Annotated in this window: 94 protein-coding genes, 16 tRNA genes and 1 pseudogene; 79 read left to right on the forward strand and 32 right to left on the reverse strand. The window is 37.1% G+C overall.

Annotation, left to right across the window (positions count from 1 at the left end; translation table 11 throughout):
* Positions 1-140: 140 nt before the first annotated feature.
* From AC4IF5_RS15925 to AC4IF5_RS15955, 7 genes are all read left to right on the forward strand, one after another.
* Positions 141-860, forward strand: a complete 720-nt coding sequence (locus AC4IF5_RS15925; RefSeq protein WP_490736199.1) for a DUF434 domain-containing protein — start codon at positions 141-143, stop codon at positions 858-860.
* Positions 857-1507 carry a hypothetical protein gene (locus tag AC4IF5_RS15930; protein ID WP_490736201.1) on the forward strand — a complete coding sequence of 217 codons (651 nt, stop codon included), beginning with the start codon at positions 857-859 and terminating at the stop codon, positions 1505-1507. The genes AC4IF5_RS15925 and AC4IF5_RS15930 overlap by 4 nt, the downstream gene beginning before the upstream one ends.
* A 6-nt stretch (positions 1508-1513) precedes the next feature.
* The gene (locus AC4IF5_RS15935) at positions 1514-1876 is read left to right on the forward strand and encodes a hypothetical protein (RefSeq protein WP_490736203.1); all 363 of its coding nucleotides are present in this window, start codon (positions 1514-1516) and stop codon (positions 1874-1876) included.
* Between the two features lie 9 nt (positions 1877-1885).
* Positions 1886-1957 (forward strand) — tRNA-Ser (locus AC4IF5_RS15940).
* 81 nt (positions 1958-2038) lie between these two features.
* Positions 2039-2112 (forward strand) — tRNA-Asp (locus AC4IF5_RS15945).
* 160 nt (positions 2113-2272) lie between these two features.
* On the forward strand, positions 2273-3316 hold the full coding sequence (locus AC4IF5_RS15950; RefSeq protein ID WP_490736204.1) for a hypothetical protein: 1044 nt from the start codon (positions 2273-2275) through the stop codon (positions 3314-3316).
* 24 nt (positions 3317-3340) lie between these two features.
* Positions 3341-4126 carry a TatD family hydrolase gene (locus AC4IF5_RS15955; RefSeq protein ID WP_490736206.1) on the forward strand — a complete coding sequence of 262 codons (786 nt, stop codon included), beginning with the start codon at positions 3341-3343 and terminating at the stop codon, positions 4124-4126.
* Between the two features lie 107 nt (positions 4127-4233).
* On the opposite strand, the gene deoD is transcribed toward AC4IF5_RS15955, so the two are convergent.
* A complete protein-coding gene (deoD, locus tag AC4IF5_RS15960; protein WP_490736208.1) occupies positions 4234-4944 on the reverse strand; it encodes a purine-nucleoside phosphorylase in 711 nt (236 codons plus the stop codon).
* 277 nt (positions 4945-5221) lie between these two features.
* Here deoD and AC4IF5_RS15965 point away from each other — a divergent pair, with 277 nt between their 5' ends.
* The 35 genes from AC4IF5_RS15965 to AC4IF5_RS16135 all read left to right on the forward strand — a co-directional run bounded on the left by AC4IF5_RS15965 (position 5222) and on the right by AC4IF5_RS16135 (position 30788).
* Complete coding sequence (locus tag AC4IF5_RS15965; protein WP_490736210.1) at positions 5222-5611, forward strand: VOC family protein; 390 nt, start codon at positions 5222-5224, stop codon at positions 5609-5611.
* A 393-nt stretch (positions 5612-6004) separates the two neighbouring features.
* On the forward strand, positions 6005-6622 hold the full coding sequence (locus AC4IF5_RS15970; protein ID WP_490736212.1) for a hypothetical protein: 618 nt from the start codon (positions 6005-6007) through the stop codon (positions 6620-6622).
* Position 6623: 1 nt separating this feature from the next.
* A complete protein-coding gene (locus tag AC4IF5_RS15975; protein WP_490736213.1) occupies positions 6624-7205 on the forward strand; it encodes a DUF4919 domain-containing protein in 582 nt (193 codons plus the stop codon).
* Between the two features lie 12 nt (positions 7206-7217).
* Positions 7218-8351, forward strand: coding sequence for an AAA family ATPase (locus tag AC4IF5_RS15980; protein ID WP_490736214.1), 1134 nt, complete (start codon positions 7218-7220; stop codon positions 8349-8351).
* Complete coding sequence (locus AC4IF5_RS15985) at positions 8324-9067, forward strand: hypothetical protein (protein WP_490736216.1); 744 nt, start codon at positions 8324-8326, stop codon at positions 9065-9067. The genes AC4IF5_RS15980 and AC4IF5_RS15985 overlap by 28 nt, the downstream gene beginning before the upstream one ends.
* Positions 9058-11433: a hypothetical protein gene (locus AC4IF5_RS15990; RefSeq protein ID WP_490736218.1), complete on the forward strand. Its 2376-nt coding sequence runs from the start codon at positions 9058-9060 to the stop codon at positions 11431-11433. Before AC4IF5_RS15985 ends, AC4IF5_RS15990 begins: the two co-directional genes overlap by 10 nt.
* Positions 11423-13120, forward strand: a complete 1698-nt coding sequence (locus tag AC4IF5_RS15995) for an APC family permease (protein WP_490736220.1) — start codon at positions 11423-11425, stop codon at positions 13118-13120. Before AC4IF5_RS15990 ends, AC4IF5_RS15995 begins: the two co-directional genes overlap by 11 nt.
* Entirely contained in the window at positions 13110-14132 is a 1023-nt protein-coding gene (locus tag AC4IF5_RS16000) for a soluble NSF attachment family protein (RefSeq protein WP_490736222.1), read from the forward strand. The genes AC4IF5_RS15995 and AC4IF5_RS16000 overlap by 11 nt, the downstream gene beginning before the upstream one ends.
* 27 nt (positions 14133-14159) lie before the next feature.
* The gene (locus tag AC4IF5_RS16005; RefSeq protein WP_490736224.1) at positions 14160-14852 is read left to right on the forward strand and encodes a hypothetical protein; all 693 of its coding nucleotides are present in this window, start codon (positions 14160-14162) and stop codon (positions 14850-14852) included.
* Between the two features lie 450 nt (positions 14853-15302).
* Positions 15303-15431, forward strand: coding sequence for a penicillin-binding protein (locus AC4IF5_RS16010; RefSeq protein WP_490736226.1), 129 nt, complete (start codon positions 15303-15305; stop codon positions 15429-15431).
* A gap of 386 nt (positions 15432-15817) precedes the next feature.
* Positions 15818-15943, forward strand: coding sequence for a hypothetical protein (locus AC4IF5_RS16015; RefSeq protein ID WP_490736228.1), 126 nt, complete (start codon positions 15818-15820; stop codon positions 15941-15943).
* Between the two features lie 57 nt (positions 15944-16000).
* Positions 16001-16073, forward strand: a tRNA-His gene (locus AC4IF5_RS16020).
* Positions 16074-16082: 9 nt separating this feature from the next.
* Positions 16083-16156: transfer RNA gene (locus AC4IF5_RS16025), tRNA-Lys, on the forward strand.
* Positions 16157-16160: 4 nt separating this feature from the next.
* Positions 16161-16234: transfer RNA gene (locus tag AC4IF5_RS16030), tRNA-Arg, on the forward strand.
* A 7-nt stretch (positions 16235-16241) separates the two neighbouring features.
* Positions 16242-16312, forward strand: a tRNA-Asp gene (locus AC4IF5_RS16035).
* A 68-nt stretch (positions 16313-16380) separates the two neighbouring features.
* Positions 16381-16452: transfer RNA gene (locus AC4IF5_RS16040), tRNA-Pro, on the forward strand.
* 98 nt (positions 16453-16550) lie between these two features.
* Positions 16551-16624: transfer RNA gene (locus AC4IF5_RS16045), tRNA-Ile, on the forward strand.
* Between the two features lie 4 nt (positions 16625-16628).
* Positions 16629-16700: transfer RNA gene (locus AC4IF5_RS16050), tRNA-Asn, on the forward strand.
* Positions 16701-16991: 291 nt separating this feature from the next.
* Positions 16992-17073, forward strand: a tRNA-Cys gene (locus AC4IF5_RS16055).
* Between the two features lie 140 nt (positions 17074-17213).
* A tRNA-OTHER gene (locus AC4IF5_RS16060) sits at positions 17214-17349 on the forward strand.
* An 81-nt stretch (positions 17350-17430) separates the two neighbouring features.
* Positions 17431-17502 (forward strand) — tRNA-Glu (locus tag AC4IF5_RS16065).
* Positions 17503-17776: 274 nt separating this feature from the next.
* A tRNA-Leu gene (locus tag AC4IF5_RS16070) sits at positions 17777-17849 on the forward strand.
* Positions 17850-17855: 6 nt separating this feature from the next.
* Positions 17856-17929: transfer RNA gene (locus AC4IF5_RS16075), tRNA-Leu, on the forward strand.
* A gap of 54 nt (positions 17930-17983) precedes the next feature.
* Positions 17984-18056 (forward strand) — tRNA-Phe (locus AC4IF5_RS16080).
* An 11-nt stretch (positions 18057-18067) separates the two neighbouring features.
* Positions 18068-18139 (forward strand) — tRNA-Gln (locus AC4IF5_RS16085).
* A gap of 219 nt (positions 18140-18358) precedes the next feature.
* Entirely contained in the window at positions 18359-18844 is a 486-nt protein-coding gene (locus AC4IF5_RS16090; RefSeq protein WP_490736230.1) for a ribonuclease H-like YkuK family protein, read from the forward strand.
* Positions 18845-18938: 94 nt separating this feature from the next.
* Complete coding sequence (locus AC4IF5_RS16095) at positions 18939-19751, forward strand: ATP-grasp domain-containing protein (RefSeq protein WP_490736232.1); 813 nt, start codon at positions 18939-18941, stop codon at positions 19749-19751.
* 24 nt (positions 19752-19775) lie between these two features.
* Positions 19776-20552 carry an ATP-grasp domain-containing protein gene (locus tag AC4IF5_RS16100; protein WP_490736234.1) on the forward strand — a complete coding sequence of 259 codons (777 nt, stop codon included), beginning with the start codon at positions 19776-19778 and terminating at the stop codon, positions 20550-20552.
* Positions 20553-20650: 98 nt separating this feature from the next.
* Positions 20651-21028: a cyclic-phosphate processing receiver domain-containing protein gene (locus AC4IF5_RS16105; RefSeq protein WP_490736236.1), complete on the forward strand. Its 378-nt coding sequence runs from the start codon at positions 20651-20653 to the stop codon at positions 21026-21028.
* On the forward strand, positions 21025-22038 hold the full coding sequence (locus AC4IF5_RS16110; protein ID WP_490736237.1) for an RNA ligase, Rnl2 family: 1014 nt from the start codon (positions 21025-21027) through the stop codon (positions 22036-22038). Before AC4IF5_RS16105 ends, AC4IF5_RS16110 begins: the two co-directional genes overlap by 4 nt.
* Before the next feature lie 145 nt (positions 22039-22183).
* Complete coding sequence (locus tag AC4IF5_RS16115; protein ID WP_490736239.1) at positions 22184-23128, forward strand: MBL fold metallo-hydrolase; 945 nt, start codon at positions 22184-22186, stop codon at positions 23126-23128.
* Positions 23129-23387: 259 nt separating this feature from the next.
* Positions 23388-23939: a 3'-5' exonuclease gene (locus tag AC4IF5_RS16120; RefSeq protein ID WP_490736241.1), complete on the forward strand. Its 552-nt coding sequence runs from the start codon at positions 23388-23390 to the stop codon at positions 23937-23939.
* Positions 23940-24219: 280 nt separating this feature from the next.
* A complete protein-coding gene (locus AC4IF5_RS16125) occupies positions 24220-26751 on the forward strand; it encodes a DUF6493 family protein (protein ID WP_490736243.1) in 2532 nt (843 codons plus the stop codon).
* A complete protein-coding gene (locus tag AC4IF5_RS16130) occupies positions 26748-29441 on the forward strand; it encodes a DUF6493 family protein (RefSeq protein ID WP_490736245.1) in 2694 nt (897 codons plus the stop codon). Before AC4IF5_RS16125 ends, AC4IF5_RS16130 begins: the two co-directional genes overlap by 4 nt.
* A gap of 3 nt (positions 29442-29444) precedes the next feature.
* Complete coding sequence (locus AC4IF5_RS16135) at positions 29445-30788, forward strand: SWIM zinc finger family protein (RefSeq protein ID WP_490736247.1); 1344 nt, start codon at positions 29445-29447, stop codon at positions 30786-30788.
* Positions 30789-30993: 205 nt separating this feature from the next.
* Here the strand turns inward: AC4IF5_RS16135 and AC4IF5_RS16140 are convergent, their stop codons facing one another.
* The 3 genes from AC4IF5_RS16140 to AC4IF5_RS16150 form a co-directional block, all read right to left on the reverse strand.
* On the reverse strand, positions 30994-31446 hold the full coding sequence (locus AC4IF5_RS16140) for a VOC family protein (protein WP_490736249.1): 453 nt from the start codon (positions 31444-31446) through the stop codon (positions 30994-30996).
* 842 nt (positions 31447-32288) lie between these two features.
* Complete coding sequence (locus AC4IF5_RS16145) at positions 32289-32627, reverse strand: helix-turn-helix domain-containing protein (RefSeq protein WP_490736251.1); 339 nt, start codon at positions 32625-32627, stop codon at positions 32289-32291.
* An 11-nt stretch (positions 32628-32638) separates the two neighbouring features.
* Entirely contained in the window at positions 32639-33067 is a 429-nt protein-coding gene (locus AC4IF5_RS16150) for a transposase (RefSeq protein WP_490736252.1), read from the reverse strand.
* A gap of 617 nt (positions 33068-33684) precedes the next feature.
* Here AC4IF5_RS16150 and AC4IF5_RS16155 point away from each other — a divergent pair.
* A pseudogene (locus tag AC4IF5_RS16155) lies at positions 33685-33855 on the forward strand (SulP family inorganic anion transporter); the annotation flags it as partial.
* A 101-nt stretch (positions 33856-33956) separates the two neighbouring features.
* On the opposite strand, the gene fusA reads toward AC4IF5_RS16155, so the two are convergent.
* Positions 33957-36023, reverse strand: a complete 2067-nt coding sequence (gene fusA, locus AC4IF5_RS16160) for an elongation factor G (RefSeq protein WP_490736253.1) — start codon at positions 36021-36023, stop codon at positions 33957-33959.
* Positions 36024-36662: 639 nt separating this feature from the next.
* On the opposite strand from fusA, the gene AC4IF5_RS16165 reads away from it, so the two are divergent.
* The 9 genes from AC4IF5_RS16165 to AC4IF5_RS16205 all read left to right on the forward strand — a co-directional run bounded on the left by AC4IF5_RS16165 (position 36663) and on the right by AC4IF5_RS16205 (position 43904).
* Positions 36663-37331 (forward strand): HAD family hydrolase, encoded by a 669-nt coding sequence (locus AC4IF5_RS16165; RefSeq protein ID WP_490736255.1) that lies wholly within the window; start codon positions 36663-36665, stop codon positions 37329-37331.
* A 6-nt stretch (positions 37332-37337) separates the two neighbouring features.
* Positions 37338-38162, forward strand: coding sequence for a phosphoribosyltransferase family protein (locus tag AC4IF5_RS16170; protein WP_490736257.1), 825 nt, complete (start codon positions 37338-37340; stop codon positions 38160-38162).
* The gene (locus tag AC4IF5_RS16175) at positions 38152-38709 is read left to right on the forward strand and encodes a TerD family protein (protein WP_490736258.1); all 558 of its coding nucleotides are present in this window, start codon (positions 38152-38154) and stop codon (positions 38707-38709) included. Before AC4IF5_RS16170 ends, AC4IF5_RS16175 begins: the two co-directional genes overlap by 11 nt.
* 2 nt (positions 38710-38711) lie before the next feature.
* A complete protein-coding gene (locus AC4IF5_RS16180; protein ID WP_490736260.1) occupies positions 38712-39881 on the forward strand; it encodes a toxic anion resistance protein in 1170 nt (389 codons plus the stop codon).
* Between the two features lie 16 nt (positions 39882-39897).
* Entirely contained in the window at positions 39898-40845 is a 948-nt protein-coding gene (locus AC4IF5_RS16185; RefSeq protein ID WP_490736262.1) for a hypothetical protein, read from the forward strand.
* A gap of 101 nt (positions 40846-40946) precedes the next feature.
* Complete coding sequence (locus tag AC4IF5_RS16190) at positions 40947-41555, forward strand: TerD family protein (protein ID WP_490736264.1); 609 nt, start codon at positions 40947-40949, stop codon at positions 41553-41555.
* 88 nt (positions 41556-41643) lie between these two features.
* Entirely contained in the window at positions 41644-42687 is a 1044-nt protein-coding gene (locus tag AC4IF5_RS16195) for a TerC/Alx family metal homeostasis membrane protein (protein WP_490736266.1), read from the forward strand.
* A 272-nt stretch (positions 42688-42959) separates the two neighbouring features.
* Entirely contained in the window at positions 42960-43487 is a 528-nt protein-coding gene (locus AC4IF5_RS16200) for a TetR/AcrR family transcriptional regulator (protein ID WP_490736268.1), read from the forward strand.
* 3 nt (positions 43488-43490) lie between these two features.
* Positions 43491-43904 (forward strand): nuclear transport factor 2 family protein, encoded by a 414-nt coding sequence (locus AC4IF5_RS16205; RefSeq protein WP_490736270.1) that lies wholly within the window; start codon positions 43491-43493, stop codon positions 43902-43904.
* A gap of 243 nt (positions 43905-44147) precedes the next feature.
* On the opposite strand, the gene AC4IF5_RS16210 is transcribed toward AC4IF5_RS16205, so the two are convergent.
* From AC4IF5_RS16210 to AC4IF5_RS16265, 12 genes are all read right to left on the reverse strand, one after another.
* Positions 44148-45161, reverse strand: a complete 1014-nt coding sequence (locus AC4IF5_RS16210; RefSeq protein WP_490736272.1) for a catalase family protein — start codon at positions 45159-45161, stop codon at positions 44148-44150.
* 424 nt (positions 45162-45585) lie between these two features.
* Positions 45586-46053 carry a DMP19 family protein gene (locus AC4IF5_RS16215; protein ID WP_490736274.1) on the reverse strand — a complete coding sequence of 156 codons (468 nt, stop codon included), beginning with the start codon at positions 46051-46053 and terminating at the stop codon, positions 45586-45588.
* Between the two features lie 18 nt (positions 46054-46071).
* The gene (locus tag AC4IF5_RS16220; RefSeq protein ID WP_490736276.1) at positions 46072-49800 is read right to left on the reverse strand and encodes a DUF6443 domain-containing protein; all 3729 of its coding nucleotides are present in this window, start codon (positions 49798-49800) and stop codon (positions 46072-46074) included.
* Positions 49801-49811: 11 nt separating this feature from the next.
* A complete protein-coding gene (locus AC4IF5_RS16225) occupies positions 49812-53543 on the reverse strand; it encodes a DUF5977 domain-containing protein (protein WP_490736278.1) in 3732 nt (1243 codons plus the stop codon).
* 3 nt (positions 53544-53546) lie between these two features.
* Complete coding sequence (locus AC4IF5_RS16230; protein WP_490736280.1) at positions 53547-55088, reverse strand: T9SS type A sorting domain-containing protein; 1542 nt, start codon at positions 55086-55088, stop codon at positions 53547-53549.
* A gap of 1428 nt (positions 55089-56516) precedes the next feature.
* Complete coding sequence (locus AC4IF5_RS16235) at positions 56517-57242, reverse strand: hypothetical protein (protein WP_490736282.1); 726 nt, start codon at positions 57240-57242, stop codon at positions 56517-56519.
* A 305-nt stretch (positions 57243-57547) separates the two neighbouring features.
* Entirely contained in the window at positions 57548-59077 is a 1530-nt protein-coding gene (locus tag AC4IF5_RS16240) for a DUF6965 family protein (RefSeq protein WP_490736284.1), read from the reverse strand.
* A 153-nt stretch (positions 59078-59230) separates the two neighbouring features.
* The gene (locus tag AC4IF5_RS16245) at positions 59231-60766 is read right to left on the reverse strand and encodes a DNA primase family protein (protein WP_490736286.1); all 1536 of its coding nucleotides are present in this window, start codon (positions 60764-60766) and stop codon (positions 59231-59233) included.
* A gap of 18 nt (positions 60767-60784) precedes the next feature.
* A complete protein-coding gene (locus AC4IF5_RS16250; protein WP_490736288.1) occupies positions 60785-61069 on the reverse strand; it encodes a helix-turn-helix domain-containing protein in 285 nt (94 codons plus the stop codon).
* Positions 61070-61175: 106 nt separating this feature from the next.
* Complete coding sequence (locus tag AC4IF5_RS16255; RefSeq protein ID WP_490736289.1) at positions 61176-62105, reverse strand: hypothetical protein; 930 nt, start codon at positions 62103-62105, stop codon at positions 61176-61178.
* A 360-nt stretch (positions 62106-62465) separates the two neighbouring features.
* Positions 62466-63032, reverse strand: a complete 567-nt coding sequence (locus tag AC4IF5_RS16260) for a hypothetical protein (RefSeq protein ID WP_490736291.1) — start codon at positions 63030-63032, stop codon at positions 62466-62468.
* 72 nt (positions 63033-63104) lie between these two features.
* Positions 63105-64400 carry a tyrosine-type recombinase/integrase gene (locus tag AC4IF5_RS16265; protein ID WP_490736293.1) on the reverse strand — a complete coding sequence of 432 codons (1296 nt, stop codon included), beginning with the start codon at positions 64398-64400 and terminating at the stop codon, positions 63105-63107.
* Positions 64401-64887: 487 nt separating this feature from the next.
* On the opposite strand from AC4IF5_RS16265, the gene bamJ reads away from it, so the two are divergent.
* The 5 genes from bamJ (at position 64888) to AC4IF5_RS16290 (ending at position 68794) form a co-directional block, all read left to right on the forward strand.
* The gene (bamJ, locus tag AC4IF5_RS16270; protein ID WP_490736295.1) at positions 64888-65322 is read left to right on the forward strand and encodes a BamJ family beta-barrel-assembly machinery protein; all 435 of its coding nucleotides are present in this window, start codon (positions 64888-64890) and stop codon (positions 65320-65322) included.
* 141 nt (positions 65323-65463) lie between these two features.
* On the forward strand, positions 65464-66414 hold the full coding sequence (locus AC4IF5_RS16275) for a hypothetical protein (RefSeq protein ID WP_490736296.1): 951 nt from the start codon (positions 65464-65466) through the stop codon (positions 66412-66414).
* A gap of 65 nt (positions 66415-66479) precedes the next feature.
* A complete protein-coding gene (locus AC4IF5_RS16280) occupies positions 66480-66890 on the forward strand; it encodes an Rrf2 family transcriptional regulator (protein ID WP_490736298.1) in 411 nt (136 codons plus the stop codon).
* A gap of 62 nt (positions 66891-66952) precedes the next feature.
* Positions 66953-67606 (forward strand): NAD(P)-dependent oxidoreductase, encoded by a 654-nt coding sequence (locus AC4IF5_RS16285; protein ID WP_490736299.1) that lies wholly within the window; start codon positions 66953-66955, stop codon positions 67604-67606.
* Positions 67607-67621: 15 nt separating this feature from the next.
* Positions 67622-68794, forward strand: a complete 1173-nt coding sequence (locus AC4IF5_RS16290) for an MBL fold metallo-hydrolase (RefSeq protein WP_490736301.1) — start codon at positions 67622-67624, stop codon at positions 68792-68794.
* Positions 68795-69110: 316 nt separating this feature from the next.
* Here the strand turns inward: AC4IF5_RS16290 and AC4IF5_RS16295 are convergent, their stop codons facing one another.
* On the reverse strand, positions 69111-70139 hold the full coding sequence (locus AC4IF5_RS16295) for a M23 family metallopeptidase (protein ID WP_490736303.1): 1029 nt from the start codon (positions 70137-70139) through the stop codon (positions 69111-69113).
* Between the two features lie 226 nt (positions 70140-70365).
* On the opposite strand from AC4IF5_RS16295, the gene AC4IF5_RS16300 reads away from it, so the two are divergent.
* The 8 genes from AC4IF5_RS16300 (at position 70366) to AC4IF5_RS16335 (ending at position 79865) form a co-directional block, all read left to right on the forward strand.
* Complete coding sequence (locus AC4IF5_RS16300) at positions 70366-71406, forward strand: NAD(P)H-dependent glycerol-3-phosphate dehydrogenase (RefSeq protein ID WP_490736304.1); 1041 nt, start codon at positions 70366-70368, stop codon at positions 71404-71406.
* 427 nt (positions 71407-71833) lie between these two features.
* Complete coding sequence (gene mqo, locus AC4IF5_RS16305; RefSeq protein WP_490736306.1) at positions 71834-73339, forward strand: malate dehydrogenase (quinone); 1506 nt, start codon at positions 71834-71836, stop codon at positions 73337-73339.
* Positions 73340-73424: 85 nt separating this feature from the next.
* Positions 73425-73826, forward strand: coding sequence for a hypothetical protein (locus AC4IF5_RS16310; protein ID WP_490736308.1), 402 nt, complete (start codon positions 73425-73427; stop codon positions 73824-73826).
* Between the two features lies 1 nt (position 73827).
* Positions 73828-74694 carry an AadS family aminoglycoside 6-adenylyltransferase gene (locus AC4IF5_RS16315; RefSeq protein ID WP_490736310.1) on the forward strand — a complete coding sequence of 289 codons (867 nt, stop codon included), beginning with the start codon at positions 73828-73830 and terminating at the stop codon, positions 74692-74694.
* 410 nt (positions 74695-75104) lie between these two features.
* Entirely contained in the window at positions 75105-75722 is a 618-nt protein-coding gene (locus AC4IF5_RS16320; protein ID WP_490736312.1) for a DUF1684 domain-containing protein, read from the forward strand.
* A gap of 2 nt (positions 75723-75724) precedes the next feature.
* Positions 75725-76198, forward strand: a complete 474-nt coding sequence (locus AC4IF5_RS16325) for a GNAT family N-acetyltransferase (protein WP_490736314.1) — start codon at positions 75725-75727, stop codon at positions 76196-76198.
* Positions 76199-76270: 72 nt separating this feature from the next.
* Positions 76271-77080, forward strand: a complete 810-nt coding sequence (locus AC4IF5_RS16330) for a glucose 1-dehydrogenase (RefSeq protein WP_490736316.1) — start codon at positions 76271-76273, stop codon at positions 77078-77080.
* A gap of 118 nt (positions 77081-77198) precedes the next feature.
* A complete protein-coding gene (locus tag AC4IF5_RS16335; protein WP_490736318.1) occupies positions 77199-79865 on the forward strand; it encodes an MGH1-like glycoside hydrolase domain-containing protein in 2667 nt (888 codons plus the stop codon).
* Positions 79866-79998: 133 nt separating this feature from the next.
* On the opposite strand, the gene recO is transcribed toward AC4IF5_RS16335, so the two are convergent.
* The 4 genes from recO to AC4IF5_RS16355 are packed head-to-tail and all read right to left on the reverse strand — an operon-like array spanning position 79999 to position 84644.
* The gene (gene recO, locus AC4IF5_RS16340) at positions 79999-80685 is read right to left on the reverse strand and encodes a DNA repair protein RecO (protein WP_490736320.1); all 687 of its coding nucleotides are present in this window, start codon (positions 80683-80685) and stop codon (positions 79999-80001) included.
* On the reverse strand, positions 80685-82934 hold the full coding sequence (porZ, locus tag AC4IF5_RS16345; protein ID WP_490736322.1) for a type IX secretion system anionic LPS delivery protein PorZ: 2250 nt from the start codon (positions 82932-82934) through the stop codon (positions 80685-80687). Before porZ ends, recO begins: the two co-directional genes overlap by 1 nt.
* Position 82935: 1 nt before the next feature.
* On the reverse strand, positions 82936-83886 hold the full coding sequence (locus AC4IF5_RS16350) for a bifunctional metallophosphatase/5'-nucleotidase (protein WP_490736324.1): 951 nt from the start codon (positions 83884-83886) through the stop codon (positions 82936-82938).
* Positions 83886-84644, reverse strand: a complete 759-nt coding sequence (locus AC4IF5_RS16355; RefSeq protein WP_490736326.1) for a 5'-nucleotidase C-terminal domain-containing protein — start codon at positions 84642-84644, stop codon at positions 83886-83888. Before AC4IF5_RS16355 ends, AC4IF5_RS16350 begins: the two co-directional genes overlap by 1 nt.
* Before the next feature lie 107 nt (positions 84645-84751).
* On the opposite strand from AC4IF5_RS16355, the gene dapA reads away from it, so the two are divergent.
* From dapA to AC4IF5_RS16375, 4 genes are all read left to right on the forward strand, one after another.
* On the forward strand, positions 84752-85624 hold the full coding sequence (dapA, locus tag AC4IF5_RS16360; RefSeq protein ID WP_490736328.1) for a 4-hydroxy-tetrahydrodipicolinate synthase: 873 nt from the start codon (positions 84752-84754) through the stop codon (positions 85622-85624).
* Between the two features lie 135 nt (positions 85625-85759).
* Positions 85760-86263: a GNAT family N-acetyltransferase gene (locus AC4IF5_RS16365; protein WP_490736330.1), complete on the forward strand. Its 504-nt coding sequence runs from the start codon at positions 85760-85762 to the stop codon at positions 86261-86263.
* A 294-nt stretch (positions 86264-86557) separates the two neighbouring features.
* Entirely contained in the window at positions 86558-87139 is a 582-nt protein-coding gene (locus tag AC4IF5_RS16370) for a helix-turn-helix domain-containing protein (protein WP_490736332.1), read from the forward strand.
* Entirely contained in the window at positions 87132-87578 is a 447-nt protein-coding gene (locus AC4IF5_RS16375; protein WP_490736334.1) for a response regulator, read from the forward strand. The genes AC4IF5_RS16370 and AC4IF5_RS16375 overlap by 8 nt, the downstream gene beginning before the upstream one ends.
* 611 nt (positions 87579-88189) lie before the next feature.
* Here the strand turns inward: AC4IF5_RS16375 and recG are convergent.
* The 6 genes from recG to AC4IF5_RS16405 all read right to left on the reverse strand — a co-directional run bounded on the left by recG (position 88190) and on the right by AC4IF5_RS16405 (position 97125).
* Positions 88190-90277, reverse strand: coding sequence for an ATP-dependent DNA helicase RecG (recG, locus tag AC4IF5_RS16380; protein ID WP_490736336.1), 2088 nt, complete (start codon positions 90275-90277; stop codon positions 88190-88192).
* Positions 90278-90424: 147 nt separating this feature from the next.
* Positions 90425-90958, reverse strand: a complete 534-nt coding sequence (locus AC4IF5_RS16385) for a thioredoxin family protein (protein ID WP_490736338.1) — start codon at positions 90956-90958, stop codon at positions 90425-90427.
* Positions 90959-90999: 41 nt separating this feature from the next.
* Positions 91000-92511, reverse strand: a complete 1512-nt coding sequence (locus AC4IF5_RS16390) for a peptide MFS transporter (protein WP_490736340.1) — start codon at positions 92509-92511, stop codon at positions 91000-91002.
* A 19-nt stretch (positions 92512-92530) separates the two neighbouring features.
* Complete coding sequence (locus AC4IF5_RS16395; RefSeq protein WP_490736342.1) at positions 92531-93520, reverse strand: PDDEXK nuclease domain-containing protein; 990 nt, start codon at positions 93518-93520, stop codon at positions 92531-92533.
* A 61-nt stretch (positions 93521-93581) separates the two neighbouring features.
* Positions 93582-95336, reverse strand: coding sequence for a peptide MFS transporter (locus AC4IF5_RS16400; protein WP_490736344.1), 1755 nt, complete (start codon positions 95334-95336; stop codon positions 93582-93584).
* Between the two features lie 133 nt (positions 95337-95469).
* Positions 95470-97125: a peptide MFS transporter gene (locus AC4IF5_RS16405; RefSeq protein WP_490736346.1), complete on the reverse strand. Its 1656-nt coding sequence runs from the start codon at positions 97123-97125 to the stop codon at positions 95470-95472.
* A gap of 271 nt (positions 97126-97396) precedes the next feature.
* Between AC4IF5_RS16405 and AC4IF5_RS16410 the strand changes: the two genes are divergently transcribed.
* Positions 97397-97570 carry a bacteriocin-like protein gene (locus AC4IF5_RS16410; RefSeq protein ID WP_490736348.1) on the forward strand — a complete coding sequence of 58 codons (174 nt, stop codon included), beginning with the start codon at positions 97397-97399 and terminating at the stop codon, positions 97568-97570.
* A 75-nt stretch (positions 97571-97645) separates the two neighbouring features.
* Positions 97646-98440 (forward strand): GLPGLI family protein, encoded by a 795-nt coding sequence (locus AC4IF5_RS16415; RefSeq protein ID WP_490736350.1) that lies wholly within the window; start codon positions 97646-97648, stop codon positions 98438-98440.
* A gap of 87 nt (positions 98441-98527) precedes the next feature.
* Here the strand turns inward: AC4IF5_RS16415 and AC4IF5_RS16420 are convergent, their stop codons facing one another.
* The gene (locus AC4IF5_RS16420) at positions 98528-100657 is read right to left on the reverse strand and encodes a S9 family peptidase (protein ID WP_490736352.1); all 2130 of its coding nucleotides are present in this window, start codon (positions 100655-100657) and stop codon (positions 98528-98530) included.
* Positions 100658-100778: 121 nt separating this feature from the next.
* Here AC4IF5_RS16420 and AC4IF5_RS16425 point away from each other — a divergent pair, with 121 nt between their 5' ends.
* A complete protein-coding gene (locus AC4IF5_RS16425) occupies positions 100779-101252 on the forward strand; it encodes a hypothetical protein (protein WP_490736354.1) in 474 nt (157 codons plus the stop codon).
* Positions 101253-101265: 13 nt separating this feature from the next.
* Positions 101266-101454 carry a DUF6496 domain-containing protein gene (locus AC4IF5_RS16430; protein ID WP_490736356.1) on the forward strand — a complete coding sequence of 63 codons (189 nt, stop codon included), beginning with the start codon at positions 101266-101268 and terminating at the stop codon, positions 101452-101454.
* Positions 101455-101597: 143 nt separating this feature from the next.
* On the opposite strand, the gene glgP is transcribed toward AC4IF5_RS16430, so the two are convergent.
* The gene (gene glgP / locus AC4IF5_RS16435; protein WP_490736358.1) at positions 101598-103262 is read right to left on the reverse strand and encodes an alpha-glucan family phosphorylase; all 1665 of its coding nucleotides are present in this window, start codon (positions 103260-103262) and stop codon (positions 101598-101600) included.
* 204 nt (positions 103263-103466) lie between these two features.
* On the opposite strand from glgP, the gene AC4IF5_RS16440 reads away from it, so the two are divergent.
* From AC4IF5_RS16440 to AC4IF5_RS16460, 5 genes are all read left to right on the forward strand, one after another.
* Positions 103467-104264 carry a hypothetical protein gene (locus AC4IF5_RS16440; RefSeq protein WP_490736359.1) on the forward strand — a complete coding sequence of 266 codons (798 nt, stop codon included), beginning with the start codon at positions 103467-103469 and terminating at the stop codon, positions 104262-104264.
* A 161-nt stretch (positions 104265-104425) separates the two neighbouring features.
* The gene (locus AC4IF5_RS16445) at positions 104426-106528 is read left to right on the forward strand and encodes a T9SS type B sorting domain-containing protein (RefSeq protein WP_490736361.1); all 2103 of its coding nucleotides are present in this window, start codon (positions 104426-104428) and stop codon (positions 106526-106528) included.
* Positions 106529-106619: 91 nt separating this feature from the next.
* The gene (locus AC4IF5_RS16450) at positions 106620-107210 is read left to right on the forward strand and encodes a DUF1572 domain-containing protein (RefSeq protein ID WP_490736363.1); all 591 of its coding nucleotides are present in this window, start codon (positions 106620-106622) and stop codon (positions 107208-107210) included.
* A 66-nt stretch (positions 107211-107276) separates the two neighbouring features.
* Positions 107277-108623: a tRNA (N(6)-L-threonylcarbamoyladenosine(37)-C(2))-methylthiotransferase MtaB gene (gene mtaB, locus AC4IF5_RS16455; protein ID WP_490736365.1), complete on the forward strand. Its 1347-nt coding sequence runs from the start codon at positions 107277-107279 to the stop codon at positions 108621-108623.
* A 53-nt stretch (positions 108624-108676) separates the two neighbouring features.
* Positions 108677-110194, forward strand: coding sequence for an FMN-binding glutamate synthase family protein (locus tag AC4IF5_RS16460; protein WP_490736366.1), 1518 nt, complete (start codon positions 108677-108679; stop codon positions 110192-110194).
* A gap of 71 nt (positions 110195-110265) precedes the next feature.
* Here the strand turns inward: AC4IF5_RS16460 and AC4IF5_RS16465 are convergent, their stop codons facing one another.
* A complete protein-coding gene (locus tag AC4IF5_RS16465) occupies positions 110266-111018 on the reverse strand; it encodes a hypothetical protein (protein WP_490736368.1) in 753 nt (250 codons plus the stop codon).
* A gap of 55 nt (positions 111019-111073) precedes the next feature.
* On the opposite strand from AC4IF5_RS16465, the gene AC4IF5_RS16470 reads away from it, so the two are divergent.
* A complete protein-coding gene (locus AC4IF5_RS16470; RefSeq protein ID WP_490736370.1) occupies positions 111074-111517 on the forward strand; it encodes an RNA-binding S4 domain-containing protein in 444 nt (147 codons plus the stop codon).
* Positions 111518-111528: 11 nt separating this feature from the next.
* Here the strand turns inward: AC4IF5_RS16470 and AC4IF5_RS16475 are convergent, their stop codons facing one another.
* On the reverse strand, positions 111529-112044 hold the full coding sequence (locus tag AC4IF5_RS16475) for a shikimate kinase (protein WP_490736372.1): 516 nt from the start codon (positions 112042-112044) through the stop codon (positions 111529-111531).
* Positions 112045-112229: the final 185 nt, after the last annotated feature.

Raw genomic sequence — 112229 nt, forward strand, 5'->3', positions numbered from 1 at the left:
TCTGGTTCTTCAGAATTTAATTATTATCTAATTTAATACTAAATCCTTTTGCAAATCTAAAGGCATTCGTGGCAAAACAAAAAAATTAATCTATAGCAAGGTAATAAGCTTTTCGTGCCATAAAAATTCTATTTTTGAGTATGAATAACAGAAACCGTGGAAAAAATACAGGAGATGACACTTTATTTGCGTCCGAAAAGCAGCTTGCTAAGCTGAAGCTGGCCGTTCAGGATATGCAGTATCTGTTGACAAGAGAATATCCGGAGAAAGCAGCATCTGAGCTTGTAGGAAACCGATATCGCTTAAAAACCCGACAGATACAGGCTTTAAGGGGTGCTTCTGCTTCAGAGGAACAGATCCATAGCAGGAAATTAAAACAGTTAGAAGCTTCAGATCTAAAAGAAAAGACCGTTTACCTTGACGGGTTCAATGTGTTGATTCTGTTAGAAAGTTTGCTTTCCGGAGCCTATATTTTTGAAGGAGCAGATGGCTGTTTCCGTGACCTTTCCGGCGTTCACGGTACATATAAAAGAGTGAACCAGACGTTGAGGGCAGTAGAGGCCGTTGCCACATTTTTTAATAAGAACCATATACGGAAATTGGTTTGGATCTTTGACCAGCCGGTTTCCAACAGTGGAAGGATAAAGCAGATTATTCTGGAATTTGCAGCAGAACACAAACTCAACTGGGAAGCGGAACTACAATACAACCCCGATAAGTTTCTGGCAGAAAGCTCAGCAATCATCATTTCGTCCGATGCCTGGATTCTGGATCATTGTAAAGAATGGTTTAATCTCATTGGATATCTGATCAGAGAAGAAAATCTTTCCGCTAACCTGATAAAAATGAGAGAAGAATGAATGGGATTGAACAATATATTCCTCTGATTTCAGATGCATGGAAAGAAAAATATCAGGCGATCTTAGTAGATGAACATATAAGGAATATAGAAAATAACATCCGGAAATTTCAGGAAAATACCCTGGATTGGGATCTTCCGTACTTTAATGAAGAAGTAAAAATAAACAGGCCGGAAAGTTTTGAAAAGTTCATTGCTGTACTGGAAAACCATGATCCTGATGAGGTGAAAGCCGGAATGCTGGAAACTATCCCTTTTGAACATTGGCTGAATATTTTAGGACAAAGACTTACTTCGGCAAGTATTCGTGATGAAAATGCTGTTCCCCCTCTGAAAAGCGTATTGATCAAAGCCTGTGAGGAGCCTTTTAATAATGAAATCAGCATTGCCCAGAGAGCCTGGGAAAAGCACATCGGGAGGATGGATGACCGTTTCTGGGGTGAGATCAAAGGAAACAACCGGCAGAAGCAGGAAAAAGTAATGGCTAAGATCCATAATATCCTGGACCATACAACCTGGTGGAATGTTTTCTTTCATTATAAACATGAGCTGGTCTTTGAAGTGAGGGAAAAAGAGGGACATGGCATCCGCTGGAGCCACGGTGGAACAAAGCTGATCGGATTTCTGGAAAAATTCATCAATGAATAAGCCACTATGAATTTTGGCCAGCTTGTTCTTTATAAAAAGAAAACCTCTTCAGAAGGAATTTTCAGCTATGAAAACAAAACGGTGTTCCATCCGCATACGAACATGACCAAGGCGGCACTCAATATGATGACGCTTACCTCAGCAGGAGAATTTGAAAACGATCAGATCTATATGAGTGCAGTAGACGTAGGATGGATTTCCACAGGAGCCACAGAAAGCCTCAGAAAAAAACAATTTGAGCAGGGATACATCCCGCCGCTGGATTCGGTGGACGGAGCTGCACGAATTCTGCATCCGATTATAGAAGGAATAAAAGGCAATTATTTCAGTGGAGTTTTATTGAAAAATTATAAAGTTCATACCTGGTAAATCCAAACGGAGATAATAGTAATAAATTGGAAAAACGCATTATGCTAAAATGAGTTGCAGGTTCGAATCCTGCTTATCTCCCAAAAATAGAAACGGTAGTTCAATGAAGAACACTGGCCGCCAGGTCGGAAGTTGCGGGTTCAAGTCCTGCACGTTTCACAGGAGTACATAGTTCAAAAGTGAAGAATACGGCCCTGTCACGGCCGAGGTTGCAGGTTCGAGTCCTGCTGTACTCCCTTTTTAAAACAAAAACCATGGAAAATCTAAAATCAATTTTAAATACGGTAATCAAAGAGAAACAAGGATATACCATCTTCCTTTCTATAAAAAGCCGGTTTATTTTTTTAATTTTAAAAGAGTAAATTGATCAACCGTTTCACAAGCTAATCACATTATATGAAATATCTTCTACTTTCTGCATTGTTTCTGTTTTCATGTAAAGAAAAAGGGAACAAAAATATTTCTGAAAAGAAAGATTCTATAGCCACTACAAAAGCTCCGGAAGCTGTTCCGCAGAACAAGCTTGATATTCTTAAAATATTACTGGAGGAAGAAGCAAAAACCGAAAAGCAAGGTACAATAGATGACAAAAATCACAGCGTTTCTTTTTCTAATGATGGCGATTCTTATCAGGTCAGCTTTCAGAAAATAGCATCTGACGATTTCAATAATGATGGAATTCCGGACTATATTGTGGAACGTAACTCAGAAGGGATGCTGGGAGGGAATGCCAACACCAATTCTGAAATCTTATATATAATCATGGGGAAGAACAGTACGATCAGCGAAAAGCATGAAATCTTGATGTATGCTCCTTTCTCCTACAATATTCTGGATGGAATAACCTATGAAGGTGGAAAGCTGAAAGCAGTAGCCGTACAAAACTACCGTACCTATAGTGTACCGGAAGACAGTTTGAAGTCTGCGGGACTGTCTTTTGTCTACAAAGACGGAAATGTATATGAAGAATCTTATCTTACGGGGTGTCTCCTTGCAAAATGGAAAGATAAAAAGATCTTCAATACCGGCTCAGAGCGGAAAAGAAGTATTGATAAGCACAATTATACGGAAACAGTAAAGGAAAAATACAGCTCTGACGGGTTTGAAGCTTCCGCAGAACTTTCAGGATGCGACAATATGAATGTCATTTTTGAAGGAACATATAAAACAGCGGATGTGAGTGTGAAATCTATCGGTGAAAAAAGAAAGCAGTTTTTGGACTTTCTGGTGAAAAATACGAGCCTTCAGAAAGACATGGCAGCCATACAGTCTTATTATCTGGCCCATCAGCCTTCTGATAGATATACCGGTATAGGCAATCTCTCCTTCAATATCTTTACTGATAAAAAGAAAGGGCAGATAGGCTTCAGGCTGGTCATGACCAAAGAAAATAATCCAAAACAAAATGAGAACTGGGATATCGTTACCAGAATAAAATAATAAGGAAAAACAACAAATAGAAAAATGAATACATACATTGATATTGGCATTAATCTGACCAATAAACAGTTCTATAATGGACATGATGAAATAATCAACCGGGCTCTGGACAATGGTGTAGAGCATATGATCCTCACAGGAACAAGCGTGCGGGGAAGTAAAGAATCTGCTGAAATCGCAGAAGGCTATCCCGAAATTTTATTTTCAACAGCAGGAATTCATCCCCATGACGCTAAATCCTTTAATGAGGAAAGTATCGGTGAACTCAGAAAATTATTGAAGCAGGACCACGTCATATCGGTAGGGGAATGCGGACTGGATTTCGATCGTGATTTCTCACCCAGACCTGTTCAGGAAAAATGTTATAAAGCCCAGTTGGAACTGGCAGTGGAGGCCAATAAACCACTGTTTCTTCATGAAAGATCAGCTTTTAAAAAGTTTAATGAGATCACAGATGAATACCTTTCAAAACTGCCTGAAGCTGTAGTACACTGTTTTACCGGGACGCTGCAGGAAGCAAAGACTTATCTGGACAAAGGATTTTATTTGGGATTCACCGGTGCTGTCAGTGATGAAAAAAGGTTTAAACATCTGGAAGATGTGATAAGATATGTTCCGCTCGACAGGATGATGATCGAGACTGATGCCCCTTTCATGCTTCCGAGGAATATGTCCGGAATTCAGAACAGGCGAAATGAACCCTCGTTTTTACCCTATGTCGCCCAAACGATTGCCCATCTGAAGAAGATAAGCATTTCCGAGGTCGCGGACGGGACTACAGAAACTGCCCGAAATTTTTTCAGACTATAAAAAAGAGCTCTACAGATAAAGTAAAGCTCTTTTTTTATAGCAAAACAGTAAAATCGTAAATCAGCTTTCTTAGAAACTTCGCCTTTTCACCCTTTTGCCTTTTCGCCTTATAAACTCTTAATTGCCGACTCCAAAGCCAGTTCCATCATCGGATTCAGGGCTTTTTCTCTTTCATCAGCAGAAATTTTCTCGTGAGTTGGGATAATATCGGTTACTGTAAGAATAGTAGCTGCATTTTTTCCTAAGTGTTGTGCATTCGCAAACAATCCGAATGCTTCCATTTCTACTGCAGGACAGTTGTATTTTATAGCAATAGCAGGTGTTTCAGGATCTTTTCTGTAGAAAATATCGCTGCTGTGGATATTGATGGGCTTAGCATCTAATGATAGCTCTTTAGAAGTTTCATTGATGGTATTGAAGATATTGCCCTGGTGAGAAAGAATTTCATCTTCAATTCCCCAGGCATATTTAGCATAAGTACTTTCGCTGGCTGCCTTTTCAATATTTAAAATATCAAAAAGCTTAAGATCTGTATTATATGCACCACAGGTACCGATTCTGATGATCGTATCTACTTCATATTCTGTAAACAGTTCAAAAGAATAGATCCCGATGCTCGGAAATCCCATTCCACTCGCTCCTACAGTGATTTCTTTACCTTTATAAAGACCTGTATAATAAAAAATTCCTCTGGTTTTGCTTACCAGTCTGGCATTTTCTAAATAATTTTCAGCAATATACTGTGCGCGAAGCGGATCCCCCGGCTGCAATACTACTTTGGCAATTTCACCTTTTTTTGCACTGATGTGAATACTCATAATGTTTTTTTGAATGGGGCAAAGATAATAACTTTTAGATTGTTTTTATCATGATGCGGAGTGAAACGATGATCTGATCCTGGCCTGATATGATATACAAAATGTTATCAATACATGTTTTAAATGGGATGGTATATCAGGTTTTTTTGAAAATTTCATATTCTGCCATCAAAAAAATGGACAGAGTAAATAGAGAACAATAAAAGAGTAATAATGAGCAGGTGTTGTGAAGTCATGTCCATTAATTTTGCAGTATTCAAACCGTTAAAAATAAAAAATGAAAATAGAGCATATTGCCATCTGGGTAAAAGACCTTGAAAGAGCTAAAAGCTTTTATCAAAAATATTTTGGAGCCATTTCCAATCATAAATACCATAATCCTGTCAAAAATTTTGAATCTTATTTTTTAAGTTTTGATAATGGATGCCGGATCGAGATAATGACCAGACCGGATATCAGAGAAAGCGAAAATTCCTACAGTTCTCAACAGTTTGGGATCATTCATCTGGCATTTTCAGCAGGCAGTAAAGAGAAAGTGGATGAGCTTACAGAAACTTTAAGAAAAGGCGGATATACCATTGCCGGAGAGCCACGGATCACAGGAGACGGCTATTATGAAAGCATTATCCTTGATCCGGAAAACAACATTATTGAGATCGTTGCCTGACGTCATTGCGGGGAGTCTGAGGAGACGAGGCAATCTCTCATGACGGGAACCTTTTTTGTTGGAAAAATGTAAAGGCGGAAGAAAATAAAACGCTTACAGATCACACAGACTCCAATTGGTGAAGCTTGCTGAATCTGTGGGAGTTTTACCACTTCAATTTATCGGATATAATAACAAATAAAAAGGATATAAATTCGTTCATTACAGACTCATACAGAAATCTGCGGGATCTGTGGGAAAAAAATATGAGTTTTTTTATCCATTAAACTAACATTAATTAACTTTTACTTTTACAAAAAGATTCAGCATTTATCATCAATCCCTGACTTAAAAATTTTATTCTCAATGAAATAGTTTTATTTTTGTTAGATGATGGAAACCCAATCACCGTTTTTGGACACGATCTTTCTGCTCAGAAAGAATGAATGTATAACCCTTTTCTCAAATTTACAGGAAATTTCCTCAAAAGAAGAATTGGAGGCAGGAGATTATTTTGAGACAGAATTTGAAAAAGAAAGACTTGAATTTTTGTCTGACCAGCTTGTTTGCAATAGAGAAACAGCAGTCTGGGCAGCAAAAGTCCTGTACTATAGTGCCCAACTATATCTGATCCGGGAAAACACAGAAAAAAATATGGATAAGCTGATCCCGGGATTTAAAGGGACCCGTGACGTTTCGTCCGTCTTATCCGTAGATTTATCACTGAGATTTTTACCTCAGATCATTATCGCCCTGAATACGGTGGATCCGGAAGATTCTTTGATTACAATGCTTGAAGAGATTCTGACGGAATTTCATTACTCGGGAATCGGATATGATCTGGACCTGAAAAAAGTAAATTGGGAGGAAGAGCTTAAAGACCCCACGTACCGCAAATTATATCTGGAAAGGATTGTTGAAAAAAAAGACTATAAGCTGGCGGAAATTCCGTTTATCAATAAGCTGCTGATGGCGGAATTTGGGATACATAAAGAAGCATTCTGGAGAGAATTAAAAACAATAACCGAATAACATGGGAACATACGAGAAAGTATTTGAATTTTTAGCTGACCCTACGAGGGAAACCTTCCTGAAATGTAGGGAATTGGTGATCAATGACCCGGAATACGACCCGTATTCAGAAGACACTGGAAATATGCAGGATCTATTGAATAAAGGGAAATTTGAAGAGGTTGCAAAATACGTAAATATCAATGTTTTACTGAGCCCAAGCGCTCATATTTATAAATATTACGCTTATAAGGAGCTGGGTAATGAAAAAGCAAGGAATATTGAAATGATGATCGTTCAGACGATCTTTGAATGTCTTGAAAAAACAGGGGACGGAACCAAAGATTCACCTTATATTGTTACACGAATTTCTGATGAAAGAGATTTGATCAGGCATCATTTTAATAAACAGGATGTATCGCAAAGACTGATTAAGGATGAGGAACAGGTCATGGATGTCATCAGGCTCGATGACGGAACAGAATTATATTTTGATATCAAAACGCTTTATCAGAGATTGGCTTTCTCCTTCAATAAAAGAAATAAGGAAACCGGAAATGGAGAAGAGGAAAGACCCAAAAAGAAAAAATGGTGGAATTTTTAATTTTTTAAATCAATGACTCAGAATATCAATAAGCTCAATACAGTCCTTACTTATGTAAAAGATACTTTTGTAGGTAAAAATGATGTGGTGGATCTACTCGGAATCTGCCTTCTGGCAAGAGAAAATGCCTTTTTATACGGTCCTCCGGGGACTGCCAAATCAGCTATTGTAAGAACCTTGGCAAAAACGGTGAAAGACGGGAAAAACTTTGAATACCTGTTAACCCGTTTTACAGAACCGAATGAGATTTTCGGTCCCTTTGACATCCGGAAATTAAAAGAAGGCGAACTTCTTACCAATACGGAAGGAATGATGCCCGAAGCTTCCATGGTGTTTCTGGATGAGATTTTCAATGCCAATTCTGCCATTCTGAACTCGCTTCTGATGGCGCTCAATGAAAAAATATTCAAAAGAGGAAAAGAAACAAAACACCTTCCTGCCCTGATGTTTGTAGGAGCAAGTAACGTCCTTCCGGAAGATGAAGCACTGAATGCTTTATTTGACCGTTTTCTGGTAAGGATCAATGTAGACTACGTCAATCCTGAATTATTACATCAGGTACTTCTGGCTGGAAGGAAACTGGAAAATGAAGAAGAAACGGAAGTGCCGGAAATTCATGCTGATGAGATCAGGGAACTCCAGAACCTGTGCAGAACGGTAGACCTTAAGCCGATCTATGATGTATATCTGAATACCATTATGAGCTTACGGAATACGGGAATTGCAATTTCCGACCGTAGGGCGGTGAAGCTTCAGAATCTGATCGCTGCCAGCGCTTTGATCTGTGGAAGAAATGAAGCGGTACTTTCTGATCTCTGGGTACTGAAACATATCTGGGATACGGAAGAGCAGATTGAAATTCTGGAAGGCATTATCAACAGAACGATAGAGAAAGATGATCATCCGAAATCACATCCGCAGGCCATGCAGAATAAAACGCCCAATCCGGAAGATATCATGAAAGATGTGAAGATCCTTGTGGATAAATGGAACGGGGGGATGCTGAGCTTTGAAGAACAGAATGTAATTAAAGATAAACTGAGATACCTGCAGACCCGTTGTGACTGGATCAGAAATCCTGAACAAAAGCAGTATATCCAGCAAGAAATTGAAAGCTTATGGCAGAAAATCCTTCAAAGCATATAAAAGAATTCTGGGCGGAGCTTCCCCATGCTGATGAGGACTTTCTGGGCTCTATCAGAGACTGGAAAAATGTTCTGATTGCAGTGGATGATGAAACCCTATGGCTGAAAGGCTTTACTGATGAGCAGGCTGTATCTTCGGAAATACATCAGCTTCCTGATTTTGTGCTATATGAGCTGCGTGATGGGCTTTTATTCAGAAAAGATGCTTTGGTTCCAAGCAAAAAGATGAGAACAGCATTGCTCTGGACACCGATCCATAAGGCTTTGAGACTGACGTTACCGGGGGCTAACAACAATTATTTCGGGATCAGTGAGAAAGTTCGGGTAAAGCTCAAAGAAAGTGATAATGAGCAGCCGGTAATGGCTTTACTGTGTAAAATATCGGATGTCAGAGAAAGTATGGCTGCAATACCGAAATTTAAACTTGAAAAAATACAATGGACGGTGATAGGAGATAAGGCTTTGTTCTTAGGAACCCCATTATTGAGCCTGCCAGGGAAAACATACTGGACTAAAGACGGACATTTACTGCCTGCCGGATCGGATTTTGAGTTTAAAAACCTGAGTGAACTCTTACAGCATAAATATAATAAAGAATCAGACGGATGGCTTTTATGGGATGAAAACGGGAATTATCTTTCAATAAAAAGTTCAGATTTCCGGCAGCTTTCCATAAGCTCATTCCGTCTTACTGAAAAATCAAAAGAATGGAATTAAAGGCTTATTTCCAGTCCTATGAAAACTATTTCTGGGAATGGAAAACCGATGAAGATGTTCCCGGTGATGCCGGATATAATGACCATAATCTCCTCTCAGTACCCGGAGTGGGAGCGATTGCCTATAGACCTTATGTGATGGAGATCCTTAAAGAGCTTCAGCCACAGGGATGGCCCGTTTTTGGGGCTTTGCTCATGGTTTTGTATGCTATGCAGGATGATTATATAGATTTTGCGGGGCCTTTAAGACAAACTGCTGATTTTTACAGGGAAGAAAATATTGATTTTGATACAGATGGAGCCATTGAGTTCCTTGAAAAAATAAAGCAGCTTCCTAAAGCTTATAAATATGGACAAAATAGAATCATACTTTTACAGACAATTTTCAGTAATAATTCAAGAGTCGTTCCGGCTCATGCAGAAGCGGCTTTAAACAGATACTATAAAAGACCTTATGAAATAGCCGTAAGTGCAGAAAAAAAACAGGCTACTGCATCTGTCTTATACCGGGATTTAAAGATCCTGAATAAGAATGATAAATTTCCTACAGTACAGTCTATCATTGATGCTATGAAAGGTTTTGTTAAAGAGCCGGAATTGGATGATGAAGTGATAGAGGAAGAAATAACGGCAGATACGGATAGCGATTTTATCCGGGAACTGATCGAGGATCCCAAAACATTTCAGGTAGGAAGCCTCATTAAAAGGATCTGGAGCGGACTTAGGATTCCGATGCGTCATCTCTCTCCCGGGGAACAGCCTATCGGAGGAATTTCGGATATGACCAACAAAGGTGACTTTAACAGATTGCTTCTTTCGGAGTTTGCCAATGAAGATGAGGTGTTTATAAACCGTGTAGCCAATAATGAAGCCCTTTACATTCAAAGGGAAATACCGCCGGAAGAAAACATTTTTGAAAGAATTATCCTGATCGATACTTCCCTTAGAAACTGGGGAACACCGAAAGTATTGGCCTTTGCATCTGCTATTGCTGTTATCAAGCACCCGAAAGCTCATTCGGAATGTAAAGTTTTTGCCTTAGGACAGACCGCTGTTCCCGTCTCTCTCAATAAAGTGGAAGAAGTTGTTGAAAACCTTAACCAGGTAAGTCCGGTTCTGGACGTTTCAAAGGCTCTGGAAAAGTTTTTTGATGAAGAACATACAGAAAAAGATATTGAAGTTTTTTTCATTACTCATGAGGAAAATATGGCTGATGAAAAAGTTCAGAAGGTTGTCCATCAGAACAGAGACAGGCTTAAATTTTTGGTAACCACTACTTCAGATGGGAAAATTAATTTTTATAAACATCATAAAGGAACAAGAAAACATATTCAGAGAATAAAACTGCCGCTTCAGGAATTATGGGCCAATCCGCCAAGGCAAAAACAAACGGTCAACAATTTCAGCGGAAAGAAAACAGACCTTCCACAGAACTATCCGATCTTATTTCCGGCACCCGTTAACAAAATCGCCCAGTTTTTGTATGAAGGAGAATTTTTTATCCTGAGCTCAAAAAAAGAATTGCTGAGAACATACCTTTCCGATAATTATTATGACAGGCATTCCTATGACTATTATAAAACCTATCACGGTTGTGAGGTTTTATTTGATAACATTTCCATAAAGCCCAAAGGCCAGTTTGCTCTGGCAAAAAATAAGCAGCAGCATTTTATACTGTGCCAGTATCAGCCGGATAAAAAACTCATATCCAAGCTTAACCTCAATACAAAAGAATATTCTGAGCAGAATCTTACAGGAATGGATATTCCTTATTCCTATGAGCTGGTCTATTTTGGTAAAAGCTTTTATCTGTATCAGCCTGAAAACCCCACCCGCTACAAAATAAATATTGATGGAAATATTTTTCTGGAGCCTATTACCGGAAATGATAAGGAGATTGAAAGAAATAATGCGAAAGTAGCGGCAGAAGTCGCCAAACTGAATGGGAATGGACTCAGAATTATCAATAACTTCAACCGGGTTGGAATCAATAAGTATGAGAATCTTGTCATTTCCGGAAATGAGTTGTACAGTGCTGCTGAGAATATATTAGATTTCTCTAAAAATAAATTTGAAATTAAAATTTTTGCCGAGCAGCATAAAAATAAATTTACCTTTCCGGACGGAAGCGAAATGATTGCAGATTCCCGGGGAATGCTGACTTTCAGAAGCAGTAATAAAAGCATTGAGGAATTCTTCATCCCTTCTACAGCTAATGGATTTTTGTCTCTGGCCACTTATACCGAATTTGGCGGATCAGAATACTATCTTCCGGAACATGCCCTGCTGAAGGTAAAAACAATGGATGATATGTGTGATCGGTTTTTAAAAGCGTTTATAGAACAGATCTTGAATTATGGAGCTTAGAATTAAACCTTTTCCGAAAAATAATTATCCCAGAAGAGGACTTTTGATTAAAGGTTCCTCCCCCTTGGTATGGCTTCAGGAAATGGAAACTCTTGGAATACATTTAAGCGAAGTCAGGTCTTACGCTATCCCGGCAGACACTCCGAATATGCTGTATGGGTGCTTCCTTGTTTTTAACGATCATGCTCCGCAGGAAATTGGCAGAAACGCTTACTTCCAGTGTGTAGATGCTAAACTTTTTATTCCTGAAAATACAACGTTTTATCCCAGGGTCAATCCGGAAGACTGGCAACAGCTTGATTCCCGTTTTCTGATCATGCACCCTGAATTTGGACTGGTAAAATTGTCTGAAGAAATAGACTGGATCTCATTAATTCAGGATCCGGGAATGATAGATGAAAATATCAGAAAACCGCTGAATGGCGTTAGCATTCCTAAGAAAATAGAGAGCTACACCGTTGAGATGGATGATGAAAAGATTCTTCAGACATTACAGCCACCTCAGACTGAAGAAGAATGGATGAACAGTCTGCCGTTTGACCTGAAGAAGGTGATGGCAGGAAACAAAAAAGAAATTGAGAAATACCTGAAATATATTGAGAAATACCCTGACAGAGCAATAGAATTGGGAGTTCCTTTAGATATTATGGGAACATCCAGGGGTGATGGTTTCGGGAAATTTACCTGGCTTGAAGGATTATTCGGGAGAAACTCTGGAAATAAGTCTGAATCCGCAGGCAGCAGGAATACCCGAAGACTGTTCTGGGCGGTTATTGTTATCGCTATTATCTTAAGAATTATATTACCATCGGAAAAAGGAGAGTCTGAGCAGAAAGAAACCGGTCCGTCTTCAGGAAATATTGTGACGGATGCTGTAAAAGCACCATCGGATATGATCGCTTTTCAGTCCGGTATCTCTGAAATTGATCAGAAGATCGATTCTATGTATCAAAAGGAAAGAAAAGGACTTTCCAATGAGCTTCTCAATGCAGGAATGATGGAAGGCAGGACGGAAAAGGCAAAAGATGAATATAAAAAGAAAGGAGGCCGGGAAGTAAGAGAAATAGGACAGGATATTCAGAAGCTTAATAAAAAGGAGCATCAGAGCAGGGATTCTCTCAAAATAATTTACAGTAAAAAGATCAGAAAACATATTGAGGAAAGAACAGAAAAGCTGAAGCGCAAACTTTCGGATTCTCTGAAACAATATACCAAAGGGGGGCCTGTAAACGGAGATGTTGTAAAATATCTGTTGAAGAAAAGGCAGGCCTTAATAGCAGATTCTCTGGGAAGACTTTACGGAACTATTGATACTGTAGATCCTTCTTCGGCATCAATGAAAAAATCCAGAGTACAGGGTATAGATTCCGGAGCTGCCCAGATGAAAAAAGATACTCCCGTTTCCGAAACTTTATATATGGTTATCTTTATGATGGCTATGGTTGGGCTTTATTCCTTTTTCTTTAAAAATAAATCTGTTAACCTCGGAGGCGATAATGTTCCGGGATGGGTAAAACTGCTTTTGATCACCATCCTTGTAGCCATGCTCATCTATCTTTTTTATCCGTTGATAAAGATGTTCGGGTACAACTGGTTTGTATGGGGGCTTGTTATCTGTGTGATGTTGCTTCTGTACCGCCTGTTCAGAGAAGATAAAACCATTTTAAATTCCGAAGATGATGAATAAACAGAAATTTATAGATAAGTTCATGGCCGCATTTGTACTGTTGGCTATGTTTAAGATCGTCGGGATCGTCGCTCAGCTGTTCCATGAAAGTTTCTGGAGTGTCATCGGAACCCTGGTTATTTTTTTAATTGTAGCCTTTATTATCCTTCTTGTCATTACTTCTTTAAAAGATAAAGAACGAAACGAGAGAAGTCAGGGTAAAAGAGGTGCCGGTAGCAGCAGTTTCTATCTGGAAAACTCCCTTTTCGACAGGATCCGTAGCAAATACGAAGAGCTCGCCGAGAGATATATTGCAGAAAAAGACTATAAAAAAGCAGCCAGGGTTTATATGAATCTTCTTCAGGATCATTACCGGGGTGCAAAGACATTGGAAAATGGAGGATTTTATAATGAGGCGGCTGTAGTATATCTTAAAAAATTGAAAAACAAATCTGATGCGGCAGCCTGTTATGAAAAAGCCAAACAATACAAAAAAGCAATTGACCTTTATAAGGATATGGAGCAGAAAGAAAAAGTAGGAGATCTTTATAAAGAGATCAATGACCTTAAAAATGCTCATCATTATTATCAGATGGTAGCGGATGACTATGTAACCAATAATCAGATGGTAAAAGCCTCTTTAGTGTATCGCAAAAAAATGGAAAAAACGGAAGAAGCCCAGAAAATATTATTGAAAGGATGGGAGGAAAATAAAGATGCATTCAACTGTCTGAATAATTATTTTACCAATATTTCTGATGTTAAAACACGGCAAACAGAAATACAGGAGCTGTATGGAAAAACACCGGATCATAAAAAGATCATCTATCTGGAGGCCATGAAATATGAATTTAAAAAAGATCAGAAACTGCAAGGCACCATCCGAAATATTGCTTATGAAATCATCGCTGAAAAGGTCGGCACCCGTTCAGAGATCGTGAACGAGCTGAAACATTTTAATCCTGATGATGAGGTGATCCTGAAAGATATCTCCAGGTTTAAGACAAGCAGGAACAAGATGTTCAGGAGTTGAAATAATCAAAATTTAAAATTCATTAAAATGGCAGAGTATACAGCAGATACAATCAGTACTTTATCAATGGATGAAATGTTGAATATGAGACTTTTCTCAAAATTTAAAATTGCTGATATTTACGTAATCATAGGTTATTTACAGGAATATTTTGGTGGTTATGATTTAGATGAAAAATGTGTTGATGGATTTTTTGTCAATGAATTGGAAAAAGCCAGGGTTTTTGAGAAAATTTGTAGAAAATATTTGCATGAAAACAGATTGAATGATGATGTAGAACTCTTTATATCTGAAACAGGACATTCAGCGGTAATTTCCCGTACAATATGCAGTTGTCTTTCAAAACATTATACTGAAGAAAAAAAAGAATTTTTAAATCATAGAAGGTTTTTACTGAGCCCTGAAGATGATTTATTCAAATCACCGGAAGAGCTGGCAGAAAATAATTTATGGAATTTAAATCAATTAAGCTTTTTAATCGGTTTTTATATTAGGAATCTGATTTTTAAAGAAAAGGAAGAATTTCTAAATGTAGCTAATGCAGGTCACAAAGTAAGCATGGCAATAGATTTTTTTAAAAACTTTTGTGATTCGGGTGATTCTATCAAAGTAGAATATCATTTTAATGTACCTTGTGTTTCAAATATTTATTTTACAAAAGGTCCTTTCTTTAGAGGATTTGAAAAAGAGATTAAAAATTATTTAAAATCCTTGGATTAAAAATATTATGAATTATACGAATTTGTGAACCTATTTAAAGTAAATGGCAACTAAGAAAATATAAGGCAAATGTACTTAATTCTATGATCAGTCTGCATAACTCAGCATAAAAATTCTAACTTAACATCTAAACCTAACAGGTTTTTAAAACCTGTTAGGTTTACTACCTGAAATATCCGGAAGAAATTCCGCAGATTTACAGCAAAACATCTGCTTGATCAGCAAAATCAGCGGGATATAAAAATAAAAAAGTTAACCAGAAATTTTTCAAAAAGTACAGAGCTTCATGTTACTTACTTAAAGTACACCCTATAAAAGATAAAGCTTTTTAGGGTGAAAATACAGTCAGTTCAGCAATAAAAAGGGCTTTGAAACAATCCGATTGATTACCCCGCATTGTGAAAATTATAAAATAATCCCAAAAAAGAATTATCTTTGCGCCAGAAAATTATGACAATACAAAGAGCACATATCAATGCGGAACTATTCGGAAGTCCTTCTACAAAAGGATTATTCGGATATGATGAGGTGATATGGAATGAGGCGAAATGTGCTGACTTTGGAAATTATTTACTGTAAACCTGTAAAAATTTAATCAAAATACTGCAGAAACGCCTCGATTTTTCGAGGCGTTTTTTGTTTTTTAGGTCAGAAATTATTTAGAATGAAAAAAAATAACCATAAACATGAAAATTTTTTAATAAACAATGAAACTTTAATACGATAAAATAGAGTGATAAGCAACCCGGTGAGAGACAGTCATTTAGGTAATTGAGATATCCGCAAAATATTGCGGACAGAAATTCTTTACTTTTAATTTTAGGTTTAACTAATTGATTTTCAATGATTTAATTTGAAAATTTATTTGCAAGTTTCAAAAATTCATATTTACTTTGCAACCGAAAATTGAAAGCAACAGGTTTTCAGGATTTCAAAAAATAATTTAAAAACAAACAAAAAATAAAATGAAACAATTACATAACATATTCAATCAATATTCAGGACTATTCGGACAGGAGCCGGCAGGAAGTCTGTGTATTCTTGATCGTGAAATTGTGGATAAAAGGTGCTTATATACGTGGGTCAGTTAATGATCTCTTACGTCAGAAATATATGAAGCGCCTCCCAAAAAGAGGCGTTTTTTTTATGGTTTCTCTAGCTTATTTGGTAAAGCGTCAGTCTGTGGAACTGAAGAACAGGGTTCGATCCCCGGAGATACCCAACATATAAAATCTCATAGCTCAAGTGGTTAGAGCACCGGTCTTTTAAACCGGGGGTTGAAAGTTCAAATCTTTCTGGGATTACTACGGCTCCGTAGCTCAATGGGATAGAGCATGGGTTTTCTAAACCCAGGGTTAAAGGTTCGAGCCCTTTCGGAGTTACAAAAAAGGTCTATTGAGGTAATGGTAACCTGCCCGACTGTCTCTTGGGCACTGCGAGTTCGATTCTCGCATAGACCGCAAAGATTTACGGAAAAGCTCCGCTCCGGCTGTCTCCCGGAAAAGAGTTTCGAAATGAATCTGCAAAACTGGAAAGATAACGGTGGTTGTTTACCCGTCTTGGACGCGGGAGGTCGCAAGTTCGAATCTTGCTTTCCAGACAAAAGAGTGAATAAGTCAATGGTAAATGTTGCTATGTAAGTGAATTTAAAAATTGACAGCAAAGCGGATTGACCATTCACTATTCATAAGTTAAAATGATTTCGTAGCTCAAATGGTTAGAGTATCGGTCTGATACACCGAAGGTTGAAGGTTCGAGTCCTTCCGGAATTACAATGATTTTGTAGCTCAATGGCAGAGCACCGGTCTGTTAAACCGGAAGTTGAAAGTTCGGGTCTTTCCAAAATCGCAGATAACTAAATGTTAATTGTTTCAGGAGAAAAAATGAAAGTTTGTCGAGAGCAGAAGATCTTTACGCCAAACACGAAAAATAAAGACAAGCTTTTGTTTCTCCAGTAATTAAAAATTAAAAATTGAGTGTGGAAAAAAAATCACTCGTAAAGATATCCTTTATTAGAAAAGAAAAGTCTGTCAAGCGCAGATGGTCTTTAATCAAAATACAGACAGACCTTTCTTTTTAAAAAGAGTAACAAGAAATAGTGATGATCGCTGAATGAGTATTAATCATTATTGATTATCTGATGGTTCGCCGAAGTGGAAGAGTCGGGGCGGTCTGCAAAACCGTTGCATAAGCTGAGTGGGTTTGAATCCCATAACCATCTCAAATAACTAAAATGAGATTAGTTCAGGAGAAAAAATAAAAGCTTGTCGGGCACAGACGTTCTTATATCAAACAAAAAAATTAAGACAAGCTTTATTGACTCCAAAGGAAAATTAAAACTACTAATTACTCATTAAATCAGGAAGTATGCCGAAGTTGGAGAGTCGGGGCAGACTGACATGAGGAACGAATTGAACGATTCCTTTAAAAAATGAAAAAACACAGAGTTAAAATCTGTTGCTTCATCGCTGAGTAGGTTCGAATCCTGCTACTTCCACTATACCACTGATAATGTAATGGCAGCATGCAGGAAATGTACTCTTGTTGTCTGGGTTCGATTCCTGGTCAGTTGGTTTTTGCTCTATTCGTCTAACGGTCAGGACGCCTGCCTTTCGAGCAGAAAACAAGGGTTCGATTCCCTTATAGAGTACTTGGGTGTGAATGAACTGGTCAATTCTGAATGACAATAATACCATGAAAGTTCAAATTTGAAGAATAAATTGGCCAGTCATCATTCACCTGAAAAAGTAAAATGATCAATGATCATTGATTATTTATAAAAATGAATTAGGAAGAGAGAAAGGTTTGTCAGGCGCAGAAGATCTTTACAAACATTACAGGCATAGTTTATTAATAGACAGAGCTTTCTCAAACCTAAAAAATAATGAGCAATCAGCATTATAAAAATTATTGATAAAAAATCTGCGGGAATGGTGGAATGGCAGACACTCTTGATTTAGGATCAAGCTTTTGGGGGTTCGAATCCCTCTTCCCGTACAAAATGCCTCTCTATTCCAATGGGCAGAGAAAACGGCTTTAAACCCCGTAAAGTCCCGGTTCGAATCCGGGGAGAGGTACAAAATAGAAATGGTAAGTGAGATTAATGATCAGTTATTATTTAACAATTATTCGGAAGAGTGGTGTAGCAGGTCTGCACGTTAGTCTGAAAAACTAAAGGTACAGGTTCGATTCCTGTCTGTTCCGCAAAATATAAATGATTCATAGTGTAATGGGCAGCACACAAGACTTTGACTCTTGTAGTTTAGGTTCGAGTCCTGATGAATCAACAGCATTTACTCTGATATTGTAATGGCAGCATCTCAGTTTCCAAAACTGATCGTATTGGTTCGAGTCCGGTTCAGAGTGCAAAAAATGAATAGTTAATGGTCAATCTGCTTAGCAGTCAATTGTAAAGTTCACTTGCATAGCAAAATTCGCTATTGGCGGTTCAAAAAATAACAATCAATTATCAACAATCATTTATGAATTAAAAACAGGTAGAAAAAATGGAAACGCAACAACAAACATGGCAGAATATGAATGGAAAAATTTTCCAGAACTCTATCACACAGCTGGTAGAAGAAGCCATCATCCGCGAACAGGCCAACGGACATCGTCTGAAAGTATGTGTGGGATCAGATTCTCACGTATATGGAGATGCCATCAATTATGCTACGGCAGTAGTATTTATTCGTGAGGGAAAAGGAGCGTTTACCTTTATCAGAAAAGAAAGAGAAATACAGAGTATCAGTATCAAGGAGCGAATGCTGAATGAGGTGAACAAATCCGTGGAAATTGCATACGCTATCTGCTCTGTGTTGGATACTTATGGTGTGGAAATGGAGGTACATGCGGACATTAATACCGATCCGGATTTCAAATCCAACGTTGCCCTGAAAGACGCAATGGGATACATTCTGGGAATGGGATATGTGTTTAAGGCAAAACCTTTTGCTTTCGCAAGTTCCAATTGTGCTGATATGATGGTGTGATAAAAGCTGGAAGCGGATGAAGGGAGCAGGAAGTTTAAAAACGATCCGATGACTTCATCCTTAAGCTTCCAACTACCATCCAAAAAAATAAAAAATGAAAACAGTTTTAATCATCAACGGAGAAAAGTACTGGACGGATTATTTTTCAGGATATGAAGTGGTTCGGAAGAAAGTTCAGACTTCAGAATTTATTGTAAAAGATTCTTCATTGTACGTGATCGATGCGGACGGAGTTTGTAAACCGGATGTGATCTTTTGGAGATTGGGTGCCGTAAATCCTGAAGCCAGGCATAGAAATATTCTGGAACTGATTGAGTATTCAGGAGTTCCATGTGTGAACTCAGCCTCGACATTATTGATGGGATATGACAGATTATCGATGTTAAATACATTGAAAAAGCTTGGATTACCTGTTATTGATTTTAATACGGCAACCAATACCACCCAACTGAAAAATCTGAAAATGGAATTTCCTTTTGTGGTTAAAGTGGGCAATCATCACGGCGGCTATGGTAAAAGCTTAGTTTCCACCGAAGAACAATGGGAAGAGCTTAAAGATTTACTTTTTATTCATCAGGATTATGTGACGGCTGAAAAGTTTATCAACTATCAATATGATATCCGTTATCTGGCTGTACATGATAAAGTCTGGGCAATGAAAAGAAAAGGAAAATACTGGAAAGCCAATTCTTTAACCCAGGAATATCAAATGACCGAGCCTGAAAAAGAATGGATAGAAAAAGTAAAGCGGTTACAGCATCACATCAAAGCAGATATTGTTGCCATTGATGTACTGGGAGCAGAAAACGGAGAAAGAATAATTTTGGAATACAATGATATTCCCGGTCTTTCAGGATTTCCTGAGGATACCAGACTGGAATTATCCGATATTGTAAAAAATAAATAAGAGAACCTTTAAAAATTAGCAACCATGTTTTTTTTAATTCAGGCTAATGTGTACTTAGATCCCGACCACTACAGAATTTTTGAGGCCCTGGAAGAGTTAAATATTGATTATGATGTCATTAATATTCCACCAGCAGCAGAGAAGATAAACTTTGAAACAGATCGGAAAGATGTTTTTGTATATGGTTCGGTGACGATTGCAAGATTGGCCAGACAAAATTCAGACTGGTTTCCCGGTTCTTTTTATGGGGGTAATCACCTGTATGAAGTATATTCCGGGTATTATGGTGAAAACCTCCTAAACCATGAAGTTTCTGTTCATAGAATCTCCGAAAACCTGAGCTGGAAAAAGGATGAGATGAAATTCATCAAGCCTTATCATGAAGCGAAGATTTTTACAGGAAAAGTATTTACGGAAATAGAATGGAAAGACTTTGTTTTTGAAGCATTGGAAAACCGGTCCAACAGAATTACGGAAGAATCTTTGATTCAGGTTTCAGAAGCAAAACGGACCATAAAAGAAGCAAGGCTTTGGATCGTTGGAGGGCAGATCATCGATGGAGGTTATTATAAATTTAATGATAATGCACCTTTCGAAGAAAAAGTTTCAGAAGACGGATTGAGGTTTGCCAATGATATGATTCAGCTTTTCAATCTTGAAGAAGCTTTTGTAATGGATATTTGTTTAACCGATGAAGGCTGGAAGATTGTTGAGATCAACTGTATCAACAGTTCCGGATTCTATCCCAATACGAATGTGAAAAGTGTGATCAAAGCATTGAATATCTACTTTTCAAAATAAGAAAACGAACAGTATAACATATTACGTATCATAAGATCTGAAGATGTAATTACATTTCTGAAGGCTGTGGTAGATGGGTATTCATAAAAAATTAAACAATGGAAATGACAAAAAGATTACTGTTTCTGGATGATATAAGATATCCCATTGAGGCGTATCATTATACCAAACAGGATATCTTCCTCAGAAGTGACTGGCACATCGTTCGGAATTATGAGCAGTTTATCAGCAGAATTTTGGAAAAAGGACTTCCGGAAATGATCTCTTTTGACCATGACCTTGCCGATGAACATTATCTGAAACCGGATGCTCAGGAATTTGTTGAAAAAAACGGTTACGATTGTGCCAAATGGCTTACGGAATATTGTCTGGATAATTATTTGGACTTACCAAAATTTTACTGCCATTCAATGAACCCTGTAGGAAAGAAAAATATTATTAGTCTTTTAGAAAACTTTAAAAAATTAAAGAAATGATCTTCAAAACATATAACGCTATAGAAAATGCTTACCAGACCCGTGTAATCGAGCAGATCAGATTACAAGGGTTCGGGGATGAGGTTTTCATTGTACAGGAAAAAGTTCACGGGGCTAATTTCTCTTTCTTTACCGACGGAAAGGAAATTAAAATCGGAAAAAGAACTGCCTTCATCGAAAAGGATGAAAAATTTTTCAATGCACATCAGATTTTGGAACGTTACAGAAAAAATGTAATAGCGGTGTTTCAGAAATTGAAAACGATGTATCCGGATGTTGAAACAGTAGTGATCTACGGCGAATTGTTCGGTGGTGGTTACAGGCATAAAGAAGTAGAACCGGTAAAAGATGCTGTGAAGGTGCAAAAAGGTATTGAATATGCACCTCATAACGAATTTTACGCCTTCGACATTAAGCTGAACGGGGTGACCTATCTGGATACGGAGATTATCAACTCAATTTTTGAGGAAACCGGATTTTTCTATGCGAAGACCTTATTTCAAGGGACTTTGGAGGAAGCTTTGAAGTTTCCCAATGTTTTCAATTCCAAAATTCCGGCCTGGCTGGGGTTACCTGAGCTGAATAATATGTGTGAAGGAACCATTATCAAAACTTTGAAAACCCAATATTTTGGGAACGGAACAAGAGTCATTCTTAAAAATAAGAATGAAAAATGGATAGAAAAGTCTAAAATGGTTAAAAAGAAGGAGAAAATGGTCCGTAAACAGGTTTATTTCAGCGAAATTGCCCAAAATATCTGGGAGGAGATCCAAAGATATGTGACTGTCAACCGGCTGAATAATGTTATGAGCAAAATTGGCGAATTCGAACCTAGAATGATAGGGAAAGTGACAGGCCTTTTTGCACAGGATATTTTGGAAGATTTTGAAAAAGATTTTCCGGAAGCTTTCACAGCCATTGAAAAAGAAGAGCAGAAAAGGATCAACAAAAAGTTGAATTCTTTAGTCATTGATTTTATAAAAGAAGAGCTAATGACTCTTAAAGTATAGTTTCGGTAATCTCTTTACCGGAACTTTTTTATGGGTAAACTTAACCGCAAAAGTCCAAAGGATATTTAATACTTAGGTTTTGAGTACTCCTGTTGCCATTCGATGGGTGATATTTGGCGGGTGATGATTAATAAAAAAAGAAAAAATGTTACAGGCAGAAATAAAAAGTCTATTAAAAGAAGACATCAGCATATTGATAAAAGTTTTAAACGAAGCAAAGCACTATTTATGTGACTGCGGAGAAGCAAGTTTATTGACGGTAAAAGAAATACAGTCAGTTTCAGCGCTATTCATCAGTCATACCCATATAGATCATTTTTCAAACTTTGACGGGATCTTCAGACATCAGATCGGAAGTGGAGAAAAGATAATCATCTGTGGCCCGAAGAATATTCATCAGCAAATTGAAGCGAGATTAAAATCCTATACCTGGAACTTAATAGATGAAAATGCGATTGAATATGAGATCCGGGAGATCACTTCAAAAGAAGAGATCAATGTGTATACAATTCGTCCTCCTCACTGGAATCTTGAATTTGTAGAAACCCGGAACTTTCTTTTTGAGGATGAATATGTACATGTTGATTTTGCTATTCTGGATCATAAAACAGATTCGATTTCTTATCTGTTCATGGAAAAAGACTCGTTCACTTTTAATGAAAATGCTTCCGGGTTCAGGAAAGGAAAATGGATCAGTGAACTGAAAGCTGCTTTTGAAAATAATGATCCGGAGAAAGAAATCGGGATAGAAGGAACGGTTTATAAAGCAGCAGATCTGTTTCACTTGTTAACCCGTAATCCTGGTTATAAATTGGGAGTGATTATGGATCATGTGGCAGTTGAGGCGAATCATGAAAAAATAAGAGCCGTTTTTGAAGGTGCAGACCTGGTGTACATCGAAACGTTCTATAAAGATAGCGATCAGGAGCTTGCTAAGCTCAATTATCACAGTTTTGCTTCTGCTTCAGGAAAGATGATGAATGACTGCAACGTAAAAGAAGCTGTCCCGGTCCACTTTTCAAGAAGATATACGGAAAGCGATCAACAGGAAATTGAAACTGCTTTTTATAAAGCGTTTCGCAAGAATTAATTAAATATTTATTACACTAAAACTGCAAAAGGTATCGAAGCTTCGATGTAGGGATAGACTGTCACAATTTCCGCCCGGTTTCCTACCAAGAGGTCAGGGAAATCATGAAGCAGAAAAAATGGACACCACCGTTTGGACCGGGAGCGTAATGAGTTGATTTTGAGAGAAAGAATAGCGATAGAGTTTGAGAGATTATCACTTAAAGTATCTCTCTTCTGACTTCTGATTTCTAACCTCTAACTTCTAAAATTAAAAAAAAGTGAAAACAACAGAGAATATATTAATAGTAGACCTTGAAGCAACATGCTGGGACAGCCGGCCGCCGAGAGGTCAGGAAAGTGAGATCATTGAGATCGGTGTATGCATCATGAATGCAAAAACCGGAAAGATCTCTAAAAATGAGGGGATCTTAGTGAAACCTCAATATTCAAAAGTAAGTCCGTTTTGTACAGAGCTTACTACGTTAACCCAAAATATGCTGGATAGTGAAGGCGTAATGCTGGAAGATGCATTTGATATACTCAGGGCAGAATACGATTCAGAGGATTTGACATGGGCAAGCTACGGAAACTACGATCTGAATATGCTTCAGAACCAGGCGAGAAGATTCTATGCCGATTATCCTATGAGTGACGACCATATCAATGTGAAAACATTGTTTGGGGAGCTTCATCCTACGATAAGAAAAAGTGTGGGAATGAGCAGGGCTTTGGGCGAACTGGGATTCACTCTGGAAGGTACCCACCACAGAGGTGTGGATGATGCAAAGAATATTGCCAGGATTCTGCATTGGTGCCTGAAGAATTATTAAAATGAAGCTATGTATCCAATGGTATAATGAATAAGGACTCTCTTGAAAAAGGGAGTCTTTTTTATATTACCACCTTTGCCGAACTACTTTTCGCTTTTTTTGACATAACGAAAGACCTTTATTTTTTTTAGGAATGAAAAAAAAAATTGTCAGCTTTTATTCCGGACTGCTGATAGAGCTTCTGTTAAAAGCATAAAGTTTTGTTAAAAAATTCACTTTTTGGGGATAATTTAATACCTGTAGATCATTTTTTGTTATTTTAGCTGACAAGATTGAATTTATGCTAATTGAGGAAGAGTTTAAGGCAATATATTTAAACTATAGAATCAGGGAAATTGTTCCTTTTCTTAAGAAGCTTACACTAAAAGATAAAAAAGAAGTTGTTGCTCTTTTAAAAAAACATATTAATAAAGAATGGGGGCACAACAATATCTCTGTGTTGGCCGCATTGGCCTGCTGTAAAACCAAAAATGAATACGAAAAATTAAGTCCCGGTTATTACTCAATGCCGGTTGACCTTATTGATGAATTGTTTGAATCCTATATTCCGGACTGGATCGGGGAGAGTCATTCATTCCTAAGAGAATTCAATTATCTGAAAGTATTGGAATGGGAGCATAAAGGTTATCTCAGGCCGGATAATGAGATCATCGCATCATTACTTTCATCTTCCGGGATTTCCGGCAGCTCTTCAGAAGAAATTTTATTTACCTATCCTGCTACATTAGACTCACATATCTGGTTCTTATTTGAATATGAATCTGATGTTACTTCCTGTTACAATGAGCGGGACTGGAAAGAAATATTTAAAAAGCTGGCTAAGGATCATAAAATTGACAGATCCGGACTGCTTAGGTCCTGCCTTAAAGCAGTTAATTTTAATCTTTCAAAAGAACATAATACCTGGTTCCTGGAGCTTTTTGCTTACCTTGAACCAACGAGTAAAGAGATTCTGGAATGGCAGGATGAGCTGTTTATGATCTTTCACTCTACACAACATTCACTATTCCCGGGGACATTGAAGATTGTAAATCAGGTTACCACAGATAAAGCGTTTAAAACAGAAGACTTTTTACACGCTGCGTCATCTCTGATAACACTTCCCATCAAAAATATAGTCAATGCATTGATTCTGACCCTGGAAAAAATAGCCAAAGATAATAACGCATACCATGAAGAGATATGCCTTCTTCTGGTACCCGTTTTTCTGAATAAAGATAAAACACTCCAGACAAAAGGGGCAAAGATCATTGCCAGATACTGGAACCCGGAATCAGAAAAGATACAGGAAGAGCTAAAGCTTTATACAGGATCGCTTCTTTCCGATGCCAGTGCACTGCTGGAGAAATTTATTGCTGAAAAAGGTGAAGCGGAAAGTAAAGAGAAAAAGAACTATGAACCAGCTTTATGGCATTTATCAGAGCCTGTTTTACCTATTGAGACCATTGATGATTTCATATTTTTTGCCCCACAGGTTTTTCATACAGGCAAAACATATTATTTTGAAAGGTTTCTGGAGGCTTTGTTAAAATTTAACAATGAGTTTAAAGAAGAGCACTTTAATCAGCTGGAACCAGCTTTCAAAGCCGCACTTAAAGTAAAAGGAACAGGAGGGCTTCATCACTTACTGGCTACTTTTTTTATCAGTTACGGCTTATTAAAACAGAAAAATAAATCGCGGGTATTGCTGGAAGCACGTACGGAATTTCCCAATTTTGAAAACTGGTGCGAAAAAAGAACGCCTTTAGTTTTTAAAGCTTATCATCAGCTTCTTTCAGGAATCTTTGAGCTCTTAAAACAGAATAAAGCACTTCCGCTTCTCTCTGCTCCGGATCACACTCCTTGTTGGATTACCGCCCGTCATCTTGTAGATAAGCTGAAAATCTATCAACAGCAGAATGAGTTGCCGGTTCCTTTTGACCTGCAGATCGCAGTACTTCGTGTAAAAAAAGAAAATCTGCATGCAGCAGAACAATATGCAAAAGAGCAGCTGGACGGAAAATATGCTGAAATGCTGAAACCGGTCTTTAATCCGGATTACTTCAGGAACAGATATGACCCTATATATCTGGAGGGTAATTTTGATTGGACATTCAGCTACAGAAAAATTTATAAATGGAATAATACAGAAGAAATTCCCCAGGTGCTCATTACTATTGAAAACCGTAAAGAACTTCCTGAGGATGCCTCTTTTTTAGACCATTTATTCAACTCTTATCATGGAATTTATCATGATGATCTTATCAGCATTTTATATACAGCACCTTATTTTTCAGGTTCTGTTGTTGCCAAAAAATATAATGAGAATTTGTCAAATGCTGTTTATCAGTATGATATCAGAGGAAATGTAGACTTTCTTGAGGCGTGGTTGAAGCTGGATCTGCCTTTTCAGCCGGTACATTATGTATTGCTGTCCGCAGGGCTTTTTAATAAAGATAAAACACTCTGTGGTATGGCTTTTGAAGCCTTAATAAACAAGATTGTTTCCGATGATTTTAAGGTAAAAGAACTGGGAACGCTGATTGGTAAAAAGATCAGTTTCGGATGGGCTCCTGTCAAAAGGCTCACAGATGGGTTGTCCGGTCTTATCAATTTAAGTTACAGTCACAACCTTGCCTTGGAAAAATTGCTGATCTCCATTCTTTCAGCTATTGAAAAGCCGGTTTTTAATCTTAAAAAACTACTGGAGCTTTACTATGAACTGTTAAATCAGAACCAGTCTATACCGGACGAAATCGTTTCGGGGCTGCTTAAAGAATGGGAAAAAGAAAATAACCTGAAAAAAATTATACATCAAATTAAAAACAAATGAAAGAAAGACTTTATGAGATCCTTAATGAGGAAAAAATACATGAGATTATCCCTTTTCTAAAGCAGCTCACAGCAGAAGAAAGAAAGACATTAGTCCCATCCATCAAAAAGATGGATCGCGAGATCAATAAGATCGTAATGACCAAAAATTCCTACCATACCGTAGGCTCTGTAAATCAGCATTCAATTATTGATATCGCTTCATTTGTCTGTATGGATAAAAAGAACTTCGGTAAGAATTACTGGAGCTTTTTCAGAAATGCAGAACAGGCGGAGCAGATATTGGAATGGGGCTGCCCGGATTGGTTTTCTGATTTTATCAATGAATCTATAGACGCTGAATTTACGGCTTTTAACTACAAGGACATACTAGGATGGACAAAAAAAGGCTATGTACAGCCCAGACCTGAATTATTGGGACATCATCTGAGCAATTATCCTTCCGATCTGGACCAGTACCCTGAAACCCTTCAAACGCATTTTTGGTATTTGTGCGAATATCCGTCCAAATCACTACCGTTCCGTAAAGAATGGTTTCCAATAGTCCAAAAACTGGTGGCAGAGCAGAAAATTGAAAGAAAAAGGTTTCTGAGAGAATGTCTGCTGGCCTCCAACCGCAACTTTAATAAAAACGTGACAGGTTGGTTTATGGATGCGTTTACCGCACTGAAGCCTACAGAAGAAGAACTGATCGGGCTTCAGGATGAATTGCTGGCAGGGTTAGCCTCTGCACAGTCAAAAGCGGTCAATACCATATTGACACACCTGAAAAAAATAGCCGGAGCAGGCATTAAAACAGAAGAACTTTCACATTACCTTCCCAATTTGCTAAGCTCAGAAGTTAAGACTGTGGTTGTTTCCGGTTTGTCCTTAATAGAAAAGATCTTTCAGAGAAAAAGACTTGACCCGGAGATGTTGGGTATGGCTTTAAGCACAGCATTTGTAAGTAAAGATGATGGAATACAGACCAAGGCAGCAAAGATCATTCTGAAATATATTCCGCCTTCCGAAAATATAAAAGAGGCGTTGTCCCATTATTCTGATAATATACTGACGAATGTACGGTCTCTTCTGGAAAAATATATAGAAGAGAAGCACCATGAGCTGGAAGTGATAACCTCTGAAAAATTATGGCTGACGACAGATGAAAACAAAGTCAGAGTGCTTGAAAGCTTTGAGGATTTAATGTTCTTCCTTCCTTTGGCAATAGATGATCCATATAGCCACCATTGCGATATTGCTTTGGATGGGTTTATCCGTTTTGCCAATGATGTTGATTCAGATTCTGTGAAGTTAATAGAGCCGGTATTTTTAAAAGCCTGTAAAATCATTTCAAAATGGGAAGTTCCCTATCTGAATATTTTATTGTGCAACCTGATTATCAATTACGGGTTGGATCTACTGGAAAAATACCCGATTCAGCTTAAAAATCTGAAAAAAATATATCAGAAAACGAGCGAAGACGAAGCTGCCAGAGAAACTTATTTAAATTATCAGAAAAAATTAGGCCCCATAGAGAAAGTGGGAGCAGAATCTCCTGCTATGAAGGCATTCCGGGAACTAGCCATATATACGCACGAAAAGATTAAAGCCGGAGATCATGTCCCTTTGTTGTTTACAATAACCCATTCACCCTGCTGGATTTCTCCTATAAGCCTGGTAGAAAAATTTGAGGTTTATCAAAATAAAAATGTAGAGCCTCACCATCTGGATGTTCAGCTAGCTTTACAGCGTTGTGCTCTTGACAATACCGAAGAAGCATTACAGCTGGTGGAGAAAAAGCTGAAAGGTGAGTTTAAAGATCTGTTGCTTTTCTTCTTTGGAAAAAATACAGAACCTAAAGGGAAGTTTGAACATCCTTCATGGTGGATGACCGCCGGAATTACACGTTCCCCGAAAACTGTTTTTAAAGAATTCGGCAGTTTCGGGTATGATAATATTCCTGTAGAATTCCTTTCAGGGAATTATAGCTGGAAAACAATCGATAACAAGAAGAATTCATATTATCCCGTTGAGCTGAATATTGTGATCCCGCCGTATCATCTTGAAAAAAGAAAAGAACCATTGTTCGTGGAGTATTTTGTTTCCGGTCAGAAAGACCTTTCCGAAACCCCTGCGCTGATGTGGTGCTTCCCGAATACCCCTGCGAACGCTTTGGCAAAAGTGATCAAATATTGCCTTTTCTATTCCGGGATTGCTGAGGTATATGAAAGAAACCTGGTTCTGAATACGGCACAGGCTCTTTATCAGATCAAAAGACCGTTGGATGAAATTGGAAATCTGTTTTTAGGAACTATTTTTCTGGACGGTGATAAAACGATCCGGGGGACAGCAGCAGAGATCTGGTTGGAGCATGTTTCTTATCAGATGATGGATAATGCACAACTGGGAAGGGTGATTGGCCTCCATGAAAAGCTGGAATGGGCACCGGTTAAAAGATTAACGGACCTTATGCAAAATCATATGGTGAATGTCAGTAAGACCCACAATGAAGCATTAGAAGAACTGATCTCCAATATATTATTTCAAATGGAAAAACCGGTCACCAATCTGAAAAAACTATTGGAAGTCTATCATGAAGTATTGGCCTTAAACCAGTCTGAAGCCAATATTCATATCATTGAAAAACTCAATGGCTGGAAAGAAAACTCGAGTCTGAAAAAAATCTGCAATCTTCTTCTAAAAAAATAAATTATGGAAGATACGCTTATTTACAACTATTCCAGAGCATCCTCTTTGGTAAAAAAAGATGCTATGGAAGAACTGTTTCTCGCTAAATACAGTGAGATACACAAAAATACCGATGCACCCTGTTTTTTCTGGGGAAATGTAGGCCAGCCGTTTATTCTGGCCCGGTGTCTTATCACCCTCTCCAATATTGTAAAATCCAGCTTTAGCCTGTCACCGTTTCAGATGGCCCTGCTTAAAGATCCGATTGTGACTGCGGGAAATGAAAGACTGCGTTTTGAAGGGTTCTCTCATTGTGCAGGAGTCTACGCAAGAGTAGATGTACTGCCTGATGGTCTGGATGGAGAGTTTTTGGAAAACGGAACTACTAATGTCGACTTTAATCAACCGATGATAACCGCCTTGGGAAGCATACGTCCCAATGAAAAGATCATGCTTTCTGTCGGTGAAAAGGAAGTGGGTATTTACAAAGATGAAAAGAAGGTTGTGGAAAAAAAAGTTCCGCTGCCTGTAAAATGGATCAAGGGCCTGGGAACAGTACAGGTCTATTTATCTGAATCGGAAAAGCTGCATACCTTCAATAAGATCCAGACACAGCAGCTGTTTCGTGGAATGCCTAAAGGAGTGATGAAATCAGACTATTATCTTATTGTAAGAGGAAACAAACCGATGTTTTCTCCCGTAAGATCAGCAGATGCCGTGTGCATCGGCGGCCTTCACAGGCTTCGCCTGCTGGAGCCTTTACTTCCTTATATAGACTGTATGCAGGTTTTTTCACATCCTAACATGCAATCTACAACCTGGCAGCTTTATATGGGAAATATAAGATTCAGTTTTTCCCTGTCAAGAGAAAGCTGGAGAGGATTTTCCGGTGAAGGAGCGGTTCTTGAAAGCCTTATATCCGAGGTTCCCGATGAGTGGATCGATGCTTTAGACAAATATGCCTATGCCAACCAATCATTCAATGCAACGAAGCTGGCTCTGGAAGGACATATAAGTTTTACAAAGACCGGCAACCTTACAGGAAGGCTAGCCGCTATGGGGTTGCTGGGGTATGATCTTGATGATAATGAATTTTTCTACCGCAGATTACCTTTTAAGCTTAGTCGCATTCTGGAAATGAATCCCCGAATGAAAAATGCTGAAAAGCTTATAGCAGAAGGAAAAGTAGAGATCCTGAATAACAGTAAAGAAAGAACAGAAGCCAGAGTAGAAGGTACCGGAGTACATCATACAGTCATCATTGAAGAAGAAAAAGAGCGATGCACCTGCGAGTGGTTCAGTAAATATCAGGGAGAAAGAGGTCCCTGCAAACACATGCTGGCTGTGAAAAAGATGGTAAATAATTAACAAGATTGTTGGAAAACGCAAAGGCGCAGGTTATTTTGAACATCACATGTTTTAAGGTACAAAGATTTACCTTGGGTAAAATTAGATGTCATATATAGTTGCCATGAATAACGAGTAAAATACTCCTTGTATTCATGGCAAATTAATAAAGTGTAATTTTTGGAATCTTTAATTCCCTTGTGTCCTTTAAGTTTTCCCAACCTTTTTACAGATTGTTTCTATTCATCCATTCTTCATAGGTAAGCACTCCCAGCTCAGGTTTTCCTTCACCCTCCAGAATAGAAATGAATTCAAGCTGGTTACCATCCGGATCATTGAAATAGATGGCCAAAGCGGGCATCCATGCAAATACCATAGGCTGAACAGTGCCGTCTTTCAAAAAATTATAAGGCTTCAAATCTTTATTTTCTAAAAATTCCACAGCATAGTTTAAAATATCTTCCTTACTGCTGGAAAAGGCAAAATGTCTGGGCTGAAGATTCTCCTTCTGCTCCCATAATCCCAGCATAAATTCTTTTCCTTCCCCAATCCATAAAAAAGCAATAGGCCGGTTTTCATCTCTGTGGGCAAGCTTTAACCCTAATACCTCTGTATAAAACTGTACAGCATTTTCCAAATCACTTACCTGCACATGGGTTTCATATAATCCTTTAATCATAGTTCTGGTTTTAGTATCGGCAAAGCTAGAAAACGTCTGCCTGAAAATCTGGAATTATTGATTCCTTTATGTGAAATGAGTGATAGAAGGATTTTATAATTAAGAGATTAAGGGATTAAGAAATTATTAAAAGATTTTACTGCTAAAAATCTGTGCTTAATAGGAGTGGCGTGAAGTCACTTTTCAGATATGTCCATAACGCATATGACTTTAACTGGAGCTTAGATATAACAGTTAATTCAAAATCTGCACAATCTGCGAAATCAGCGAGAAATATTTACGATATATTAAGAAAACTTTTATCACAAATCAGAATATTTGTTCATTACAGAATAATATAGCCCTTTTTATAACAGGCTTTTTCTGAATGTTTGAAATAAAATGCCAAAATAATTTTGTAAAAAAAAATACTACGCAAAAAGACTGCGTAATACTGTTTTTATTTTGTATCAGGAATCAGAGAGGAAATAAAATCTCATCAAGTATTTAACAAAAAAACACAATTTACATAGGAAGAGTAGCTCAGCTGGTTAGAGCACGACAATACTTTTCGGTTATTGCCTTGGTTTTATAAAGCCGGAGGCAGAAAGTGGGGAGCTGGAAGATCTCTTTGTATCATAATTTTCTATAAAGTCAGATTTTCTTCAGACTTTAACTTCTTCCTTCTTCCCACTTTCTGCTTCTTTATACTCTTATAAGGTGTCGTTAGGAAAAAATCCATCGTTACGCAATTACGGGAGGAATAGCGAAGCCGGTAATTCCGGCAAGGCTATCCGGTTCGACTCCGGCAAACGTACAGCCCGCTTTTTCCTTACCATTGCCTTTATAAAAAATGCCGGTTATTATTGACCGGCATTTTTCATGGTATCTTCAAGCTCTCCTTCAAACATCAGTTTCCATTTTGAAAGGGTGGTTCTGCTTATTTTATATTTTCTGGACATATAGCTGGTAGAATGACCGTGTTTTTTCTGATACTGAAGGAGTTTCAGCATGGTCTTCTTATCATACGTTTTAAGCTTTTGATTTTCTCTGGACTGCTTGAAAAGTTTATCATTGAAGTTAAGCACATCTTCACTTGTATGAAGCTTTTCAAGGAGCTCTTTGATCTTAGGATCTTTCAGCTTTTCCGGATGTTCCAGCTTCAGCATATCCTGATAAATCTTTTTGTAATTGGGACGCATATCGTTTTTGTTTATCCGTTAATCGTATCGCTCTTTTGAAGCCATCTGTGAAGAGTACTCTTAGGGATGGAATATTCTTTAATGACATCGCTTTGTGTCATCTCTCCCGAAAGAATTCTTTTCATAATGAATTCCTTGATCTCCTGAGTATAGATATTTTTCCTGAAATAGGGGATCTTGTCAGATTTTTGTTGGTTTTTGTTGACGGCGGCCGGAGGCGCATATAGAATCAGATGAGCGCTGTAAAGCCTGAAAAAATCATATTCCAATAACTTGCTCCACCTCAGAAGGAGATCTGCATCTATAGATCTGCTGCTGTACATCCTTTCCACAGACTCTTCATCCCTGCCTAAAAATTTGCAGATCCTCTCCATGGTTATTTCATTTTCATCGACCCTCTCCTTAATAAACTTTCCAATATGGATTTCTTTATATAACATTTTTATTGAATATTGTCTTTAATTAAAACTTATGCATCAAAAAACGTAAATAGACGAAATATATTATTGTGTATTGCAGAATATAATTCACTTACATTTGAAATTGAAAAAAAGCGAAAGCCAAAATTCAAGAATCTTGAATATATTTAGTGAGGGTAAAATCTTTAAAATCAGTTTAGGAGGAATGCGGTATATTAAAAGGATGTATTTTTTATCATTTTATATATCCTGCAGGTATATTCCTTATTTTCAATGGGGCTATCACTCTTCTTCTTTTTCAAACTTCTTTTTCCTGCCATTTGTGTAAATAATATATAACCTATTAAAGTTTTCTCATGCCATTCTATTTATTCTAAGCTATGTCTTGATAAACAGCTGTTTACATGTTGAATGTTTTGATTAGTACCAAAATAATTGCTTATTTGCTTTCAAATTTAAACAAAAATTGAAAGAAAAAATAGGAGGATGTGTAAAAAAGCCTATTTATGTTATAATTTTAATTAAAATTAACATATTATGTGAACAAATGTGTGAATTATTGAATGCGTGTTGTAAGCCTGTGGAAACAGAAAAGAAAAAATGGTGTACATCAGACAAGTACATACCTTTGCCCGGTAATGAAAAATACCATACGCTTATTTGACTTTTCAAAGAAAATAAATAATAAAAATGAATTGTTGGCAGGCTTTACCGTTGCCATGATCATGATCCCGGAATCACTTTCATTTGCGATCCTGGCGGAATTCTCTCCGCTTATCGGCTTTTATGATGGGTTGATCGCTACCTTAGAAAATTGACGAACGCATTGGATTGACGATTTTCATTCATCATATGAATAAACATCCATAACCACACAAGGACTGTAAAATTAATTACAGTCCTTGCTTTTTTAGGTGATCAATGTATTCGCGATAAAATCAGGCACTAACGCATAGTGGGATAGCTTCATGCTGACGGAAGCCCTTCCGCTGGCCAGTGTCCTGAGATCTGAAATATACCCGAACGTTGATGCTAACGGAATTTCCGCTGCAAATATCTTTCTCCCTGATCTTTCATCAATAGAAGTAATGATACCTCTTCGTCTGTTGATATCAGCTGTTATAGCACCGGTATACTCTTCAATACTCTGAATTTCGACCTGCATAACAGGTTCCAGAAGTTTAGGGCTGCATTTTCCGGCAGCAGCCTTGAAGCCTTCTCTTGCCGCAATTTCAAAATCAAAGGCAGCAGAATCCTGAAGATGGAAAGCCCCATCCAAAAGGGTAATCTTCATGCTTTCCAAAGGATAGCCTTTCAAAGCCCCATGCTGCATGGCCTCTCTGAATCCTTTTTCAACAGAAGGAATAAATTCACTAGGAATAACACCTCCTTTGATCCTATTAACGAATTCCAGTCCATGCTCATTATCATTTCTTGGTCCGATTTCAAAACTGATATCAGCAAATTGTCCGTTTCCTCCATTTTGTTTTGAAAGCTTTTCTCTGTGAGTTCTTGTTTCCGTTAAAATTTCACGATAGGATACCTTAGGTTTTCCCTGATTGATCTCAATACCGTGATTCAGGCGGATCTTTTCCAAAGTGACCTCAAGATGAAGCTCTCCCAGTCCGCTCAGTAAAGTTTCTCCGGTCTGCCTGTCTCTTTCAACTACTAAGGAAGGATCTTCTTCCTGGATCTTTGCTAATACCAAACCAAAAGATTTTTCATCACTATTGGTTTTTGGCTCTATCGAAACCCTGATAACAGGCGCAGGGATTGTAATCGCTTCCAGTAATACAGGGTGCTCTAAAGAAGATAAGGAATCTCCTGTTTTGGCATCTTTTATTCCTGTTAAAGCAACAATATCTCCTGCCTTACCTTCCTCTATGGATAACGTTTTATCAGACTGCATCTGTAAAATTCTGGAAATTCTGAAGCTTTCTCCGGTTCTTACATTCAGTAAAGTCTCTCCGGATCTTATTTTCCCTGAATAGATGCGGAGCATGGCAAGCCTTCCCATATGCTTGTCAATAACCACCTTGAAAACAAGTCCGGAAAAAGATTCCGATTCATTTCTTGCGAGCTCTATGGCTTCTTCTGTCTGAGGATCTTTTCCTTGGAGGTCAGCAAGCTGGTCCGGAGACGGAAGATAGGTGACCACAGCATCAAGAAGAGGCTGTATTCCTTTATTCTTAAATGCGGACCCGCATAGAACAGGAACTGCTGCACGCGACCTGCAAACTCTCTGTACAGCTTCTGTGATCATTTCAGCAGTGATCACATGTTCAGTATCCATAAAGATTTCAAAGAAGGTCTCATCGTATTCGGCTAAAGTTTCCATCAGTTTCATTCTGTATTCATCAGCTTCTGTCTCATAAGCATCAGGAATTTTCCTTTCAGCGATAGTTTCTCCGTTTTCATCTGTCCAGTATAAAGCCTTTTGCTGTATCAGGTCGATTACTCCTTCAAAATTGCTTTCCGCTCCGATAGGAATCTGAAGAGCAAGGGGAACAGCATTCAGCTTGGTTTCAATTTCCTTCAGAACTCCAAAAAAGTTAGCCCCGATCCTGTCCATTTTATTGATGAAACAGATCTTTGAAGTTCCATGTTTTTCAGCCTGGAACCATACATTTTCAGTCTGTGGCTGAACTCCGGAAGAAGCACAGAAAACGGCAACCACACTGTCCAGAACTCTTAATGAACGCTCAACTTCCACTGCGAAATCAATATGTCCCGGAGTATCAATAATATTAATGTTATAGACCCTGTCATCCTTTTTCCATTGGGTTGAAACCGCTGCTGATGAAATGGTAATCCCCCGGTTTCTCTCCTGAATATCCTTGTCCATGGTGGTATTGCCATCATCTACATTACCTATTTTATGAATAAGCCCTGTGTAATAAAGAAGCCTTTCTGATAATGTTGTTTTTCCTGCATCTACATGTGCTATAATCCCTATATTTCTTGTATTGTTTTTCATTTTGTTTGATTTAAATTGTTGATTTTTAATACGCTGTTCCGGAAAGATTCTGAAAAAAATGAACGCAAAGGATATTCCGGCCTGAACGATGGATCAAACCGGCAAAACGTATTGTATTTTTGCATTGATTTATAGTATTTTCAGAACGGATCTCAATAAAGAACAGAAGTTTTTTGAGTTGTTAAAGTCTGAAAATTAGGGCAGCAAAAAAGACCTGTCTGAATAGACAGGTCTTTAATATATTTTTAGTAATAAAAGATCTATGGAACTATTCAGATAAATATTTAGTGCTGCCAAAGAACACAGCTCTGACAGGATTACTTAAAGTTATATTATTTATCATTTTTGTTGACATTGTTGATTGTTAACCGGTTGCGAAAATATAATTTTTTTTTCATTTCCAAAGAATTTTTGAAATTTTTTTTGATTCATACTTGCTTGAACGGTTTTTCAAAAGGCTCAAGAGTTGTTAGAGAATTCACGGAATTTCATAAAAATATCTTAAAACACTGAAGTAGGGTAATGCGTTTATGATAAAAATTTTATCTTTGGAAAGAATAGCAAATTAACGCTTGTTGATGATTAAAAAAATTAAATCTTTTTCAAGAAAGCTAAATAAAACTTTTAACTTAAAACATATTGAAAACAGATATCGACATTCACAACCACTGTCATTTTTCCTTTGATTTGTGGCTTACTCTAATCAAATCTCATCCTGAATTTAAAGCAAAAAGAGTTGAGCTGTTCTCCTCGTTTTTTAATGTAGACAAGCCGATCGATGAAGTTGCAAGAATCGTAAAATATTACGACGATCTTTGCAATACGATCAATGAGGTGACAGGGGGGAATATAGATACTTTTGAAATCTATCTGATGATATTGGGAGCGCTGAACGTAGATATAAAGCTTTTAAATAAAGAAAAGCTGAATGATTTTTATGTGAAGAGTGAAAAACTTTTCTTAGAATACAGACCGGTTATCATTTTTGAAAATATCCATGATTTTTTTGAGGAAATAAAAAATCAGGGCAAGACGATCAATATTCTGAGCAATACAGGATTTATCAAAGGAACGACCATGAGAAAATTTCTGATCCATGAAAACCTGGATCAGTATATAGATTTCCATATCTATTCTGATGAGATCAACTGTTCCAAACCGAACCCGCTTATTTTTCAGGAGGTGAAGAATAATATCAAAAATAAGGACCTTCCATTGCAGCAGATCCTACATATCGGAGATAATCCGGTGGCTGATTATCAGGGCGCAAAAGAATTCGGTTTCAGTGCACATTTACTTAAACACTAAATAAACATGAACAAAAGATACAGCTTACACCACATTCATTCGGCGGATGAGTTTACTTTCTCACCTGCGGAATACAGCTATTTTAAATATGGCGATAAGTCGTATGCTGAAAAATTTGCAAAAGAATTATTCAACGGTTTTATTGCTGAAAATGAAGAGCTTTTACAGGCGGATAAAGAGGTCGTGATACTTCCAAGCCCCTATATGGCGATTCCTACGGCTTCTAATTTTTTATGCTTTTACTTTAAAAAGCTCCTGGATTTTCATCTTTTTCAGAAAGGACAAAAATCAAGTATCCTATCCAAGATCAACAGAAACCATACCTATATCACAGATTATGGGAATCTTAATTTTGAAGACCGTAAAAATCTGATTGCTAATGATACTTATTACATCGATAAAGATTTTTTAAGAGGAAAACTTTGTATTTTTATTGACGATATAAAAATTACGGGCAGTCATGAGTATACCGTAAACAGGATTTTGGATGAATATAAGGTGGAGGCGGACTTTATGTTCCTGTATTATGCAGAACTGATGAACTTTGACCTTGATCCCAAGATTGAAAATTTCTTCAATTACTATGCTGTGAAAAATGTAAAACATGTCATAGAAGTAATGAATAAACCAAGTTTTCAGTTCAATACAAGAATTGTGAAATATATTTTAGGCCTGGATTCAAGTAATTTTGACTATCTTACGTCTAAAGTAAAAAAAGAACAGATGGAGCTGCTTTTGGAGTTGGCCATCAGTAACAATTATCATTTAATAAAAGAATACGAAAATAACATCAATACTTTAACACAAACGGAATTATATTATGGCTATTAACTTACAAAAAGGACAAAGAGAAAATATTAACGCACCTAAATTTACTGTAGGTTTAGGATGGGATATCAATAATACTTCTACAGGAACAGCTTTCGACCTTGACGCTTCTTTATTTTTGTTAGGAGATGACAAAAAACTGGTTTCAGATAATCACTTCATTTTTTATAATAACCTTGAGTCTCCGGACAAAGCAGTGATCCACACAGGAGATAACCTTACAGGAGAGGGTGATGGTGATGATGAGCAGATCAGGATCGATCTTACAAAAATTGATAATGCCGTAAAGGAAATTACAGTAGTGGTAACGATCCATGAAGCGGATTCCAGAAAACAAAACTTTGGACAGGTAAGAAATTCTTTCATCAGAATTTTCAATACAGATACGAATGAGGAGATCTTAAAATATGAATTAGACGAAGATTTCTCAATCGAAACTGCAGTAGAGTTCGGAAGAATCTACAACAGAAACGGAGAATGGAAATTTGAGGCTGTAGGAGCAGGACAGCGAGAAGGCCTTGAGAAATTTGTATCAATTTATCAGAAATAATCATGGATAATCAGGAAAATCAACCGATAGATCCGCTTGGATCAATAGAACCTCTTAAAACATTTGAGCCTACTCCGATGGTTCCACCGGGCCAGCCTATTCAGAATGCAGCGCCGGCGGTTCTTGTAGACAGGGAAGGAAATGTAAGCCTTTCTCAGCTAAAGCCTGAGGAACGCCAGAAATATGAAGCGATTGCAAACTCTATTGATGAAGCCAACCCTGGCGCTATTGTCAACTTCGGAGCAGAGCTTCAGAAAACGCTATCAAACCAGAGTGACAGCTTCCTGGGAAATGTAAGAAGATCAAACTCCGGAGAAGTAGGAGTATTAATCAATGACTTATTGGTAGAGCTTAATTATGTAGACGTAGAAGAGCTTAATGGAAATAAAGTAAAGAGCTTCCTAAGCAAATTACCGTTCATGAAGAAGATCATGACCCAGGTAGAAAATCTGTTTACAAAATACGATAAGATCATCAACAATATTGAGCAGATCTCTTATAAGGTAAATGCGGGAATCATTACTTCTACCAAAGATAATGCGGTTCTTCAGACTATTTTCGAAAGCAATGTGAATTCCATCAAGCAGATCGAAGATCTTGTGATCGCAGGAAATGTCAGAATGGAGAGAGCTGCCGGAGAACTTGCTTTGATGGAGGCTAATCCTCAGAACTATCAGGATTATCAGATTGCGGATAAAAGAGATTTCATTGCAAGATTAGACAGAAGAATGGCTGACCTTAAAGTGGTGCGTGTCATTATGATGCAGTCACTTCCACAGATCAGACTGGTACAGAATAACAACGTTTCGATTGCTGAAAAAGCACAGACAATTCTTACGACGACGCTTCCTGTATGGAAAAACCAGCTTTCACTGGCTGTTGCGATGTACAGACAGCAGCAGAGTATTGAAATTCAACAGAAAGTGTCTTCCACTACACAAGAAATCTTAAGAAAGAATGCTGAACGCCTTGGCCAGAACTCGGTCAATGTTGCCAGAGCTAACGAACAAACTATCGTATCTGTAGAAACATTGAGAGAAACAACGTCAATGCTTATCAATACGTTGAATGAAGTGAAACAGATCCAGAAACAGGGAGCTGAAAACAGAAGAAAACTGGATCAGGATCTTCAGACACTGGAACATGAACTTAAAGCGAATGTCAGAGGCTAATTTATAGGATACCAAGGTGGGGGATGATGCAGCAACTATATTGTCGCAGAGCAAAAGAAGATTAACAAGGCTTAAGCTTCTTGCGAATTTTTTTGAACATATTGATATAATATCGATTTTTATCAAAACAGATATTATCCACAATCTGTTCCAGGAAAATACGGCTTTAGATTACAATAAACTGGAACTTTTCCACCTGCAGTATACCGACAGCCTCATAGAACTTCTGACCAAGATCAAAAGGCAGAAGGAAAATGATATGCTGGCTGTCATCAATGAAATTGGCATCAACAATAAATATATTTCAGGTTTTGAAGAAAGACGGGTAGACAGCTTTCATACCGACAGGAAAATGTATAGCGGTGTATTTTCCCAGCATCTGAAAACCCTGTATAAAGATCTTACAGAAGATATCTTTACAGCCAACTGGGATAATGTACTGTACTTTCATAAAAAGTATGCCCAGGAATTTTACAGAACTGAAGCAGATGAAGCATTGCTGAAGTCAGGTCCCTTTCCGGCTTATCAGTATAGGGATTATTCCATCGAAAGAAAGCTGTTGGGGCGTTTGAATATACAGGGATTTAAAGTACGCTTTGTTTGTGGTTATCTTATCGGTACTCATGAATATGAGCTTTTCAGGATCTTTCAGTCTGATGACTATTTTATTTTCAGTGTAGATGAAAAAAAGCTATATCTTTTTGACAAAGAATCGGATAAGCTGGATATTTCTGAAAACCAATCGAATCAGAGTACTATTATCGATCAGCTGAAAAGAAAAAATGAGCAGCTGGAAAACAGTATGAATGAAAGAAAACGTACATTGCCCCCGGAAGTGGAAGGCGTCTTGAGAGACTATATCAAAAACCTGGAAAACATAGACATTATGAGCAAAATATTTGATTTTGACGAAGAAACCAATATTCTGCGTGCAATGCTTAATTTGAATTTGAATAATCAATGAGAATGTAAAATTGCAAAACTGCAAAATCGCAAATTTGCCTTTTCGCCCTTTTGCAGCTGAGCCTTTTCACCAGAAAGTAAATAACAACTAAACATAAAAAAATGGCTATCAACTTACAAAAAGGTCAGAGAATCAACCTTAAAAAAGAAAACGGAGCTGAGCTTTCCCAGGCTTGTGTAGGAATCAACTGGGGGGCTATTGAAAAGAAAGGCTTTTTCGGAACCAAAAAAGAAGCAGTAGACTTAGACGGCAGCTGTATTTTATATGATTCAAATAAAAATGTAACGGAAGTCATCTACTTCGGAAACCTTAAATCCAGAAACGGTTCTGTAAGACACAGCGGGGACGACCTTACAGGTGACATAAACGGAGATGATGGATTGGATAACGAAGTGATTACTGTAGATTTCAACCAGCTGGACCCTAATGTGGAACATGTTGCGATGGTGCTGAACAGCTACAGAGGTCAGGATTTCGGGACGATCCCTTTTGCATCCATCCGTATTTATGAAGGATCACCTACAAATGTGAGAGAGGTCTTTGCAAAATATGATATTGCGAATGATGCTTCTTTCAGAGGACATGTTTCTATGGTAATGGGAGTATTCTACAAAAGAAACGGGGAATGGAAGTTCAACGCTATCGGAGATCCTACAGCAGACAGAAAGCTGGAGCAGACGATTCAGACGGTACAGATGAATTATTTATAATCAGTTATCAATCAGAAAAATAAATAAAACGGCAATATTTGTACTTTGTACATCTATTGCTTTTATCATATAATAACACATTATTCAAGTGGAACATCAAAGTATTTTAGATCTGCACCCTGGCTTGGTGTGGGGATTCGCGATAACAGTGGTTATCATGCTGCTCCTGGACTTAGGAGTTTTCAACAAAAAAAGTCATGAAGTTTCTTCCAAAGAGGCGACGATATGGACTGTCGTATGGATCTCACTCTCTATGATATTCTCCGGAGTCGTGTACTGGGTTTTCAATACCGACGGAACTCCCGAAAGTCATGCGCTGGCTGTGGAGAAATTTACACAGTATCAGGCTGCCTACTGGATTGAGAAGGCCCTTTCGGTGGACAACCTATTCGTATTCATCCTTGTTTTCGGATTCTTCAAAGTTCCGAAGTTCCTTCACCATAAGGTACTCTTTTGGGGGATCATCGGTGCATTGATCTTCAGGGCGATATTTATCTTTGCAGGAGTAGGGCTTATTAATCTGACTTACCTTCCTGAAATGAATATTTTTGGAGAAGCTGTAAAGATCAACGTTGTAATGACCCTGTTCGGATTATTCCTTGTCTATGCGGGAGTTAAATCATGGGGTGACGGAGACGATGATGATGACGAAGATTACAGCAATACGGCTGGGGCAAAATTTATTAAAAGTTTCTGGAAAGTTTCTGATAACTATGACGGAGATAAATTCTTCACGGTGCAGAACGGGATCAAAATGGCAACACCACTTTTAGTTGTGGTAGGAGTTATCGAATTTACTGACGTTCTTTTTGCAGTAGATTCCATTCCGGCGATCTTTGCGATTTCAAATGACCCGTTCATTCTGTATACATCGAATATCTTTGCGATTTTAGGATTAAGATCATTATACTTCCTTTTGGCAAACTTTATTCACATGTTCAGCAAGCTTCCATATGGTCTGGCCATTATCCTTTCCTTCATTGGAATAAAAATGCTTATTGCGCCATGGATCCACATTTCGTCTCCGGTTTCATTGGGAATTGTAGGAGGAGTGCTGGTGATCTCAGTTCTTTTATCTATCATGTTCCCTGAAAAAGAAGAAGAGGAAAAAGAAAAACTGGAAGAAAAATAATCATATCGAGAAATATGCAAAAGCCTCTGGATTAAGTTCCGGAGGCTTTTTTTTGTGAATAAATACCGGGAGTAATAAGACAATCATGTATAACAAATTTGTTTAAAGATTAAGATATTGCAGGTATTAAACCTAACAGGTTTTTAAAACCTGTTAGGTTTAGATGTTGTTGAGACATCGTTTTAATAGAATTAATTGACCTTAAAATAGACAGACAGGTTTGTCTATTTTGTTTTTTTATTTTACATTTGTCATATGAAACAGAAATAATTATGAAATCTCCCAGAGAAAGAATTGTAGAAACAACGTTCGGATTGTTTGCAAAGCAGGGATATAATTCCACAGGGATTAACCAGATCATTGCAGATGCAGGAGTAGCGAAAGCCAGTTTTTATCAGCATTTTAAATCTAAAGAAGACCTGTGTGTTGAGTTTCTCAATGTGAGGCATCGGTATTGGTTCAGTGAGCTGCACAGTTTTTCATCACAGGCAAAGGATCTTCATGCTAAAATCATCAGCGCTTTCGATTTCCTGGTATATATGAATGAGAAGGAGAATTTCAGAGGGTGCAGCTTCCTGAATATACTGTCAGAAATCCCAATGGATAATATTAAAATTCTGAATGTAATCCAGTCCCATAAAGCGGACCTGAGAAGGTATTTTTCAGAGCTCCTGAAAGATGATATGCTTTCTGACCATATCTATATGCTTTTTGAGAGCAGTATCATTGAAAGCCAGCTTTTCAAATCGAATGAACTGATTGAGAAAATGAAAAAAACAGTCACCTATCTAATACAATAAATAATGGAACAGAAACATCCGCTTCCGCCTTTCACTCCTGAAACGGCAAAGGAAAAAATTCAAATGGCAGAAGATGCCTGGAACAGCCAGGATCCTGAAAGGGTTTCAAAAGCGTATACCATAGACAGTGAATGGCGGAACAGGGATACATTTGTCAATGGAAGAGATGAAATCGTAACCTTTCTTCAAAAGAAATGGGAAAAAGAACTGAACTATAAGCTTAAAAAGGAATACTGGGCACATACAGACAACCGGATCGCTGTTCGTTTTGAATATGAATACCAAACAAAGGACGGTGTCTGGTTCAGAGCTTATGGAAATGAAAACTGGGAGTTTGATGAAAACGGGCTGATGGCTAAGAGGTATGCCAGCATCAATGATGTAGCCATAAAAGAAGAAGACCGGAAATACAGATAGAAAGTAAAGATTATTGTAATAATGTTTTCACCTTTATTATACAGTGATAATAGCGGAAATTCAAAGCTTCTCAATAATTATTTTTTGCCACGTATACGAATCCTTTTTGAAAATCTAAAGGTATTCGTATATATGGCAATTATATTTTTTCGAAAACATCTGAGGAATCTGAGAAATCAGTGGGAAATAAAGATTTTATCGCAGATAAAATCTTTGTGCTTTTGCACTTTTCCAACGATGCATTTATAGATCCGTTCTCTTTCCATGTAAAAGCTTATTGATTTTTCTTCTGGTCTGTACAGATACCCTGTAGGCGTCATCACGTAATTTCTGTATTCTTCCCACAGGCTGAAAGATACTTTTACTTTCGAACGGATTGAATGAAAGCAGTTCATTGTTGCAGTCACGAGGGTCTAATAAAGCGCCTTTGTCTATTTTCACTTCACCGATCTTTATGAATGGTGAATTTTTCCATTCTACGTTCAGCTTATTGATCGGTTGGTCTTTGAGATCATAACAAAGCTGAATCAAAACGTCAGCAGTGAAATCGTGGGCCTGAAGATAATTTTTTAATGAGTCTTTAATCTTTTGCTTCCTGCCTGTATGTTTATGCACAGATTTCGGGCATAGCTTTATTTTGATGATGTAATCCCCCAGGCGATAGGCCCCTACGGAATAATAATCAAATGACAGAATAAAATCATTTCTTTTACCCGCCAGCTTTACAATGTTACGGATAAAATCACCTGTACAAACGGAAGGTGTCATTTTGATCATCTGAATAATCATGGGGAATAGATGCCTCCATTGTTTCATATAAAGCCGATTAATTGCTGTAAACAGTTTTAAAAAGACAGAAACAGAATTAATAGGGAATAGAGGAAAGTTGACAAGGGGATAATTACAAAGAATCGCTCCTTTCTCATCCCTGATCTGTACCGAAAACCCATAAGCAGGAATATCTTTTTTTGAATTTTTAATTTTCAAATGTGCATTGGATAATCTTATGATGAGATCAAACGTTTCTTTATCAAAAAATGGCCGCAGCGGTTCAGGTATATTCGGATCGACCCGGAATATTCCTTTTGCGACCACATATGTTTTTGCATGAGCATTTCTGGTAGCATAATTGACATCACTTATGGAAAAGGACTGCTCTACGAAATCAGCAATCGATTTTTTATTGATTTCCAGCAATTTTTTTTCCTCCTCATTCAGTTCGTCAAGCTTCTTATTATATTTTAGTGGATTGGGCATTTAGTTTTTAAATCCAATTATAACTGGATTGTTTTGTTTTTAATGTTTGATATTCAGTTATTTATAATTTTTATATTTTATATGTGTCATTAAATGTGTCAATTACTTAAAAAACTTAAAATTTACTTATTCAAATCTAATATAAAAGAACTTATAGAATATGAACAGTATTTAAATTTTATCTCCACATACTATAATATAAAAAATGCAATAGAAGAAGCTAAAGTATTTTATGAAATCATTACTAATGATATTTATAAAACTTTTCGGTAGTTCAACCCTCTTTAATATATAACAAAAATCCCTCTTGAAATTAATCAAGAGGGAAAATTCAAAAAAACAGCTGAGGAGTGTACAGTCTCACCCGACAAATTGTTTTCTAAAACTATTGTTAAATATTGTTATTTTTCTGATGTCATTTATATCACAATTTCTTTAAATAAGTTCCCAATAAATCTTCTACATTTTCATCTTCTATATCATAATATATATCATCCAAGTGTCCTAATGATTTATACAAACCATCCCCATCAAAAAGTCTTTTGAGAGTTTTATTTAATAATTCTTCACGAAACTGTTCGTCACTAATGTTTTCATCTTTGACAAGATTAAAAGCTTTTTCCAATAGGTTTGATTTTTTAAATGCTCCTATTTCAATTAAGGCGTCTATGGTTTCTTTTGCAAATTGCCCATATCCATTTGCAAAGTATTGATCAAATCCACCATTAAAAACTTGGCTTTCTAATAATACAGTTAAATATGTAGTTTGTAAATGTTGAGGAAGATTTACAATATAACTATACCAATGTGGAATTTCACTTACAAACCATTCCTCTTTAATACCTTTAGTTGATTCCAAATAGAACTTTTCTATTAATTCTTGATTATTCATTACTGATTACTGATTATATTATTTTTTAAAAGCATCGGGATACATTGTCTTATTCATCTGAACTAATTCTTGTAAAGCACTATTAGGAATACCCTGATTTCCATAAACACGTCTTAATTCAAAAATATCTCTTGCAAGAACTTGTCTAGCACTTGTAAAACCTCCGTCCCCTCTTGTTATTGCCATCCTTCCTATTTCTGGAAGTTTTGTTCTATGACCAGCTTTTGGTACAAGAATCGAAGGTGCATTTTCATGTTCATAATTTGCTATTAATCTTTTCATTAATGCGCTTTGTCCAACATGATGTGCATCTAATCCTTTCTCTAAGCCTCTCATTTTTTTGTATGCTCCGACTCTCCAGAGGTTACTTGATGTTGGTGACGCTGGAGCACTACTTTTTGCAATAGTTCCTGTAGCCATCAGTGCTGTATTCGCTAGCATCATTAAAAATGAAGCATCTCTTTCTCCTACACTTTCTGCAAGTTTTTTATGCGCTAACATCCCTACTATATCCATAGGCCCCATCCATGAAACACCATGATCATTACAATATCCACAGTCCCACTTTAAAGGTACAGGTTGTATCTGGGGTTTTGGAATATTAAGATTACCTAACATACCATTACCATTTCCAACATAACAATATGAACAGTTGTTAGGTGTAGAGGACGCCATTGCCCTGATCGGTGGATTAAGTACGATTTCCTGAATCTGATACGGATTGTCTGAACCTCCCAACTCATTTGCTTTCAACTCATCACCCGGGCCACCCGGACCATTACCACCATTAATAGGATCGCTTCTTAATCCCGTTGCATCCATAAAAAACAACGGATTACCATAAGCATAGCCATAAGGCTCTAAAGTGGATGAACTGAGAGGATCATGAGTCATAAACCTTCCCACATCAGGCATGTAGAAACGGGCATTCATATCATAGAATCCTGTTTCCTGTAACTCCTGACCTAAAAATTTATATGACTTGTAGTTCCCTGTTCCGAAGAAAGCATACCCTGTCTTTAAATGATTCATACCATAAGGGTAATAATCATTACTGTCTAAAATTTCAAGAACACCTTCGCTGTTTTTGGCAAAACTTATCCTTACGTTTCCGTAAAGGTCTTTGTATTGGTAAATATATTGATTTTTCAGATAATCATAAAATCCTTCAGAGGTCGGGAAAAATTGCAAATAGGGTGTTTTTTCCTGTAAAAGTTCTACAGACTCAAAGCTTCCAATGGGAGTAAATGCTTGGGGTTCCAACGCCCTTGCTATTGATGTCAGAAAATCAGGTCCTGTGTCAGGAGTACCACCACCACTTCCTCCTGAAGTAGTACTCTCTTTTTTGTAATAATGAAACCCATCCAGATAATCAGTAACCTCTGTAGTAGTATCAGTTCCCGCAAAGCCAACTGAGGTTTTTACGTTTGTTTTTCTTAATTTTACTCCATCGGCGCGATAGTCTGTTTTTATTTGGATTGTAACAGGATCAAAACCTATATTGAAAATAGTGGGGAGATTCAGATAATTATAGGTAATACCTGTAATCTGTTTGTCCATCATATTTTTCAAATTCCCATTGGCATCGTATTCCATCGGAAAACCTGCTACACCTTCATATCCTGTACTGTTTAAACTGTTATCTTTAATAGTAACAGCTCGGTTTCCATTATAGGAATATACTAGGTCATCAATTTTGGTGGCGATGGTGCTTCCATTTTCCATCACAGAGGTTCTGTACAATCCGGTTATATTCCCGTTGAGGTCATAATCCATAGATTCTGTGTTTTCCTTTGAATATGGATTGCTAGGATTTTGGTAAAACCCTGCTGTAAGTCTATCTAAAGAATCATAAGCGTAACCGTATCTTTTAGGGGTTAAAGAGGGAATTATTCCTGGTGCTTCTACTGATCGCCAGTCTATTTCTGCTATATTTCCATTATATTTGGCAACAACATTCTTTCCTGCAAACAAAACAGGATCAGGATTGGTAATTCCATCTTTATGGGTGTATTTTACCTTATACGAAAATAGCTTACCACCCAAATCAGTAATATCCAATTGCTCTCTATTGATACCTGTAAGCCATCCTCTTATATTGTAATCATAATCTATACTTTGAATATTATTTCCTACTTTTTTATTAATAAGCTGTGATATTTCATTGTAAGTATTATCAGAAAGTAGTTCTTCTGAATTATCATCTACCTGGTGATAATGCTTTTTAAGCCTATTCTTATCATCATATAAGAATCTTTCTTTAATAACAACACCTGTCTCATCAGATTTCCTTTTATGGAGAGTGTAAGATTTCAAAGGAACCCCTGTAAAATCCAGCTCCGTTTCTGTTTTGGTATATCCTCCTAAATAATTAACAGATATTGTCGAGATTTCTCTTTCTTTTGTATCATAGAAAGTATAATTCTTAGTCCAGCTGTCATTATCAATATTTTTGGTAAAGAAGGCTAGAATTAGTCCTTGAGTACTTAATGATGTATTATTTCCCGGTCCAGGCTGCTGTAATACGTTTTGTCCGAAAATCTGCGTTTGAGGAGAAGGTGTATTGGGGGGATAAGTATCATAATAATTTACCGATAACAAAGTTATCCATTTAGAAGCATGAGGATAGGTAGTGGCCGGATCATAAAGAACATCCATTCCCTGCCTGTTAAAGACAACAAAATCAGTACGTTTTACATTGTTGTTCGAAATTCCATCTATCAAGCCTTGTTCTGTATTTCTATCTCCTCCCATAGATAATCCGGTAAGAGCAACTCTTCCAAACTGGTCATATTTGGTATACAACCACTGTCCTTTCTCTTTTAAGTTAGCATCCTGTGTAGCTACTAATCTATCCTGATTATCATACACCATATATTCCCAACCTTTTCCGGGAAGTTTCTTTTCTACAAGCCTGCCTCTTCCATCGTATTTGTTCTGATAAAGGAGTTCATTTTGTTTATCCAGATTACTAATTATGTCAGGAGTTGCAGAAGCTAAAGGCGGAAGGATGAAAACGAGATGGTCGAACTTATTATAGAGATAATAAACATCTGCATAATCACCATTTCCTTTCACTTTACGCTCCAAAATGGTTTGTCCTTTCGTATTTATAAATATAACAGATTCATTTCCATCCTCATCTTTTGCACTATTTTTGTAGAGCTTGGAATCCTCTACTATACCTGCATCTGTAATAATATTTTTGGTAGTCCCATTTTCCCAGGTTGTAACTACTTTAAAGTTCCTGATTTTATCACCTGAAACGTTAAGTGCATAGTCATAAAAAACTGGTTTATTACTCCATTCAGTACCTGTTTGTATTTTCTGTTTTAGCCTGTTAAGAGGTGAGCTTTCAAAGGTTTTCTCTGAAAAAATTTTTTCTCCTGAATAGAAATTAACTGCATCACTGACGGGGAAAGCTGTAAGAGAATTGGATTGCTGATATAATGCCCCACCAGTAGATCCTGTCTGCGGAATGGGAAGATAATCCCTTGTTTTCTTACCCGCATCATCATAAAGCGTAGGAAGTACTAAATCATTACCTCCTGGAGTTTCTTTAATGCCAACGATCTGTCTAATCTTTCCAAGACCGTCATAATAGTTTATTACTTCGGATTTTTTAAGACACGAAGGATCAAGGCAATTTTTTGTATAAACATAGTTTTCAGTATTCGATAATCCTGTCTGTCCAAAGACTTCTATTGAAGTCAGTATGTATAGGAATATAAAAATATATTTTCTCATTTTATGTATTTTTAATCAATTGGAATGTAAAAATCTAAATCAATAGTAATATTAGGAGAAGGTGGAGCAGTTGCCGGAAGCAGTTTTACTATAATATCACCATTGGGATTTATAGTTACTCCCCAAACACCTTTTCCAAATGGAGCAGATGTGGCGGTTCTTACATTAGAGGACAGACAATTACCTGTAACTTTTCCTATAAGAACTCCATTTGACCAAGTGGTAAGATTACTCTCATATTTAAAACCCATTTGTATTCTAAACTGAGATGGATTGCTACTATTCTGATTAATTGATCCATAATAAAAAATACCAGAGGGTAAACTACCTGCTTTTACTACACTGCACGACACGGATAGACATGTTCCATTATTATCTGCGAAAGCCTGCCCATTAGTGATCAAATCATTTTCCGCTTTAGAATCAGCCTCTTGCTGACTGTTTGTTGAAGAATACATGTTTTCAGGAACAGTATAGACCACAGAGCTTCCTAAACCTGAACTACCACAATTCTTTTTAAAAACTTTACTTTTTTCCGTGTTGAAATAACGGGGTACAGAATAGTTGTATTTATACTCTGAGATCAACTTTGAATCTCCATCCAATACTTTTTCTAATCTGTTACTGTTATCATACACATAATTTGTTCGTAATCCTGACTCCTCAATTCGTGATTTTACTCCGATAAGTGGATCATAAGCATACGTGGTTACTAGAAAATTTTTAAACTCAAGTTTATTTTTAAAATTAATAAGTTCTGATACGAACTGATTTTCACTATCTGCATCTATATCTAAATCGGATTTTTTTACTATACTTAATCCAAGATACGAGGTATTACTATTAGGGTCGAGTCCCATTGACTGCATTATTTCCTTATATGTAGCCCCTTCAATTCTTGCAATCGGTCTTGTCTGTTTATACCCCCAAAGAATTACGCTTGGTTTATTATTCTCGGTAATCTGGAGCATGTTTCCTTTATTATCATACAGATTGTATGATATTTCCTCCTTCCAACTATTGGTTTCGAAGTTGAATTTAAGATCTGAAGATGGGACCATCATTCCGTTGACAGATGTAAAAATCTTTTTTACTTTTTCCACCTCCTCATTATCCTCCTTTTTATGAGTTTCCAAAAGAAGCTGCTCATATTCCGGAGTACCGCTTAATGATGGAATATTCGCTTCAAATGCATAATTATTGATAATGGATTCATTGTTCATTGGAGCGAGAGTTCTAATACTTTTAGCTACATTAAAACGATCAGTATATGTAAAGCTGGTTTCTGTATTAATTATATTCCCTGAAAAATACTCTGTGTCTTTTCTATTCGTTAGGTTATTCCTTTTTATAATAGAGGAAGTATATTGTGGGGTTGGCATTGGATAATTAGAATTATAATCAGTTCCAACGGGATAGTAGAAAAACCTTGCTTTATTCTGAGTTTTTGGCTCAGTAAGGGCAGGGAAATTATATTCATTTGTAGTGTATTCATAATTGGATATTTTTAAAATATTACCGGTTTTATCATTAAGCTTTTTACTTATAATATTCCCTCTTAAATAATCAAGATTAAAGCTTTTGGGCCCAATACTGTTTTTAGAAAACAGATATTTATCCATATTTATATCTACATAATTACCATACAATTCCCATTTATATTTTATAAAGTCAGGGTATTCGGTATAGCTACTATATTTAAAATCAATAAATCCTCCATCTGAATTAATCTGACGGGATTCAGGGTAAACAACTATACTTCCTTTTGATCTGTTTACCAGCGTAGTAAAACTTTGTGGAATACTTGTTTTAGTACCACCAGCACCCATTGCAATATCCTGTTCTGCTGTTACCATTGGTAAAGAAGAAACCTGGCCGTCAGCATATGTATAACGGGTTGATAATGTTTTGTTTGTCACTGGGTCCATCATTTTCACCTCTTTTATTCTGAGTCCCCCACCTTGTATTTTAGTTCCTTTCCATACGAATTCATGAGGTTCATAAATAAATGATTGCACTCCTTGCGTAGGATAGGTTATGCTTTTCAGGCTCCATGCTCTGATATTTTCAAGGCCTGAAATTCCTTGGTCATAATTTCCTGAAGAAATGCCTGGATTCAGAGCAGACACTTTAAGAGGAGAGAAGTATGAAAAATTGAGATTTTCCCTTACTTCATCATATTTATAAAGATAAGGCCTCATCGGAAAACCGTAGGAATCCTTTATCATTGATTCTGAATGAATATTTTTAAAGCCAAACACATCTTTATTAAATGAGGATATTTTAGGCAAGTCCTGGTCTTCATAATAGGAAAATCTATGTATTTCTTTGTTCAAGTTATTTTCTCCATATCCTTTTTCAATAGCTACCAGTTTCAATCTCTTGCAGACATCGGCATCAGAACATCCCGAATTAAAATAATCGTAAATAAAATTGTATTGAAAGACTATCTTACCAATATTATTTTTAATCACCATTGATTTAAGTAAAGGTTCCTTTGTGAATGGATTAATCTGCTCTTCTCCCCAGCCCGGCCCCGTATATTCAACTACTGGTGCCAAAGGGATTTCACTCAGAACCATGTTTCTTGTTATCTTGTCCTCTCTGGCATTTTCATAATTGAAAAGAACTTCTACATCATCCGTTTTTATTCTGGAAATTAGCTTCCTGATATAAGATTCTTTCGTCATTACATCAAATTCTTTTATTTTTCTAAAATAACTTGTAACGAAGCCTGCATCAACTCTATGAATCAGTTTATCCCAGGTTTTATCTAACTTTTCTGTTTCATTGTATCGTGCCAAAGGCACATAACTGACCTGAAGAGTATTTTTTGTAGTATTATCTATGATTTCAGTTAATTTTAATCCCGTATGATAATCCATTTCTGTGTGGGTAATACCTTCTGGAGGGAAGGTCTGAGAGTCTCTGAAGATAACGTCTCTTGTTTTGGTTTTTACCCTTATATGCTCAAATTCAGAAAAATTGTAGGTAAACTTATCCTTTATAATTTTGATTTGTTGGGTGTCTAAATAATCATTAGGGTTTCCAGGTCCCTGGCAAGAGGTGATATAACTATAAAGAAAATATGACACAAAAAGTCCATGTGGTTTAGGCCCACAAGGAGTTCCGGTAGATTTCCGGTTGGATACAAATCCATATTTTAAAATTTCGCTTTCTGCTGTTTTTGATCTTATAAAATTAATATTTGCCGTATGAATCCCCTCTAACTCCCTTACATTAAAATCTTTATCAATAAAAAATTTAGCTGATAGAGTTGGTGCATTAATAGTATAATAATCAGGAAAATCAGTTAGCTCTAATTGAGGAAAACTTCTTAAGTACGACTTAAAATTATCCCGTCCCTCATTATCTTCATAGGCACCATTCACTTCTTTCACTATCTCACCTATGGATGATAATGACCATCCCAACCCAACTTCATTAGCATATTGATCAACCTGAATTCCTTCTGAATTATACATCAGATTAATGGGAAAATCTATTCCGCCAAAATTGATGTTATATAATGGGAGTGATATATCTGCTCGACCAGTAAATGTATTAACTGAATTTGGGTATAATGTACTAAAATTAAATGGATTACTTTCAGGCTGTGCATTGTAGACGGCATCTTTGGGGTCAACCGTTTTATTACTGTTTGACAAGCTATCTTTTTCTATTGTTTGAGCAATCAAACTTTTACCCATAAAAAAAAGTATGATTATAATTATCTTTTTCATAATCTATTGTTTTATGATTTTGGCACTAGCCATTTTATTTGAATCAGTTTTAATGGTAACCACATATGCACCTTGTACAAGAGCCTGAGTATTAATCTTGGTCACTTTATTCTTCGTTTTCAGACTCTGGAGCTGCCTTCCACTTATATCATACAGAAAAATTTCAGCCTCCTTGAAAGTATAACCTATTTCTACATAGGTATAATCAGAGACAGGATTTGGATAGATCCTGATGTTGTAATTCTCAATCAGCTGATCTATTTGTTTGTCGCCAAGCTTTACAATTTTCCAGTTTTCCTTACCAAGCTCAAGGGCGCTAGTCCCGGCCAAAACAATGGAACCATCCTTGTCCAGCTTCAAATCTGAAAGTTTTTCCTCTCTTTGCCTTGATTCCCCTGCTATATATTTCCTCCATTTTTCAATCCCTTGCTGATCAATATTAACTAACCAAAAGGTTTCATCTTCTTTCTTTATTCTTCCTTCAGCATAAGTATAACCACCTAAAAGGATACTTTTTATTGATGTATCAGCCGCATGGATTACGCTCATCCCCATTAAAATATCACGATTTCCTAAATTGTAGGATTTCTGCCACTGTTCTTCTCCTCTTTCATTCAAAGCAATCACCCAAAGGTCTGTGCCTTCTTCTATACCCACGGTTTTATTGCCGGATCTTTCAGATCTGGATTCTCCTCCAATAACATATCCGTTTGAAGTCAAAGCAAGAGTTCTAATATGATCATCTCCTTTTCCTCCATAACTCTTTTCCCATTCTACTTTTCCGTTCTTATCCAGTTTTACGATCCAATAGTCGCCTTCACCGAAATTCTCTGTTTTCTTTGCTCCTCCGACACCGCTTCTCGAGTATATTCCGATGAGTGCTCCTCCATCTTTTGTGGGTATCATTTTTTCCACCTCATCCAGACCTTTTCCACCCAGAATAAGTTGTGATAATTCTTTTCCATCTTTATCAAGCCTGATGATCCAGGCATCTTTAGAACCATAGCCTTTGGATGAGTTCTGTACATTGCCGGCAACAAAGAAGCCCAGATCTGTGGTTTGAATCACTGCTCTGGCCTCTTCATCTGAAGGAGTCCCCAAGGTTTTCTGCCATAATTCATCTCCGAATTCATTAAGACGAATCAGCCAAATATCTGATCCTCCTCTGGAATTATCTTTTTTATCCAACCCTTTATTAGAATGCGAGGTACCAGATACTAAAAATCCACCGTCCTGTGTGGTAACCGTTCCAGACAGATAATCATGATTCTGACCTGAAAAGTATTTCTCCCAGGATTCGTTCCCTTGCTGGTCAAGTTTGATCAAATGAAAATCATACCCATTATTTTGCTTACTGTCTGAAGCCTGAAGCTTATTGCTTTGAATAGAACTTCCTGAAATGAGGTATTGCCCGTCAATGGTTGTGGTCACCTGGCTTAAAAAGTCCTGAGTATTCGATTGAATATCCTTTTGCCAGACAACTTGCTGGGCAGATAAGCCCAATGTAGTGCATAGAAATACTGCACCTAAGTAGTTGTGTCTCATTGTTTTTTGAAATTTAGTGTGAATGTATAAATTATTGGTAATCTAAGACATGGGATTTTCCCCATATTGTTATCCGTATTTTTACGGTAAATTATTTTAACCCGATAAATAATCTGTTATCATAGTCTTTTACATTTAAATGTGTTTATTCTATTTTATTACTAAACAAAGCTAACCCAGCATAGCGACAAAGCCTGTCGTATTATATCACAATTCTGAAAATTTATATTTTTTTAAAAGAAAGGCACGAAGCTGAAGTCAATCTGCTACAGAGGTACCGCGAAGAACCCAACAGCCCAGATATGACTTACAGCCCTCGTGCCCATATTAGGTACAAGGGCGTAAGCCTATCATTTTTAGGGCTGTTTTAGAAAATTCGCGGTTTTCTGTGCTCCAAATGATAGCTTACGCTTGTTTCGTTAAAATTATTGATGCTAATATATAATATTTTTTTCAACTCCCCCATGAGGGAAACCATAATATCAACACTCTATCAAAACAGTTATAACTTCTTACCAGGAAGAGAAAAAGAAACTCTGTAAAAGCATTTGATAAGTGAAAAACAAAATGCTCTGAATTGATCGGAATATTAAGCATTGGATGATAAGTATACCCTATTGGTTCTTTACGCATGTATTAGATAGGGGAATATGGATTTAAGATATTTTATTTATGCATGAAGAGACTAATAAAAACTCGGCTGAGGTCTTTATTTCAATTTGGAATAACCTAAAATATTAAGGAACTTTTGGGTAAAAGATTACCGTAGAATTGATGTCTACGGTAATAGAGTAAAATAATTATAGTTTGTTAGGAAAATAAGTTCACTTCAAAGATAAGAAATTGTAATTTTCTGTCATTATAGATATTTTTATGGTCATTAAAATACCTGTTCCGACAGTTTTTAAACCTTAAAATGGTATTTAAATGGTAGTAAATGGTAATTTTCAAGTAATTCTATAAAGAGTTTTTTTATTCCTTTTCTTTTATCAGTGGGCATTTAAACAGCTTTTTAGTTGTGAATATCAATCAATACCCCTTATGTGGAATTTAGATACATTTACTCTGAATTGATAAACTGCTTTTCTGCCCTCAGCCTGGCAAAATTATATTCTCAGTCATGTATTATTGGGTAAGAAAAACCGTTATAGTTTGTTAATATTCTTGAATCTGGGTAAATGAGTTTCATTGCTATCTACTTTATTAATCTCCCAAAATCTTGCATTAAACTCATTTAAAGCAATTTCTTAAAAAAAAGCTTCCTGTATATGCAGAAAGCTTATAAACAAAATGTTATGAAGAAAAACTCTTCTATGACTAAGATAACTTTTTTTTCAGATGATGGGAAAAATAAATTTTCATAAAATTTAATCCTGATTTTTTTCTCATAGGTTTGACCGTGAAAAAATCATTTTGTCAACATAAAGATCAAATATTCAGATCAGGATCTTTCAACTGAGTGGTCCTTAAAATCTCTTCAATGGTATGTAACTGTTCCGGTTTGAGCTGCTTTATAGTTTCCTGACTGAAGACCATTCCGTTAATCTGTATAACATTGTTTTGATTCTGTATCAGGGTGTTGTTACTGGTATTGTTTTGATGAGCTGATGATGAGGTATTTTTTAAAGCTCCAATACCTTCAAGATAGAGCTTAGCAGCTTTCATATCTCCGTTAACAGCATACTGAAAAATCGTAGTCATTACCTTGGACTGCATTATGGAAAACTGCTGTTGAAATTCTGCATAATAGGAACTGCTTTTATAGTCCTTCAGGTGCTTATGTACAGTCTGTCTGCTGAGTTCTGTTTTGCTTGAAATTTCCGTTTTAGTCGGCATTCTGCTATTTTCCCTGATAAATGAAGAAATAGCCCACATGATATTAATATGGTTATGCTCCCAGATTTCATTTTTAGTTTGAGGGTCCGTGATTTCTTCTATCTGTTGGTAAAGTCTTTCTTTTTCTTCTCCTTTTAAGGTATTGAGCTTATGGGTCAGAATCCGGGACAGCTCATCTCTTTCTTCATTAGTCAGGAGTTTAGTATCTTCAGGAGTAATCTTTTTTAAAGACAGCAAGCAGGAGAGTTTATTTTCTGATTCTGTCAACTTTTGTAAACCCTTTTTATTCTGTGAATCTTGTTTTTTATTGGTATTCATTTTCTTTAAAATTTTAATAATCTGAATTTTAAATAGGTATACATAGTGAATGTAGCTGGTGAAAGTATGAAGGTGAAAAAAATCCTTTTTTTGCGCTTCATTCCTGTCTGTATATTCCATGTTTTGTGAAATTTTTTTGTTTTATGCTGCAACCATAAAAATTACGAATAAAATATAAATATTTGTTTTTCAATTGATTAACTAAAACCCATGTCGCAAATGTCGGATATGTCGCAGGAAAAAAACTTTTTTTTGCAGTGATGAAATTTATAACTGCTCCTAATTCATTACTTTATGTTCTCATATTAATTCTCTGATGTTATTTTCTTTTTTAGTTGTTGTAACCTTTCAAGGTAGGGAAGGAATGCCGTTTTACCCGCATTCGCTTTTATGGTGGAAAGATGATTTTTAATAAAAAGAGCAGTATCCGAAATATGGCTATACGAGTTTAGATATATGGACTTGTGATCAAAATTTGCTTTTTCAGAAAAGAACTCTTCAAGGGCTCCAATTTCCTTCTCCCATGCTCCGGTCTTTTTCCTTTCCTTGATCCCGCTTCTGCTCATAGAAACCTCATCAGATATACTGGATAAAGCGGAGGTTTTAGTTGTTGCTTTTTCCGTTGCCGGATCTATATTTTCTATTTCTACATGAGTAATAGTTCCCAGCGTTTCGCTTTCATTTTGAGCGATGGCACAGATATTTTCATCCGGGGAGGTCATTGGTGATGGAAGTATTTCCCTTGCAGAAACATTCTTTTTTCTAAATAACCTCCAATCCTGCTGTATTAAATAATCTGCAAGATCATATCCTTTCGCTTTATCTCCTTCAGGTGCCATATTTTCCAGCAGATCAGAAAAAATAAAAGAGGTACCGGGTAATTTACGTTCAATGTCCCGGGCTTTGGTTTCCCATTCTTTATAGGTATTCCCACCTTTGGAAAGATCAGGAAAGATAATAACATCCCTGCCTTGTAATATGGAGAGCTTATCAGGAGAAAAACTGCTTTTGTTATAAACAGCCAGCCAGATAAGATTTTCAGGACTTTCTTCAGGCCGCCCAAAATATAATGTACCGTAAACAGCTGTTTTTGGAGCTTCTACTAAGGCGACAGGATTAAAAGGATATTTCTTTAAAAGGTGCTCTCCAAACAGGCAGGAAACTTTTTTTATATTCTGATCATATGTGGTAAGCCACTCCGGCAGTGGTTTATTATTTTTCCCGTAATGCTTCTTTAGTATTGAATGTAAAAAATCTGTTCCCGTGGTATGGTTTTCCTTATCAAATTGCTTGACCTGCACCGCCCTGATGTTCCCGGTTATATCAATAAATGGAAACGTAACGGCACCAGCCCTGTATCCCTGCGTAATGGTTCCCAATCGGTACAGTTCTATGATTCTGGTTACCTCATCTGTTCCAAAAGGAAAAGGAATGGTATACAGAAGGTTTTGGATGAAGGTATTATGATCATAATGATGAGGTTCTAAAGTCTTTTTAAAGGTTTGAAAATCGAAACAGACTTGTTCTTCTACAGTCTTATGATCATACCGATGTATGAGTTGAGAACCATTACGAAAATATTTTCGTTTTATGGAAGTACCAAAAGTATCTCCGGTTGTTTTCTGCATCTGCTCAGCCATCATTCCAGTATAACCATCACGGTAGGGATTAAGGTGATAGGCACATTTGCTCTCCCGGTCACAACGACCATACTCAAAAGGCAGGTAGTCGCCTGTCAAATTTTCTACATACCGGACAAAGCTTTTTTTGCCGCAATGAGGACAAGGGTGTTTTTTACTTCCTTTCTCCAATATGTACAAATACAAGGTTTTCATTCTGGTAAAAAATATTTTTGTTTTTTCTGCGACATATCCGACATTTGCGACATTGATCAAATCCTGGATTAATTTCAATATATTGATTTTCTGTTGTTTAAATAAATTCCATGTCGGATGTGTCGGATATGTCGCTTTAAAAAAAACTTTTTTTTATTGTTTTTCAGCATTGACAATTCTACCATTAGTTTTCCGGATAATAACATAATTTAGATTCCTCAACCGATCAGAAAACGTTTTATTGGAGCAGGTTTTAAATCCATTCTCTTCACAGAAATATTTATACTCTTTATACATCTCCTGTAAAGGAATCTCCCTTTTGACAGAGCTTGTATAGCTATACTCATGTAAATACATCTGTACGCTGTCACTCTCCATTTTGTAGCTTTCAACAGCCTTTTGTGCTGCTTCACAGGCTGAGAACCGCTTTTGCTCCAATAGCCTGTTGAGTCCTTCCAATACCCAGTTAAAAACCCCTGAGAGTTCATTTTCAATAATTTTGGTATGCAGATTTTTATCCTGCTCTTCATAAGGAACTGTGACATCAAAAGGAATAATTAAAAACCTTCTAAAATACGCATTGGTATGTTCTACATCTTTGGGAAGCTCATTGCAGTTAAAGATCAGCCGTGCATATTGCTTCAGGGTAAAAGGTTGCCCATAGGGCAGACGTGCTTCTACAGGTTCCCCGGAAACCAGCTGTTTAAATATGGAAGCTTCCAGGCTGCCATTAATTTCACTGGCGTAGTTCACCAGCTTGTTAGCAATTTTAGCCCTGAAATACCCGTTATCATTGGTAAGGCTTTGTAACGAATAGCTGCTTACATTCTGCTCTCCCAATAAAGCATTAACAATCTCAAAAAATACACTTTTCCCATTGGCCCCTGTTCCGTAAAGGATCAGTGCTTTTTCTTCTTTTAAGACACTGCTGCCATTTTTAATGAATACAAAACCCAGGTACTCCGCTAAAACATGTTGCCTTTCTTTATCAGGAAGTACTTTGTTTAAGTAAGCTTCAAAGAGTGGGGCTTCTGCTTCAGGATCATAGGCAAAGGGAAGCTGATAGGTCATAAAGTCCGATCGGTCAAAGGCTCTTAGATGTATATCCTGTGGGGTCACCTCAAAGGTTCCGTTTAAAAGGTTGACCAGCACCTTATCCTGACTTACCTCAGGAGTGGGGAGATAAGCTGTGGAAAGAAACTGTTTGAAAAGCTGCTCCCGGAACAGGTAAAACCTTGCTGAAAATTTAGGGACTCCCATTTTTTCGGAGGATTCACCTAAAAACTTCTGGAAATGTTCTTTATCAAGCTCGTTCCAAAATGTACCATTATAGAGGTAAATAAAATCATGGTTTTTACACAGTCCCCAACGGTTATTTTCAGCAAGTCTTATAATATGTTCTACAGACAGGATTAAAAAATGCTTTTGGTTAAGCTTTAGCTGCCCCAGCTCTTTACGGATCTGGTTGGCCCTTTCACTTTCACGGGGTAGGTTTTCAAGTTCTTCCCGGAGCTTTTCTGCCTGTGGGAATACCAGAAGCTGAAAATCCAGCTCCTGAACCTCATCTTTAAGGGTTTCCAAAATAAGAGCATGGGGAGTGATCTCCCTTATTTTCTTTATAAGTCCCTGAACATGCCCGGTAATCGTTGCAGGATCATACAGATCATTAAATACAGGATTAAGTTTCATAATAGCTGTATTTAAGTTTTACTTCAGCCTGTTTTGATCAATAAGACGGTCTATCTCCGTTCTCTTGAAATAGATGCGGTTTCCAAGGCCATAGGCAATAAGCACTCCATCTTTTCTCCATCGGTGTAAGGTACTCAAATCAATGTCAAGCATTTCACAAACTTCATTCCGGGTAAGGTATTCCGTAGGTTCTTTGGGTTGGAATTCTTTAGAAAGCTGATCTTTAAGCTCGGGAATTAAAGATATTTTTAGCTCTTCAATAAGTTCTTTCGGAGTTGTACCGATAAATTGTACCTGTGACATAATTTAAAATTTTACTTCATTATTATGACACAAAATTATTGGGATTAGAAACTAAGGGAGTGCAAAATTACTCCCATTTCACTCCCGTTCAATATTGCAATAAGCTTTAATCAGTATCAGAAATAAGCTTTTTCATTTCGTCTAAATATTGATAAGAGGTATATTTGTCGGTTTGGTAATGGGGCGATTTTGATTTTAAATTAAGCCTGTTTTTATAAACAAACTCTTTTGGGTCTGCCTCAAGTAACAAGCCTGTAAGTTCATTTATTTTTGTTTCAGTAAGAGTCGCAAATACCGGAAGATCAAAAAAACCTAATACGTGAAGTAAAGCTAATTTTTGAGGGTTCGTATATTTAAATTTGAATGTATTTACATTTTTTGTGAAACTTTTTAAATTCTCAGCTCTTTTTAATAAGAACTTCGCTATTTTATGATTTTCGATATATTCATTCTCAATAAATCCAATAAAATCAAACTTAACAGAGTTCCTTTCTATATAGGAGTAATTTTGAAGAAACACACGTGATAAATCAATTAGTAATAATTCTGTGTTAACGTTCAACATACGTTTTAGAAGTATTCTCAATAACTCAGTTGTTAAATTTTTATAATGAATCTCGGCTTTATTTCCTTGGTATGTAACAACTTCATCCCATTGTATTGAGAGTAAAAAAGATTTTCTTTTATAACATCTCAAAATATAATTTTCTACTGCTTGTGTTAATACGCTTATTAAGCTCTGTATATCAAACTCAACGTCAATAAAAGTCCCGTATTTTCTTTCAGATAAAGTAAACTTATAATCTAAAGGGTTTGCCTTATACTTATTATATTTATAGATTAAGTTTTCACCTATAAAGCTATGTTCAGTTTCAGTAGGATTATACTTTAAATATTCTTTTAAATTTATTGTATAGTCTTTTTTAAAACTCTCAAAATTATCATACAAAGGAATATGATATGTATTTGAATTATCTATGCCTAATAAATTATCTAGTTTAGCTTGTGTGTGTTTTTTAGTAAATGTTTTTCTCATGATTAAATTTATTTTTTTTATTAATCGGTTTGAAATCTCAGGCTAAACTAAAAAGTAAATGCGACAAAACATGTCGCATTATTTTTTTATTAGGAATTAAATTTTAGAATCCGAAAAAGAAATAGAATTTAGAGGGTTACTTTTTTACCTGCCAATAAGATAGATAGACTAAAAAAAATTGTTTCTACAAACGTAACATTTTTGATGAAAATATTTTTGTTTTTCTGCGTTACATCCGTCACACAAAAAATACTTAAATATAAAAATATTCTGATTATCAGTATTTTAAATATCAAAGGTTAAGAATCTAAAACGGATAATCATTTTATCACTTACTACTGTTCCTTCATTATCCAGGATTCAGTTGCTCATACTTTTTTTAAGGAGATATTCTTCAAAAGATTCACCCGACCATTCTTTGGTGTCTAATGAAAATCTTACATAACACGGAAGCTCATATTTTTCATTTGGAAACTGCCTGACTAAAAAAGATAAAATCTTATCCAAAGATTCCTCAAAAAGCTTTCCATCAGGTATTTCACTTAGATCAAAGTTATAGCTCGTGTTAGTATCCAAAATAATATGAATACCGAATTTAATAGGTTTGTGAGTTAACGCACCCTCAATTTCTTTTATATATTCTTTACCTGAGAGTATGGTTTTGCTATAGGCAATAATAGCTTTTACTGAACTCCAAACTTCTTTCCCTCTCTCGTGATTAATCATTCCCATTAAAAAGGAAGGGGAAAAGGCGTAGAACGTTTGAAGTGAGAAGTCTTCAAAATAATTGATGTTACGGTGATCGGGAGTAATTACTTTCAAATCAATATCTAAAATACTTAATTGGGCTTCTATGACCCGTAAATCATTTTCTTCCAGCCCACCCAGATTACTGAGCATAATCGTATTTTCTGTATTCTTTTGCATTTTATCTTTTTTCAACACCTAAAAATACACAATAATTATATTCCTGACTTAATTAATTATAGGGGAATTGAATCAGGAGATTTTCTCCTGCTGGTCTTTTATTTCTTTAAAGGTTTTGGCAGTATTTAATGCGTGGTCTGATGAGGTTTTTCCAATGTAAGATAAAAAAACAGCTTCTGTACCATGTGCGGTAATAGCCATTATTTGAGGTGTAGTAAACCTCTTGTCCCCATAAAAATTGGTAGCAAAACTACGTCTGCAAATATGACTGCTTACCAAGTTGTATTTTTCTGTCTCTTTAATTTCATTTCTTTTTAATTCATCATTAAAAACTCTCCCTTTGACTATTGTATTAATTCCAGCAAGCTCACAGACTTTTTTTATATAGTAATTAAATAATGTTGAATTGCTATTGGATGAAGTTTGACTGAAAATAGGAGGAAAATTTCCACTATATTTTTGTAAGATTTGCTCAACCTCATCATGTATAGGTATAGTAACATGCTTTCCTGTTTTTTCTTGTATTAATTCTATAAATCTAAAACTTTCTCCATTAGAATCTGTTTTAGTAAATATTTTACTTGTAGTCATTCCGAGCAAGTCGTTTATACGTTGTCCTGTGTAACATCCGATAATCAGCCAATTTCTTGCATTTTCCAAATCATTTCCAATAATAGGAGTGTTTTTAATTTGCTCAATTTCCTGAAAGCTCAAAAACACCTTTACAGAGGGCTTGTTTTCAAATCTGAATCCGTTAATTTGATGATGTATAATTTTTCCATTGTCTCTAGCGTCCAAAAGTACGGTTTTGAGATTCCTTAAGGTTCTTTGCGTTGTAGATTCCATAAGCTTATCTTTTTCAATAAGCCAGTTTTTGAATTCCAGCATTGTTTTTCTGTCTATTTCTGAGATTAAATAAATTTTTTTTTGAAACTTCTGAAAACGGGATATTTTATCTTTTAGTGTGAAATAATGCTGAATTGTTTTTTCTTTTGCCCTGTTTAGTTTTCTGAATTCATAGTAATTTGTTACATAATTGATCAAAATATTGTCATCATTAATTATGTCTATCTTTCCGAAAAAAGTATTTATTTTTTCTTTCAGCCAAGCTCCATTGAATAAAACCCCATTTACAAGCTCATTGTTATATTCTCTTATGACATAAGTTTTTAAATCTGAAAGTTGAGAAGAAAGATTTTTATTTTGTGGATTATTTTGTTTAGGTAAAGAGGTTTTATTACTCCAATCAGAATAATTTATAACCAGACCTGTAGAAGTTCTCATTTTTAAGGCCTTGGATACTGATAGTTGCATCTGAATAATGGTGTTATTTGTTTTCGATCTTAGGTAGTATTTAACGGTTGCCATTTTTCACTTTTTTTATTATAACAAATATAAATCAATTTTCTATATAGTGTCAATTTATGTGTCAATATATTTGAAGTTTAATAAACTTAAATGAAATATAATGCAACATGCAAAATATATTAATTTTGCCTATATTAGCTTTAAATCAACTAATTTATTTGTTTTTTAGAGTGTTTTGAATAATTGTTACATTGCAAATTTGTAGTTCAATTATAACGCCAAGTTTCGGAATCTGTGTTAAATAAGTATTACAATTATTTGAATTTTGAGTAGGCTGGAAGCCGGAAGTTGGAGAAGGAAGTGGCCGGAAGCATTGCGTTTTAATAGATGAGTTATTTAATTTGTTGATTATTAGCATCTAATTGTTTTTAATAGAAATCGTTTAGGGCTGAGCTGGCCAATCTTTAAGTGGTTAATTTTAAACCTCTGCCTTGATACTTCCGTCTTCCAACCTCAAAAAAGCCTTATCTTTGTAAAAAAATAGAATATGGGAGTAGCAGACATGTTATTTAAACGTAAAAAAGAACTGGCGGAAAAGAACCTGAAAGACGGTAAGGAATATATGGAGGAGTATGGCAAGAGAGAAAGTGTTGTAGAATTACCAAGCGGCCTGCAGTATGAGATCATTACAGAAGGAGACGGACCAAAGCCGGGGCCTAAATCTACTGTGAAGTGCCATTATCACGGAACTACCATTGCCGGTAAAGTTTTCGACAGTTCTGTAAAAAGAGGTACCCCTGCATCTTTTCCTTTGAACAGGGTTATTGCAGGATGGACAGAAGCGCTTCAGCTGATGCCCGTAGGAAGCAAGTGGAGACTGATCATTCCGCCGCATTTAGCGTATGGAGATCAGCAGATCAGCAAGGAGATCGGGCCAAACAGTACGCTGGTTTTCGAAGTTGAATTGCTGGATATTAAATAATCCGGCTTAAAAATAGCTTAAAAATTTACCTGAAACCAGGTAAATTTTTTTATTTGTATTATATTCGTATTGATGAATTGTATTGAAACTGATTGATGATTTCTGACAAATGATTCAGCTATTGTATAAAAATTGGTTTGAATGAAAAAGTTCTTTTATCTTTTTATAATTTTCGGACTGCTTGCTTCTTGTGTTTCAAAGAAGAACCAGGTCATTCAGCAAAATATCCTTACGCTTAAAGATAGCTATTGCAAGGCACCTTTCAAGTACAATTATACGAATAAGCTTCCGTCTTACAACTCAGATTCTATTCTGGCTGCCAATAAGGAGCTGAAAGAAATATTTTCCGATCAGAGTATTCTAATTCTGAATGCGTTGGATAATCTGGATGAGGTGCACAGCATTATTGAGCTTAAAAAAGATTCTTCTTTAGCCTCTCAGATTAAAGTATTACAGCTGAAGACAAAAATCAACAGTAAAATTACGATCGCCCTTACCGAGCTGGATGCTGTTGCGGCGGAATTCGACTGTGAAGGGGAAAGGGTAGCCCAGATAGGAAACTATGTGGATAATCTGAATGCGTCCAGAAATAATAAACTGATTTTATATTCGATCGTTGCAGGAGCAGCCGCTTCTATAGCAGGAGGTATCGTAAAAGATGAAGGGTGGAGCAATGCGATCGATATCGGAGGAGGGGTCTTAGGGGCGGGCTTTGGTCTGGCAACGCTCAATCCGAAAGGAAAAAAGGTTGAATTTATCCACCAGCGGAATCTATTGAGAGATATCTGGAAAGAAAAACTGGAATCTCCCAATTTTCCACCCTTCATCTGGTATATGTATACGGAAAAAAAGTTTTCCAACAGGGAAGAGCGTTCTATTATCGGAAATATGAAAGAGAGATGGCTGCATTATCAGTTTGATGATGACAGATCAGCAGCGGATCAGTCCGTTATTTTCAGTGACGGAGGATATTACAGGGCAGATGATCTTCACAACAGGGCTGCCATGCTCAATCAGATGCAGTCTGCAACAAGAACCATCAATCAGAATATTAATTATTTATTGCTGGATCTGGACAAATTAATCCTTTAAGAAAAATTAATTGTAATAAAATTTGTTACATTTAAAAAAATGTTTATCTTTGCAATGTAATTACAATGAACAATACAAGATTTGCTACGGCAGTACATATAATGACATTATTGGCAAAAAGTCCTCAGGAGTGGCTCACTTCTGAATGGGTTGCCGGTAGTATCAATGTAAACCCGGTGATTGTCCGTAAGGAGATCAGCGTGTTGAGAGAAGCAGGTCTTATCACCAGCAGACAGGGGAAGGAAGGAGGAAGCCAGCTTGCCAGAAATGCTGAGACGATCACGATTTCGGAGATTTATAAAGCCGTAAAGAATACTGAAGTATTAGGAAAGAAAAACCAGAATCCTAATCCGGACTGTAGTGTAGGAAAAGAAATCAATGTTCATTTAAATACATTATTTGAAGAAACAGATCAATTGGTAGTTAACTTTTTAGGAGATAGGTCATTGCAGGAATTCGCTGACCAGTTCGAGTAAATTTTTTTTAACTATAAATGTAACAAATTTTATTACAATTTAAATTTTAAAAATAAAACATTATGAAAAAAGTAGCAGTAATCGGTGCAACCGGATTTGTAGGGGCACACATCGTAACGGAATTAGCAAACAGAGGATATGCGGTTGAAGCTTTAGTAAGAGACGCGTCGAAGGTAAAAACACAGGAGAATATAACCGCAAAAAGTATTGATGTAAATAACGTGAGTGAGCTAGCTGACGCTTTGAAAGGAAATGATGCGGTAATCAGCGCATTCAACGCAGGCTGGACAAATCCTAATCTTTACAACGATTTTTTGAACGGTTCTGAGAATATCGAAAAAGCGGTAGAGCAGTCAGGAGTAAAAAGACTGATTGTAGTAGGAGGAGCAGGAAGCCTTTACACTCCTGATAATGTCCAGATCGTAGACACACCGGATTTCCCGGATGCTTACAAACCGGGAGCAACCGCTGCAAGAGATTACTTAAATAAGATCAAAGAAAACAAGACTCTGGATTGGACGTTCTTCAGCCCTGCAGTAGAAATGAACCAGGCAAATGTAGGAAGCAGAACAGGAAAATACAGAACATCATTGGAAACTCCTGTATTCGACGAAAACGGAAGAAGCCGTCTTTCTGTAGAAGATGTAGCAGTGGTTCTGGTAGACGAACTGGAACAGAATAATCATATCCGTGAACGTTTTACAGCAGCTTATTAATATAAAAGAACAAAAATGTTAAAAAAGAAATTATTATCACTCGTGGCTGTTTTGGGTTTTATAAGCATATGGGCAGGAAATCTGAAGGTCAAAGTATACAACCCCGGAACCAGTGCTATTTTTCCGATCACTTCTACCATTATTTATGGAGATAAAGATGCGGTTCTTGTTGATGCCCAGTTCCAGAAACAATATGCGGAACAATTGGTTAAAGAAATAAAAGCGACAGGAAAAAATCTGAAAACGGTTTATATCTCTCACAGTGATCCGGATTTTTATTTTGGATTGGATGTGATCAGAAAAGCTTTTCCTAATGCAAAAATCATTTCAACAGCCCAAACAGCTTATCTGATCTCCGCTTCAAAAGATGATAAGATGGCTGTCTGGAAACCACAGTTAAAAGAAGATGCACCATCAGAAATCATTATTCCCGAAGCGGTAACGGCGGTTCCAGATCTCGAAGGTAATAAAATTGAGATCATACAGAATCCTGAAGATCCGGCTCACAGCTTTCTTTGGTTCCCGTCTATCAAAACCATTGCCGGAGGAATCTCTGTTTCCGTTGGCTCACATCTTTGGATGGCCGATACCCAGAATATAAAGGCTATTGAACAATGGATCGGACAGATTGATGCGATGAAAGCTCTGAAGCCTGAGCAGGTAATTCCTTCACATTTTGGAAAACAGTCTCTATCTCCTCAATCTCTTGATTTTGTGAAAAGCTATCTTGAAAACTATAAGAAAGCAGTGACCGAAAACAAAACCACTTCTTCTATTGTAGATGCTATGGTAAAAAAATATCCTGATCTTCCGGGAAAAGAAGAATTGGAAATGGGAGTCAAAGTTTTTCTTGGAGAGATGGATTGGGATTTAAAATCACCCTATCCGGCAATCGGTAACAAGGTCGAAGTAGATTTTGGAGGGGTAAAATTCCTTTTGGATTTTAAAGACCATAAAACAATGACATTCACCGGAACTGATGGAAGCTCAAAAAACAGCACAGATACAGTAGAATATACAGCGGTAGAGGTGGCAAAGAACATTTTTATGGTATATTGGCATGAGCCTCACCTGGGATTCAACGTAACTCATATTCAGGATTACAATAAAAATATAGTCTATTCCAATATTGCAGGGCCGGACGGTACATTTACCCATCCTAAAGGAACCCTTAAGATTTTAAAATAATAAAAATGGCTGTCAAAAAAGAACAGCCATTTTTTATTGTGAGATCCCATATAAAGTATCATCTTATGGACCTATTGAGATTAATTAGATATTCGCAATAAGATCTGCATAATCTGTTACCTCTGCGACAGAATTATATTTATATCATTTCTATTTCAAAGCTTACGGCAATAAAAAAGAGGATGTCTCAAAAATGTCATTCTGAATGAAATGTAATGTAATGAAGAATCTCAAACAACTGACCATCAATGAGATTATTCCTTCGTCAGAATGACAAAAGCCGAATTATTTGACTTTTGAGACAGCCTCTTTGCTTTTATAGATTCATAAACAATTTCGGATTCACCGGAGTATTGTTCTTATGTACTTCATAATGAAGATGAGGTCCTGTAGAACGTCCTGAATTTCCGGACTTAGCAATAACCTGGCCTACTTTTACCTTATCATTCACTTTGGATACAAGCTGAGATAAATGTCCGTATAGCGTCGCAAGTCCGTTTCCATGAGAAACGATCACACAATTTCCGTAACCGCCTTTCTGTCCGGAGAAAATTACTGTTCCGGCAGCAGCGGCCTTTACATCGGAGCCATAAGCAACGGCTATATCCAGTCCTTTATGGAATTGCATCTGATCTGCTTCAGCAGGCGGATTGTTTTTCTCAGCAGGTACTGCTTTCGCAGAACCGTTTACCGCAACAGTTTTGGCAGTTGCAGTTGAGGCTGGAGCTGAAGCAACAGGAGCGGCTTTTGGAGTTACCATTACCTTTACTTCTCTTTTATTTCCATAGCTGTCAGTAAGCTCAACTATTTTTTCTACAGGCTCAGCTTTCACCTCTGGTTTCGGAGCTGCAGCGGCTGGTTCAGCTTCTGCTGTTGCATTTGATTTTACAGAAGCATATACGGTTTTAAATGGAATAGGATTCTTTCTCACCCCGAAATTGGATGAAATATATCCGTCTGTAGGCATTCCTAAAGGAACCTGCATCAGTTTTTTCTGAAGATCCACCAGATACTGGCTGTATCGGTTGGCTTGCTTGGAAAGATAAATGGAATTTGAAATGCTGTCCTGGCTGAGCATCATCAGCTTTTCATTGGTAATGTCCTTAGATTTAAGGAAAGAATTCAGCTGACCTACGGTCTGATCTACTAATCTAAGATCTGTTTTCATTTTTAAAAAATCTACACTGTCTTTTTCAGTGTTTATTTTTACAAGGTTCACTTCGTAAGTTTTATCGTCTCTTTCAGAAAAGAGTTTGGCAATACAAACACCTTGTGCAAAAACTACTAATAAAAGTCCTCCCAGGAGAATATTTAAGTTCTTCTTGCTGCTTAGAAATTTTTTCATATTTCTTCTCTTAGTCAATTTTAAAACGGTTTTAGGGGCTGTAAATTTAATTAAAAATAAGCATTGCGGGTTATTCCTAATGAAAATTCAGTTTTTTCTGTATCTAACGTTGAATTAGATATTTAATTGTGTTGAGGGGCTATTTTTTTCAAAAAATGGTTTTTATCATGCTTTCAGATTCCCTGTTAAATCTTTGTTTAATATATTTGCAGTTCACATTCCAATTATGGCTAAAAAGAAAACAATTTCAGAATCCTCGAATCCCAAAAAGATTAAAAACGATGTTTCTGTAGGAGTAGTAGGAAGCGGAAGTTTTGCAACCGCTATTGTAAAAATGCTTGTTGAAAACTGTAAAGTAGTACACTGGTGTGTAAGAAGTGAGTTTGTAAAAGGAGCTATTGAGCTTCGGGGACATAACCCTACCTATCTTACTGCAGCCCATTTTAACCTTAAAAGTTTAAAACTGACGACAGATATCAATGAACTGGTTTCTGCCTGTGATGTAATTGTTTTAGCCACACCTTCCATTTACCTGTCCGATACTTTGGATAAAATGACGTGTGATTATTCAGATAAGATCTTTGTTTCAGCGATTAAAGGAATTATTCCTAAAGTCAATGATGTGGTAGCGCATTATCTGCGTGATGAATTTAAGATCGGTTTCAGGAACCAGGCTGTTATTGCAGGACCTTGCCATGCCGAAGAAGTTGCTATGGAAAGGCTGTCATACCTTACGATCGCTGCTGCGGAAGATGAAACGGCAGAAAAAATGGAAAGAATTTTCAGCTCAGATTTTATCAAGGTTCATACGAGTAAAGATATATTAGGAAATGAATACAGTGCTATTCTTAAAAATATCTTTGCGATCGGAGCGGGAATAGCAAGCGGGTTGGGATATGGAGACAATTTTACCGCAGTTTTTGTTTCCAATGCTATCCGTGAAATGGAAACTTTCCTGGAAGCCATCTATGAGGCGCCGAGAGATGTGAACGAAAGTGCTTACCTGGGAGACCTTTTGGTAACAGCTTATTCATTGTTCTCAAGAAACAGGAACCTTGGAAACCTTATCGGAAAAGGGTACACTGTAAAATCAGCGATCCAGTCGATGAACATGGTCGCAGAAGGATATTATGCTGCACAATCTATCTATAAGACAGCGAAACAGAAGAACCTTAAACTGCCGATTATCGATACGGTATATGCTATTCTTTATGAAGGGAAAAGTGCTGAAAAACAGTTTAAAAAGCTGACTCCAAAATTGAATTAAAAGTAATTATTACATATACAATCTTCCATATACGTTTGTATGATGGATTTATTTTAATGCAGCGTTCGCAAATATTTAGCTTTAAAAGACTTAGAGATGTTCGCAATGGCGTTTCACTCAGCAAGATGAAGAAGTAGGTGTTTCATTAGCTGAACGAAGTGCCTTTACGAACAGAAAAATAATACATAAGAAATTATACGCTTGAGCGCTCTGCGTTTAGATACTTTACCGCATCAATTCATATAATTTAAAAGATTAATCTGATGGTTTTAATAAATGAAATGAACAAAATAAATTGATACTTTCCATCATATTGTCTTGCACAATTCATATCTGTTTTTACCATAAAAAATAACATGTTAAAATCCTTAAAACACATTTCTCTTTTTAAAACTTTTCCCGAAATTTGAGCTAAAATTTTAACATTATGCCACAATCGCTTACAAGCAGAACACCGAAATCTAAATATGACGTTGTACTGATAGGAGGCGGAATCATGAGCGCCACCTTAGCAACGCTGCTTCATGAATTTGATCCCAATCTAGAAATCGCTATCTTCGAAAGACTTGGAAGATTTGCCAAAGAAAGTACAGCAGCATGGAACAACGCCGGAACAGGCCACTCCGCTTTTTGTGAGCTAAATTATACTCCTGAAAAACCAGACGGAACCATTGATATCAAAAAAGCAGAAAGCATTGCAGAGCAGTTTGAAATTTCAAAGCAGTTCTGGGCTTATCTGATTTCCAAAGGTTATATTAAGGAGCCTAAAGAATTTATCAATTCGTGCCCGCATATGAGTCTTGTATTTGGTGAAAAAGATGCCGAATACCTTAGAAAGCGACACGATAAAATGAGCGGATCGGTTCTTTTTTCCGGAATGGAATTCTCTGCAGATCACGAAAAACTGAAAGAATGGATCCCGTTGGTGATGAGTAAGAGAAATAAATCTGAAGTCATGGCAGCAACGAAGATGGATATGGGAACGGACGTGAACTTCGGAACACTCACCCGAAAGATGGGAAGACACCTCCTTGAAGATTCCAATGTAGAAGTTTTCTTATACCATGAAGTAAAAGACATCGATCCGAGAGAAGACGGAAAGTGGGAAATGAAAGTGAAAGACAGAATTCACAATCACAAACAGGAAGTTGTTGCAGATTTTGTATTTATAGGTGCAGGAGGCTATGCGCTTCCGTTATTGGACAGCTCGGACATTAAAGAAAGTGAAGGGTACGGAGGCTTCCCTGTTTCCGGGCAGTGGCTGGTAACACATAATCAGGAACTGGTGGCAAAGCACCATGCTAAAGTATATACACAGGCAACGGTAGATGCTCCGCCAATGTCTGTTCCTCACCTGGATCTTAGGATCATCGATGGTCAGAAAGCGCTTCTTTTCGGACCTTTTGCCGGTTTTTCAACAAAATTCCTGAAAGAAGGAAGCTATCTGGATCTCCCCGAAAGTGTCAATACCAAAAACTTAAAATCACTTTTCGGTGCCTGGTGGCATAATATCCCTCTGACCAAATATCTTATTCAGCAGGTTGCTATGACCAAAGCGCAGAGAATGCAGCATTTGAGAGAATTTATCAAAGATGCTAAAGAAGAGGATTGGGAGCTGAAAGTAGCCGGGCAGAGAGTACAGGTCATTAAAAAAGATGAAAAAGAAGGCGGCAAGCTTGAATTCGGAACAGAAGTGGTGGTGAATAAAGACGGTACCATTGCTTCATTATTAGGCGCTTCACCGGGAGCTTCAACAGCTGTATATGCAATGCTGGACGTTCTTGAAAAATGTTTCTCTGAAAAATTCCATGGTGAGTGGAAAGAGAAGTTGCTTGAAATGGTTCCTTCTTATGGCCAGAAACTGGCAGACAATCCTGAACTTACCAATGAAGTAAGAAATTATACAAAAGAAAAACTGGAATTAGAATATTAACATCAGTAATGGGCTATGAGTAACAAATAATAAGGGTATACTTTTATACATTACTTATAGCCCATTACTCATTATTTATAAAAACGTGGAAGAAGTAGTTGTAAAGCCAGTCATTGTAAAAGAACTCCTGGAATCTCTTCAGTCCAAAGTAGAAGAAGAGAAGCAGGTCATTGTACACTGTTGCTTTCCGGCATCCCCCTTTTTAGGAAACCTGATCAGGATCTGGCATTCCACCTATCTTTTTGATAATCAGTCTGAGCATAGGAGCAAGCTGATCCATGTAGAAAATATTTCCATTTCACCTTACTGGACGCCTGTTCCTTTTATGCAGGATTTTTGGTTTACCCTGATATTCTCGGGACTTCCCAAAGACTGTAAGAGTTTTGATCTGAAAGAGGTGATCCCTGAAGAAGGAGGATTTTTTGTAGAATCGATCAAAAGGAATTCCTCTGACATCTATCGGGTAAAAATATCAGAATCCTATTAGTATGAAGATAAGAGAAGAAAAGCTGGAGAAGATTATTCACTGGGCACAAAATAACCCGGATATCCGAGCGGTTCTTCTGACCAGTTCATTGGTAAACCCCTATGCTCCGGTAGATGATTTTAGTGATCTGGACGTAGAGCTTGTTTTTGAGAATAGGGAAGCCTATGAAGCCAATAATGAATGGATCAGTCTTTTCGGCGAGCCGATTTCCATGATTGAGGAAGATGATGCCGCTTTTGATGGAAAGCATGCCATGAAAATGGTTTTGTATAAAGATCATGTAAAGGTTGATTTTAAACTCTATCAGATTGCGGAATTTATTAAGGAAATACAGGAGGAGATCCTTCCTGAAGACTGGGATGTTGGCTATAAGGTTTTGATCGATAAAGATGATCTCACAAAAGACCTTAAATCTCCTACTTATCAGTCGATCATGATTCATAAGCCGGCGGGAGAGAAATTTAAGCAGTTGCTTAATGATTTCTGGTGGGATACCACCTATGTAGCAAAATGCCTGAAGCGTGGAGATATCTTCTATGCCAAATTCATGTCTGAAAATATACTGAGAACAGATTATCTCGTTCCTTTGATCGAATGGTATATTGCCGATACCCACCATTGGAATAATATCACGACCAATAAGCATGGCAGGCTTTTTAAAAAATACCTTTCCGAAGATATCCGTAATAAAGTGGAAGCTACTTTTTCAGGCAGTGATATCGAAGAAAACTGGATTGCGTTGTTTGCCTATGCTGATCTGGTGCATGAACTGGGAACAGCTTTGGCCGGAAAACTCAATGTTGTTTATCCGGTAAAACTTGAAAATGATATCAGAAACTATCTTATGGAAGTAAGGGCAATGCCTTAATTTCAAGAGAATTCATTCTGCCGGATCAGTTTCTGTTCATGGGCTTTGCTTCTCAAAAATTGTGTTGGAAAGGCGTAGAATTAGTTTATTTAACCTGGGTTCGGGATAAGAAACAAAGGTTTAAGTCAGGAAGCTGGAAGAGGGAAGCTGGAAGGTAATATTGAACAAATAATTTCTGGTAGTTATCATAAAACTTGATGAAGTACTTCTTAAAACATGAATGAAATTGATTTTCAGCTGTTTTCAAACCTCAAAAACTTTCTTCTTCCAGCCTCCAGCCTCCCAATCTTATTTTCAAGCAAAGTGCCTTATCTCGGACTGAGGTTATTTAAAACAGATTATACTTTTTATTTCAATTTTAACTTTTAGTACGATGGAAAATTTATAATTTTACTTATAATTTCAAATCTATGAAAAAATATATACTAATCTTTCTGCTGCTGCCATTATTGTTTTTTTCTCAGGAAACGGCTTCACAGGAGGTATTAGCTGTTAAAAAATTTCAGAAAGATCTTAATGAAGAATATCTGAATCCTAAAACAACCCCTTTACGGGGGGAGAACTTTAAAAACTTTAAAGAGCATCCGTTCTTTCCGTTGGATATGAAATATAGAGTCACGGCAACATTTGTGAGAACAAAAGACGCGCAGCCTTTCGAGCTTCCTACTTCTTCAGGAAAGACAAAATCTTATCAGGAATATGGAAAAGCAACGTTTACGCTGGACGGAAAACCCTATACTGTAACTTTATACCAAAGTCTGGCCCTGATCAAGCAGAAAAAATATAAAGATTACCTTTTCCTTCCATTCCGGGATGCTACCAATGAAAAAGAAACTTATGGCGGTGGAAAATATATGGATCTGAAGATTCCGAAAGGGAATACCATTGTGCTGGACTTTAATCAATCTTATCAGCCGTTCTGCGCTTATAATGCCTATGACTACAACTGCCCTGTCGTTCCGGAAGAAAATAAGCTTCCCGTGGAAATCCGTGCAGGGGTAATGTATGAAGATATCTACCATCACTGATTATGATCAACTTAGAATTTTTTAAACCTGAAGACCTTTCTGGGGTCAGTTATGCTTTAGATGAAAATCAGCTGCGCTTCACAGCTTCACCCGAAGAGGCTTTACAAAGGATTAAAGAAAGAGAAGAAGGCAGTGCGTTTCCGGTTACCATCCTGGATGATGATGTGCCTGTAGGCTTTTTTGTTCTCGATTTTGGAAAAGATAAATTGGAGCTGACGGATAACGAAAGTTCCGTACTGCTGCGTTCTCTATCCGTCAATCCTGAAATGCAGGGAAAAGGGATTGGCAAAAAAGCTATGCTGGCCGTTGGCGATTTTGTAAAGAAAAACTTCAAAGACTGTCAGGAGATCGTACTGGCTGTGAACCAGAAAAATAGTTTGGCTTATCATATCTATCTTCAGGCCGGGTACACTTATGACGGAAAGACGAGGATCGGGAGAAGCGGTCCTCAATATCTGATGCACAAAAAACTTTAATAAAATTTTAAAACCTTAATTTTTCTTCTGCTGATTTCTTTCCATAACTTTGAGTAACATCAATCTCAAAATATGGAAATATCACTTCATAATCAGGTAGCTATCGTTACAGGTGCTTCCAGCGGAATAGGCTCCGGAATTGCAAAATCTTTAGCTGCAGCAGGAGCTGTAGTTATTATCAATCATTCTTCAGAAAGGTCTTCAGAAGAAGCAAAAGCAGTACTGAAAGAAATTACGGATGCCGGTGGAAATGGCATAACGTATCAGTGTGATGTTTCCCGGGAAGATCAGGTCATCAAAATGTTTCAGGATGTAATTTCTGAATTTCAGACAGTGGATATTCTGATCAATAATGCAGGTATTCAAAAAGATGCCCAATTTACAGAAATGACGCTTGATCAATGGAATGCTGTAATCGGGGTGAATCTGACAGGGCAGTTTCTCTGTGCAAGGGAAGCGATCAAGGAATTTCTGCGTCGGGGAATAGATCCGTCACGCTCCGTAGCTTGTGGTAAGATTATTCATATCAGCTCTGTACATGAAATTATCCCTTGGGCAGGACATGCCAACTATGCAGCAAGTAAAGGAGCCATCAGAATGCTGATGCAAACGCTGGCTCAGGAATACGGAGCAGATAGGATCCGTGTCAATTCCATTTGTCCGGGGGCTATTCAGACTCCTATCAATAAAGATGCATGGAGCACACCGGAAGCTCTCAATTCACTTCTTACCCTCATCCCTTACAACAGGATCGGACAGCCTCAGGATATAGGAAACCTGGCAGCATTTCTTGCCAGTGACCTTGCCGACTATATTACCGGAACAAGCATTTTTGTTGACGGAGGAATGACGACGTTTGAGAGCTTTTCTACAGGAGGTTGAGGGCTCAAAGGTTCAAGGTTTAGCATTCAAGGTGTAAAGTTGGAAAATAGTAGTCATTAATCCATGAATCCATTTTACCATTGTACAATGTATTACTCATCATTCATAATCATAGCTTATGTCAGAAAAAGAAAGAGTTTCAGATATCTCATGGAAAAAATGGGGTCCTTATGTCAGTAACCGGGAGTGGGGGCTTGTACGTGAAGATTACAGTGAAAACGGGGATGCCTGGAATTATACCAGCCATGATACAGCAGAAGCTAAAACATACAGATGGGGTGAAGAAGGAATATGCGGTATCTGTGACGATCTTCAGAAGCTGGTATTTTCCGTAGGATTCTGGAATAAAAAAGATGCAATGGTAAAAGAACGGTTCTTTGGTCTTACCAACGGGCAGGGAAATCATGGAGAAGATGTGAAAGAATACTTTTATTATCTGGATTCTACTCCTACTCATTCTTATATGAAAATGCTGTACAAGTATCCTCAGAATAAATTTCCTTATGAAGACCTGATAAGAACCAATGCGGAAAGATCTAAAAACGAACCGGAATATGAATTGATCGATACGGGAATTTTTGAACATAACGAATACTTCAATATTTTTATTGAATATGCCAAAGAAGACCAGAATGATATCCTGATCAGAGTAACAGTTGTCAATAAATCTGAAACTGAGGCTCCTCTTATATTGTTGCCAACCCTATGGTTCAGAAATACATGGAACTGGGGATATGATGATTATAAACCTCAGCTGAATGCAGAAGAAGCAGACCGGATCAAGATCAGTCACCGGGATCTTGAAGTAAAAAATATATATGCAAAACAATCTGAAAAGGTTTTATTCTGTAATAATGAATCCAATAATGAACGGCTTTATCAGTCACCCAATCAATCAAGATACTGTAAAGACGGTATCAATGATTTTGTGCTGACCGGGAATTCCCAGTCTGTAAATCCCAAGAATATTGGAACAAAAGCTGCATTTTTAATTGATGAATCTTTTAAAGGAAAGGAATCTAAAATATTTGAATTCAGAATTTCAGATAAAGAATTGAAAGATCCTTTCAGTGATTTTGATAGTATTTTTGAGCTAAGACATAAAGAAGCAGATGAATTTTATGCTGAGATCCAGAAGGGAATACCATCAGAGGATGAAAAGCTGGTGCAGAGACAGGCTTTTGCAGGAATGCTGTGGAATAAAATGTTTTATCATTACAATGTTGAAAAATGGCTGAAAGGAGATCCGGCAGAAATGCCGCCACCAAAGTCCCGTGAGAAGATAAGAAACCATGACTGGAAGCATCTCAACAATGAACATATTATTTCAATGCCTGATAAGTGGGAATATCCATGGTATGCGACCTGGGATCTGGCTTTCCATACCATCAGCTTTTCATTGATCGATCCGGATTTTGCCAAACATCAGCTGAAACTTTTCCTTTTCGAATGGTATATGCATCCTAACGGGCAGCTTCCTGCTTATGAATGGGATTTTAGCGATGTCAATCCTCCTGTGCATGCATGGGCCGTTTTCAGGGTATTTAAAATTGATGAATACCTGAGAGAGAAACCGGATCTGGAGTTTCTGGAAAGTGCCTTTCAGAAATTATTGATGAACTTTACCTGGTGGGTCAATAAAAAGGATATCAACGGCAATAATATTTTTGAAGGAGGTTTTCTGGGACTTGATAATATCGGTGTTTTTGACCGGAACTCTGTGCTTCCCAATGGTGAGCAGCTCGAGCAGTCAGATGGAACAAGCTGGATGGCTATGTTTGCGCTGAATATGATGAGAATTGCTTTAGAATTGGCTCTCTACAATAATGTTTATGAAGAAATGGCCATGAAGTTTTTTGAACATTTTCTGTCCATTGCCAATTCACTGGATAATATGGGAGATGAAAACATCAGCCTTTGGGATGAGGAAGATGAATTTTTTTACGATGCCATAGCTTCCAGCGATGGTGATCATATGTATTTAAAACTACGGACTATCGTAGGATTGATTCCCATGTTTGCTGTTGAGGTCATTGACGATGAGATGATTGAGAACCTTCCCAACTTTAAAAAAAGGATGAAGTGGATACTGGATAATAAACCCGAATTAGCCTCACTGGTCTCAAGATGGGAAGTCAAAGGGCAGGATTCCAAACATCTTTTATCATTGCTTCGGGGGCATCGTCTAAAGAGACTGTTGAAAAGAATGCTGAATCCTGAAGAATTTTTAAGTGATTACGGGGTAAGGGCCCTTTCCAAAGAATATGAGAATAATCCTTATACGCTGAACCTTAATGGAACAGACTATTGTGTACAATATACTCCTGCAGAAAGTGACAGCGGCCTTTTTGGAGGAAACAGCAATTGGAGAGGGCCGGTCTGGTTTCCCATCAACTTTTTGATCATTGACAGCCTTCAGCGGTTTTTCTTTTACTATAGCCCTGATTTTTTAGTGGAATATCCTACCGGAAGCGGAAAGTATTCAAACCTGGATCAGATTGCCGACTCGTTAAATAAAAGGCTTGCCAAGATATTCCTGAAAGATGAAAACGGGAGGAGACCTGTCAATGGTCAGTATGAAAGATTTCAGACTGATCCTGATTTTAAAGATTATATTCTGTTCTACGAATACTTTCATGGAGATAACGGGCGTGGGGTAGGAGCCTCTCACCAGACGGGCTGGACCGGACTTATTGCTAAGATCCTGCAACCGAGATTCTCTAAAAAGCAAATCGCCGAATCTGAAACTGAGATGCCTGAGGATGCTGAAGAAAAGAAGGGATAGAGCTTTATATGGAGAAGAAAGCAAAGAAGGCTTAATTTTTGAGCTATAAGAAGCTCAAAAATATATAAATTGGGATAAATACCGTATTCTTTTCTTTGCTTATCAGCTTTAGGGGTTTTCTTAGCCTTTCAGGTCACTCAAAGATTTGCTGTATCACTTCCAGCGATGCCGGTGTTCTAAAATCAGTAATATGGTAATGATAATATACCAGGAGACTGTCCAGAAAGTCTTTTCTCAAGGAAGGATGTATTTTTGTTGCATAAAAACTTTCAGTGCTCAGTGCCGTTCTCCATATCATTGAAACCTCTTCATTGAACAGTTGGTGAGTAGGAGCAAAAGAAAACGTTCCGGTTTCCGGATCTAAAAATTTTCCATCACCCAGCAATGGAGCCACTCCCTGAATCTTTAAAACTGCAATTAAAAAAAGAAGGTGAGCCTGGTAATTCCTGTTGCCCAGTTCGCTGATAAAATTATCAATACTATGATAGATATGAATGTTCTTATTTTCATATTTAAGGATCTGGCTTAAAAAATCTGAAATGAAAAAGATTACGGTATTAACCTTTATATCGGTATAGATATCAGTATTTTTTACCAGTTCAAACTTTGATACGGAGGGAATTCCATTCCCTCTGAGAGGGTTGATGGAAAAATTGAGTTTATTCAACGGCTGCAGCAGAGCTTTCTTTTTATTCCTTTTGGAATAGATTCCCTTTAGAAAATAGCTTTGAAAGCCTTCTTCTTCTGTAAAACAATGCAGTACAGCATCATTTTCTCCATATTTTAAGAATGAAAGTAAAAAACCGTTTTGTGAATTCATTAATTGACCACTCCTATTTTGGCTGTAGCTTTGTCAGATCCGTCCTCATTGGTCATCAGGACAAAATAAATTCCTGAAGCAACTCTGATCCCTTTCTGATTGTTAAGATCCCATTCATAATATCCTCCTCTTGCCACTGCTGAATGTACAACATTTCCTGCGGCATCAACGATCCTTATATTGGTTTTCTCTGCGAGCCCTTTAATGGTAACTTTTCCTTTAAAATTAGCATAGACAACGGGGTTAGGGTAAACCACCACATCCCCAAAGTTGGAAGTGACATCAGCCACATCTCCCTGATACGTTACAATACCATTATAGGTTACAAAATATACCTTGCCTGTTTTCTTATCTATTTTTATATCTGTAACACTGTTTGTAGGAAGAGGTGAGTTCTCCCGTGTAAAATGTTTAATGGTTCTCTGGCCGTCAGAAGACAGATAATATACTCCGCCACCGTCTACAGAAACCCATTTGTGATCTCCCGCATCTACTGCAATCTGAAGAATGGATGCATCTCTGAAAAGCTCTTCACCAAGGCCGTTTTGCTCTATGATTATAGGTTCAGGCTTAGGGGTAGGGGTTTTTATTTCAGATGCCGCATTCTGTAATACTCTTAAACCATTGTATGCACCGATCCAGGCATCTCCGGACTTGTCAAATGCTACAGACAGTGTCCCTTCTGCAAGTCCGTTAGCTTCTCCCAGGATATAATCAGAATCATCAGAAAGATTGGTAGCGCTCTTATAATCATAGGTCCAGAAATTATTAGATCTTGGTAGAGGCACCCACAACATATTTTCGTGAAAAACAGGTTTTTGGGTAGTCTCACTGGAAAGGATGAGCTTCTTAATAATATAATCATCTGAGGCTTTATCATAAATAGCAATAGAGGGATTTCCTCCGTCATTATATCCAAAAGACAGGAAGATATTATTTTGAGGGTCAGTAGCGAAACCTACAGGACGTCGTAAATATTCAGGAGCATCCAGGTTATAATACTTTACCAGGTCAAAATCTTTATTGCTGGAATTGTATTTCATTCTGTAGATCCCCTGGTTCCTCATCGTATAATTGGCAAAAAGTACCTCATTACTATCGTTCGGATTTATGATGGCATCCAGTACATTAATATCTCTTGGATTATTAATGAAGAAAGAAGAGTAGATCCACTCTGCACCATTAAAATAATAGAAGCCGGGCTTTTTAGGATTATTGACCGGATGGTTATAGTTGTTTATCCTGGCCCCGGATGAAACCAGCAGCTGATTATTATCGAAAAGGTTGATATTATACGCAAAATTGAAATATGGACCTGAAGGCTTATAAGTATTGCTGCCTTCGTCTTTTATTCCTGATAGTACAGTTCCTCCCAATACTTTTCCACCGGCCACTATTGCGGTATTACATTCCTCTCCGAGGCTTATTGCGTTTAAAGAAATCCCGTTGATTCCATAGGTATATATTCTGTTGTCAGTCACCACAATATTGTTTGATGAAACGACAACATCATGGATATCTCCAAAAGTGTTAGGAAGCTGAGTCGGAGTTCCGTTATTATAAATGAACGCAGCTGTTGCAGACGAAAATACCATTTCGGATTCGGAATCTATATGCTTGAAGGCTCCCGGTATCTCTGTCGTCCATGTGGAATATACAGGGAAGGTGGTATTCATTTCATGGCTTTTCAGGCCTTTATCCGTCACTGAATAAACCTTGTTGCCAAATATGGTTGCTTCATTACTCGCTTCATAAACACCGCCTGTAATGAAAAATGAAGAATCTTTAAACTCTTTCTTTTTCATATCAAATATAGAAAGCCCATACCCTACGGAAATGACTGCCTGATCACCGGTTATAGAGATATGATTGATCTTTTTATCTCCATTATAGCCGGTAGCGATAGGAATATCTACAATATATTTGATCTCCTCCGGCGTGATAACATCCATGGAACCATTTTGATAGCCGATAAGGCCTGTTTTGGTCTGTGGATTATAATCGAAGGCGGTTATTCCGATATTATGCAACCCGTTGGCTTTTGATAACTTCGTAATTTCTCCTGTTGATATAGTATAATAAAATATCCCGTTTTCTGTGGCCGCAATTATCTTTCCGTTGTCTTCTTTCATTGCGAGGACATTATTGTAGGAAAAAAGATCCGCCCATTTTTTTGATGAAATGACCTGTGCTTTAGTAAACTGCAGAGATGCTAAAATACCAAGAGAAATTATAGAGAGTTTTTTCATATTATGCTGTTATGCTGCTGTCAATTATCTGGTTATTCCAGGAGATATGCTGTACGTTTTTGTTTGTATCAAAATAAAAATCTATTCTGCCTAAAAGAAGACCTGCCCATCCCACTTGATTGACAAGAACGTTTTTCCCCTGTCTGTTAGTGAAAGTTTGAGGTTCCGGCAGGAATGTATGGGTATGGCCACCTAAGATAATATCAATATTTTCTGTGTTGGCTGCTAAGATCTTATCACTTATTTTATCAGGCTCATCCTGATAGTCATAGCCTATGTGTGAAAGGCAAATCACAAGATCACACTTTTGTTCTTTTTTCAGAAAATTGGAATAATGCTGTGCTACGTCGACCGGATGGGAATAAACGGTTTCTGCATATTGCTTTTTGCCTACAAGACCGTCCAGTTGGATCCCGACTCCGAAAATCCCCACTTTGATTCCATTTTTATTGAAAATCTTATACTGTGAAGTTTTTCCATCAAGGATAGTATTTTTAAAATCGTAATTGGAGCAGATAAAAGGAAACTTCGCATTAGGAAGTACCTTTAGAAAACCTTCCAGTCCGTTATCAAAGTCATGATTTCCCATAGTGGAAGCATCATACTTCATCATGGACATTAGCTTGAACTCCAGTTCTCCTCCGAAAAAGTTGAAATAAGGGGTCCCCTGAAAAATATCTCCGGAATCAAGAAGCAGTACATTGCTTTCCTGATTTCTGATCTGCTGAATTAAGCTTGCCCTCCTTGCAAACCCACCCTGATTGGGATTCCTTGTGTAGCTTGCATCAAAAGGTTCTATTCTGCTGTGCTGGTCATTGGTATGAAGAATAGTCAGTTTGTTTGCGGATTTTAAATTGAGAATATGTAATTCTTCCGCCATCATCATATTGGGAGCTAAAGCCATTGCTAAAGATCCGCCGCTTATTGCCTTTAAAAAACTTTTTCTATCCATTACTTCTTACCGATAAAATTTAAACGAACATCTGTAGCAGGAACTACTTCAGGATTTTTCTTGAACCATTCAATATATAAATCTCTCAGTTTAACACCTGTAGGGATCGATTCTCCTTTTGCGAAAAATTTCATATTATCACCTCCCAGCGCAAGGTAGTCTGAAGTGGCAATATAATAATCCCTGCCCGGATCTACAGCTTTTCCATTAATTAAAGATTTTGTCAGCTGTCCGTCTTTTGTTTCAATATATAAGTGAGAGACAGGATTGTTTACCTGAGTTTTTGCATAATACTCAAAAAGTCCGGGAAGATCTGCTCCTTTCATTTTTACAATGATCAGTTCATTTTCGAAAGGCATGACTTCAAAAACATTTTTCAGCATAATGTCACCTTTCCCGATAGTAGTACGGATCCCTCCGATATTGATCAATGCGGCATCCACATCCTGCTTAAGATTGGTTTTGGCCCATCGGTCACCTCCTTCAAGGGTATAATCGGCTAAAAGATTGCCCAGATTGCTGTTATCTCCCTGCTTTGTAAGATCCACATTTGTATGAGAGATCTTCTGGTTCATTTCTCTGTCCAGTTTTTGTTTATACGGTTCAATAAACTTTGCAAACTCCTCATCATTCTTTAGCTCATTATTAATAGAAATATTTTTCTGGGTCTTCACGTTGGCAAGCTGCAGCGAAGAAGCTGTTTTGCAGGCAGTCAGTGAAACCAGGGCAATTCCTAATAACAAGAATTTATTTTTCATATAATCTTTTAGTATATGCAAATATAACTATATGTATAATAAAACATTATTATTTATTACAAATTCTTACGGTAAATGATTAAATTTGACAAAAATAATTCGAACAGATGAGCATTTTAAAAGGAGTAGGTGTTGCATTGGTAACGCCCTTTAATGAAGATTTATCCGTTGACTTCGACAGTTTGACAAAACTGGTAGAGTATAATATTGAAAACGGAACCAATTATTTGGTAGTATTGGGAACTACGGCAGAAGCCGCAACGCTTTCTGCTGAGGAGAAGAAACAGGTAATTGAGCATATCATTAAGGTAAATAATAAACGTCTTCCTTTAGTATTGGGAATTGGCGGTAACAATACTCTTGAAGTCAAGAAACAGATCGAGGAAGCAGATCTTTCTGCATTTGAAGCAGTACTTTCTGTATCTCCATATTACAATAAGCCTAATCAGGAAGGTCTTTATCAGCATTATAAAGTTTTAGCTTCCACAGGTAAGAATATCATTATCTATAATGTACCTTCAAGAACAGGACAGAACGTTGAGGCAGATACTACGATTCGTCTTGCAACAGAATTTCCTAATCTTTTCATGATCAAGGAAGCGGCTCCGAACATTTTACAGTACTTTGATATTCTGAGAAAGAAGCCTGAAGGATTTTCTTTGGTTTCCGGAGATGATGAATATACGCTTCCTGTGACTTTAGCAGGAGGAAACGGAGTGATCTCTGTAATCGGACAGGCATACCCGAAGGAGTTTTCAACCATGGTACAGCTGGCTTTTGAAGGTAAAGTAAAAGAAGCCTATGAAATTCATAATAAGCTTGTGGAGATTACCAGGCTGATCTTTGCGGAAGGAAACCCTTGTGGTGTCAAAGTAATATTGGCTGAAAAAGGAATTATTAAAAATTATTTAAGACTTCCTTTGGTGGTAGCCTCAGAAGGGCTTCATACAAAAATTAAAGCTGAAATGGCAAACATTTAAAAATGAGGAGTGAATCATGAATGGTCAATGATGAACTTTAAGAATTCAGCGTTGGTATTCAGTCATCAACATTAAAATTATCATAGGTGAAAGGCTCCGGCTTTTCACTTTTTTTAATCACAATAGTACGTAATTATGAAATTAGTAAAAGCAACGGCAGGGGATATCCCTTTAATCCAAAACCTGGCACGAAGATCCTGGGAAAATGCTTATGCAGATATCCTTTCCGCAGAACAAATGGAATATATGCTTTCCGAAATGTATTCTGAGACTGAAATTAAAAGCCATCTCCTGAAACCTGATTATCATTATTATCTGATCCAGGATGAAAGTACAGGAGTCTTTGAAGGCTTTATAGGATATGAACACAATTATGAGGAAAGAACCACAAAGCTGCACCGTATTTATCTGGTTCCGGAAAGCAAAGGAAAAGGATTTGGGAAAAGAGCGCTTCAGTTTCTGAACGGTAAAGCTTCTGAGAACGGAAATGAAAGAATTATCCTGAACGTCAATAAATACAATTCAGCAAAAAACTTCTATGAATCCCAGGGATACAGAGTTTATGATGAAGGCGTTTTTGATATCGGCAACGGATTTGTGATGGATGATTATCTAATGGAATTCCTAATTCACATCTGATTGACTTAAAATTTTGTAACTTTATCCTGTAATTCTATAACGGGTGATTTCTTTTTTTGAAGCATCTTTGTTTCAGAACCAAATCACTTAATAACAATACATTCATATGCTTGGTTTTGAGCTGAATCAGCTTTTTATCAGTATATTTTTTTCATCCTTAGTGTTTAAATTCCTGTATTTAAGAATACAGGAGTTTTTTTGCGTATATATTATGTTAAAAAAATATACTCCTATTTCACGTTTACTTGAAATAAATTGTTATATTTACTAAAAAATTGGCTAATTTATACTAGGATGAAAATGTATGTTAAATTTGATTTCAATGCTCTTTGTAAAAAGATATTGGACGAGAAGCTTAAGGAGCACGGTCTGAAGTACCGGCTGCTGAATTTCGGTGAAGTGGAGTTCTATGAACCCATTACGCAGGAACAACATTATCTTTTTAAGAAGAATCTTGGTGAGTATGGCATCGAAATCATAGAAAGCCAGAAGACCGCCTTGGTTCAGAAAATAAAAGATGCTATTGTAGAACTTGTTTTTTCTGATGAGATCATTCCGGTAAAAGCTTCCATTTATATTTCAGAGAAACTGAATCACAGCTACGGATATCTTTCCAATCTGTTTTCAGAGGTAGCTTTTACCTCTATTGAGAATTTTATTATCCTTCAGAAAATAGAACATGCGAAAGCACTGATCATAAGAAACAAACAGAGCCTTACAGAAATTGCCCACAAGCTGAACTATTCCAGTGTGGCACATTTAAGCACACAGTTTAAGAATACAACAGGAATCACACCATCGCAGTTTCAAAAGATCATAGGAAAAAGAAGAAGAGCCCAAAGCACGGTCATAAACCCTAAAATGCAGTATGAATAAAGAATTTCTGAACGTAATAGTAGCAGATAACGATGAGAATACTTTAATTTTTTTTAAGAATATATTAAAAGAGCTGAAAATCTCTATAAAAGTTCAATGCTTCAGCAACGGAAAAAGCCTGATGGAATATCTGAAGAATGATGATGCGGTAGTTCCTGAAATTGTTTTTATAAAATATAAGATTCCCGGAAAAGGCAGCATGGAATGTTTAGATGAAATTCATTCGGATATAAAGTTCAGCAATATGGTGATTGTCATTTATTCTGAACCTATTCCGGAAAATGAGATTGAAGATATTTTTGTAAAAGGAGCTAATGTTTTTATGAAAAAGCCGGAGTCTTTTGAAACACTGAAGAAGGTGCTTACGGAAGTTATCACAATCAATTGGCAGTACTATACTTCAGGGCTTAATAAAGAGAATTTTATCCTGAAAGTATGACAGATGAATGATTTAATTCTTTTTATATAAAGGAAAAAGATGATATTTACCACATACTATTCACAAATAAGTGAAAATTTTATAACTAATAATTAAAATAATATAAAATAAATTTCAATTAATATTCTGAGATTTGTACAAGAAAACCCAGTGACACAAATTTATTATATATGAAGAAGATGCAGATGAATGAAGAGTAATTGTTTCCATAAACAAAATTATATAAATCACGATGTTAGTTAACAAAATGAATTATATTAATTTCCAATTTTAAAGCATAGAAGATCTTTAAACAAAACGGTACAATCATGAAAACTTGAAATGGTTGGAGATATTTTTATTCGTTTCATTCCCTCATCTCCAACTCAACACAGTTAGTTTTTATAATAAGCAAGTTGGAAAAATAATTCATTTTGTTTTTTATAATTTATTTTAATAGTTATGGCTTTTACCTTATTCAAATAATATATAAATATTTTCACACCACATCACAAAATATTAAGTCTAAACTATTAAAATAAATTTTTTTTTTATTTATTAAGACCAAAAGTAATTTCTTCTAAATAACAGTTTTATAAGGGGACCGCAGGAAAATTTTTCTGCGGTTTTTTTTATGAAATTTTACTCCACTTATTTTTTCCTTTATAGTTCCGGATATAATAATTTTTGATGATCAGATTGTCTGGTCTTGCCAGCATAGGATCGGCTTCCAGGATTTTTTCAACCGTATTTTTAGTCGTTTTGATGATCGCGGAATCATTGACAAGATCCAGCCTTTTGAAATCTACCACACCACTTTGCTGGGTTCCCAGAATATCGCCGGGCCCACGAAGCTGCATGTCGACTTCAGAAATTTTAAAACCATCATTGGTTTCGGTCATCGTTTTTATACGGGTTCTGCTTTCTTTGGACAATTTATCCGAAGTCATCAGGATGCAGTAGCTTTGTTCAGCGCCTCTTCCCACGCGACCTCTGAGCTGATGAAGCTGTGACAGGCCAAACCTTTCGGAACTTTCAATCACCATTACAGAAGCATTGGGAACATTTACGCCCACTTCAATTACTGTAGTAGCGACCATAATTTCTGCTTTTCCGGAAGCAAAATAAGCCATGGCAGCATCTTTTTCATCCGGTTTCATTTTTCCATGCAGCATGGTTACATTGTAGTCTGAAAAATAATCCATGACATGTTCCAGTCCCTCCATCAGATTTTTATAATCTAAGGTTTCAGATTCTTCGATCAGAGGATATACAAAATAAACCTGTCTTCCTTTTTTGATTTCATCTTTACAGAAATTATAAACGTAGAGCCTGTCTTTTTCACGTCTGTGAGCCGTAATGATAGGCTTTCTTCCCACAGGCATCTCATCGATCACAGAAACATCCAGATCGGAATAAAAGCTCATAGCCAATGTCCTTGGAATAGGAGTGGCCGTCATGACCAGAATATGCGGTGGAATTTTATTTTTAGCCCAAAGTTTTGCCCGCTGGGCGACACCAAACCGATGCTGCTCATCAATAATGGCAAGACCAAGGTTCTTAAATTTAACTTTATCCTCCAATACAGCATGGGTCCCCACTAAAATGGAAAGCGAGCCGTCTTCAAGCTCTTCATGAATGACTCTTCTCTCAGCAGCTTTGGTGGAACCGGTCAGAAGTCTGACATTGATGCCGGTTTTATCCAGCAGCTCCTTAATACCATTATAATGCTGCTGCGCAAGGATCTCTGTAGGAGCCATCATACAGCTCTGAAATCCATTATCCATGGCAATGAGCATGGTGAGTAATGCCACCATTGTTTTTCCTGAGCCTACATCACCCTGCAAAAGCCTGTTCATTTGTATCGGCCTTTTCATATCCATACGGATTTCTTTTAAGACCCTTTTTTGCGCATTGGTAAGCTCAAAAGGAAGGTGATTCTCGTAAAAATCATTGAAATGATCTCCTATAATAGGAAATGGATTGCCGTAGGACTGTGTTTTCTGATGAAGCTTCTTTAAACCATATCCTAACTGGAAAAAGAACGATTCTTCAAATTTTAACCGGAAGTCAGCCTTATCAAAATGTTCCATATCTTTTGGGAAATGGACATTCAGAAAAGCGTGCTGCCTCGACATAAACCTGAAGGTTTTCATCAGGTATTCCGGAAAGTTTTCTTCAATAAGGTTCGGGATTTCTTTACAGATATTTCTTAACGCATTTTGGAAGAACCGTTGGTTGAGCCCTCTTTTGGTAAGCTTTTCAGAGCTTGGATAAATCGGTTTCAGACGGGTATCTCCCTCTTTCTTTTCCTCAGCTTCTATTTCCGGATGCGGCATAGAAAACTGACGATTGAAAACATTGATCTTTCCGAAAATATAGACTTCACGGTTAATGGGTAATTGCTCCTTTAGCCATTTTGAATACTGGAACCATACCAGATCCATACTGCCGGTCTCATCATTGAATTTAGCGGAAAGCCTTTTTGTTTTTCCGGTCTGAATTTCCTGAACCTGGGTGATCCTTCCTTTCAATTGTATTTCCTGGCTGCTTTCTCCCTGAAGCTGGGATATTGTATAGATCTTACTTTTGTCTAAATAACGGATAGGGTAGAAGTTCAGCATATCTTCTACAGTAGAAAGTCCCAATACACTCTTGATGAGCTTGGCTCTTTCCGGGCCTATTCCCTTTACATATTCTATGGAAGTTTCTAAAGTCATTTTTTATCTGAGTCTCGAATTTCGAGAACCGGGTTTCGAATGAAAAAACAAAGGTCCGAATTTCGGTAAAATAAAAAAGACTTCCAAAAAAAATTGAAAGTCTTCAGTCTATATAGAGCAACCGAAACCTAAAGTCCGGACTGTCAGTTAATCTTTAATTTTAGATTTGAATTTTTTCTGGTAATCTTCCCATTGCTCTCTGGTACGGATCTTTTTAAACAGATTCTTTGAGATCAGCTCCAGATAGGGTTCCAGTTCTTTAGCGGATAATTCTCCCTGCAGAATTGTGATCGGGTCACCCTGCTCATCCAGAAATACAGTACTTGGGACAGCCCCTACATTCATGTATTGTGTAAACTCATGCAGGGAATTTCTTCCTTTTTTATGTTCTTTATCAGGATTGGAAAATGTTCTTCCAAAAATTTCTATACTTTTCTTTTCCTCTGCATTAAATTTTACAGGATAATAATTTTCATTTAAAACCTGCCCGATTACGGGATGCCCATAGGTCTTTTTGTCCATGATCTTGCATGGAGCGCACCAGTCTGCATAGAAATCGATAAGGATCTTTTTAGGATTTTCCTTTTGAGCCTTTAAAGCTTCTTCAATGGTCATCCACTTTACCTGTGCGAAGCTAAAATTTAATAGTAATAAGAGAACTATGCTTAAAATTTTTTTCATAATTTGATATTTACGTAAAAATAAGCATAATTACTTATTTTCTATTTTACATCCTGCATTAATTTTTTCACGTACGGAGATATCAAAATTAATACCACTCCGGCAATTACGGCATACAATCCCAATTGTTTATATCCATCGGTATAAGTGATAAGCTCATCATAGTTGGTAGAACCTTCTTTGGCAGTGGCGAGGCTGGCACCGATGATCCCGGCAACATATTGTCCGTAAGCTGAAGCGAGGAACCACATTCCCATCATCATTCCCTGAAGATTCTTGGTAGAAAGCTTGGTCATGATAGACAATCCGATTGGGGAAAGACATAGCTCTCCAAGCGTGATAATCAATAATGCCAGTGTAAAGAAGTTCAATGAAGTAATTCCCTGAAGATCGGCAAATAAACGGGTTGCGAATAGAACATAATACCCTAATCCCAAGAAAATAAACCCTAACCCGAATTTAATAATAGTATTGGGCTCGATCTTTCTTTTATTCAGCCAGATCCAGAGAAGCCCGATAAGCGGAGCAAGGAAAATGATGAAAAATGCACCTCCCGAGTTATTGACACCATTCGGGTCCAGACCAAAAAGATCTTTATTCAGGTTCTTGGCTGCAAAAATACTTAAAGACCCTCCACTTTGTTCATAGATTCCCCAGAACAGGATTGAGAATATAATGAAAACCAAAGCAGCCCAAAGCTTTTTGCGCTCTGATGCTGTTACTTTGCTCATTTCATAAAATAGATAGATCAATGTTAATGGTCCAATGGTCCACATAAAATAATCGGTATACTCCGTTTTGGCAACCATGATCATAATGATCGGTATAAAAACCAAAGACAGTACATACACCCCATATTCTTTCCATTTTGGAATGGGAGCAGCCTTTACTTCCGCCAAAGGATGTCCCGGCTGAAGCCCGATGGTACCCAACCTTCTTTGTGTAAATACAAAATTGATCAGACTGACAACCATTACTACGGAAGCCAGGCCAAAAGCGATATGCCATCTCATTTCTTCTGCAATAACGTTGCCCAGGAATTCTCCTTTACCAATAGCGATACATAAGTAACCTCCTAATAATGCTCCCAGGTTAATTCCCGCATAGAAAAGCGAAAAACCGGCATCTGCCCTTGAGTCATTAGGCTTATAAAGCTGGCCTACCATTGAGGAAATATTAGGCTTGAAGAAACCTGTTCCTACGACGGTAAACGCAATTCCCAGGAAAAAGAACTTATGAGGATCTGTTGCCAGGATCAGACTTCCGAGGATCATCAGAAGACCTCCCCAGAAAAGTGATTTTCTGAATCCTAAAATTTTATCTGCAAAAAGACCGCCTACAAATGTAAAGGCGTATACGAAGGCTTGTGTAGCTCCATATTGAAGGTTGGCTTCTCTTTCATGGAAATTAAGCTGGGAGATCATAAAGAAAACCAGCATTCCTCGCATTCCGTAGAAACAGAAACGTTCCCACATTTCAGAGAAAAACAGGCTCCAGATTTGTCTTGGGTATTTTCCTTTGAAATTTTGTATTTCATCTAAAGTTAAGCTCATAATGATATATGATTAAGTTTTAAGGGGTTTTATTTTCCTGATCCAGCTCAAAACGGATTCTGTCCTGGTCAATGATTTGTTTTAATTCTTCTTCTTTTGGGAGGTACAGCAGGTATTTGCTGGCAAATAAATTGTTTTTATCATTCAGGACAGAATATTTTACAATAGTCTCATCCTTTTCGGAACATAGCAGAATTCCGATGGTAGGGTTGTCTCCTTCGCCACGTTTCAGATCATCATACATTCTCACATACATATCGATCTGGCCTATATCCTGATGGGAAAGTTCTCCGGTTTTTAAATCGATGATGACAAAGCATTTCAGTATATAATTATAGAAAACAAGATCAATGTAGAAGTCCGATGTATCAGTTGAGATATGTTGTTGTCTGGCTACAAAAGCAAATCCTTTTCCGAACTCCAGTAAAAACTTTTGAATATGATCAATAATAGCTGTTTCAATTTCTTTTTCGGAAAATTGTTCATCAGCTTTTAAACCAAGGAATTCAAAAATATAAGGATCTTTTAAAACACTGTGAATACTTTCTGTGGGAGATTTTTTATGTTTTAAAACCCGTTCGTAGGCAAGAGAATTGATTTGTCTTTTCAGATCTCTTACATTCCAGTTATTTTGGACAGCTTCATTTAGATAATAAAGCCTTTTGTCTTTATTATCCTGGCTTGAAAGTAGTCTGTAATGAGACCAGCTCAATTGTTGAGACAATGTGTCAACAATTGGGAATGCTGTGTAAAACTTCCGCATATTGGATAGGTTGGTATAATCAAACCCCTTTCCAAATTCCAAAGTGAGCTTTTCAGAGAGTTTTTTCAGCGTATATTTTCCGTATTCTGCACGTTCTTTTCCTTGTTGCTCATCTTCCACTATAAGTTTTCCAATTTGCCAGTAAGTGAGCAGTAGCGTAGAATTCGCTATTCGAAAAACCTTTTCGCGCGACTGTCTAATAATTTCCTTTACGGACTGGAATAAAGAATCTTCGGAAATTTCCATCGTACGAAAATAAAAAAAACCTCTGACTTGGCAGAGGTTTTATTATATTTTGTTGATACAATTAGTTTACACCGTGCATCATTTTCTTTAAGATAGGTGAAATCAAACCTAAAATTACAGCAGCGATACCACAAAGTACAACGAATACCATGAAGAATTCAAATAAATTATGGATTTCAAATCCTGCAAATGTAGGGTTGTGTAATGGCAGCTGGGCCTTATCAAAAGCGGCTACCTGATCAGCTGTCAAGGTTACTTTTTTATCCAGAACATCCTGAAGGTTAACTCCTATCTCTTCAGCTTTTTTGAATTTATCACCTGTAGCAGGGATAAGTGCTCCTAATGAACCTGCTAAGGCATACCCTGCAGCATTGGAAATAAAGAAAACACCATATAATAATGAAGCAAATCTTTTTGGTGCCAGTTTACCAACTAGTGACAAACCGATTGGAGAAAGACAAAGCTCACCACATGTCTGAATGAAATATAGTAACATCAGCCACTTGATTGCTAATAAACCTGAATTTCCAAGATCTTTCACATTGTGTGCAATGATGAAATAAGAAAGGGCGATCAAAGCCAATCCCATAGCCTGCTTGAACGGAGACACCGGCTCTTTTCCTCTTGCTCTCAGCTTATCCCAGATCAAACTGAATGGAACGGCCAGAATAACTACGAAGATTCCGTTAAAGATCTGAACCATTGAAGGGGGCATATTCCAGCCAAAAATGTTTCTGTCAGTCTGGTTATCTGCGATAAATGTTAATGAAGACCCTGCCTGTTCAAAAGCAGCCCAGAAGAAGATAATAAAGAACGATACGATATAGATTACCCAGATTCTCTGTCTTTCAATTTTGTTTTCTGCAGAGGACATGATCAGGAAGGCCAGAGAAATCCCGGCTGCGTAGATGAAAGGATAAATGATCCCTTTGATCAGCTGTCCCATTTCCACAGAATTAAATCCGAATTCTCCCACCAACAGATATCTGAAAGCGAAAAATAAAATTACAAATATAACTCCGGTAATACCTAAAGATGCTCCTGAGAACTTTGCCGTCTGAGTTTCACCTTCTTCAAAATCAGCGCTTGTATTATGTTTTGGCAACCCTCCGATAGGTCTTCCTTCCGGCGTTACCACGTATTTATTTTTAAGAATAAAGAACGTTATTGTTCCGATGATCATGGCAATTGAAGCAGCTAAGAATCCCCATTTAAAAGCAAAGATGTCCCTTACTCCGGTTGTAGCGTCTTTCACATCTCCAAGATATGGACAGATAAATTGTCCTAAGAATGCCCCGATATTGATTCCCATGTAGAAAATGGTGAATGCGGAGTCAAGCTTTGATTTTTCCTGCTTAGGATAAAGGCTTCCTACCATCGAGGAAATATTAGGTTTGAAGAATCCATTACCAAAAATGATAATGAATAGAGCAAGCCACATAATAAGTTTGGCACTTCCTAAATCAGCAGAAAAAGTAGAGGCACTGATAAATAATAAGAACTGGCCGATAGCCATTAAGGATCCCCCAATGATAATAGCATATCTGTTTCCGATATATTTATCAGCAATAAACCCTCCCAAAAGAGGTGTTAAATAACATAGAGCTAGAAATCCACCATAGATGATCGCAGCATCAGCTTCTTTTATCAATAAGGAATTTACCATAAAGAGCGTCAAAAGTGCTCTCATTCCATAAAAGTTGAAACGCTCCCACATTTCTGTTCCGAAAAGAACCCATAACCCTTTTGGATGTCTGGAACTCTTATTCTCTACAAATTCATCCGGTTTCGGACTCAATGCTTCAATATTATCCATTTTCTATTGTTAATTTTTGTTAAGACTGACAAATATAGTTTATTTTGAGTTTTTGGCAAGGTTTTAATTTTATTTTTAAATAAAAAAGCTGCGGAACTATTCCGCAGCTTGCTATTCTGTATAATTCTAAGGATTAGTGTCCTTTTTCCTTCATGATTTTATTTAATCTTTTTAACATGGAAAGGCCTAAAAGAGTAGCAAATATTAACAAAGCGAAATTTACAAGGAAATAATTCGTCTTGTTTTCATAATTGTACCATGTACTCGCCAGGATTCCTGAAAGCTTATTTCCTACAGAATTGGCAAGGAAGAATCCTCCCATCATCAACGCTGTGATTCTTGCAGGGGAAAGCTTGGAAACAAAAGATAGTCCCATCGGAGACAGGCATAATTCCCCGATTGTGATTACTCCGTAACTGGCAACAAGCCATAAAGGAGAAACTTTTACAGCGCCGTTATCTCCGGCCATTACTGCTAAAACCATCACCAGACAGGAAAGTCCTGAAATAAATAATCCTAAAACGATCTTGGTAGGCGTTAAAGGTTCTTTGCCTTTTCTTCTTAATAAAGCCCAGAATCCTACAATAACCGGTGTCAGGGCAATAACCCAGAACGGATTGATAGACTGAAATAATTCTGTGTTGTATAGATATACCTTTTGTGATGATGTTTCTTCTAAAGCTTTACGATCTGAGTCTGAAATATTTTCGAAATAGACATCTTTACCTGTTTTTTTTAAAGGTTTCCCGTTTTCATCTTTTTGAGCTCTGAATTGATTGTCATAGACCGGTACCTCTTTGTCTTCATAACTTTTCCCTTCCACCATATAAATCCCTTCCAATGGCTTTTCAAGAGAAGCAGGAACGCTTCTGTCCGTATAATAGTTTGCCCATCTTGTCAGTGCAGTACCGTTTTGTTTGAAAACAGCCCAGAAGAACATACTGATCAGGAATACGGAAAGCAATGCGCCGATTGATGATTTTTCTGCAGGATTAGCCTTGAAATAAAGGGAAGCATAGAAGTAAATAACAGGAACACAGGCAAAGATAAAGGCATCTGTACTGTCACTTCCAAAGATATTGTTGGGAATGAACCAACCAATTGCCCCGGCAATGATAGCAGGAACAAATACTTTAATTAAAATTTCAGAAAGCTTGGTATCTCCCTCCTGTACGGGCTTCATCTGTGCAGCATGAATGTAGTGCTTTCTTCCGATCGTAAAAATAACCATACCGATCAGCATACCGACTCCGGCAGTGATAAACGCTTCACCCCAGCCGAATTTATTACGCATGAAAGCAGCGATAATGTTACAGATAAACGCTCCGATATTGATACCCATGTAGAAAATATTGTATCCGGAATCTTTATTGGCTTTATAGGGCTCTTCAGAATAAAGATTTCCTAGCAGGGTGGAAATCGTAGGCTTAAAGAAGCCGTTTCCGATGATGATTAATGCCAGTGAAGTATAAAACAAAGGTAAGTCTTTGAAAACTCCCATTCCTATATATCCCGCAGCCATCAGAAACCCTCCGAGGTAAATAGATTTGATATATCCTAACACCCTGTCGGCCAGGAAGCCTCCAATAAATGGAGTAAGGTATGTGAGTGCAATATAAGTTCCGAAAATGTCATCAGCAGTTTTGTCAGGCAGTCCGAGTCCTCCTTTCATGCCGGTAGGCTCAATCACATACAGAACAAAGATTCCAAGAATCAGGTAATACCCGAAACGCTCCCACATTTCTGTAAAAAAGAGATAGGGCAGCCCTTTAGGATGTTTAGTCTTCATATATTCAAATTTCAAATTCCTCAAAAATAAGTTTTTAATTTCAATTGATAAAATAAATAATACAGACCTAAATGATTAATGAAATAAATATAAATACTGAATAGTAAATGTTATTTAAACAATTGGATATACTTGTACAAGATGCATGTATGATTGTACATATTTAAAAAGATAAAATTGCACAAAATTTACAATAGTATATCTCGTTGATGTGATATTTGTTTTTTAGTTTCGACGATGTCAATAGTGACACAGAACTAAAAAAAACATTATGAAAAATTTAAAAAAACTTTCGAGAGAGAATTTGAAAAATGTCCAAGGAGGTAAAAGAGACTTTTGTCAGCCAGGAGCTGGTGATGTATGTGCACAATATGGACTTGAATGTGGGTTTTGGTATACCTACCAGAATGGTGTACTAATAGAGTCTCACAATGCTTGTATGTAATTGGTTGGTAATAAATGTTGAAAGAGATACTCTATGTGTATCTCTTTTTCTTTTTTTATAATATATCATTAGCTTATGAAACATATATTTTTCTTTTTGCTACTTATATCAAACGCTTTTTTTTCTCAAAATATAAGTTTTATATATGAGTTAAAAGGCTTGCCCCATAAAGACACTAAGCCAGAGTATTATTATCTTGATGTTTTAGGAAAGCAATCTGTTTTCAGGTCAGAAAAAGCACGTGAAGCAGACTCATTAATGCAAAAAAATGGCTATTGGCAGAGCCGTAAACCCACTTTTGAAAATATTTATTCATTCAAAAACTTAATTAGTAATAAAGTTTATAAAAATGTCACACACCCTGCTATGTATGATTTATATTACATCAACATTGATGATAGACTAAGCTGGCAGATTCTATCTGATAAAATGAAAATTGATGATATAGAATGTCAGAAAGCTACCACAGAGTATGGTGGACGCAACTGGGTTGCCTGGTTTGATCCTGCTAGTCCATTACAAGAGGGGCCATATATATTTTATGGACTTCCGGGATTAATTGTTAAGCTTTATGATGATAAGGGTGATTTTGATTTTAACCTTATAAAAATTAAAAAATCTGATAAAAATAATATGTTCTACTTACGAAAAGGCAAAGAAATAAGTTGGGATGTTTATAAGAAATTACAAAATGATTATTACAATGATCCATTTGCTGAAATAAAAACAAGGAATATTAAAACAAAAGTTGGCGATGCCAATGGAAATCCTCTCAATATAAGTTTCAAAGAAATTACAGAAAGTATTCAAAAACAGATGAGAGAAAATAATAACCCTATTGAGTTGAATCATAAAGTTGATTTCAAATAAGAATATATTAGATCTTGACTGGTTATAAAGATAAAAAAAGCCGTTTTCACGATTTGTGAGACGGCTTCTATTTATTGTATAATAAGATTATAAATTATTCAGGATAAAATCAGTCATTTTCTGATACAATTGCGGTCTTGTCTGTCCGCCATAGATTCCGTGGTTTTTGTCCGGATAGGCCATGAAATCAAACTGTTTTTTATTCTGGATCAGGGCTTCTGAAAATTCCATAGAGTTCTGGAAATGTACATTGTCATCAGCAGTTCCGTGGATCAGAAGGAATTTGCCTTTCAATAAGTTAGAATATTCTGTAGGAGAATTTTTATCATATCCATCAGGATTTTCCTGTGGCGTTCTCATAAATCTTTCCGTGTATACCGAATCGTAATATCTCCAGTTGGTTACCGGTGCTACAGCAATTCCCATTTTGAAAACATCGGCACCTTTCGTCATTGCCAAGCTGGTCATATAGCCTCCAAAGCTCCATCCGAACATTCCGATTCTGCTTTTATCAATATAAGACTGGTTTCCGAACCACTTGGCTGCTGTGATCTGGTCTTCGATCTCATATTTTCCTAAGTTCATGTACGTTACTTTCTTGTACCTGGCTCCTTTGTAACCGGTTCCTCGTCCGTCTACACAGGCAACGATATATCCTTTTTGTACAAGGTGATTGAACCACATCGCATTTCCGTTATCCCAGGAATTGGCAACCTGCTGAGATCCCGGTCCGGAATACTGGAACATGAATAGCGGATACTTTTTATTAGGATCAAAATTTTTAGGCTTCATTACCCATGCGTTCATCTGATCACCTGCAGCATTAGGAATGGTGATGAATTCTTTTTCAACAAAATTGTCAGTTTTTAATTTCTGCAGCTGATCATTATTATTTTGAAGCTCTTTTACCGCTTTTCCATTTCCGTCCTTCAGAACATAGGTATAGGGTTTTGAAGCAGTGGAAGAGGTTTCAATGAAATAATTATAGTTTTTACTGAAATTTGCAGAGTTGTTTCCTTCTGCATTGGAGATCAGCTGTGATTTTCCGTTTTCGATATTTACTTTGGAAATGACCTTATTGATACTCCCTTTTTCAGTAGTCTGAACGTAAATTTCTTTAGATTTCGGATTAAAGCCGTAATAGTCGGTCACTTCCCAGTTTCCTTTGGTGATCTGTTTTTTTAGCTTACCGTCTTTGTCATACCAGTAAAGATGACGGTTCCCGTCTCTTTCAGAGGCCCAAAGAAAGGAATCGTCTTCAAGGAATTCCAATGTAGGACTGTCTGTATCGATCCATTTGTCATCAGTCTCGGTGAATAATTTCTGAACCGCTCCCGTTTTGGTATTTACCTTTAAAATATCCGAAGCATTCTGGATTCTTTCAGAAGTGATCAAAACAATTTCATCCGGTTTTGCCGTCTGGAATACATTAGGGATATAGTAATTCTTAAAAGAGCCTAAGTTCAGCTGCATTGTTTTTCCGTTGTCAAGACGGTATAGCTGAGCAGAAACTACAGAGTTTTTCTCACCTGCCTTTGGATATTTATAGCGCATCTCGGCCGGATAAAGATTTTTTCCATAGATCGGAATATAGATTTCCGGAACCTGGCTTTCATCAGACTTTACAAAAACAATAGCATCAGAGTTCTTAGTCCATTCATATTGTCTTGCATGCCCGAATTCTTCCTCGTATACCCAGTCTGCCAGACCATTCAGGATTGAATTCTTTTTACCGTCAGTGGTAATCTGGGTAATTTTTCCTGACGCAAGATCCTGGTAGAACAGGTTATTGTCTGAAATGAACGCGACTTTCGTAGCATCCGGTGAGAATGTAGGCTCCTGAACCGGTTTTCCGTCATTCAGGCTGATTACTTTTCCGGACTTTAAATCTTTCACATCAAATTTTCCAAGAAAAGAATGTCGGTAAATAGGCTGACTTTCGGTTTGTAAAAGGATTTTGGATTCATCATCAGAAAAAATATAGCTTTCAAATCTTCCGTCAACAATATTTCCTTCTTTCTGAGAGGTTTTATAAGAATATTTGGCAATTCCTGTCGGTTCAATGACCAGGTAATTCTCACCGTTTTTCATAGACGTGATCCCGGCAATACCTTTTCCGCGGTAGTATCCTGAATATATTTTGTCTAAAGTGATTTCCTGTGCTGAAACATTATGGAATGCAGCCGCTATAGTAAGAGTTAAGAATAGTTTTTTCATTTCTAACATTAATGGATTTCAAAGATAATAATTTTATTAAAATGTGTAAAAAAGCTTTTCAAATACGCTTTTTGGCAAAAAAATTGAATATCATTAAGTATAATCAAATCAGATAATAATTATGGAAACGAATGCATACAACCAGAAACTGAACCGTTATGTAATGAACAACCAGATTGTTTATACCGGTTTTTCCAGCTTTAAAGATGCGGAAGAATATGCCCGTAAAAAAGGGGGTACATTGGTGGAAATAGTATTTAGAGATGGAAATGATAATCCCGAAATTACAGATGAAGCGGGTTTGATAGAAAAAAAACTTCATTACTATGTGTATGCAGGCGATGAATATAAATTTATCCATTCCTCTGATCCCGGATTCAGAAAATATGCAGATGAGCTGCAGAAAATAAAAGCAAAAAATGATAGTACGAGTCCGGATGAGCGGTATTTTGCCAATTTCGAGATTGAGAATATAGAAGATCCGATCATTGTGATCAAAAATGACCATTTTGAATCGGTAACTTCAAGAGAGCGTTCAAAATATTTGAAGCACGCTTGTGTCTATGAATTAGGGGTATCCCTGCCAAAATCTTAAAAAAAATATGATCATGAGCAAGACTAAATATTCAGATAAAGCTCAGGACAAAGTAGGAAAAGTAATGCACGAATTCAAGGAAGGAAAACTGAAATCTTCTTCCGGAAAAAAAGTGACAAGCAGAAAACAAGCCATAGCCATCGGGATTTCTGAAGCAAGAGAAAAAGGCCTGAAAGTGCCGGCAAAGAAAAACAGTAAGTAATTCTCCATAAAATACGCCCGGAAAATTTCCGGGCGTATTTTATGGAAAAGCAAAAAAGCTGAATCGCAAAAAAGCAAAAGCCTTCTTCACTATTTTACGATTTGCCGTTTACCTTTTTACCCTTTCGCCTTTTTGCTATTTTGCTATTTTGCCTCATTATAAAGCACCCTATAGTACTCATCAGCCATTCTATCACTATTGAACTGATCTTTGACGTCATTCATCGCATTGTGCTGAATTTTTCTCCACTGATCAGGATGGTCGTAATAGGTTGGGAGAATTTCATTTTCAAGGATCTCATACAGTTTGCTTAGGTCGTAATTATCCTGCTCATAGATGCTCATATTCAGATAATCTGCTTTGGGCACTACAAAAGAGTTTTCTCCATGTTTGGCAAACTCAGGAATCCAGCCGTCATCTGTGGATAGGTTTACCGAACCGTTCATGGCAGCTGTCATACCGGAAGTTCCGGATGCTTCTCTTGGAACCCTTGGGTTATTGAGCCATAAGTCTGATCCTTGTTTCAGAGATTTGCTTAATGAAAGCTCGTATCCTGTCAGAACAGCCATGTTTTTATGGTTTTTGCTTTCCTCAACCAGAGTGTTGAAGGTGGAAATAGCAGAATAATCCATGGGATAAGGTTTTCCTGCCCAGATGATCTGTACCGGATATTTCGGATTGTTCAGAAGTTTGTAAAACCTGTCCTTGTCATGTAAAAGGAGATCAGCACGTTTGTAGCCGGCAAATCTTCTGGCCCATACGATAGTGAATATATTCGGGTTGAATAGATTTCCTGTCTGGTCTGCTACAATACTGAACAGCTTTTTCTTTAAATGCTTTTTGCGGTAATCGAAAACAGTTTCATCATTTTCATCTTTGGCGTTATAAAGAGGTTTATCTGCCCAGTATTTAAATTCCTGCGCATTGGTAATGGAAGTGATTTCACAAATTCCCGGATATTTGCTCCACATGGTTCTGGAAACGACACCATGAAGCTGGGAAACGCCATTGGCAATTCTTGCCATCTTCAGAGCACAAAGTGAATGATTGAAGCGGTCATCATCTGTTCCTTCAATACTTTTTACCTCTTCCATGCTATAACCGGAGAAATAGGACATATCGTAGCACAGTTTAAAATTATGCTTTTCATTTCCTGCTTCTTCCGGAGTATGAGTGGTGAAAACCAGCTTTTCTCTAACTTTGTTAAGGTCCCCGTTATATTTCTTCAACAGATAAAATGCTGCCGGAAGTCCATGTGCTTCATTCAGGTGATATACATCTCTTTCGATGTTCATTTCATCCAATAATTTCGCTCCTCCTTTTCCTAATAGGATATACTGGGCAAGCTTTGTAGATTCGTTGGCATCATATAGCTTGTGACAGATCGTTTTTGAAACGTGGTCGTTTTCAGGAACGTCTGTGGAAAGGAAGAACATAGGGGCAGTATTGAAGATTTCCGGGTCAAGGTACCATACTTTTACCCATACCGGAGCGCTGTGGATCTCGATTTGAAACTTTATTCCCGTGTCTTCAAGAAAGCTGTACAGCTTTCTTGTCCATATCGGCTGCAGGGTCTGGTCGTGATTTCTTGCCTGGTCATAATAACCGAACTTCCATAGAATACCGATTCCGATAAGATCCTGCTTAAGGTTATAAGCGCTTCTCATATGAGAACCTGCCAGGAAGCCAAGACCTCCTGAGTATATTTTAAGCACCTGTTCAAGGGCAAATTCCATTGAGAAATAGACGGTTTTTTTGGAATATTGGGGATTGATGTTGTAAGGTATTTTAAAATTCCTAAAATCCATAAATGTGGGTTTGTGTTTAAAGGAGCAAAGGTATTAATTATGAAAATAAACTTTACATTAATTAATCAATAAATTAATTTTAAAAGTAGGTGTTGAATAGTTTTTTTACTTATCTTTAAGAGTGTAAAATTTTGATTATCAAAAACTTTTAATGATGAAAGCCAATGGCTGCATGTGTTCTTTAATTAAATAAAAAAATCACACATGAAAAAGACATTCTCTGATGAAGATCTGATTAAGAATCTGAGTTTATATTATCTGAACAGGCATTTGAAGAAAAAGCCCATAGAAAAATACCACCGTACCATAGATGAATCTCCGCTTCACGATCGTGAAAAATACAGAAAGAAGTCAGAGATCCTGCTTCTCAACTCTTTTATGCACCATTTCCCTGAGGTGAAATTTGAAAACCTTACCTGCGAAAGTCCGGACTTCATCGCAAAACTGAACGACAAAAAGATCGGGATAGAGCTGACCGAAGTGATCAATCATCTGGAAATGAAGAAAATGGAAAGCACTTTAAATAAAATGTTCCGTCAGGCAGAAATATTATTAGAACAGGAAGACACTACGAAATATCGTGGTGTTTATTTTTTAGAATTTCATCATGATACCCGGTTTGATCATCTGGAAATACAGCAGGAAAATATTATCAGCATCTATAAAAGCATCAAAAAAAATAAAGCGGTAGGCTGTGTAAAGAGTATAAGAAAATCCTTCCATCGAAGAAATGTCTTTATCACCCATGAATACAGTATGAATCTTTTTGATGAGCTCTGTTCTGAAAAGATCCTTGAATTGATAGAAAAGAAGAATGAAAAATTTCCTTATTACGATACATCCGTTGACGAATGCTGGCTGGTGATTGTTTCAGACATGAATTCCATTGCCTCAAGATATACTTTTATTCAGGATAAAGAGCACCTCAAAGAAGTGAAAAGTCCTTTTCATAAGATCTTTCATCTTGAAAATCTTTGTGGAAATATTACAAGTATAAAATAAGTGGGTTTATACTTGGTATTATGTAATGATTCGCTTTTTTATTTTGAAATATTTCAAAACTATTGGAATTTTATTGTTTGTAATTAAATTATAGGTATATTTGATATCGGTTGAATCTCAACCTGATGCATCATTGCTTTTAACCATAAAGACATATATCTATGAGAAAATTTTTACTTTTTATTCTTCTCTGTATATCACAGTTTTTTTATTCTCAGGCAGATTGTGCCACGGCACTTTCAGTTTGCGGGAACTCAAATATTACTTACAGCCCTTCAGGATATGGTAATATCAAGGAATTGGTCAATTCCGGAAGCTGTATAGACTTTACAGGGGAGCATAATTCAATCTGGTATAAAATTACGATCGCTACAGGAGGAACTCTTACTTTTGATCTGGTTCCCAATAATCCGGATGCTGATTATGACTGGGCTATTTTTGGTCCTAATGTAAATTGTGGAAGTTTAGGATCGCCAATACGCTGTAATGCAGCAACTGTTATCGGGCCAGGTCCTGCTACAGGCTTAAATATGACAAGTACTATTCTGAGTGCTGCGGGTGGTTCTACCACACCTTACTGCAGATATTTGGATGTTTTACCGGGACAAACCTATTATTTATTTATCGATAACTGGGTGAGCAGCACCAGCACTACAACGGCTCCTTTCTCTCTGACATGGGGTGGAACTGCCACACTGGCCTCTCCATTCACAGATCCGAATATTCAAACTTATCCATTTAATCCTCCGGGAATTCTCGCAGCCAATCCTGCTGATCCGAGAGAGGTTGTTATATGTTCCGGTACGGCTTTATTTGATTTTTCTATATTGTCTGCGGGTATCATCAACGGGAATCAGAACTTTGGGGTAAGCTATCACGTCAACCAGAATGACGCGTTGACTGGAAATAATCCGATTACCGCTCCAATAACCGTCAATACAAGTACTGTTTACTTTTACAGCATCAACTATACCGATCCAACGAATTCAGGTAATCCGCTTAATCAATGTAAGCAGATCGGGAAATTTAAGTTCAAGGACGGTTCTATTACAGTTAAGAACGTAACGCTAACGCAGTGTAACAATAACAATGCAGGGACAGCAGTCTTTGACCTGACTACAGCAGATGTTTTTGCCGGAACAAATGTGACTAAAAAATATTATCATACAATGTCAGACCTGAATGCCGGGATTAATGAGATTACAACTCCTATGGCATTCGTGTCTGCGGAAGGTACGGTATATGTAAAGGTAATATCTGAATTCGGATGTACTGCAGTAGCACAGATCACTTTAAAATTTAATCCGGTAGTTGTGGTTAAAGATGTTGTCCTGAGATCCTGCTTCATACAAACGAATCCGTCTACAGCATCTTTTAATCTTGTCAATGCTTCTGTAACAACTCAACCTAACCCTATCAAACAATATTATCCGTCAATGGCCGATGCGGTGAATCAGACCAATGAGATCCTGACGCCCAATGCGTATATTGCTCCTGATGGAGTGGTGTATGTAAGAGTTTCAAATGCTCAGGGATGCTATAATGTTGCCACGATCACTTTAATTGTTATTCCACCGGTGTATTCTGACATTCTTAAAGATAAAACCATTTGTGCCGAAGATCAGACAGTATTGGATGCCGGTCCCGGATTTAAAAGCTATGAATGGAGCACCGGAGCTACTACACAGACAATCAAAGCAGGAATCGGGGTATATTGGGTGAAGCTTACAACAGGGGAATGTGTTGCTACCCAGACTGTAAGAGTATTGCCTTCCGAACAGCCTGTTGTCTCCGTTATTGATATTGCCAATAATACCGTTACGGTATCAGTAACGGGAGGAAATCCGCCTTATAAATATTCAATGGATCATATCGTTTGGCAGGATTCCAATATTTTCAATAATGTTTCAAGAGGAGACCATAAGGTGTATGTAAAAGATGCTTATGACTGTGATCCTATAGAAATTGAAATTGTTGTACCTAACCTGATCAACGTGATTACTCCTAATGCTGACGGAGTGAATGATGTGATCGATTATTCTGCATTGGGCAGCAAGCAAAACCTGATCATAAGTATTTTTGACAGATACGGAAATAAAATCTTCCAGGCGGATAGATTCAACGGTTACAAATGGGACGGTACAAACGGAGGAAGAAGAGTGCCTACCGGAACCTATTGGTATTCTGTGACATGGAATGAAAATGATAAAAAGAATACCGCCATTAAATTTACAGGTTGGGTATTGGTTAAAAACAGAGAATAGCTGTAAATAAAATACATAGATAAAACCACTTCGAATGAGGTGGTTTTTATTTTTGAAAGTTTTTAAATTAGGTATCCAAAAAATAGAAAAAATGAAAGACCTGTTTGTAAAACGCTTTGAGTATTATAAATCTCTTGGAGATAAAGCATTCGACCAGCTGACCGATGAGCATATTTTCTGGCAATATAATGAAGAAAGCAATTCTATTGCGGTGATCGTAAAGCACATTGCAGGAAATATGCTTTCAAGGTGGACCAATTTCCTGACCGAGGACGGAGAAAAGTCCTGGCGTAACCGTGATGAGGAATTTGTGAATACCTTTACATCCAAAGAAGAAGTTATTGACTTTTGGGAGAAAGGATGGGAATGTCTGTTTGATGCTTTGGGTCAGATCAATGATGAAAATATATATTCAACCATTTACATCAGAGGAGAAGCACATTTCGTTATTGATGCTGTTTTCAGACAGCTTGCCCATTATCCTTATCATATCGGGCAGATCATCTATATTGCTAAAATGATAAAGAATGACGACTGGAAAACGCTTTCTATTGCCAGAAACCGGTCTCAGGAATTTAATGCGGAAATGAAAGGTAAATTTTCAGGAGATGTACAGAATGGGAACTCATCACCTGTGTGCTTTCTGAACAGTCCTGAAGTGAGGGAAGAATATAAACAATAGATTGAATCAATCTTGAATTCTTATTAAAATTACTATCTTTGCACCCATAAAATTCAGGAGTAACAAATGTCTACATTTCACAGAACTGCCGCGTTTCATACACTTGGCTGCAAATTAAACTTTGCAGAAACATCTACTATTGCCCGTCAATTAACAGATGCAGGTTATGATAAGGTGAGTTTTGATGATAGGGCGAATGTATATGTGATCAATACATGCTCGGTAACTGAAAATGCTGACCGTGAATGTAAGCTTCATGTGAAAAGAGCGATGAAGGCTAATCCGGAAGGATTGGTTGTTATTGTAGGATGTTATGCGCAGCTAAAGCCTGAAGAGATCTCACAGATCGAAGGAGTAGACTTGGTTTTGGGAGCTAAAGAAAAATTTAATATTCTGAGCTACCTTGATGACCTGGAAAAGTCAGAAAATGAAGGAATCGTTCACTCATGTGAGATCGAAGAAACGGATTTCTTTATCGGGAGTTATTCCATCGGTGACAGAACCAGAGCTTTTCTTAAAGTACAGGATGGCTGTGATTACAAATGTACTTACTGCACGATTCCGTTGGCAAGAGGAATTTCACGTTCCGATACTATTGAAAATGTTCTTAGAAATGCTACGGAAATTGCGGGGAAGGGTATCAAAGAAATTGTCCTTACAGGGGTCAATATCGGTGATTATGGTAAAGGAGAATTTGGAAACAAAAGACACGAGCACACATTTCTGGACCTGATCTCTGAACTTGATAAAGTGGAAGGGATCGAAAGGATTCGTATATCTTCCATTGAACCTAATCTTTTGAAAGACGAAAGTATTGAACTGGTTTCTAAAAGCAGAAGCTTTGTTCCGCATTTTCATATCCCGTTACAGTCCGGAAGCGATGATTTGCTGAAAAAAATGAAGCGTCGCTATCTGACGAAGCTCTATAATGACAGAGTCAACAAGATCCGTGAGGTAATGCCTGATGCGGCTATTGGGGTTGACGTTATTGTAGGATTCCCGGGAGAAACGGAAGAAAGATTTATGGAAACATATAATTTCCTGAACAATCTTCCTATTACATATCTTCACGTATTTACCTATTCTGAAAGAGAAAATACAGAAGCTGCGGCAATGCAAGGAGTCGTTCCTGTTGCGGAAAGAAAAAAACGTAACAAAATGCTGAGAATTCTTTCTGAAAAGAAGAAAATGGCATTTTATCAGACTCAGATCGGAAAAACGCTTCCTGTACTTTGGGAGCATGAAAATAAAGACGGAAAAATGTTTGGCTTCACAGAAAATTATGTGAGAGTCCAGAAAGACTTTGACCCTGCATCCGTCAACCAGATCGAATTTCTGAATTTAGAAAAAATCCTGTCAGATGGCACGGTTTCAGTGCAATCTTCCTACCAAAGTTTTTTAGCAAAAGCATAGGCTCTTTGCGAAATTTCCACTAAATTTATTTTTAAACTTTAAATACTACATTCATGAGAGATAAGTTTTTATCTTGGGGAATTGTATTAGTAGTTGCTACATGGAGTATAGCAATACTGATCAGAGCGCATTACTGGATACCGACGTTGCTATCCGCAATCTATGCATTGGGTGTTTACAATGCTTATCAATCGAAACATGCTATTTTGAGGAACTTTCCTGTATTGGGGTACTTCAGGTACTTTTTCGAAAGCATTTCACCTGAAATGCAGCAATACTTCATCGAAAGGGAGACCGATGGGAAACCATTTCCGAGAAATCAGCGTTCTGCAGTATACAGACGTGCCAAGAACTTAAGTGATACGGTAGCTTTTGGGACGCAGCTGGAGGTTAATCACAGAAAATATGAAGGAATCAAGCACTCGATTTATGCGAAATCACCATCAGAAGAGCTTCCGAGAGTTTGGGTTGGAGGAGAGCAGTGTACACAGCCTTATCATGCTTCTTTATTCAATATTTCAGCAATGAGCTTTGGGGCATTAAGTGACAGGGCGCAAATATCTTTGAACAGAGGTGCAAAAAAAGGAAACTTTTATCATAATACAGGAGAAGGAGGGATTTCGCCTTACCATATGGAAGGAGGGGATTTATGCTGGCAGATTGGGACGGGATATTTCGGATGCCGTGATGATGAAGGGAAATTTAATCCTGAATTATTCACAAAATACGCTACCCTTCCTAACGTGAAAATGATTGAGATCAAACTGTCTCAGGGAGCAAAGCCAGGTCACGGAGGTGTGCTTCCGGGAGTTAAAAATACTCCGGAAATTGCTGCGATCCGTCATGTAACTCCCGGAATGACTGTTATTTCACCACCATCCCATACCGCTTTCTCTGATGCAGCCGGATTGCTGAGGTTTGTACAGCAACTGAGAGAGCTTTCAGGAGGAAAACCGATCGGGTTTAAACTTTGTATAGGAGATACCAAAGAATTTGAAGATATCTGTGTACAGATGAATGTGCTGAAGATCTATCCGGATTTTATTACCATTGATGGTGCTGAAGGAGGAACAGGAGCCGCACCTCCTGAATTTTCAGATGGAGTAGGGATGCCTTTGGAGCCTGCTCTGATATTTGTCAACAGGACGCTTAATAACTATAATGTAAGAAATAAGTTGAGAGTCATCGCCAGCGGTAAGGTCCTTACAAGTCTGGATATCCTTAGAGCGATTGCCATGGGAGCGGATATGTGTAATAACGCGAGAGGGTTCATGTTCTCTTTAGGATGTATTCAGGCTTTAAGATGTAATTCCAACAATTGTCCGACTGGGGTGGCTACACAGGATAAGATGCTGATCAAAGGACTTGACGTAACCGATAAAAGTGAAAGGGTATACCACTTCCATAAAAATACACTTCATACCTGCAATGAACTGATTGCCGCAGCAGGAAGAAGTTCTTATGAAGAGGTAGATGCCACCATGTTTATGAGAGGAGATGAATTCGATCACCTTGCCGATCTTTACTTCCCGGATATTTTAGGAAATGTAAAGCAGAAAACAAGATTTTAATACAATGGAAACAAAATAGAAACCGCCTTATTTATTTAAGGCGGTTTCTGTTTTTTATACGATTTTCTTTCTTATTGCAATTGATCAGCAGGCCTGTCTTCTCTTCCATAGATCTGGAAGTTGAAGATAAATGTTCTGTTTCTGTGGGATACTCCTAAATATGGATAATGAGGATTTCTTGCAAAAGCGGCTCTTGACGGTACAATAATGACTCCCTGAAGATTATAAGGGGTTTCACTTGGAAGATCATCAAATGCTTTGAATTTTTGAAGCGCTTCCCTGAAACCAGGAATTTGGTAATAGCTTGCTTGTTTGGCAGCATCTGTTGTAGCTTTATCCAGAATCGATTTTTTTACATAATAATAGGTCGGATCAATAAGAGGAACTACACTTCCGTCAATCGTATTTAAAAAAGAAGTTGTGGATAAGAATGAAACATTTCCATTACTTTCACCGGCCAGGCAGGCGTATCCTCTTCCCATGATCTTAATGATATCAGTATCTTTGATTGTCTTTTCCTCACTTGCTGAAGGCTGTGCCCCTTCCCTTACAATATAGATTGTTCCTGAAGGTAATGTCTTATAGTCCAGTTCTGATAATTTTTTTTCATTATCATCAGTAGAATCGGTAGCGCTGAAAGCTTTTATATTTCCCTGTACATCAAGGTAATTTTCATCCATATACTTTTTAATGGCCTGATCATCATAGCTGTTTTGCGTGGTGATGTCCTCAGGCTCTTTGTATGTTTCTACATCATCATCATCTTTTTTACATGCGGAAAAGCATAAAGATCCGGCAAGGATATATAAAAATATTTTTTTCATTTCAAAAAACTTTAATTACTTTACAAATAATATAACGGCAAAAGTATAAAAAATTATGAGAATAGATAAATTTTTATGGAGCATTCGTTTTTATAAGACAAGAAGTATCGCAGCAGACGAGATTAAAAAGAACAGGGTTTCTATAGGAACGTCTGCCGTAAAGTCATCTAAGGAGGTAAAAGAGGGTGATGTTATCAAGATCCGTAAGAATCAGATTGATTATAAAATAAAAGTGATCCAGATTCCTAAAAGCAGGATTGGGGCAAAGCTGGTCCCGCTTCATATACAGGATGTGACCGATAAGGAGCAGTACGAATTGCTGAAGCTTCGCAAAATGTCACAGGACTATTATAGAAATAAAGGAGAGGGAAGACCGACCAAAAAGGACAGAAGAGAGATGGATGAATATGTGGGGAATGATATCGCGTTCGATTTTACAGACTGGGACGACTTCTTCGGAGAAACGGATGATGATAATGATGATGAAACTGAAGGTTAAAATAAAAAGCTCTAGAGATAGAGCTTTTCTATTATTTCTTTGACAATGTCCTCCGGTTCTCTGGAATCAGTCCCTATACTGAATTGTGCTTTGCTGTAAAACTGGTTTCTTTCAAATAAATGTTTGGCTATAAATTCCGGCAGGTCTTCATCAGATATATTGGCTATCAATGGCCGTTTTTCTTTCTGTTTGGATAGCCTTTCCACTAATGTGCCCACAGATGTTCTTAAAAAGACACTTTTAGAATTATGATTGATGATTTCCATATTGTTATAATACACCGGAGTTCCTCCACCAAGGCTTAATACTACATTCTCTTCGGAAGCCAATATTTCTTCCAGAGTCTCTCTTTCCAGCTTTCTAAAGTAAATTTCCCCCTTTTTTTCAAAAATTTCAGGAATGGTTAATTTATTTCTTCTGGAGATCTCTTTATCGAGGTCAATTAATTTAAAATTTATTTTTTCACTTAATATTTTGGAAATGTGAGATTTGCCACTTCCCATGTATCCGATCAATGAAATTACCATGAATTTTTTTTTAACAAATTTGCGAAAAAGTTTTGAGATAAAGAAAAAAGTCATATCTTTGCACCACTTAAAACAAGGGACATTATTTACAATGAAAACTTGTTGCAAAAGTGGCCGACTCGGTAGCTCAGCTGGTAGAGCAATACACTTTTAATGTATGGGTCCTGGGTTCGAATCCCAGCCGG

It is taken from the genome of Chryseobacterium sp. UF-290, from assembly GCF_058245615.1.

Bases quoted from the DNA above. Each gene is read 5' to 3' on its own strand.
- AC4IF5_RS16275 (WP_490736296.1), top strand. From the start codon at position 65,464: ATGAAAAAGTTCTTTTATCTTTTTATAATTTTCGGACTGCTTGCTTCT.
- AC4IF5_RS16320 (WP_490736312.1), top strand. From the start codon at position 75,105: ATGAAAAAATATATACTAATCTTTCTGCTGCTGCCATTATTGTTTTTT.
- AC4IF5_RS16375 (WP_490736334.1), top strand. From the start codon at position 87,132: ATGAATAAAGAATTTCTGAACGTAATAGTAGCAGATAACGATGAGAAT.
- AC4IF5_RS16415 (WP_490736350.1), top strand. From the start codon at position 97,646: ATGAAACATATATTTTTCTTTTTGCTACTTATATCAAACGCTTTTTTT.
- AC4IF5_RS16425 (WP_490736354.1), top strand. From the start codon at position 100,779: ATGGAAACGAATGCATACAACCAGAAACTGAACCGTTATGTAATGAAC.
- AC4IF5_RS16325 (WP_490736314.1), top strand. From the start codon at position 75,725: ATGATCAACTTAGAATTTTTTAAACCTGAAGACCTTTCTGGGGTCAGT.
- AC4IF5_RS15935 (WP_490736203.1), top strand. From the start codon at position 1,514: ATGAATTTTGGCCAGCTTGTTCTTTATAAAAAGAAAACCTCTTCAGAA.
- AC4IF5_RS15955 (WP_490736206.1), top strand. From the start codon at position 3,341: ATGAATACATACATTGATATTGGCATTAATCTGACCAATAAACAGTTC.
- AC4IF5_RS16210 (WP_490736272.1), bottom strand. From the start codon at position 45,161: ATGCCCAATCCACTAAAATATAATAAGAAGCTTGACGAACTGAATGAG.
- AC4IF5_RS16220 (WP_490736276.1), bottom strand. From the start codon at position 49,800: ATGAGAAAATATATTTTTATATTCCTATACATACTGACTTCAATAGAA.
- AC4IF5_RS16150 (WP_490736252.1), bottom strand. From the start codon at position 33,067: ATGTTATATAAAGAAATCCATATTGGAAAGTTTATTAAGGAGAGGGTC.
- AC4IF5_RS16280 (WP_490736298.1), top strand. From the start codon at position 66,480: ATGAACAATACAAGATTTGCTACGGCAGTACATATAATGACATTATTG.
- recO (WP_490736320.1), bottom strand. From the start codon at position 80,685: ATGAATTCACAAAACGGTTTTTTACTTTCATTCTTAAAATATGGAGAA.
- AC4IF5_RS16180 (WP_490736260.1), top strand. From the start codon at position 38,712: ATGGATAATCAGGAAAATCAACCGATAGATCCGCTTGGATCAATAGAA.
- AC4IF5_RS16410 (WP_490736348.1), top strand. From the start codon at position 97,397: ATGAAAAATTTAAAAAAACTTTCGAGAGAGAATTTGAAAAATGTCCAA.
- AC4IF5_RS16205 (WP_490736270.1), top strand. From the start codon at position 43,491: ATGGAACAGAAACATCCGCTTCCGCCTTTCACTCCTGAAACGGCAAAG.
- recG (WP_490736336.1), bottom strand. From the start codon at position 90,277: ATGACTTTAGAAACTTCCATAGAATATGTAAAGGGAATAGGCCCGGAA.
- AC4IF5_RS16470 (WP_490736370.1), top strand. From the start codon at position 111,074: ATGAGAATAGATAAATTTTTATGGAGCATTCGTTTTTATAAGACAAGA.
- glgP (WP_490736358.1), bottom strand. From the start codon at position 103,262: ATGGATTTTAGGAATTTTAAAATACCTTACAACATCAATCCCCAATAT.
- deoD (WP_490736208.1), bottom strand. From the start codon at position 4,944: ATGAGTATTCACATCAGTGCAAAAAAAGGTGAAATTGCCAAAGTAGTA.
- mqo (WP_490736306.1), top strand. From the start codon at position 71,834: ATGCCACAATCGCTTACAAGCAGAACACCGAAATCTAAATATGACGTT.
- AC4IF5_RS15950 (WP_490736204.1), top strand. From the start codon at position 2,273: ATGAAATATCTTCTACTTTCTGCATTGTTTCTGTTTTCATGTAAAGAA.
- AC4IF5_RS16235 (WP_490736282.1), bottom strand. From the start codon at position 57,242: ATGAATACCAATAAAAAACAAGATTCACAGAATAAAAAGGGTTTACAA.
- AC4IF5_RS16460 (WP_490736366.1), top strand. From the start codon at position 108,677: ATGAGAGATAAGTTTTTATCTTGGGGAATTGTATTAGTAGTTGCTACA.
- AC4IF5_RS16405 (WP_490736346.1), bottom strand. From the start codon at position 97,125: ATGAAGACTAAACATCCTAAAGGGCTGCCCTATCTCTTTTTTACAGAA.
- AC4IF5_RS16315 (WP_490736310.1), top strand. From the start codon at position 73,828: ATGAAGATAAGAGAAGAAAAGCTGGAGAAGATTATTCACTGGGCACAA.
- AC4IF5_RS16110 (WP_490736237.1), top strand. From the start codon at position 21,025: ATGATCTTCAAAACATATAACGCTATAGAAAATGCTTACCAGACCCGT.
- AC4IF5_RS16130 (WP_490736245.1), top strand. From the start codon at position 26,748: ATGAAAGAAAGACTTTATGAGATCCTTAATGAGGAAAAAATACATGAG.
- AC4IF5_RS15990 (WP_490736218.1), top strand. From the start codon at position 9,058: ATGGAATTAAAGGCTTATTTCCAGTCCTATGAAAACTATTTCTGGGAA.
- AC4IF5_RS16430 (WP_490736356.1), top strand. From the start codon at position 101,266: ATGAGCAAGACTAAATATTCAGATAAAGCTCAGGACAAAGTAGGAAAA.
- AC4IF5_RS16145 (WP_490736251.1), bottom strand. From the start codon at position 32,627: ATGCGTCCCAATTACAAAAAGATTTATCAGGATATGCTGAAGCTGGAA.
- AC4IF5_RS16465 (WP_490736368.1), bottom strand. From the start codon at position 111,018: ATGAAAAAAATATTTTTATATATCCTTGCCGGATCTTTATGCTTTTCC.
- AC4IF5_RS16350 (WP_490736324.1), bottom strand. From the start codon at position 83,886: ATGGATAGAAAAAGTTTTTTAAAGGCAATAAGCGGCGGATCTTTAGCA.
- AC4IF5_RS16300 (WP_490736304.1), top strand. From the start codon at position 70,366: ATGGCTAAAAAGAAAACAATTTCAGAATCCTCGAATCCCAAAAAGATT.
- AC4IF5_RS16290 (WP_490736301.1), top strand. From the start codon at position 67,622: ATGTTAAAAAAGAAATTATTATCACTCGTGGCTGTTTTGGGTTTTATA.
- AC4IF5_RS16335 (WP_490736318.1), top strand. From the start codon at position 77,199: ATGTCAGAAAAAGAAAGAGTTTCAGATATCTCATGGAAAAAATGGGGT.
- AC4IF5_RS16390 (WP_490736340.1), bottom strand. From the start codon at position 92,511: ATGAGCTTAACTTTAGATGAAATACAAAATTTCAAAGGAAAATACCCA.
- AC4IF5_RS16125 (WP_490736243.1), top strand. From the start codon at position 24,220: ATGCTAATTGAGGAAGAGTTTAAGGCAATATATTTAAACTATAGAATC.
- AC4IF5_RS16245 (WP_490736286.1), bottom strand. From the start codon at position 60,766: ATGAAACTTAATCCTGTATTTAATGATCTGTATGATCCTGCAACGATT.
- AC4IF5_RS16400 (WP_490736344.1), bottom strand. From the start codon at position 95,336: ATGGATAATATTGAAGCATTGAGTCCGAAACCGGATGAATTTGTAGAG.
- AC4IF5_RS16285 (WP_490736299.1), top strand. From the start codon at position 66,953: ATGAAAAAAGTAGCAGTAATCGGTGCAACCGGATTTGTAGGGGCACAC.
- AC4IF5_RS16395 (WP_490736342.1), bottom strand. From the start codon at position 93,520: ATGGAAATTTCCGAAGATTCTTTATTCCAGTCCGTAAAGGAAATTATT.
- AC4IF5_RS16175 (WP_490736258.1), top strand. From the start codon at position 38,152: ATGGCTATTAACTTACAAAAAGGACAAAGAGAAAATATTAACGCACCT.
- AC4IF5_RS16225 (WP_490736278.1), bottom strand. From the start codon at position 53,543: ATGAAAAAGATAATTATAATCATACTTTTTTTTATGGGTAAAAGTTTG.
- AC4IF5_RS16115 (WP_490736239.1), top strand. From the start codon at position 22,184: ATGTTACAGGCAGAAATAAAAAGTCTATTAAAAGAAGACATCAGCATA.
- AC4IF5_RS16230 (WP_490736280.1), bottom strand. From the start codon at position 55,088: ATGAGACACAACTACTTAGGTGCAGTATTTCTATGCACTACATTGGGC.
- AC4IF5_RS16475 (WP_490736372.1), bottom strand. From the start codon at position 112,044: ATGGTAATTTCATTGATCGGATACATGGGAAGTGGCAAATCTCACATT.
- AC4IF5_RS16010 (WP_490736226.1), top strand. From the start codon at position 15,303: ATGACAATACAAAGAGCACATATCAATGCGGAACTATTCGGAAGTCCT.
- bamJ (WP_490736295.1), top strand. From the start codon at position 64,888: ATGGGAGTAGCAGACATGTTATTTAAACGTAAAAAAGAACTGGCGGAA.
- AC4IF5_RS16240 (WP_490736284.1), bottom strand. From the start codon at position 59,077: ATGAAAACCTTGTATTTGTACATATTGGAGAAAGGAAGTAAAAAACAC.
- fusA (WP_490736253.1), bottom strand. From the start codon at position 36,023: ATGAAAAACAATACAAGAAATATAGGGATTATAGCACATGTAGATGCA.
- AC4IF5_RS16385 (WP_490736338.1), bottom strand. From the start codon at position 90,958: ATGAAAAAAATTTTAAGCATAGTTCTCTTATTACTATTAAATTTTAGC.
- AC4IF5_RS15980 (WP_490736214.1), top strand. From the start codon at position 7,218: ATGACTCAGAATATCAATAAGCTCAATACAGTCCTTACTTATGTAAAA.
- AC4IF5_RS16265 (WP_490736293.1), bottom strand. From the start codon at position 64,400: ATGGCAACCGTTAAATACTACCTAAGATCGAAAACAAATAACACCATT.
- AC4IF5_RS16015 (WP_490736228.1), top strand. From the start codon at position 15,818: ATGAAACAATTACATAACATATTCAATCAATATTCAGGACTATTCGGA.
- AC4IF5_RS16445 (WP_490736361.1), top strand. From the start codon at position 104,426: ATGAGAAAATTTTTACTTTTTATTCTTCTCTGTATATCACAGTTTTTT.
- AC4IF5_RS15975 (WP_490736213.1), top strand. From the start codon at position 6,624: ATGGGAACATACGAGAAAGTATTTGAATTTTTAGCTGACCCTACGAGG.
- AC4IF5_RS16090 (WP_490736230.1), top strand. From the start codon at position 18,359: ATGGAAACGCAACAACAAACATGGCAGAATATGAATGGAAAAATTTTC.
- AC4IF5_RS16260 (WP_490736291.1), bottom strand. From the start codon at position 63,032: ATGCAAAAGAATACAGAAAATACGATTATGCTCAGTAATCTGGGTGGG.
- porZ (WP_490736322.1), bottom strand. From the start codon at position 82,934: ATGAAAAAACTCTCTATAATTTCTCTTGGTATTTTAGCATCTCTGCAG.
- dapA (WP_490736328.1), top strand. From the start codon at position 84,752: ATGAGCATTTTAAAAGGAGTAGGTGTTGCATTGGTAACGCCCTTTAAT.
- AC4IF5_RS16135 (WP_490736247.1), top strand. From the start codon at position 29,445: ATGGAAGATACGCTTATTTACAACTATTCCAGAGCATCCTCTTTGGTA.
- AC4IF5_RS16370 (WP_490736332.1), top strand. From the start codon at position 86,558: ATGAAAATGTATGTTAAATTTGATTTCAATGCTCTTTGTAAAAAGATA.
- AC4IF5_RS16190 (WP_490736264.1), top strand. From the start codon at position 40,947: ATGGCTATCAACTTACAAAAAGGTCAGAGAATCAACCTTAAAAAAGAA.
- AC4IF5_RS16105 (WP_490736236.1), top strand. From the start codon at position 20,651: ATGGAAATGACAAAAAGATTACTGTTTCTGGATGATATAAGATATCCC.
- AC4IF5_RS16215 (WP_490736274.1), bottom strand. From the start codon at position 46,053: ATGAATAATCAAGAATTAATAGAAAAGTTCTATTTGGAATCAACTAAA.
- mtaB (WP_490736365.1), top strand. From the start codon at position 107,277: ATGTCTACATTTCACAGAACTGCCGCGTTTCATACACTTGGCTGCAAA.
- AC4IF5_RS16365 (WP_490736330.1), top strand. From the start codon at position 85,760: ATGAAATTAGTAAAAGCAACGGCAGGGGATATCCCTTTAATCCAAAAC.
- AC4IF5_RS16440 (WP_490736359.1), top strand. From the start codon at position 103,467: ATGAAAAAGACATTCTCTGATGAAGATCTGATTAAGAATCTGAGTTTA.
- AC4IF5_RS16355 (WP_490736326.1), bottom strand. From the start codon at position 84,644: ATGAAAAATAAATTCTTGTTATTAGGAATTGCCCTGGTTTCACTGACT.
- AC4IF5_RS16005 (WP_490736224.1), top strand. From the start codon at position 14,160: ATGGCAGAGTATACAGCAGATACAATCAGTACTTTATCAATGGATGAA.
- AC4IF5_RS16095 (WP_490736232.1), top strand. From the start codon at position 18,939: ATGAAAACAGTTTTAATCATCAACGGAGAAAAGTACTGGACGGATTAT.
- AC4IF5_RS16100 (WP_490736234.1), top strand. From the start codon at position 19,776: ATGTTTTTTTTAATTCAGGCTAATGTGTACTTAGATCCCGACCACTAC.
- AC4IF5_RS16000 (WP_490736222.1), top strand. From the start codon at position 13,110: ATGATGAATAAACAGAAATTTATAGATAAGTTCATGGCCGCATTTGTA.
- AC4IF5_RS15925 (WP_490736199.1), top strand. From the start codon at position 141: ATGAATAACAGAAACCGTGGAAAAAATACAGGAGATGACACTTTATTT.
- AC4IF5_RS16170 (WP_490736257.1), top strand. From the start codon at position 37,338: ATGAACAAAAGATACAGCTTACACCACATTCATTCGGCGGATGAGTTT.
- AC4IF5_RS15930 (WP_490736201.1), top strand. From the start codon at position 857: ATGAATGGGATTGAACAATATATTCCTCTGATTTCAGATGCATGGAAA.
- AC4IF5_RS16450 (WP_490736363.1), top strand. From the start codon at position 106,620: ATGAAAGACCTGTTTGTAAAACGCTTTGAGTATTATAAATCTCTTGGA.
- AC4IF5_RS16200 (WP_490736268.1), top strand. From the start codon at position 42,960: ATGAAATCTCCCAGAGAAAGAATTGTAGAAACAACGTTCGGATTGTTT.
- AC4IF5_RS15995 (WP_490736220.1), top strand. From the start codon at position 11,423: ATGGAGCTTAGAATTAAACCTTTTCCGAAAAATAATTATCCCAGAAGA.
- AC4IF5_RS15965 (WP_490736210.1), top strand. From the start codon at position 5,222: ATGAAAATAGAGCATATTGCCATCTGGGTAAAAGACCTTGAAAGAGCT.
- AC4IF5_RS16295 (WP_490736303.1), bottom strand. From the start codon at position 70,139: ATGAAAAAATTTCTAAGCAGCAAGAAGAACTTAAATATTCTCCTGGGA.
- AC4IF5_RS16140 (WP_490736249.1), bottom strand. From the start codon at position 31,446: ATGATTAAAGGATTATATGAAACCCATGTGCAGGTAAGTGATTTGGAA.
- AC4IF5_RS16250 (WP_490736288.1), bottom strand. From the start codon at position 61,069: ATGTCACAGGTACAATTTATCGGTACAACTCCGAAAGAACTTATTGAA.
- AC4IF5_RS15985 (WP_490736216.1), top strand. From the start codon at position 8,324: ATGGCAGAAAATCCTTCAAAGCATATAAAAGAATTCTGGGCGGAGCTT.
- AC4IF5_RS16330 (WP_490736316.1), top strand. From the start codon at position 76,271: ATGGAAATATCACTTCATAATCAGGTAGCTATCGTTACAGGTGCTTCC.
- AC4IF5_RS16255 (WP_490736289.1), bottom strand. From the start codon at position 62,105: ATGAGAAAAACATTTACTAAAAAACACACACAAGCTAAACTAGATAAT.
- AC4IF5_RS16420 (WP_490736352.1), bottom strand. From the start codon at position 100,657: ATGAAAAAACTATTCTTAACTCTTACTATAGCGGCTGCATTCCATAAT.